At 66.6% G+C, this 83,735-nt stretch carries 80 protein-coding genes, 1 tRNA gene and 1 other RNA gene; 37 read left to right on the top strand and 45 right to left on the bottom strand.

The genetic code is table 11. From position 1 onward, the window contains the following. Positions 1 to 174: 174 nt before the first annotated feature. From AC5Y4T_RS20580 to AC5Y4T_RS20570, 3 genes are read right to left on the bottom strand one after another with little or no spacing between them, the layout of a single operon-like run. A complete protein-coding gene (locus AC5Y4T_RS20580) occupies positions 175 to 1,323 on the bottom strand; it encodes a DUF4185 domain-containing protein (RefSeq protein ID WP_499917147.1) in 1,149 nt (382 codons plus the stop codon). 7 nt (positions 1,324 to 1,330) lie between these two features. Continuing rightward, positions 1,331 to 2,374 carry an aspartate-semialdehyde dehydrogenase gene (locus AC5Y4T_RS20575; RefSeq protein ID WP_499917148.1) on the bottom strand — a complete coding sequence of 348 codons (1,044 nt, stop codon included), beginning with the start codon at positions 2,372 to 2,374 and terminating at the stop codon, positions 1,331 to 1,333. Next, a complete protein-coding gene (locus AC5Y4T_RS20570; protein ID WP_499917149.1) occupies positions 2,375 to 3,640 on the bottom strand; it encodes an aspartate kinase in 1,266 nt (421 codons plus the stop codon). Between the two features lie 294 nt (positions 3,641 to 3,934). On the opposite strand from AC5Y4T_RS20570, the gene leuA reads away from it, so the two are divergent. Then, positions 3,935 to 5,734 carry a 2-isopropylmalate synthase gene (gene leuA / locus AC5Y4T_RS20565; protein WP_499917150.1) on the top strand — a complete coding sequence of 600 codons (1,800 nt, stop codon included), beginning with the start codon at positions 3,935 to 3,937 and terminating at the stop codon, positions 5,732 to 5,734. On the opposite strand, the gene AC5Y4T_RS20560 is transcribed toward leuA, so the two are convergent. Beyond that, positions 5,735 to 6,727 carry a DEDDh family exonuclease gene (locus AC5Y4T_RS20560; RefSeq protein ID WP_499917151.1) on the bottom strand — a complete coding sequence of 331 codons (993 nt, stop codon included), beginning with the start codon at positions 6,725 to 6,727 and terminating at the stop codon, positions 5,735 to 5,737. A 176-nt stretch (positions 6,728 to 6,903) separates the two neighbouring features. Between AC5Y4T_RS20560 and AC5Y4T_RS20555 the strand changes: the two genes are divergently transcribed. Genes AC5Y4T_RS20555 through AC5Y4T_RS20545 form a run of 3 tightly spaced genes read left to right on the top strand, consistent with a single transcriptional unit; the run spans position 6,904 to position 10,213 of the window. Beyond that, entirely contained in the window at positions 6,904 to 8,133 is a 1,230-nt protein-coding gene (locus AC5Y4T_RS20555) for a Mur ligase family protein (RefSeq protein ID WP_499955110.1), read from the top strand. 4 nt (positions 8,134 to 8,137) lie between these two features. Next, a complete protein-coding gene (locus tag AC5Y4T_RS20550; protein ID WP_499917645.1) occupies positions 8,138 to 8,833 on the top strand; it encodes a type 1 glutamine amidotransferase in 696 nt (231 codons plus the stop codon). A 60-nt stretch (positions 8,834 to 8,893) separates the two neighbouring features. Next, positions 8,894 to 10,213, top strand: coding sequence for an MFS transporter (locus AC5Y4T_RS20545; RefSeq protein WP_499955114.1), 1,320 nt, complete (start codon positions 8,894 to 8,896; stop codon positions 10,211 to 10,213). 15 nt (positions 10,214 to 10,228) lie between these two features. Here AC5Y4T_RS20545 and recR read toward each other — a convergent pair whose 3' ends face one another. Together recR and AC5Y4T_RS20535 are read right to left on the bottom strand one after the other, a co-directional pair. Then, positions 10,229 to 10,840 carry a recombination mediator RecR gene (gene recR / locus AC5Y4T_RS20540; protein WP_499917154.1) on the bottom strand — a complete coding sequence of 204 codons (612 nt, stop codon included), beginning with the start codon at positions 10,838 to 10,840 and terminating at the stop codon, positions 10,229 to 10,231. Between the two features lie 14 nt (positions 10,841 to 10,854). Further along, complete coding sequence (locus tag AC5Y4T_RS20535; RefSeq protein ID WP_082971177.1) at positions 10,855 to 11,199, bottom strand: YbaB/EbfC family nucleoid-associated protein; 345 nt, start codon at positions 11,197 to 11,199, stop codon at positions 10,855 to 10,857. A gap of 98 nt (positions 11,200 to 11,297) precedes the next feature. On the opposite strand from AC5Y4T_RS20535, the gene AC5Y4T_RS20530 reads away from it, so the two are divergent. Beyond that, positions 11,298 to 12,059, top strand: coding sequence for an Rv3717 family N-acetylmuramoyl-L-alanine amidase (locus AC5Y4T_RS20530; protein WP_499917155.1), 762 nt, complete (start codon positions 11,298 to 11,300; stop codon positions 12,057 to 12,059). A gap of 15 nt (positions 12,060 to 12,074) precedes the next feature. On the opposite strand, the gene AC5Y4T_RS20525 is transcribed toward AC5Y4T_RS20530, so the two are convergent. Continuing rightward, on the bottom strand, positions 12,075 to 12,512 hold the full coding sequence (locus tag AC5Y4T_RS20525) for an SRPBCC family protein (RefSeq protein ID WP_499917156.1): 438 nt from the start codon (positions 12,510 to 12,512) through the stop codon (positions 12,075 to 12,077). Between the two features lie 80 nt (positions 12,513 to 12,592). On the opposite strand from AC5Y4T_RS20525, the gene AC5Y4T_RS20520 reads away from it, so the two are divergent. Together AC5Y4T_RS20520 and AC5Y4T_RS20515 are read left to right on the top strand one after the other, a co-directional pair. Beyond that, positions 12,593 to 13,984, top strand: coding sequence for an FAD-binding oxidoreductase (locus AC5Y4T_RS20520; RefSeq protein WP_499955108.1), 1,392 nt, complete (start codon positions 12,593 to 12,595; stop codon positions 13,982 to 13,984). Then, the gene (locus AC5Y4T_RS20515; RefSeq protein ID WP_499955106.1) at positions 13,981 to 15,291 is read left to right on the top strand and encodes a class I SAM-dependent methyltransferase; all 1,311 of its coding nucleotides are present in this window, start codon (positions 13,981 to 13,983) and stop codon (positions 15,289 to 15,291) included. Before AC5Y4T_RS20520 ends, AC5Y4T_RS20515 begins: the two co-directional genes overlap by 4 nt. A gap of 4 nt (positions 15,292 to 15,295) precedes the next feature. Here AC5Y4T_RS20515 and AC5Y4T_RS20510 read toward each other — a convergent pair whose 3' ends face one another. The 3 genes from AC5Y4T_RS20510 to ffs all read right to left on the bottom strand — a co-directional run bounded on the left by AC5Y4T_RS20510 (position 15,296) and on the right by ffs (position 18,681). Further along, positions 15,296 to 17,131: a DNA polymerase III subunits gamma/tau gene (locus AC5Y4T_RS20510; RefSeq protein WP_499955104.1), complete on the bottom strand. Its 1,836-nt coding sequence runs from the start codon at positions 17,129 to 17,131 to the stop codon at positions 15,296 to 15,298. Positions 17,132 to 17,218: 87 nt separating this feature from the next. Continuing rightward, a complete protein-coding gene (locus AC5Y4T_RS20505; protein ID WP_499917646.1) occupies positions 17,219 to 18,511 on the bottom strand; it encodes an aspartate aminotransferase type Ic in 1,293 nt (430 codons plus the stop codon). A 73-nt stretch (positions 18,512 to 18,584) separates the two neighbouring features. Continuing rightward, positions 18,585 to 18,681: signal recognition particle sRNA small type (gene ffs / locus AC5Y4T_RS20500), an RNA gene on the bottom strand. A 76-nt stretch (positions 18,682 to 18,757) separates the two neighbouring features. On the opposite strand from ffs, the gene AC5Y4T_RS20495 reads away from it, so the two are divergent. Together AC5Y4T_RS20495 and lucA are read left to right on the top strand one after the other, a co-directional pair. Next, a tRNA-Ser gene (locus AC5Y4T_RS20495) sits at positions 18,758 to 18,846 on the top strand. Positions 18,847 to 18,935: 89 nt separating this feature from the next. Beyond that, positions 18,936 to 19,796: a lipid uptake coordinator LucA gene (lucA, locus tag AC5Y4T_RS20490; RefSeq protein ID WP_499917160.1), complete on the top strand. Its 861-nt coding sequence runs from the start codon at positions 18,936 to 18,938 to the stop codon at positions 19,794 to 19,796. On the opposite strand, the gene AC5Y4T_RS20485 is transcribed toward lucA, so the two are convergent. After that, positions 19,797 to 20,537 carry an enoyl-CoA hydratase/isomerase family protein gene (locus AC5Y4T_RS20485; protein WP_499917161.1) on the bottom strand — a complete coding sequence of 247 codons (741 nt, stop codon included), beginning with the start codon at positions 20,535 to 20,537 and terminating at the stop codon, positions 19,797 to 19,799. Between the two features lie 14 nt (positions 20,538 to 20,551). Beyond that, positions 20,552 to 20,932: a hypothetical protein gene (locus AC5Y4T_RS20480; protein ID WP_499917162.1), complete on the bottom strand. Its 381-nt coding sequence runs from the start codon at positions 20,930 to 20,932 to the stop codon at positions 20,552 to 20,554. A gap of 176 nt (positions 20,933 to 21,108) precedes the next feature. Between AC5Y4T_RS20480 and AC5Y4T_RS20475 the strand changes: the two genes are divergently transcribed. From AC5Y4T_RS20475 to AC5Y4T_RS20465, 3 genes are all read left to right on the top strand, one after another. Further along, positions 21,109 to 21,567: a lipoprotein LpqH gene (locus AC5Y4T_RS20475; RefSeq protein ID WP_499917647.1), complete on the top strand. Its 459-nt coding sequence runs from the start codon at positions 21,109 to 21,111 to the stop codon at positions 21,565 to 21,567. Between the two features lie 96 nt (positions 21,568 to 21,663). Continuing rightward, complete coding sequence (locus AC5Y4T_RS20470; RefSeq protein WP_499917163.1) at positions 21,664 to 23,382, top strand: hypothetical protein; 1,719 nt, start codon at positions 21,664 to 21,666, stop codon at positions 23,380 to 23,382. Then, positions 23,379 to 24,761, top strand: a complete 1,383-nt coding sequence (locus AC5Y4T_RS20465) for a CHAT domain-containing protein (RefSeq protein WP_499917164.1) — start codon at positions 23,379 to 23,381, stop codon at positions 24,759 to 24,761. The genes AC5Y4T_RS20470 and AC5Y4T_RS20465 overlap by 4 nt, the downstream gene beginning before the upstream one ends. A gap of 3 nt (positions 24,762 to 24,764) precedes the next feature. On the opposite strand, the gene AC5Y4T_RS20460 is transcribed toward AC5Y4T_RS20465, so the two are convergent. Next, the gene (locus AC5Y4T_RS20460; protein WP_499917165.1) at positions 24,765 to 25,097 is read right to left on the bottom strand and encodes a hypothetical protein; all 333 of its coding nucleotides are present in this window, start codon (positions 25,095 to 25,097) and stop codon (positions 24,765 to 24,767) included. A gap of 44 nt (positions 25,098 to 25,141) precedes the next feature. Here AC5Y4T_RS20460 and AC5Y4T_RS20455 point away from each other — a divergent pair, with 44 nt between their 5' ends. The 3 genes from AC5Y4T_RS20455 to AC5Y4T_RS20445 are packed head-to-tail and all read left to right on the top strand — an operon-like array spanning position 25,142 to position 28,703. After that, a complete protein-coding gene (locus AC5Y4T_RS20455) occupies positions 25,142 to 26,470 on the top strand; it encodes a hypothetical protein (protein WP_499917166.1) in 1,329 nt (442 codons plus the stop codon). Continuing rightward, entirely contained in the window at positions 26,467 to 27,606 is a 1,140-nt protein-coding gene (locus tag AC5Y4T_RS20450) for a hypothetical protein (RefSeq protein ID WP_499917167.1), read from the top strand. Before AC5Y4T_RS20455 ends, AC5Y4T_RS20450 begins: the two co-directional genes overlap by 4 nt. Positions 27,607 to 27,644: 38 nt before the next feature. Further along, positions 27,645 to 28,703, top strand: coding sequence for an NAD(P)H-dependent amine dehydrogenase family protein (locus AC5Y4T_RS20445; protein ID WP_499917168.1), 1,059 nt, complete (start codon positions 27,645 to 27,647; stop codon positions 28,701 to 28,703). A 6-nt stretch (positions 28,704 to 28,709) separates the two neighbouring features. On the opposite strand, the gene lipL is transcribed toward AC5Y4T_RS20445, so the two are convergent. Both lipL and AC5Y4T_RS20435 read right to left on the bottom strand, forming a co-directional pair. Next, the gene (lipL, locus tag AC5Y4T_RS20440; protein ID WP_499917169.1) at positions 28,710 to 30,011 is read right to left on the bottom strand and encodes an esterase/beta-lactamase LipL; all 1,302 of its coding nucleotides are present in this window, start codon (positions 30,009 to 30,011) and stop codon (positions 28,710 to 28,712) included. Between the two features lie 39 nt (positions 30,012 to 30,050). Further along, the gene (locus tag AC5Y4T_RS20435; protein WP_499917694.1) at positions 30,051 to 30,203 is read right to left on the bottom strand and encodes a hypothetical protein; all 153 of its coding nucleotides are present in this window, start codon (positions 30,201 to 30,203) and stop codon (positions 30,051 to 30,053) included. Positions 30,204 to 30,263: 60 nt separating this feature from the next. Here AC5Y4T_RS20435 and AC5Y4T_RS20430 point away from each other — a divergent pair, with 60 nt between their 5' ends. The 3 genes from AC5Y4T_RS20430 to AC5Y4T_RS20420 are packed head-to-tail and all read left to right on the top strand — an operon-like array spanning position 30,264 to position 32,139. Beyond that, positions 30,264 to 30,437 (top strand): CsbD family protein, encoded by a 174-nt coding sequence (locus AC5Y4T_RS20430; RefSeq protein ID WP_046182002.1) that lies wholly within the window; start codon positions 30,264 to 30,266, stop codon positions 30,435 to 30,437. A 23-nt stretch (positions 30,438 to 30,460) separates the two neighbouring features. Beyond that, the gene (locus AC5Y4T_RS20425) at positions 30,461 to 31,126 is read left to right on the top strand and encodes a cutinase family protein (RefSeq protein WP_499917170.1); all 666 of its coding nucleotides are present in this window, start codon (positions 30,461 to 30,463) and stop codon (positions 31,124 to 31,126) included. Between the two features lie 26 nt (positions 31,127 to 31,152). Then, complete coding sequence (locus AC5Y4T_RS20420; RefSeq protein WP_499917171.1) at positions 31,153 to 32,139, top strand: NAD-dependent epimerase/dehydratase family protein; 987 nt, start codon at positions 31,153 to 31,155, stop codon at positions 32,137 to 32,139. Positions 32,140 to 32,150: 11 nt separating this feature from the next. On the opposite strand, the gene AC5Y4T_RS20415 is transcribed toward AC5Y4T_RS20420, so the two are convergent. Then, entirely contained in the window at positions 32,151 to 32,540 is a 390-nt protein-coding gene (locus AC5Y4T_RS20415) for a PPOX class F420-dependent oxidoreductase (protein WP_499955102.1), read from the bottom strand. 433 nt (positions 32,541 to 32,973) lie between these two features. Between AC5Y4T_RS20415 and AC5Y4T_RS20410 the strand changes: the two genes are divergently transcribed. After that, entirely contained in the window at positions 32,974 to 33,537 is a 564-nt protein-coding gene (locus AC5Y4T_RS20410) for a TetR/AcrR family transcriptional regulator (protein WP_499917648.1), read from the top strand. Between the two features lie 99 nt (positions 33,538 to 33,636). Here AC5Y4T_RS20410 and AC5Y4T_RS20405 read toward each other — a convergent pair whose 3' ends face one another. Then, the gene (locus tag AC5Y4T_RS20405) at positions 33,637 to 34,836 is read right to left on the bottom strand and encodes a cytochrome P450 (protein ID WP_499917173.1); all 1,200 of its coding nucleotides are present in this window, start codon (positions 34,834 to 34,836) and stop codon (positions 33,637 to 33,639) included. 280 nt (positions 34,837 to 35,116) lie between these two features. Here AC5Y4T_RS20405 and AC5Y4T_RS20400 point away from each other — a divergent pair, with 280 nt between their 5' ends. Next, positions 35,117 to 35,734, top strand: coding sequence for a cysteine hydrolase family protein (locus AC5Y4T_RS20400; RefSeq protein WP_499917174.1), 618 nt, complete (start codon positions 35,117 to 35,119; stop codon positions 35,732 to 35,734). 103 nt (positions 35,735 to 35,837) lie between these two features. Then, a complete protein-coding gene (locus tag AC5Y4T_RS20395) occupies positions 35,838 to 36,668 on the top strand; it encodes a rhomboid-like protein (RefSeq protein WP_499955100.1) in 831 nt (276 codons plus the stop codon). Here the strand turns inward: AC5Y4T_RS20395 and AC5Y4T_RS20390 are convergent. Further along, positions 36,609 to 38,561, bottom strand: coding sequence for a glycoside hydrolase family 172 protein (locus AC5Y4T_RS20390; RefSeq protein ID WP_499955112.1), 1,953 nt, complete (start codon positions 38,559 to 38,561; stop codon positions 36,609 to 36,611). The two genes, AC5Y4T_RS20395 and AC5Y4T_RS20390, sit on opposite strands and share 60 nt — an antisense overlap. 94 nt (positions 38,562 to 38,655) lie before the next feature. Further along, a complete protein-coding gene (ligD, locus tag AC5Y4T_RS20385) occupies positions 38,656 to 39,687 on the bottom strand; it encodes a non-homologous end-joining DNA ligase (RefSeq protein ID WP_499955098.1) in 1,032 nt (343 codons plus the stop codon). A gap of 26 nt (positions 39,688 to 39,713) precedes the next feature. Between ligD and AC5Y4T_RS20380 the strand changes: the two genes are divergently transcribed. After that, entirely contained in the window at positions 39,714 to 40,784 is a 1,071-nt protein-coding gene (locus AC5Y4T_RS20380; RefSeq protein WP_499955096.1) for an ATP-dependent DNA ligase, read from the top strand. A 79-nt stretch (positions 40,785 to 40,863) separates the two neighbouring features. Here the strand turns inward: AC5Y4T_RS20380 and AC5Y4T_RS20375 are convergent, their stop codons facing one another. Both AC5Y4T_RS20375 and AC5Y4T_RS20370 read right to left on the bottom strand, forming a co-directional pair. Beyond that, positions 40,864 to 42,123 (bottom strand): HNH endonuclease signature motif containing protein, encoded by a 1,260-nt coding sequence (locus AC5Y4T_RS20375; protein ID WP_499955094.1) that lies wholly within the window; start codon positions 42,121 to 42,123, stop codon positions 40,864 to 40,866. Between the two features lie 54 nt (positions 42,124 to 42,177). After that, positions 42,178 to 42,465, bottom strand: coding sequence for a CDGP domain-containing protein (locus AC5Y4T_RS20370; protein ID WP_499917179.1), 288 nt, complete (start codon positions 42,463 to 42,465; stop codon positions 42,178 to 42,180). A gap of 95 nt (positions 42,466 to 42,560) precedes the next feature. Between AC5Y4T_RS20370 and AC5Y4T_RS20365 the strand changes: the two genes are divergently transcribed. Then, entirely contained in the window at positions 42,561 to 42,929 is a 369-nt protein-coding gene (locus tag AC5Y4T_RS20365; protein WP_499917650.1) for a hypothetical protein, read from the top strand. Here the strand turns inward: AC5Y4T_RS20365 and AC5Y4T_RS20360 are convergent. The 6 genes from AC5Y4T_RS20360 to AC5Y4T_RS20335 all read right to left on the bottom strand — a co-directional run bounded on the left by AC5Y4T_RS20360 (position 42,926) and on the right by AC5Y4T_RS20335 (position 48,326). Next, on the bottom strand, positions 42,926 to 44,185 hold the full coding sequence (locus AC5Y4T_RS20360; protein ID WP_499917180.1) for a cytochrome P450: 1,260 nt from the start codon (positions 44,183 to 44,185) through the stop codon (positions 42,926 to 42,928). The genes AC5Y4T_RS20365 and AC5Y4T_RS20360 overlap by 4 nt on opposite strands. A 35-nt stretch (positions 44,186 to 44,220) precedes the next feature. Then, positions 44,221 to 45,126 (bottom strand): haloalkane dehalogenase, encoded by a 906-nt coding sequence (locus tag AC5Y4T_RS20355; RefSeq protein WP_499917181.1) that lies wholly within the window; start codon positions 45,124 to 45,126, stop codon positions 44,221 to 44,223. Between the two features lies 1 nt (position 45,127). Continuing rightward, positions 45,128 to 45,613 carry an NUDIX hydrolase gene (locus AC5Y4T_RS20350; RefSeq protein ID WP_499917182.1) on the bottom strand — a complete coding sequence of 162 codons (486 nt, stop codon included), beginning with the start codon at positions 45,611 to 45,613 and terminating at the stop codon, positions 45,128 to 45,130. Between the two features lie 6 nt (positions 45,614 to 45,619). Further along, positions 45,620 to 46,975, bottom strand: a complete 1,356-nt coding sequence (locus AC5Y4T_RS20345; protein WP_499917183.1) for a WS/DGAT/MGAT family O-acyltransferase — start codon at positions 46,973 to 46,975, stop codon at positions 45,620 to 45,622. A gap of 62 nt (positions 46,976 to 47,037) precedes the next feature. Beyond that, on the bottom strand, positions 47,038 to 47,421 hold the full coding sequence (locus AC5Y4T_RS20340) for a DUF1330 domain-containing protein (protein ID WP_499917184.1): 384 nt from the start codon (positions 47,419 to 47,421) through the stop codon (positions 47,038 to 47,040). Positions 47,422 to 47,468: 47 nt separating this feature from the next. Further along, a complete protein-coding gene (locus AC5Y4T_RS20335) occupies positions 47,469 to 48,326 on the bottom strand; it encodes an SDR family oxidoreductase (protein ID WP_499917185.1) in 858 nt (285 codons plus the stop codon). 104 nt (positions 48,327 to 48,430) lie between these two features. Here AC5Y4T_RS20335 and AC5Y4T_RS20330 point away from each other — a divergent pair, with 104 nt between their 5' ends. The 3 genes from AC5Y4T_RS20330 to AC5Y4T_RS20320 are packed head-to-tail and all read left to right on the top strand — an operon-like array spanning position 48,431 to position 50,903. Next, positions 48,431 to 49,528 (top strand): NAD(P)H-dependent amine dehydrogenase family protein, encoded by a 1,098-nt coding sequence (locus AC5Y4T_RS20330; RefSeq protein ID WP_499917186.1) that lies wholly within the window; start codon positions 48,431 to 48,433, stop codon positions 49,526 to 49,528. Further along, on the top strand, positions 49,525 to 50,298 hold the full coding sequence (locus AC5Y4T_RS20325) for an SDR family NAD(P)-dependent oxidoreductase (RefSeq protein ID WP_499917187.1): 774 nt from the start codon (positions 49,525 to 49,527) through the stop codon (positions 50,296 to 50,298). Before AC5Y4T_RS20330 ends, AC5Y4T_RS20325 begins: the two co-directional genes overlap by 4 nt. Then, complete coding sequence (locus AC5Y4T_RS20320; protein ID WP_499917188.1) at positions 50,295 to 50,903, top strand: TetR/AcrR family transcriptional regulator; 609 nt, start codon at positions 50,295 to 50,297, stop codon at positions 50,901 to 50,903. Before AC5Y4T_RS20325 ends, AC5Y4T_RS20320 begins: the two co-directional genes overlap by 4 nt. A gap of 6 nt (positions 50,904 to 50,909) precedes the next feature. Here the strand turns inward: AC5Y4T_RS20320 and AC5Y4T_RS20315 are convergent, their stop codons facing one another. The 3 genes from AC5Y4T_RS20315 to AC5Y4T_RS20305 form a co-directional block, all read right to left on the bottom strand. Then, positions 50,910 to 51,899, bottom strand: coding sequence for a D-2-hydroxyacid dehydrogenase family protein (locus AC5Y4T_RS20315; RefSeq protein WP_499917189.1), 990 nt, complete (start codon positions 51,897 to 51,899; stop codon positions 50,910 to 50,912). A 129-nt stretch (positions 51,900 to 52,028) separates the two neighbouring features. After that, complete coding sequence (locus AC5Y4T_RS20310) at positions 52,029 to 52,970, bottom strand: NADP-dependent oxidoreductase (RefSeq protein WP_499917190.1); 942 nt, start codon at positions 52,968 to 52,970, stop codon at positions 52,029 to 52,031. A gap of 28 nt (positions 52,971 to 52,998) precedes the next feature. Next, positions 52,999 to 53,916 carry an alpha/beta hydrolase fold domain-containing protein gene (locus tag AC5Y4T_RS20305; protein ID WP_499917191.1) on the bottom strand — a complete coding sequence of 306 codons (918 nt, stop codon included), beginning with the start codon at positions 53,914 to 53,916 and terminating at the stop codon, positions 52,999 to 53,001. 264 nt (positions 53,917 to 54,180) lie between these two features. On the opposite strand from AC5Y4T_RS20305, the gene AC5Y4T_RS20300 reads away from it, so the two are divergent. Next, positions 54,181 to 54,762, top strand: a complete 582-nt coding sequence (locus tag AC5Y4T_RS20300) for a TetR/AcrR family transcriptional regulator (RefSeq protein WP_499917192.1) — start codon at positions 54,181 to 54,183, stop codon at positions 54,760 to 54,762. An 82-nt stretch (positions 54,763 to 54,844) separates the two neighbouring features. Here the strand turns inward: AC5Y4T_RS20300 and AC5Y4T_RS20295 are convergent, their stop codons facing one another. After that, positions 54,845 to 56,269 (bottom strand): short-chain fatty acyl-CoA regulator family protein, encoded by a 1,425-nt coding sequence (locus AC5Y4T_RS20295; RefSeq protein ID WP_499917193.1) that lies wholly within the window; start codon positions 56,267 to 56,269, stop codon positions 54,845 to 54,847. A gap of 110 nt (positions 56,270 to 56,379) precedes the next feature. On the opposite strand from AC5Y4T_RS20295, the gene prpD reads away from it, so the two are divergent. Genes prpD through AC5Y4T_RS20275 form a run of 4 tightly spaced genes read left to right on the top strand, consistent with a single transcriptional unit; the run spans position 56,380 to position 63,306 of the window. Continuing rightward, entirely contained in the window at positions 56,380 to 57,879 is a 1,500-nt protein-coding gene (gene prpD / locus AC5Y4T_RS20290; protein WP_499917194.1) for a 2-methylcitrate dehydratase PrpD, read from the top strand. Further along, entirely contained in the window at positions 57,879 to 58,793 is a 915-nt protein-coding gene (gene prpB / locus AC5Y4T_RS20285; protein ID WP_499917195.1) for a methylisocitrate lyase, read from the top strand. The genes prpD and prpB overlap by 1 nt, the downstream gene beginning before the upstream one ends. After that, on the top strand, positions 58,790 to 59,917 hold the full coding sequence (locus AC5Y4T_RS20280) for a bifunctional 2-methylcitrate synthase/citrate synthase (protein WP_499955091.1): 1,128 nt from the start codon (positions 58,790 to 58,792) through the stop codon (positions 59,915 to 59,917). The genes prpB and AC5Y4T_RS20280 overlap by 4 nt, the downstream gene beginning before the upstream one ends. Positions 59,918 to 59,922: 5 nt before the next feature. Continuing rightward, the gene (locus AC5Y4T_RS20275) at positions 59,923 to 63,306 is read left to right on the top strand and encodes a pyruvate carboxylase (protein WP_499917197.1); all 3,384 of its coding nucleotides are present in this window, start codon (positions 59,923 to 59,925) and stop codon (positions 63,304 to 63,306) included. Here AC5Y4T_RS20275 and AC5Y4T_RS20270 read toward each other — a convergent pair. The 3 genes from AC5Y4T_RS20270 to AC5Y4T_RS20260 are packed head-to-tail and all read right to left on the bottom strand — an operon-like array spanning position 63,303 to position 66,775. Then, positions 63,303 to 64,214, bottom strand: coding sequence for an HpcH/HpaI aldolase/citrate lyase family protein (locus AC5Y4T_RS20270; RefSeq protein WP_499955089.1), 912 nt, complete (start codon positions 64,212 to 64,214; stop codon positions 63,303 to 63,305). The two genes, AC5Y4T_RS20275 and AC5Y4T_RS20270, sit on opposite strands and share 4 nt — an antisense overlap. 19 nt (positions 64,215 to 64,233) lie before the next feature. Beyond that, the gene (locus AC5Y4T_RS20265; RefSeq protein ID WP_499917651.1) at positions 64,234 to 65,418 is read right to left on the bottom strand and encodes a CaiB/BaiF CoA transferase family protein; all 1,185 of its coding nucleotides are present in this window, start codon (positions 65,416 to 65,418) and stop codon (positions 64,234 to 64,236) included. Beyond that, positions 65,411 to 66,775: an LLM class flavin-dependent oxidoreductase gene (locus AC5Y4T_RS20260; protein WP_499917199.1), complete on the bottom strand. Its 1,365-nt coding sequence runs from the start codon at positions 66,773 to 66,775 to the stop codon at positions 65,411 to 65,413. Before AC5Y4T_RS20260 ends, AC5Y4T_RS20265 begins: the two co-directional genes overlap by 8 nt. 60 nt (positions 66,776 to 66,835) lie before the next feature. On the opposite strand from AC5Y4T_RS20260, the gene AC5Y4T_RS20255 reads away from it, so the two are divergent. Then, on the top strand, positions 66,836 to 67,480 hold the full coding sequence (locus AC5Y4T_RS20255) for a GntR family transcriptional regulator (RefSeq protein WP_499917200.1): 645 nt from the start codon (positions 66,836 to 66,838) through the stop codon (positions 67,478 to 67,480). A 129-nt stretch (positions 67,481 to 67,609) separates the two neighbouring features. On the opposite strand, the gene AC5Y4T_RS20250 is transcribed toward AC5Y4T_RS20255, so the two are convergent. The 5 genes from AC5Y4T_RS20250 to AC5Y4T_RS20230 form a co-directional block, all read right to left on the bottom strand. After that, positions 67,610 to 68,557, bottom strand: coding sequence for an LLM class flavin-dependent oxidoreductase (locus AC5Y4T_RS20250; RefSeq protein WP_499917201.1), 948 nt, complete (start codon positions 68,555 to 68,557; stop codon positions 67,610 to 67,612). A gap of 14 nt (positions 68,558 to 68,571) precedes the next feature. Next, the gene (locus tag AC5Y4T_RS20245) at positions 68,572 to 69,051 is read right to left on the bottom strand and encodes a VOC family protein (RefSeq protein WP_499917202.1); all 480 of its coding nucleotides are present in this window, start codon (positions 69,049 to 69,051) and stop codon (positions 68,572 to 68,574) included. Next, positions 69,048 to 70,286 (bottom strand): MBL fold metallo-hydrolase, encoded by a 1,239-nt coding sequence (locus AC5Y4T_RS20240; RefSeq protein ID WP_499917203.1) that lies wholly within the window; start codon positions 70,284 to 70,286, stop codon positions 69,048 to 69,050. The genes AC5Y4T_RS20245 and AC5Y4T_RS20240 overlap by 4 nt, the downstream gene beginning before the upstream one ends. A 13-nt stretch (positions 70,287 to 70,299) precedes the next feature. Continuing rightward, positions 70,300 to 71,571, bottom strand: coding sequence for a sulfotransferase family protein (locus AC5Y4T_RS20235; protein WP_499917204.1), 1,272 nt, complete (start codon positions 71,569 to 71,571; stop codon positions 70,300 to 70,302). A gap of 86 nt (positions 71,572 to 71,657) precedes the next feature. Beyond that, entirely contained in the window at positions 71,658 to 72,044 is a 387-nt protein-coding gene (locus tag AC5Y4T_RS20230) for a DUF2237 family protein (protein WP_499917205.1), read from the bottom strand. A gap of 130 nt (positions 72,045 to 72,174) precedes the next feature. On the opposite strand from AC5Y4T_RS20230, the gene AC5Y4T_RS20225 reads away from it, so the two are divergent. From AC5Y4T_RS20225 to AC5Y4T_RS20210, 4 genes are all read left to right on the top strand, one after another. After that, the gene (locus AC5Y4T_RS20225; protein ID WP_499917206.1) at positions 72,175 to 72,636 is read left to right on the top strand and encodes a TM2 domain-containing protein; all 462 of its coding nucleotides are present in this window, start codon (positions 72,175 to 72,177) and stop codon (positions 72,634 to 72,636) included. 253 nt (positions 72,637 to 72,889) lie between these two features. After that, on the top strand, positions 72,890 to 74,023 hold the full coding sequence (locus AC5Y4T_RS20220) for a cellulase family glycosylhydrolase (RefSeq protein WP_499917207.1): 1,134 nt from the start codon (positions 72,890 to 72,892) through the stop codon (positions 74,021 to 74,023). A gap of 133 nt (positions 74,024 to 74,156) precedes the next feature. Further along, on the top strand, positions 74,157 to 75,821 hold the full coding sequence (locus AC5Y4T_RS20215; protein ID WP_499955087.1) for a putative alpha/beta hydrolase: 1,665 nt from the start codon (positions 74,157 to 74,159) through the stop codon (positions 75,819 to 75,821). A gap of 115 nt (positions 75,822 to 75,936) precedes the next feature. After that, positions 75,937 to 76,350, top strand: coding sequence for a hypothetical protein (locus AC5Y4T_RS20210; protein ID WP_499917652.1), 414 nt, complete (start codon positions 75,937 to 75,939; stop codon positions 76,348 to 76,350). A gap of 40 nt (positions 76,351 to 76,390) precedes the next feature. Here AC5Y4T_RS20210 and AC5Y4T_RS20205 read toward each other — a convergent pair whose 3' ends face one another. From AC5Y4T_RS20205 to AC5Y4T_RS20180, 6 genes are all read right to left on the bottom strand, one after another. Beyond that, complete coding sequence (locus AC5Y4T_RS20205) at positions 76,391 to 76,867, bottom strand: CAP domain-containing protein (protein WP_499955085.1); 477 nt, start codon at positions 76,865 to 76,867, stop codon at positions 76,391 to 76,393. Between the two features lie 141 nt (positions 76,868 to 77,008). Then, complete coding sequence (locus tag AC5Y4T_RS20200; protein ID WP_499917210.1) at positions 77,009 to 78,013, bottom strand: glycoside hydrolase family 6 protein; 1,005 nt, start codon at positions 78,011 to 78,013, stop codon at positions 77,009 to 77,011. A 92-nt stretch (positions 78,014 to 78,105) separates the two neighbouring features. Further along, the gene (locus tag AC5Y4T_RS20195) at positions 78,106 to 78,819 is read right to left on the bottom strand and encodes a cutinase family protein (protein WP_499917211.1); all 714 of its coding nucleotides are present in this window, start codon (positions 78,817 to 78,819) and stop codon (positions 78,106 to 78,108) included. A gap of 310 nt (positions 78,820 to 79,129) precedes the next feature. Then, entirely contained in the window at positions 79,130 to 79,507 is a 378-nt protein-coding gene (locus AC5Y4T_RS20190) for a PH domain-containing protein (RefSeq protein WP_499955083.1), read from the bottom strand. A 125-nt stretch (positions 79,508 to 79,632) separates the two neighbouring features. After that, positions 79,633 to 80,406 (bottom strand): hypothetical protein, encoded by a 774-nt coding sequence (locus AC5Y4T_RS20185; RefSeq protein WP_499955081.1) that lies wholly within the window; start codon positions 80,404 to 80,406, stop codon positions 79,633 to 79,635. Further along, positions 80,403 to 81,302 carry a DNA-processing protein DprA gene (locus AC5Y4T_RS20180; protein WP_499955079.1) on the bottom strand — a complete coding sequence of 300 codons (900 nt, stop codon included), beginning with the start codon at positions 81,300 to 81,302 and terminating at the stop codon, positions 80,403 to 80,405. The genes AC5Y4T_RS20185 and AC5Y4T_RS20180 overlap by 4 nt, the downstream gene beginning before the upstream one ends. A gap of 339 nt (positions 81,303 to 81,641) precedes the next feature. Between AC5Y4T_RS20180 and AC5Y4T_RS20175 the strand changes: the two genes are divergently transcribed. Then, the gene (locus AC5Y4T_RS20175) at positions 81,642 to 83,390 is read left to right on the top strand and encodes a hypothetical protein (protein WP_499955077.1); all 1,749 of its coding nucleotides are present in this window, start codon (positions 81,642 to 81,644) and stop codon (positions 83,388 to 83,390) included. Positions 83,391 to 83,735 lie beyond the last annotated feature (345 nt).

The raw sequence follows: 83,735 nt of genomic DNA, 5'->3' as shown, positions 1-83,735 counted from the left end.
GCACAGTGGGGGTTTCAGATGTTTCACTCATGAGACAAATGATGAAGCCGTTAACAGTAGTGGCCGCTATGCGTTACTTAGGTAACAGCTGTGAACTAAAAGTCCCGCTCAGCGCATGAAACGGCCCGCGTGACCCGGCGCAGCGCGGCCGAAACAGGCCAATTGGAAAGGCTGCTATTCGGGCTGCAGCGGGTTGACCGCGAACTGGATCACCCGGTACGGCGCGGCAACGCGCGCCCGAGTGTCCCACTGGCTCACGAAGATTCGCAGCTCGTCAAGTGTCGAACCGGGCGAGATATAACCGCCATACGGTTGCGCGAGCCGGTTGTCGTAGGGCGGCGGCAGGCTTTCCGCCGGCTCGGGCCACTCGTCGTGTTGCACCACCGTGGTGACCGGCGCGTCGCCCAGCGACGTCGGATCGTTGGCCACCCGGACCTCCATGTTGCCGGTGACGGCATTGAAATAGGACAGCACGGCCTTACCGTCGATCTGCCGAATGCACAACTCGCCCACCGCGTCCGGCCACAGCGGCGTCGGCGGTTTGCCCCAGCCCCCGCCCGGCCCCACCGCCCAGCCCTGCCACCGCGACCGGTCGGTGAACGTCTGCGGCGTGGCCCGATACAGCAGCACCGGATACCTGCGGGTGAAACTGTCGGCGACGATGTACACCCACCCGCTGGGTGAGTCCGCCGTGGGAATCGGGTCGTAGTAGCCGCTGATCTGCGTCTGCGAGCCGCCCTGGTACGACGCGGGTCGCTTGGATCCCGGGATCGTCTGCCAGCCCGCGCGCGCCGGTTCGGCGGTCACCAGCCGTGAGGTCTGCGGCTCGAGGTTCTTGGTCGTCGTCACCATCAGGTAGTTGCGCCGGTTGATCTGCACCACACCTGCCGGTAGCTGCGAGGCTCCCGGCGGGGTGGGCTCGGCGAGCAACGGTTTGTTGATGCCGGTCACCCCGGTGTAGCGCACCCCGGCGGGGTCGTCGACGGAAGCGGTGTCGACGCGCAGCGCCACGGGTGCGTACCAACCGCCGAATCCGACCCCCTGCCCGGCGAAGCTGTCGCCGCAGACCTGGAGCAATTCGGCGGGAAACTCGACGAACTCGCACAGGTCTGTCGCGCCAATGCCGTAATCCACGGTCGGCGTGCCGGTTCCGGCACTGGGACCGATGCGCAACACCTGACCGGGCGCCAGCGGCTGCAGCACGGGCTCGGGGGCCGGCGCCGCCGGGTCGGCGTGCGCGACGCTAAACCATTGCGGCAGAACCAAACACACCGCGGCGAACAATGAGCACCGCGCGGCCAAGCGAGTATGGGTGGTGCTCACCCGCTTGTCACCGCTGGGCGGCCAGCAGCTCGGCGATCTGGATGGTGTTCAGCGCCGCCCCCTTGCGCAGGTTGTCACCGGAGATGAACAGTGCCAGGCCGCGGCCGTCGGGCACCCCGGGGTCGCGCCGGATCCGGCCGACCAGGGATTCGTCGACGCCGGCGGCCGCCAGCGCGGTCGGCACGTCGACCACCTTGACGCCGGGCGCGCCGTCCAGAAGCTCGCGGGCCCGCTGGGGCGACAGCGGCCGCGCGAATTCGGCGTTGATCGACAGCGAGTGGCCGGTGAACACCGGTACCCGCACGCACGTGCCGCTGACGGCCAGGTCGGGAATGCCGAGGATCTTGCGGCTCTCGTGGCGCAGCTTCTGGTCCTCGTCGGTCTCACCCGAGTCGTCATCCACCAGCGATCCGGCCAGCGGCACCACGTTGAAGGCGATCGGCGCCACATAGGTCGTGGGCGGCGGGAACTGCGCCGCACCGCCGTCGTGCACCAGTTGCTCGGCGCCGTCGATGACCGCGCGCGCCTGCGTCGCCAGCTCCTCGACCCCGGCGATCCCGCTGCCGGACACGGCCTGATAGCTGGACACCACCAGGCGTTGCAGCCCGGCTTCCTCGTGCAGCACCTTGAGCACCGGCATCGCGGCCATCGTGGTGCAGTTCGGGTTGGCGATGATGCCCTTGGTCAGCGAGCGGGCGTCCCGGACGTCCCGGTCGAAGTTCACCTCGGAGACGACCAGCGGCACTTCCGGGTCCTTGCGCCAGGCCGAGGAATTGTCGATCACGGTCACGCCGGCCGCGGCGAATCGCGGCGCCTGCACCAGCGACATCGTCTTGCCGGCGGAGAACAACGCGATGTCCAGGCCGGTAGGGTCCGCCGTCGCGGCGTCCTCGACCTCGATCTCCTGGCCGCGGAATTCCAGCTTGCGGCCCTGCGAGCGCGACGACGCGAAGAACCGCACCGACGTCGCGGGGAAATCCCGCTCGTCGAGCAACCGGCGCATCACCTGGCCGACCTGGCCGGTAGCGCCCACAACTCCAATGGCAACCATTTATCTACCCGTCCCCGCGTACACCGTCGCCGACTCCTCGCCGCCGAGCCCGAACGCCTCGTGCAACGCCACAACGGCCTTGTCTAGTTCGGTGTCGCGGCACAGCACCGAGATGCGAATCTCGGACGTGGAGATCAGCTCGATGTTGACGCCCACCTCGGCCAGGGACTCACAGAAGGTGGCGGTGACCCCGGGGTGGCTGCGCATGCCCGCCCCGATCAGCGACACCTTGCCGACGTGGTCGTCGTAAAGCAGTTGGCTGAACCCGATCTCGTCCTGGAGCGCGTCCAGCCTGGCCACCGCGGTGGGTCCGCTGTCGCGCGAGCAGGTGAAGGTGATGTCGGTCTTGCCGTCCTCGACCTTGGAGACGTTCTGCAACACCATGTCGATGTTCACGTCGGCATCGGCGAGCGCCCGGAAGACCCGAGCGGCGTATCCGGGGATGTCGGGAATGCCGACAACGGTCACCTTGGCCTCGCTGCGGTCGTGCGCGACTCCGGTCAGGATGGGGTCTTCCATGGCTATGTCCTTGATCGATCCGACGACGATGGTGCCTGGGTTTTCCGAATAGGAGGACCGGACGTGCACCGGCATGTTGTAGCGGCGTGCGTATTCCACGCAGCGCAGCATCAAAACTTTGGCGCCGCACGCCGCCATCTCGAGCATTTCCTCGAAAGTGACCGTGTCCAGCTTGCGAGCGTTGTGCACGATCCTCGGGTCAGCGCTGAAGATGCCGTCGACGTCGGTGTAGATCTCGCAGACGTCGGCGTGCAGCGCCGCGGCCAGCGCCACCGCCGTGGTGTCCGAGCCGCCGCGGCCCAGCGTGGTCACGTCCCGGGTGTCCTGGCTGACACCCTGAAATCCGGCGACCAGCACGATGCGCCCTTCGTCCAGCGCGGTCCGCAGCCGTCCCGGGGTGACGTCGATGATCTTGGCGTTGCCGTGCGTGCCGGTGGTGATCACCCCGGCCTGCGAACCGGTGAACGAGCGCGCCTGCGCACCCAGCGATTCGATCGCCATCGCGACCAATGCATTGGAGATTCGCTCACCGGCGGTCAGCAGCATGTCGAGTTCGCGCGGTGGCGGCGCCGGGCACACCTGGTGGGCCAGATCCATCAAGTCGTCGGTGGTGTCGCCCATCGCTGAGACGACGACTACTACGTCGTTGCCCTGCTTCTTGGTAGCGACGATGCGCTCGGCCACCCGCCGGATCCGGTCGGCGTTCGCCACTGAGGATCCGCCGTACTTCTGCACGACGAGCGCCACGTTATTCCTGCCTCTCCGGCCTCGGCATTTGACGATTTCGGGTATAAGTCCACAACAGAATACGTGCCACCGCATGGTGATTTACGTCGCGATACCGCTGCACCCCGTCATGCGCATTCGCCGCGGTCTCGGCGCAATTTTTGCCAATGCGCCAAAAGCGGTAAAGTCTGGGACGTGCAGCGGGTGCTCCTCCTCGGACGCCGCGACGGGGTCTGATCCAGACCGGCTTCCCGTCGCGGGTGTTCGCGATGCGCCGGTCTGAAGTTCCCTTCTGAATCCCCCGGAGCAACTACCGTGACTTCCAATCCCGACGCATTCAGCTCGACGCGAACCATCGTTCAGCCCGCGGGCCCCTCGGCGCCCGGACAACCCGCGTGGAACCCGCAGCGGGGCTCGTCGATGCCGGTCAATCGGTACCGCCCCTTCGCCGATGAGGTCGAGCCCATCCGGCTGCCCGACCGCACGTGGCCCGACCGCGTCATCGCTCATGCGCCGCTGTGGTGTGCGGTGGATCTGCGCGACGGCAACCAGGCGCTGATCGATCCCATGAGCCCGGCGCGCAAGCGCCGCATGTTCGACTTGCTGGTTCGCATGGGCTACAAGGAAATCGAAGTGGGATTCCCGTCGGCCAGCCAGACCGACTTCGACTTCGTCCGCGAGATCATCACCGACGGCGCCATCCCCGACGACGTCACCATCCAGGTGCTGACCCAGTGCCGGCCGGAACTGATCGAGCGCACCTTCGAGGCGTGCGACGGTGCGCCGCAGGCCATCGTGCACTTCTACAACTCGACCTCGATCCTGCAGCGCCGCGTCGTTTTTCGCGCCGACCGGGCCGCCGTACAGGCCATCGCGACCGAGGGTGCGCGCAAGTGCGTCGAAGAAGCCGCCAAGCACCCGGGCACGCGGTGGCGGTTCGAGTATTCGCCGGAGTCCTACACCGGCACCGAGCTTCAGTACGCCAAAGAGGTGTGCGACGCCGTCGGCGAAATCATCGCGCCGACGCCGGACAACCCGATCATCTTCAACCTGCCCGCGACGGTGGAGATGGCCACACCCAACGTCTACGCCGACTCGATCGAGTGGATGAGCCGCAACCTGGCCAACCGGGAATCGGTCATCCTGAGCCTGCATCCGCACAACGACCGCGGAACCGCCGTTGCCGCAGCCGAATTGGGCTACCAGGCTGGTGCCGACCGCATCGAGGGCTGCCTGTTCGGCAACGGCGAGCGCACCGGCAACGTCTGCCTGGTGACGCTGGGGCTCAACCTGTTCTCCCGCGGCGTGGACCCGCAGATCGACTTCTCCAACATCGACGAGATCCGCCGCACGGTCGAGTACTGCAACCAGCTGCCGGTGCACGAGCGTCACCCCTACGGCGGGGACCTGGTCTACACCGCGTTCTCCGGCAGCCACCAGGACGCCATCAACAAGGGCCTGGACCAGATGAAGATCGACGCGGACGCCGCGGACTCCGACGTCGACGACATGCTGTGGCAGGTGCCGTACCTGCCGATCGACCCCAAAGACGTCGGGCGCACCTACGAGGCGGTGATCCGGGTCAACTCGCAGTCCGGCAAGGGCGGCGTGGCCTACATCATGAAGGCCGATCACGGCCTGGCGCTGCCGCGGCGGCTGCAGATCGAGTTCTCCCAGGTGGTCCAGAAGATCAGTGAAGGGGAAGGCGGCGAGGTCAGCCCCAAGGAGATGTGGGACGCCTTCTCCGAGGAGTATCTGGCGCCGGTGGTGCCGCTGGAGCGGATGAAACAACGCGTCGACGCTTCCGAGGACGACAGCGGCGTCACCCGCCTCACCGCGACCGTCAAGATCAACGGCGCGGAGACCGAGATCAGCGGGGAGGGCAACGGCCCACTTGCCGCATTTGTCCACGCGCTGGGCGGTGTCGGTTTCGACGTGGCCGTCTTGGATTACTCCGAGCACGCGATGAGCGCCGGTGACGACGCGCAGGCGGCCGCCTACGTGGAGGCGTCGGTCGACGGTCGCACGGTCTGGGGGGTCGGCATCGCGCCGTCGATCACCTCCGCGTCGCTGCGCGCGGTCGTCTCGGCGGTCAACCGCGCCGCTCGCGGCTGATCAGAACAGCGCCAGCTGCTGGTCCAGGGTGCTGGCGTCGGTGAATTCGTCCATGCTGGTGCCCCCGATGACGGCGCCCACGCAGTCCATGAACTGCGCGTCGCCGATCACCGGCACCCCCAGCTGCCGGGCGAGGTAGCCCTTGCCCTGCTCGGGCGCGGGATCGTTGCAGACCACCAGCGAGGTCTCCCGGTCGACGGCCTCGGTGTAGGCCAGCCCGGCGTGCAGGATGCGTTCCACGAGTTCCTCGTGGGTGCGGCCGACCTCGGCCGCCAGCGCCACCCGCATGCCCTGCACGAGCGGTCGGCCGCCCACGTAGGGGCCCGGGTTGAGATACGGGCAGGGCATCCGGGACGCCAGCACCTTGAGCGGTCGCAGCTCGTCATGGGTGACGCGGCCGTTGGGCCAGCGGCGCCGGGTCACCGGATGTATCGGCAACCAGATGTCGCCCGCGCGGGCCAGCTTGAGCGCCGAGGCCAGCACGTGGGTCAGCACCATCGCGTCGTCGAAGGCGTCGTGGGGGCGCTCCTGGGTGACGCCCCAGTGCGCCGCGAGCGTCTCCAACCGTAGGTTGTCGATGCCGAGGTCGAGCCGTCGGGCCAGCTCGACGGTGCACATGACACTGTCGACGGGCAGCTCGGTGTCGGCCAGCTCGGCTTCGGCGGCAAGAAACGCATAGTCGAAAGCCACGTTGTGGGCTACCAGCGTGCGGCCGCGCAGCAGCTTGGCCACATCACCGACGATGTCGGCGAACTGCGGCTGGTCTTCCAGCATTGCGGCGGTCAGGCCGTGCACGTGGGTGGGGCCAGGGTCCACGCCGGGGTTGAGCAGGCTGACCACCGACTGTTCCACGTTGCCGTCGGGGTCCAGGCCGAGCGCCGCAACGCTGATGATCCGTGCCTGACCCGGCCGAAAGCCCGAGGTCTCGACGTCGACGACGGCCCAGCCCGCGTCCGGCTCGCTGGCCGGCCGACCCCAGGAAGCCCCGCTCATGCACTGAGGATGGCACGGCCGACCGACATCGCCCGTTCGCTGCGGGTCGTGTCGGGCTGAATTCGATGCGGGCGCCCGGAATTCGATGCGGGCGACCCGCCGCGCCCGGCGCCAACGCCGCGCTTGCGATCGCCCGGAATTCGATGCGGGCGACCCGCCGCCCTTAAACTTCCCGGGTGATTACCACCCGCGCCCGTCTGGCGCTCGCCGCAGGAGCGAGCGCGCGCTGGGCGTCGCGGGTGACCGGACGCGGGGCCGGGGCGATGATCGGCGGGCTCATCGCGATGACGCTGGACCGCTCGGTTCTCCGGCAACTCGCCGCCGGACGGCGCACCGTGATCGTCACCGGCACCAACGGCAAGTCCACCACCACGAGGATGACGTCGGCCGCGCTGGCGACGCTGGGTGCGGTTGCCACCAACGCCGAGGGCGCCAACATGGACGCCGGCCTGGTCGCGGCGCTGGCGGCCAACCGCAATGCACCCCTGGCGGCCCTCGAAGTCGACGAAATGCACGTCCCGCACGTCTCCGATGCCGTCGAACCCAGCGTTGTCGTGCTGCTCAACCTCTCGCGCGACCAGCTGGACCGGGTCGGCGAGATCAACGTCATCGAGCGGACCCTGCGCGTGGGCCTGGCCCGGCACCCCGGGGCGGTCGTCGTGGCCAACTGCGACGACGTGCTGATGACGTCCGCGGCCTACGACAGCCCGAACGTGGTGTGGGTGGCCGCGGGCGGTTCGTGGTCGAACGACTCGGTCAGCTGCCCGCGCAGCGGCGAGGTCATCGTCCGCGAGCGGGGTCACTGGTATTCCACGGGTGCGGACTTCAAACGGCCCAGCCCGCAATGGTGGTTCGACGACGACACCCTCTACGGGCCCGACGGCCTGGCCGTGCCGATGCGGTTGGCGCTGCCCGGCGCGGTCAACCGGGGCAACGCCGCCCAGGCCGTCGCGGCCGCGGTCGCGTTGGGCGCCGATCCCATGTCGGCGGTGGCGGCGGTCTCGACGGTCGACGAGGTTGCCGGGCGCTATCGAACCGTCCGCGTCGGCGCGCACGAGGTGCGCATCCTGCTGGCCAAGAATCCGGCCGGCTGGCAGGAGGCGCTGTCGATGGTGGACAAGCATGCGGCCGGGGTGGTCATCTCGGTCAACGGCCAGGTGCCCGACGGGGAAGACCTGTCGTGGCTCTGGGACGTGCGATTCGAGCACTTCGAGGAGACGGAAGTCGTGGCCGCCGGCGAGCGCGGCACCGACCTGGCGGTGCGCCTCGGGTATGCGGGCGTGGAGCACACACTGGTGCACGACACCGTCGCCGCGATCGCATCCTGCCCGCCGGGAAGGGTGGAAGTCGTCGCCAACTACACCGCCTTCCTCCAGCTGCAGCGAGCGTTGGCGCGCCATGGCTGACTCGGTGGTGCGGATCGGGTTGGTGCTGCCCGACGTGATGGGCACCTACGGCGACGGCGGCAACGCCCTGGTGCTGCGGCAGCGGCTCCGCCTACGCGGCATCGCCGCCGAGATCGTCGAGATCACGCTGGCCGACCCGGTGCCCGAATCGCTGGACCTCTACACGCTGGGCGGGGCCGAGGACTACGCGCAGCGCCTGGCCACCCGGCATTTGATCAAGTACCCCGGCCTGCAGCGCGCCGCGGAACGGGGCGCCCCGGTGCTGGCCATCTGCGCGGCCGTTCAGGTGCTCGGGCACTGGTATGAAACGTCGGCCGGGGAGCGCGTCGACGGCGTGGGGATGCTGGACGCGACGACGTCACCGCAACCGGCACGCACCATCGGCGAGCTGGCGACCAAACCGCTGCCGGCGGGGTTGACCGAGCGTCTCACCGGTTTCGAGAACCACCGCGGCGGCACCGTGCTGGGACCGGCGGCGTCGCCGCTGGGCGCGGTGGTCAAGGGCGCGGGCAACGTTGCCGGCAACGGCTTCGACGGCGCGGTGCAGGGCAGCGTGATCGCGACCTACATGCACGGGCCGTGCCTGGCTCGCAACCCGCAACTGGCCGACCTGCTGCTGAGCACGGTGGTGGGCGAGCTGGCGCCACTGCCGATGCCGGAGGTGGACCTGCTGCGCCGTGAACGGTTGGCCGCCCGCTAGGGCCTGGTCGGGGTGAAACGCATGCTTGCTGGCACTGATTCCCGCGATACCGATGCGGCGATGCGGCGGGACACCCTCGCGACGGCCATCGGCAATTTCATGGAGTGGTACGACTTCGGCGTCTACGGCTATATCGCGACCACCATTGCGCAGGTCTTCTATCCGGGCAACAGCGTCAGCGCTGTCCATCTCATCGCCACGTTCAGCACGCTGGCGGCGGCGTACGTGGTGCGCCCGCTCGGCGGGTTCGTCCTCGGCCCCCTCGGTGACCGCGTCGGGCGCAAGCGGGTTTTGGTGATCACGATCCTGCTGATGGCCGTAGGGACCACCATGACCGGCCTACTGCCCGGCTACGGCACCATCGGCATCTGGGCGCCGATCCTGCTGCTGGTCGCCCGGGTCTTTCAAGGCTTGTCCACCGGTGGCGAGTTTGTCGGCGCCATGACCTACCTCGTCGAGCGGGCCCCAGACCGCAAACGCGGCAGGATGGTTGGGTTCCTTCCGCTGGGCAACCTGGTCGGGTTCGTGCTCGCCGGGTTGCTGGTGACCGCGTTGCAGGCCTGGCTGCCCAGCCACGACATGCTGGCGTGGGGCTGGCGGATTCCGCTGTTGCTGGGAGCGCCCTTCGGCGTCCTCGCCCTTTACTTGCGGCTGCGGATCGAGGAGTCACCGGCCTACACGCAGGCGCGCAGCAACACGGATGCGCCGGTTGACCGCGGCTGGCGGCAATTTCGGCGCACAGTGGTCGAGCAGTGGAAGCCGATGGTGGTTTGCGCGGCAGTCGTGGTGGCCTCGCAGGTGCCGGACTTCATGCTCACCGGATACCTGCCGACATACCTGAAAGTGGTTGTGCGCGTGGGTAATACGGCCGCACTGGTGATCATCGTGGCGACCTTGGCGATCCTGATGGCCGCGGTGGTTTTCGTCGCCATGTTGTCCGACCGTATCGGCGTCAAGCCAATCATGTGGACGGGCTGCGGATTGCTCGTTCTGGCGTCGGTCCCGGCGTTCTTGCTGATGCGTTTCAGCGGTGTCGTTCCGTTGATCTTCATCGGCGTGCTGCTGGTCGGACTGATGGAACTGTGTTTCGACAGCACCACCCCCCAGGCCCTGCCGGCGCTGTTCCCGACCAGGGTGCGCAGCGGAGCGCTGGCCATCTCGTACAACATCGCGCTATCGACGGTCGGCGGAACCACTCCGGTGATCGCTCAGGCGCTGATATCCGCCACCGGCAGCACCATGGTGCCGGCCTACATGCTGATCTTCGCCGGCTTGGTGGGGACGGTCGCCCTGAGATTCATGCCGGAAGTCGCGGGCAGGCCGCTGCCGGGGTCCGGGCCCGCAGCCGAACGCGAGGCAGGCGAGCTGGCCGGCGCGTAAGAGCCTGCCGGCGCCTCAGACCATGGCCCGGCGGCCGGCGAGCGCGCGACCGAGCGTCAGCTCGTCGGCGAACTCCAGGTCGCCGCCCATCGGCAGTCCCGACGCGATTCGCGTGACCGTCAGCCCAGGGATGTCGCGCAGCATCCGCACCAGGTAGGTGGCCGTCGCCTCGCCTTCGGTGTTCGGGTCGGTCGCGATGATCACCTCGGTGATGTCGACGTCGTCGACCCGCTCCCCGATCCGGCTCAGCAGCTCGCGGATCCGCAGCTGTTCGGGCCCTACGCCGGACAACGGATCGAGCGCACCGCCCAGCACGTGGTAGCGGCCGCGGAATTCGCGGGTGCGTTCGACGGCCTGGATGTCTTTGGGCTCCTCGACGACGCACACCTGCGAGCCGTCCCGGCGGGGATCGGCGCAGATCCGGCAGCGCTCGTTGTCGGAGACGTTGCCGCACACCGCACAGAACCGCACACCGTCGCGGACCTTGGCCAGCACCGCGGTCAGCCGGTCGATGTCCGGCGGCTCAACCGATAGCAGGTGGAAGGCGATGCGCTGGGCGCTTTTGGGGCCGATGCCCGGCAGCTTGCCGAGCTCGTCGATCAAATCCTGGACGGGTCCTTCGAACATGTCGGTCGCGGAGTCTAAAGCCCCTGCGCGGGCGCGGGCGGTTGCCCCGGCGGCGGGCCGAAGCCGCCGGCCAGCGACCCCAGCCGTTCCTGGGCCATCCGGGTGACCTGCTTGGACGCATCACCCATGGCGCCGACGATCAGGTCCTGCAAGGTCTCAACGTCCGACGGGTCCACGACGGACGGATCGATCTTCACCGCGACCACCTCGCCGCTGCCCTTGACGACGACCTCGACCAAGCCCCCACCGGCCTGACCGCGGACCTCAGCGTTCGCCAGTTGTTGCTGCGCCTCCATGAGCTTCTGCTGCATCTGCTGCGCCTGGGCCAGCAGCGCCGACATATCGCCTCCGGGTTGCATGACAATCCCCTCGCATCTTGGTCTCGAGTTGGTTTCGCTCGTGAGTCTCCGGCGATTCGAAACACCCAGCGTAGACCGCGCGGCGCTAGCTTTGCGCCGTGGACCTACGAGTGAGCAGGCGTGTCGGCCTCAGGACGATCATCTGCATGATCGTTGCTGCGTCGGCCATCGTCATCCCGAACGCAATGGCAGCGCCATCCAGCATCGCCGGCATGGTGGTCTTCATCGATCCGGGCCACAACGGCTCCAATGACGGCTCCATCAACCGCCAGGTGCCCACCGGCCGCGGCGGCACCAAAGACTGCCAGACCAGCGGGACGGCCACCAACTCCGGCTACATGGAGCACACCTTCACCTGGGACACCGCGCTGCGGGTGCGCGCCGAGCTGAACGCCCTGGGGGTGCGGACCGCGCTGTCCCGCGCCAACGACAACGGCCTGGGACCCTGCGTCGACGAGCGCGCCAACGCGGCCAACGCCCTGCGCCCCAACGCGGTCCTGTCCATCCACGCCGACGGCGGCCCGCCGTCGGGCCGAGGCTTTCACGTCAACTATTCGGCCCCGCCGCTCAACCAGGTGCAGGCGGGCCCGTCGGTGCAGTACGCGCGGATCATGCGCGACCAGATGCAGGCCTCGGGGATCCCGCCGGCGAACTACATAGGCCAGAACGGCCTCTACGGCCGCTCGGATTTGACCGGCCTGAACCTGGCGCAGTACCCGTCGATCCTGGTCGAGTGCGGCAACATGAAGAACCCCGCGGACTCGGCGCTGATGGAGTCCGCCGAAGGCCGGCAGAAGTACGCCGACGCACTGGTCCGCGGCGTCGCGGGCTTCCTCGCCTCGCAGGGCCAGGCGCGCTAGACCCGCGACGCTAGCTCAGCTCTCCAGTTCCTTTTTCAGGTTGGCCAGCACCTCGCCCTGAATCCTCTTGAGCCCCAACGGCGCAAAGGTCTTTTCGAAGAAACCCTTCACACCGCCCGCGCCGTCCCAAGTGGTCTTCACGGTGACGCTGGAGCCGGGTCCGGCGGGAGCGACCGTCCAGTTGATCACCATCGACGAGTTCGCGTCCTTCTCGATGACCGTGTGCCCGGCCACGTCGACGTTGGCCTGCACGTCGCGCACCCGCGATTTGGTGGCCTGCAGCTTCCACTTGGCGACCGTGCCGGCCCCCTGCCCACCCTGCAGCACCTGGTAGTCGCTGTACTGCGGGGACAAAATTTTCGGACGGACGGTCTGATAGTCCGCGACGGCGGCAAGGGTTGCCGCGGGCTCCGCGTTGATCAAGATGGTGCTTTCCGCGCTCACCGGTGCCAAAGCGACCCCTCCTCACGATGATTTCCCCGACGCGGCCCTTCCGACGGGTGCACGGGTTGTTGTCGAAGACTAGGGTATATGTGGTGCCTGTCCTTGGATCTGCACTCTCGGCCCACAAGTCCGGCGTTGACCGGATGCTGGCAAGTTATCGATCCATTCCCCCAACTTCGGCCGTCCGATTGGCAAAGCCGACGTCAAATCTGTTCCGCGCCCGCACCAAACGTGATGCGCCCGGTCTGGACACGTCCGGACTGACCGGCGTTCTGGACGTGGATCCCGAATCCCGCACCGCCGATGTGGCCGGCATGTGCACCTACGCGGACCTGGTGACGGCGACGCTGCCGTATGGCCTCTCGCCGCTGGTAGTCCCGCAGCTGAAGACCATCACGCTGGGCGGCGCGGTCAGCGGCCTGGGCATCGAGTCGTCGTCCTTCCGCAACGGGCTGCCCCATGAATCGGTGTTGGAGATGGACATCCTCACCGGCGCTGGCGATTTGCTCACCACCTCGCGCACCCAGCACCCCGAGCTGTTCCGCGCCTTCCCGAATTCCTATGGGACGCTTGGTTATTCAACCCGGCTCCGGATCGAGCTGGAGCCCGTCGCGCCGTTCGTGGCGCTGCGGCACATCCGCTTCCGCTCGCTGCCCGATCTGGTTGCGGCCATGGAACGCATCATCGACACCGGCGGGCAGGGCGGGACGCCCGTCGACTACCTGGACGGCGTCGTCTTCAGCGCCGACGAAAGCTACCTGTGCGTGGGCCGGCGGACCACCACTCCCGGCCCGGTCAGCGACTACACCGGCCGCGACATCTACTACCAGTCGATCCGGCACGACGCCCCGGGGGTGGAAGCCACCAAGGATGACCGGCTGACCATGAACGATTACTTCTGGCGCTGGGACACCGATTGGTTCTGGTGCTCACGCGCGTTCGGCGTGCAGAACCCGCGGCTGCGGCGCTGGTGGCCGCGCCGCTACCGGCGCAGCAGCTTCTACTCCAAGCTCATCGCGATGGATCGGCGGTTCGGCATCGCCGACCGGATCGAGACGCGCAACGGCCGCCCACCCCGCGAACGGGTGGTGCAAGACATCGAGGTGCCGGTCGAACGGACCTGCGACTTCCTGGAGTGGTTCCTGGACAGCGTGCCCATCACGCCAATCTGGTTGTGCCCCTTGCGTCTACGCGACCACCAGGGCTGGCCGCTGTACCCGATGCGGCCGGATCACACCTATGTCAACGTCGGCTTCTGGTCATCGGTGCCGGCCGGCTCATGCGAGGGCGCCACCAATCGGATGATCGAAGCCAAGGTGAGCGAACTCGGTGGCCACAAGTCGCTGTATTCCGAGTCCTACTACTCCCGCGAGGATTTCGACGAGTTGTACGGCGGCGAGGCCTACAACACCGTCAAGAAAACCTATGACCCCGATTCTCGTTTACTCGACCTCTACGCGAAGGCGGTGCAACGGCGATGACGACGACGAAAGAACCCCACCGCTCACCGACCGGCAAATTGAGCATGGCCGAGATCCTGGAGGTCTTCGCCGCGACCGGACGACATCCGCTGAGGTTCACCGCCTACGACGGCAGCACGGCGGGAAGCGAAGACGCCGAACTGGGCCTGGATCTTCGGACGCCTCGCGGGGCCACTTACCTGGCCACCGCGCCCGGCGAACTCGGCCTGGCTCGCGCCTACGTGTCGGGCGACCTGCAGGCCTACGGCGTGCATCCGGGTGACCCGTACCAACTGCTCAAGACGCTGACCGATCGGGTCGAATTCAAACGGCCGCCGGCGCGGGTGCTGGCCAACGTCGTGCGTTCGCTGGGCTTCGAGCGGTTGTTGCCGGTGCCACCGCCACCCCAGGAAACCCGGCCGCGGTGGCGCCGGGTCACCGAAGGGCTGATGCACAGCAAGACCCGCGACGCCGAGGCCATCCACCACCATTACGACGTCTCCAATGCCTTCTACGAACTGGTGTTGGGCCCGTCGATGACCTATACCTGCGCGGTGTATCCCGACGCCGAGGCGACGTTGGAGGATGCGCAGCAAAACAAGTACCGGCTGATTTTCGAGAAGTTGCGGCTGCAGCCCGGCGACCGGCTGCTCGACGTCGGCTGCGGGTGGGGCGGCATGGTGCGGTACGCCGCGCGGCACGGTGTCCGGGCGATCGGCGCCACCCTGTCAGCCGAGCAGGCGAAGTGGGCGCAGCGGGCCATCGCCGACGAGGGGCTGGCGGAGCTGGCCGAGGTGCGACACTGCGACTACCGCGACGTCGGCGAGACGCAGTTCGACGCCGTCTCCTCGATCGGTTTGACCGAGCACATCGGCGTCAAGAACTACCCGGCCTACTTCGGATTCCTGAAGTCGAAGCTGCGCACCGGCGGGCTGCTGCTCAACCACTGCATCACCCGCCACGACAACACCTCCACCTCGTTCGCCGGCGGATTCACCGACCGCTACGTTTTCCCGGACGGCGAGCTGACCGGCTCGGGCCGCATCACCTGTGCGGTCCAGGATGTGGGCTTCGAGGTGCTGCACGCGGAGAACTTCCGCCATCACTACGCGATGACGCTGCGCGACTGGTGCCGCAACCTGGTCGAGCACTGGGACGTGGCGGTCGGCGAGGTCGGCTTGCCGACCGCCAAGGTATGGGGCCTGTACATGGCGGCTTCACGGGTGGCGTTCGAGCAGAACAACCTTCAGCTCCATCACGTGCTGGCAGCCAACACCGACACACGCGGGGATGACGACCTGCCACTGCGGCCCTGGTGGACGGCCTGACGCGCTAGCCGTTGTCGATGCGGCGGGCGCCCAGCTCGTTCTGCAGCAGTTCGAGCGCGACCTCTTCGGGGTCGCGGCGGGGCGCAGACGACTCGCCGCGGACCGCCTCGGCGAGCATGTGTTCCTCTTCGTCGCGGCGCGCGGAATCGACGTCGGGTGCGGGCTCGGCGACGTTGGGAACCGCGCGCCCGGCTTCCTCGCCGGCGAGGGTGGGTGACGCGGCCGACGCCGGGGCGCCGGCCTCACACCGCACTCGCCAATCGACACCGAGCGCGTCTTTGAGCGCCTCGGCGATGACGTCGGCGTTGCGCTGTTCGCAGAGCCTCTTGGCCAGCGGCGCCGACTCGTGGCTCAGGACCAACGTGTTGCCCTCGATGGCCCGGACGGTCGCCCCGGCCAACATCACCTCGGTGGTACGGCTGCGCTGACGCACCTTTTCGCGCACCGTGGGCCACATGCTGCGCACCGCCGCGGTGTTGAGTTCGCCTGGCGCCGAAGCTGATTCGGCCGCCGACGCGGCGACGGATGCGGGCGGAGGCGACTCGGGTTCGGGCTTGGGCTTCGGTTCCGGTTGCGGTTCGGGCTTGCGAGCGGGCGCCGCGGAGGGCCGGGTGAACCGGGCGGGTTGTGCTTCGGCCTGGGCGCTGCGTGGCGTCGCAGTGGAAACTTCCGAGCCGGGGATCGACATGTCCAGCCGGGTCTCGATTCGCTCGACGCGTTGCAGCAGCGCCGATTCGGTGTCGCTGGCCGAGGGCAGCAGCAGCCGCGCGCACACGACCTCGAGCAGCAGGCGCGGCGCCGTGGCTCCCCGCATCTCGCCCAGCCCCGCCTGCACCACCTCGGCGTAGCGGGTCAGGGTCGCCGGCCCGATCCGGGTCGCTTGCTCACGCATCCGCTCCAGCACGTCCTCCGGCGCGTCCACCACGCCACGGCTGGCCGCATCCGGGACGGCCTGCAGCAGGATGAGGTCGCGAAACCGCTCGAGCAGATCGGTGGCGAACCGCCGCGGGTCGTGGCCGGCGTCGATCACCGACTCCACCGCGCCGAACAGCGCCGCGGCATCGGCGGCGGCAAGCGAGTCCACCGCGTCGTCGATCAGCGCCATGTCGGTGGCGCCCAGCAGGCCCAGCGCCCGTTGATAGGTCACGTGCGCGCCCTCGGCGCCGGCGACCAGCTGATCCAGCACCGACAGGGTGTCGCGAGGCGAGCCGCCGCCGGCGCGGATCACCAACGGGTAGACGGCGTCGTCGACGGCGACGCCCTCCTGCTCGCAGATCCGCGCGATCAACGCCCGCATGGTCTTCGGCGGCAACAGCCGGAACGGGTAGTGATGGGTGCGCGATCGAATCGTCGGCAGCACCTTCTCCGGCTCGGTGGTGGCGAAAATGAAGATGAGGTGCTCGGGGGGCTCCTCCACGATCTTGAGCAGCGCGTTGAACCCGGCCGTGGTGACCATGTGCGCCTCGTCGACGATGAACACCCGGTAGCGCGACTGCGCGGGCGCGTAGAAAGCGCGGTCCCGCAGCTCGCGGGTGTCGTCCACGCCGCCGTGGCTGGCGGCGTCGAGTTCCACCACGTCGATGCTGCCGGGCGCGTTCGGCGCTAGCGCCTGGCACGAGTCACAGACCCCGCACGGGTTGGCGGTCGGGCCCTGTACGCAGTTCAGCGAGCGGGCCAGGATGCGCGCCGACGACGTCTTCCCGCACCCGCGCGGGCCCGAGAACAAATACGCGTGGTTGATCCGACCGGCTTCCAGGGCGATCGACAGTGGTTCGGTGACGTGCTCCTGCCCCACCACTTCGGCGAACGTTGCCGGTCGGTACTTGCGGTAGAGGGCCACGGTCAGCAGGCTACCGGCGTCGGGTGACTAGGGCCCGCGGGGCGTCGAGCGTGAACGTGGGGCGCGATTTCGGCGATTTTCTCGACGTCAGTTCACGCTCGACGCGGACGACGCCAGCAGCGACTCCGACGCCGCCAGCAGCGCGCAGCTGGCCAGGCCGTCGACGGCGTCACGCAGGTCCGGCAGCGACGGGAAGGTCGGCGCGATCCGGATGTTGGTGTCCTTCGGGTCTTTCCGGTACGGGAACGACGCACCCGCCTCGGTGACCGCGATGCCGGCGTCCTTGGCCAGCGCGACGGTCCGCTTCGCCGTGCCGGGCAGCACGTCGAGGCTGATGAAGTAGCCGCCCTTGGGGTCGGTCCACGACGCGATCTTGGAGTCGCTGAGCCGCTGATCCAGGATCTCGGCCGCCAACGCGAACTTCGGCGCCAGGATCTGCTGGTGCCGCAGCATGTGCAGCCGCACCCCGTCGGCGTCGCGGAAGAAGCGCAGGTGTCGCAGCTGGTTGACCTTGTCGGGCCCGATCGACTTCTTTCCCGCGTATTGCAGGTACCAGGCGATGTTGCCCAGCGATCCGCCCAAAAAGCTCACGCCGGCGCCGGCGAAGGTGATCTTCGAGGTGGACGCGAACACGTAGGGCCGATGGGGGTTCCCGGCCGCGGCGGCCAGCCCGAGCACGTCGACCTGCCGGACGAAGTCATGCGTCAGGGTGTGCACCGCATATGCGTTGTCCCAGAACAACCGGAAGTCGGCCGCCGCGGTCCGCATCTGGACGAGCCGCAGGACGGTGTCCCAGGAGTAGGTGACCCCGGTGGGGTTGCCGAACACCGGCACCGTCCACATGCCCTTGATGGCCGCATCGGCAGCGACCAACTCTTCGATCAGGTCGACATCCGGCCCGTCGGACAGCATCGGCACGGGGATCATCTCGATGCCCATCGTCTCGGTGATGGCGAAGTGCCGGTCGTAGCCCGGCGACGGGCATAGGAACTTGATGCTCGGTTCGTCCTTCCAGGGGCGCTGCGAGTCCACCCCGCCGTACAACATCGAGAAGGCGACGAGGTCGTGCATCAGCTCCAGGCTCGAGTTGTTGCCCGCGATCAGGTTCTGCACCGGGATACCGAGCAGTTCCCCAAAGATGGCCCGCAGCTCGGGCAGGCCGTGCAGGCCGCCGTAGTTGCGAGTGTCGGTGCCCTCGCTGTCGCGGAAGTCGTCCCCGGGCAGGCTCAGCAGCTGGTTGGACAGATCGAGCTGGGCGGGTGCCGGCTTGCCGCGGGTCAGGTCCAGGGAGAGCTTCTTGGCCTGCAGGTCCGCGTAGTCCTGCTGGTGACGAGTGTTCGCAGCCGCGAGCTCGGCCGGGGTGAGGGACTCCAGCGACACCATGAACCCTTTCGCTGTCGAAGCGGGAAACCAGTCGCGGCGGAGCCGGGCGAAGCGGGTCGCCACTCATCGGACATAGGGGACCCCGCGCACCCGACAGAGCCCATTGACCCTTGCTGCCTTCCGGCCCTGGGGGAGTTCACAGGATAGACGCCGCGCGGGGTCCAGCGACGAGTGTAATACCCGCCTCGGAGTCGACGTTGAGCAACTGGCGGGGGTCATCTGGCCCTCGGTTACCATGGCCACGGAGGATTCGCCTAGTGGCCTATGGCGCTCGCCTGGAACGCGGGTTGGGTTAACAGCCCTCGCGGGTTCAAATCCCGCATCCTCCGCCATTGGTCCGCCAAGCGGACACGTACGAATTGATATGGATTCGGGTCGGCCGGCTTTAGGCTGGCGTGGACTCACCAGCACGAGGAGGGGTATGGGGCGCAAGGTCGCCATCCCGTGGCACGCGTCATTTTCGATCGCTGCCGGCGTCCTCTACTTCTTTTTCGTGTTGCCGCGTTGGCCCGAGCTGATGGGCGACACCGCACACTCGCTGGGGACTTCGCTGCGCATCGTGACGGGTGCGCTGATTGCGCTCGCGGCGCTGCCCGTGGTGTTCACGCTGCTGCGCACCCGCAAGCCCGAGTTGGGGACGCCGCAGCTGGCCCTGTCCATCAGGATCTGGTCGATCGTGGCCCACGTGCTGGCCGGGGTGCTGATCATCGGGACGGCGATCAGCGAGATCTGGCTGAGCCTGGACGCCGCGGGGCGGTGGTTGTTCGGGATCTACGGGGCGGCCGCCGCGATCGCATTGCTCGGCATTTTCGCCTTCTACCTCTCCTTCGTCGCCGAGCTACCCCCGCCGCCGCCCAAACCGATCAAGGCGAAGAAGCCCAAGGAGCGCCGCGTGCGGCGCAAGAAGGGCGCCGAAGCCGAAGCCGAAGCCGAAGCCGAAGCCGAAGCCGAAGAAACAGAAGAAGCCGACGAAGCCGACGAAGGCGCGCCGGACGAGGCGGAGGCCGCCGCTGCCGAAGCCGAAGAAACAGAAGAAGCCGAGGCGGCCGAGCCTGCGGCGGCCCCTACCGAAGTCACCGCGGAAACCGACGCTGAGGCGGCACCGGAGCCGGCGGCCGAGGCGACGCCCGTCAAAGACACCACCGAGCCGTCCGACGCGGCCGCCGACGAGTCGAAGGCCAAGCTGCGCAACCGGCGCCCGACCGGCAAGGGGTCACACCGGATGCGCCGCAGGCGCACTCGGGCCGGTGTGGCCGTAGACGAAAACACCGACGAGGAATAGTCAGCGCCGCCGTAGCTGCTCCACGTAGGCGGCGATACGGCGCAGCGTCTCGTCCGTCCCCCACATCCGGCGCACCTCGTCGTCGACGTCGCGGGCCTCGCGGATCCGCGCCATCGCCGGGGCGTGCAACTGATTCTTCGTCTGCCGGTAGGCGTCGGCGGGGATGCTGCCCAGGTCCGATGCCTCCGCCACGGCCGCCTCGACGAGCTCGTCGGCGACGATGCGGTGGGCCAATCCGCGGGCCACGGCCTCCGCGCCCCGATAGTTGCGGCCCCCGAGCAGCACCTCGTCGGCATGGATTCCGCAGGCGTAGCGCATGACCTCCAAGGCTGCGACCGGGAACGGCACCCCGACGCGCACCTCGGCCGCGCCGATCTGCGCCTCCGGGCCGATCAGGCGGCGGTCGCAGGCGCACGCGAGCACGCAGCCGCCCGCGATGGCGGCGCCGTTGATCGCGGCGACGGTCGGCCCCGGATAGCTGAACATCGCATCGAACGCCGCGGACAGCGCGGGGACCAGCCGATCGGTGTAGCCGGTGCCGCCCTGCACCACCCGATTGAGGTCGACGCCGGCGCTGAAGGCGCGGCCGGCGCCGGTGACCACCAGCGCGCCGGCGTCCGAACGCGCCAGCTCGCGCACCGCCAAAGTCAGCTCTTCGAGCAGCTCGACATCCTGCGCATTGACCGGACCGGACGACAGCGTCAGCACCTGCACGGTCCCGACGGTGCTGATGTCGATCATGATCATTCCTCCGATCAGCGGCTGACGGTCGCAAGGACCACGGGAATCGGCGTGTTCTCGTCGGTGTGATAGCTCGCGCAGACCCGGTGGTAGCCGTCGGCGATCTGCAACGCAACCCCGGCCATGAAGTCTCCGCGCACCAACAGGATGGGTGACAGCGGTAGGCCCTTTTCGATCTTGGTCAGGTCCGCGGCGACGTGGGGATTGTCCACCGGAAGCAGGCTCAGCTGCGCCGCCCGCAGAATGTCTTTTGCCTTCCGGTGCGCCACGGTCCCGGATTTCAGCTTTTTGATCACCTTCTTCACGGTTTGCTTGTCCGCAAGCATGGTGAGGTAGTCCGCCGCCGCCGGAAAGTCATGAGCCTCAGGCTTTTCCAGCCATTTCACGCTGAGCATCGCGTTACTCCCTTCGCCGGCTCCGACATCGACGCAGCCTACCGGTTCGGCCCCGCGAAATTTGGGATCGGTAGCAACCGAAGCGTTCTGTACTTGCGTCAGGACGACGCCATTGGGGCGGCGCACGAAGGAAGGAACCACAAGTGAAACGTCATCTCGCAGCTGCGATTGCGACCCTGGGCTGCGCCGCGGCTTCAGTGGCCTTGGTGGGGTGCTCGGGCGGCGGCCACAGCGCATCGCCCGCGTCGAGCACGACGGCCAGCGTCGCCACAGGCACCAATGCGCAAGTCAAGGTGGGCGGTACCGACCTGGCCGGCGTGAACCCCGCGTCGGTGACCTGTGTGCGGACCGGCGGCAAGATCAACATCGGCAGCGGCTCCACGGGCGGGGCCCAGCAGGCGCTGGCCGTCGTGATGACCGACGAGGCCACCCCGAAGGTCCAGTCGCTGGCCCTCGTTGTCGACGGCAACGCCCTGGCGGTCAGCGACAACATGGGCGCGAAGGTGGGTTCGGCCAACGTCGCGGTCGATGGCAAGACCTACACCATCACCGGTCAGGCCCAGGGTGCCGACATGAAGAATCCGATGGCGGGAATGATCACCAAGGACTTCAACATCAAGGTGTCCTGCGGCTGATCGGTTGCGGCCTCGAGCGGCGGACGTGCCTCACTCACGCGTCCGCCGCTCGCGGTTTGGCCAACCAGACGCCGCCCCCGGACTTATGATGCAGCCGTGTCGATCTCGGACGAATTGGCGAAGGCGCGTCGTATGGCGCTCGCCGCCGATGAGGCCGGTGCGCGGGATCTGCTGCTCTCGCTGATTCCGAGGATCGAGCGGGAGGATCGAGACGACTTCATGGTGGAAGCCCTTGCGCAGCTTGGGGAGATCTATCTCGCGCGCGGAGCCTACGACGGGGTCCGCGAATCCGTCCGCCGCATCCGGGACTGCGTGGCGATCTACGCCGGCATCGTCGCCGGCGATGAACGGGTGCGGCTGTCCGGCGCCGAGATCACACTGATGATCCGCCGCTACTCGCGGCGCGCCCAGTTCCTGCAGACCGGTCTGGCCGCGGCGCTGGGCGACCACGATGGCGCGGCGGCGGAGCTGGGGCGCTTGGGCGACAACGACTCCGGTTCGGAGCCCGGTGAACTCACCGACGAACACCGGTACCTGTGCACCCTGGCGCATGTCCTGTGCGCCACCGCGCTGTGCGACGACGACCTGCATGTCCGGTCGGTCCCATTGTGGCAGAACGTTCTTGACGGCCTCGAGCACACTGGCGGCGGCGCTGAGCGGTCCGACTATCTGTGGGTCGCCGCCGCGACCGGGTACGGCAGGTTCTGCGTGGAAACCGGTCGGTTGTCAGAAGCGGAGCCGTGGCTGCGCCGCGCCGAAGCGCGCGCGCGAACCAACGGCTGGGAATTGGCCACGGCCAGAGCGCAATTGGAGCGCGCCGCGGCGCGCTGGGGGGCGAACGACCACGCCGGCACCGAGGAGCTGGTGGGACAGGCCTATCCCGTCATCGCCCGTCATGACCGGGCCCACGACGTCGCCCGGTGCTGGCTGTACATGGGACTCACTCGGCTGGCAGCCGGCGCACTGGAGGCCGCCGACGAATGCTGGGAACACGCCGAGCGGCACTGGCGGGAGTTGGGAAAACCACTGCCCCTGCACCGCATCCTGTTGCAGCGCAGCTGGATCGCCATCTTCTGGAGCCACTTCTCGGACGCGGTCGAGCTGATCGCGCAGGCGCGGGAGCTGCTGGACTCCTCGCCGCGCAGCAGCTGGCTGCAATACGCCCAGCTCGACAATCATCTCGGCACGGTCTGGCGCGCGGATGCGTTGGCGGATCTCGGCTTCGACAGCTCGGGCGATCCCGATGAGACGCTGCAGGAAACGGAGGCGCGCCAGGCCGAGGGCCTCGGCGTCCTGCGCGGCGAGGTCGGCACACCGGAGTACTGGCGCGGGATGGCCAAGCTCGAGCAGGCCGCCGAGCTCAAGGTGCCGGCCGCGCTGGCCGTCGACTCGGTGCGGTATTCGATCGCCGACGCCGACGCGAGGGCCCGCTGGGCCACCGGCATTTCGGCGCCCATCCTGGCCGGCGCCTTCGCCGTGGCCTGGGAGTGGGAGAACACCACGCTGATCAGTGAGCTCGTCGAATACCACAGTGCGCGTGGAACTTTCGAGGGTCTGCAACGTCCGCGACTCGGCGAATGGGCCTCGACGGCCCTCGCGTCGGTGCCCGTCGACGCCGACGCCGAGCCCGCCGCCCTGTCCGCCGCCGGCCCATCCGTCGCGGCGGGCGCCTCGTTGACCAGGCTAGGAGCGTTGCCGCCCTTGCGGATGCAACCCGGGGAGGCGCCGATCCTGAGCCACTACCGCGCCCTGGCATTGCAGCGCTACGGGCGCGAGGTCACCGCGGCCGAGCCCGCTTGGTGCACGTGGCCGTGAGTGAGCCCGACCGGCCGACATTGACGCTGCGCTACGCCGACCTCGGGATCGCGACGTACGCCAGCCTCCAGATCGTCGGTCAGCCGTCGAGAACCGTCACGTGGGTGCTGGAAGAGCCGCTGCTGCTGGCCGCGCTGCAAGAACTCAGCGCCGCCCTGCCCGAGCCGCACGGTGACGAAACCCGGCGTGACGCCATCGAGCGCGCGCTGACCACCGGACCATTCGCCAAGCCGGACACCGAACTCACCGTCGCCTACATCCTCGGCGTGCTGCTGATCGGTGCGCCCGGGTGGCAGCTGTTGGCCGAATGCATGACCTCGCCCCGGGCGGTGCTGTTCGTCTCGCCCAGCGCGCGGCTGGCGCGAGTGCCCTGGGGACTGCTGGCGATTCCGAAATCGGGCCCCAGCAAAGAGGAACTGGTGCGTGCGCGCCAGGACGCGATCACCGCGAGCGGCCGCGCCGCGGCCCAAATCCCTTGGCGGCTGGACAACATCGACGAGTTGACCGACGGCCATCGGCTGATGGAGTTGGTCGACGTGCTGATGGCGGTGCCGCCCAACATCGTGCACTCGCCGCGCACGCCCGCCGGCTGGGACGCCCGGCGCGGCGGGCCACCGCTGCTGGTTCTCGACCCACGGGTGCCGGGGCAGCGACCGGACTCCGCGCTCGGCTCGGTGCTGGGCAGGCCATCGCCGCACACGCCGCTGGCGCGGCACTTCGCCGAACTCCTCGAACGGCGTCCCGTCCTGCCGCATGCCGACACCGTGGTCGACCTGTTCCGTCGCCAAGATGCCGATCGCGCCTGGCTGGCCGGCCTGCTCGCTCAAACCCCTTGCCGGCTGCTCTATGTCGGGCACGCGAGTTCGGCGACCGAACAACACGACGGGGGAACTCGGGCGGACCGGGCGGCCCTTCACCTGGCCGACACGGCGGCTATCCCCGGGGATGCCAACACAATCGGCGATCACCGCCCGCTGACCGCCTCGGATCTGATGGCCCTTCGATTGCCGATGCCGCCGCGCGTGGCGCTGCTGGCGTGCGGCTCGGGGGGTGACTATCAATTCGATGAGGCGACCGGGGTGGTGGCGGCGATGATCCTCAACGGCGCGCAGTTGGTGACCGCCACCTTGTGGTCGCTGCCGACGACGGCCGCGTATCGGCAATTTGAGTCGCGCGATGCGCTGGGCGCGCAGCAGGCCGACCCGATGGCGGATCTGGTGGCCGCGGTGGACGCTTCGCACGATGTCGCGCCGGAGGCGGGATGCGAGGTGAACCGTTGGCAGCGGGAACAGCTGCGGCGCTGGCGCGGCGGTGATGTCAGCGCCAGCCCGCTGTATTGGGCCGCCCTGGTCACGTTCGCGGTTGACGGCGCCCGCTGACGCTCACAGCGACGCCACCCAGGCCGCGTGGACGGCCAGCACATCGTCGGGCAGCGAAAGCTCCTCGCGTGCCGTCGGATCGAAGGCCACCAGCACGAGCAGGCCCGGCCGCAGCATGGATAGGTCGCGACCACCCTCGCGTCGCGCCAGCTTGCCGATGAACGTCTCACCCGAGACGGCCACCACCTCGATGAACGCCTGACGTTTGACCTTGCGCACGGTGCCGACCCCGACGGTACGGTTTCCCGCATCCCCGCGACGGCGGGACCCGAACCATTCACCCGACAGCTTGTTCATGCGACCAGGGTGCTGCCGAATACCGGCTACCGAACCCAACTTTGTGGCTGCCGCAAACTTTGCGATGGCCCTATTCTGTGCTGATGAGCGCCGAACCGCAGGTAGCGACCGCCGTGGGGGGTGAGGCGGTGGGCCAGCCGCGGCGGTTGGTTATCGAGGCGGCCTGGCGCGCCATCGGTCCGGGTGTGGAGGCTTTCAGCGCCGACGACGGGGGTCCGCTGAGCCGGACCGTCAAACGCATCATCGACCCATTGGTGCTGCGACTGCGCGGCAATCCGGCGTATTCGGCCCCGGTCGTGACGCGCGAGACGGCACGCGCCATGCACGACCTCATCGTCGGCAGTGGTTCCGAATTACGCTCGGCCGCAGCCTGGTTCGAGGCGCTCAAACTGGAGCGCCGCCGGCAGCGGATACGCAGCGGGAACGCCCAGGAATTGTACTTTCCGGTCTGCTTCGAGCTCGCCGTCACGAAAGGCGCACCGACGCCGCATGATTACGCGACGGCGGCGGCGGTGCTCGGTGACATCCACCGGGATCGCGATCGCACCGCGATCGAGGTGCTGCACCGATACGTGGCGGACGCCGAGGTCGTTGCCAGGCTGGCCAAGCAGTTGGAACGCAGTTGGCGCGACGTGCGGGCGGGCGAGGCCGTCGTCGACTCGTTGCGGGGCGAGCTCGACACGGTGTTGGGCGCGGCCGGCAGCCATGGCGCCGCGGCGGCACGTCAGCGCGTCTGGTCGGCGATGATCGCCGGCACCACCCCGTATAACATGGGTGCGCTGGCCCGCACCGACACGACGCGGCTGCCATGGTCGATCGTCGAGCTGGGCTTGAGTTCGATTGCGCCGCAGCGTCCTCCGGCGATCTCCCGGGGTACGGATGGGGACCGCCCGCTGGACCGCAGCATCGTGGACCGCGTGCGCGCGACCCTGCGCCGCGCCCTGGATCGCGACGCGCTGCCCGAAATCCCGTTGCTGTGCGAGGAAGAAGTCGACCGGGCCTGCGCGCCGTGGGGGCTGCTGGCCGAAGACAAACAAGCCACTTTGGTGGCCGGCATCGAGGTCGCGGTGCAGCTGGCTCCGCTGGACCCATCCGCTTCTTGCCGCTATGACTTGGCGACCCAGATTCAGGCACGACTTCGCAAGGAAGCCTACGTGTTACACGCCCGGCGCTATCTGGCCGACAACGGACCGATTCATCCGCGCCAACAACAGGTGGTCGACGACCTGGGCGCCTACGCGCAGCCGTACCTGAGCCGGCTGTGGGCCCGGCTGCATGGTCGCGACGTCTGGCAGGAACCCTGTGCCGACGTCGACGACGTGCGCGCACTGCTCGACGGGGTGGCGCGCTCGGTGAGCCTCGACCACCGGCAACGAATCAAATCGATGCTGGAATTGCAGGTGGCCGGATGAGACTTGTTGCTGATGCCGGGCTTTGGAGCACCTGGCCCGTCGATGCGCCCGTCGCGACGCCACTGGTCGCGCTGCTCGAAGTCAGCGGCGCGGTGCTGTCCTGGTCGGTGGACGATCCCGACGATGCGGCTCCGCACATCACGTTCACCGATGTGTCGCGCGCGGACTGGTTGTGGCGGATCTTCGGCGAGGCCGGCCATGTCGCGCTGGTGTCGGCCATGAACCACACGACCGGGCGCCCCCACAGCATCGAGCTCACCGGCGTCGAGCTGGTGCCGGGCTCGATCGCCCCGCTGCGCAGGCTGGCCATCGGGCATTGGCTGCGCCGGTGGTGGCCGGCCAGCAGGCAGGACGGCATCGCCGGCCTGGACCGCGCGCTGCTCGATACCGAGGTCGCGCTGTTGACCGCCGGGGCGCAGAGCTTCTTTCCCGACGACACCCTGGACTCCGATGTGGCGCAGCTGCTGGCGCCGCACGCCGCCGCGCTGATAGGCCATGTCCGCAGCGATGATTCACGGATCGTCGACCTGGTACGTGCCGGTGCCGGGCTCGCCGACGAATTCGGCGCGGACGGCGATCGGTGGTCCGAATTGATTGCGGCAGTTGATGATACGGACGTGATCATTGCCCCGCCGAGCGATCGTCGCGACGATTACGCGCTGGCCGCCGGTGCCGGCGCGGGTCCGCGCGGCGCGGGCGTGATAGCACGGGGCGTCGCGTCCATCGCCTGGAGCGGGGTTCCCCCCGCGATCTTCGACGCCGCCGAGAGCACCGTCGACTGGAGCATCGAGTCCGGCGGCACGGGGGTGGTCGCCGTCGTGCAGGCGGCCGTCATCGGGCCGGACCCGGCAACCGGCCTACCGGTGCGGCTGCGCTCGGCGCCCATCGACGGCACCGGCACCCTGGACGCGACCGGGCGCGCCACCCTTGCGCTGAAAGACGCCCAGCGGCGCGCCCTGACGGAGTCGGCGGCATGGGACCACGATTGGTCGACGACATCGGTGGTCGTCGGCGCCGAAACAGCCGAAGCCGCCGAAATGCGGGAGCGGGCGCGCCGGTGGGCGCGGGCGCGCCAGGACCTGCCGCCGCGAGACGCGTTCCTGGCCGAGATTCTGGCGTCGGAATCTGCCTATTAGGTCTACTAAGAACCCCGCTCATTCCCTATGCTGAGCGAGTGCCAAACACCTATCGCGTCGTTCAGTGGAACACCGGAAACGTCGGCAAGAGCTCACTGAAATCGATCGTCACCAACCCCACGCTGGAATTGGTCGGCTGCTACGCCTGGTCACCGGAGAAGGCCGGCCGCGACGCCGGCGAACTCGTCGGCATCGAGCCGCTCGGCATCAAGGCGACCAACGACATCGACGAGCTGCTGGCGCTCAAGCCGGACTGTGTGGTCTACAACCCGATGTGGATCAACGTCGACGAGCTTGTCCGCATCCTGTCCGCCGGCGTCAACGTGGTGACCACCGCCTCGTTCATCACCGGACACAACCTCGGCGACGGCCGTGACCGTATCTTGGAGGCCTGCGACAAGGGCGGTTCCACCATCTTCGGCTCGGGTGTCAGCCCGGGCTTCGCCGAACTGTTGGCCATCGTGTCGGCCATGGTGTGCAACCGGATCGACAAGGTCACCGTCAACGAGGCCGCCGACACCACCTTCTATGACTCGCCGGAGACCGAGAAGCCCGTCGGCTTCGGCCAGCCGATCGACCATCCCGACCTGCCGGCGATGGCCGCGAAGGGCACGGCCATTTTCGGCGAGGCCGTCCGGCTGGTGGGCGACGCGCTCGGAATCGAGCTGGACGAGGTGCGCTGTGTCGCCGAGTTCGCCCAGACCACCGAGGACCTGGTCATGGCTTCCTGGACCATCCCCGCGGGACACGTCGCGGGGACCTACATCAGCTGGCAGGGCATCGTCAACGGCAAGGTCCTGATCGACCTCAACGTCCGGTGGAGGAAGGGGCAGACCCTGGAACCCGACTGGAAGATCGAGCAGGACGGCTGGGTCATCCAGGTCGACGGCCAGCCCACGGTCACCACCAAGGTCGGCTTCCTGCCGCCGCCGTACTTCGAGGCCACCACGCTCGAGGAATTCATGGACCTCGGACACATCATGACGGCGGTGCCCGCCATCAACGGGATCGCCGCCGTCGTCGCCGCGGCGCCGGGAATCGCCACCTACGCCGATCTTCCGCTGACACTGCCGCGCGGCAACGCCTACGTCGGATAGCCCGGTTCAGCCCTCGCCCGCCGCCATGGCCTCGCCGACATTCGCCCGTCGCCGAGCGGGTTTGGCGTAGCGGGCGCCCAGGGACGGCACCGCGAGCGGGCCTTGGTCACGGACCGCCTCGATGGCGTTGCGCAGCGGACGGGCAAGGCCCGCAAAGGATCCCATGTCGAACAGCAGCGGCGTCAACAGCCGGTTGTGGACGAACCCGAAGGCGCTGCCCGTCTCTGGGTCGGCCCAGCCGAGTGTTCCGCCCAGGCCGACGTGACCGAAACCGCGGAGCAAACCGGGAACCGGCGACTCGTGGTAGCCCAGGTGAAAAGGCATGGGCACCACCATGTTCGCGTCGGGCCACTTGCGGCGCGCCTGCCCGGCCAGCCCGCGGGTCAGGTCCTCGGAGAGGAACTTCTTTCCGTCGATGCGGCCGTCGTTGGCCAGGACAGCGAACATCTTGGCGAGGCCCCGACCGGTGACCACGCCGTTGGCGGCGGGGATCTCGCCGTCCAGGAACGGGGTGTCGCCTTTGATCAGGGAGATGACGCCGGGGAAGTACATCGCGCCCAGCGCGCCGGAGAACGGCAGGCCGGCCACCCGCGGCGCGATGAAGCTGAATACCGGTGCGCGCAGCCTGCCCTGCGGTATCAGGATCTGGGCCGCCGTGGTCGGTGAGCCTTGCGGTGGGCGCCCCAGGTGCAACCCGTCGGTGTTGAGCGGACGCGCCACCTCCTGGCGGATCAGCTCGCGCATGCCCTTGCCGGTCACCGCCCTGGCCAGACCGGACAGCAACCACCCGTAGGTGAGCGCGTGGTAGGCCTGCACACCGCGCAGGTGATCGACCGGCGCCGCCGCCAGCCGCTCCTCCATGAGGAGGTGGTCCATCAGTTCCGTCTTGCTGACCCCGCGCAGGTGTGACAGCCCGGACCGGTGCCGCAGGACGTCGCGGACCGTGATCTCGGCCTTCCCGTTGGCGGCGAAGTCGGGCCAGTAGTCGGCGACGGGCGCGTCATAGGAGAGCAGGCCGCGGTCGGCGAGCCGGTGAATCACCGTGGAGGCGACCCCTTTGGTCGCCGAGAACACCATGGCGCCGGTGTCCGCCGTCCAGCGCTGGGTGCCGGCCCGGTCCGACCAGCCGGTCCAGACGTCCACGACGGGAATTCCGTCGACGTAGACGCTCAGCGCTCCCCCGCCGAACCGGCGACCGGGAAACAGCTGGGAGAACAGTCTGATGGCGCTCGCGAAACGAGGGTCGGCAGCACCGGACACACCGCGTGGCAAACCAGCGTCGGTGACCAGCAGAGTCGACGGCGTCACCGCGTCGCGACGCCTCGAGCGTTCACGAGCTTGAAGCTATCAGTCGTCCGGTGGCTCGGGTTTCGAACCGCGGCCTTCTTCGGTGGGTGAGTCCCCCAGATACCGCCTCAGCCGCAGCAGCTGATTGACCACCATGCCGATGCCGAGCAGCATCAACACCACCACTACTGCCACCACGATCGCGGTGCTCACCCGTCCATGATGACAGGGCGGGGGTTTCGATATCTCCTGTTGAGGGGTAGCCAGCACGCCATGAGCAACGAAGACAAGCTGAAGAACAAGATCGAGGACCTCGGGGGCCGCGCGAAGGAAGCCATCGGCAAGGCGACCGGCGACCACGACACCAGGGACGAGGGCAGGGCGGACCAGGCGAAGTCCAGCCTGAAGGACGCCGGCGAAAAGGTGAAGGACGCCTTCAAGAAGTAGTGAACATCCGCAAGCTATCGGCCATGTCGGCCGCGGCGCTGGCGGGTGCGTTCGTGGCGAGCGCGCCCGCCGCGTCCGCGGCGGCCGAGCCGTGTCCCGACGTCGAAGTCGTCTTCGCCCGGGGATCCGGGGAAGCGCCCGGTGTCGGCGGGATCGGTCGGCCGTTCATCGACGCGTTGCGCTCGCAGGTCGGCGGCAGATCACTGACCGTGTATCCAGTCAATTACCCTGCCAGCACTGACTTTTCCAGCCCTGACTTCCCGCTCACTGTGATCGACGGCATCCGGGACGCCAGTTCGCACCTCGAATCGATGGCGGCGAATTGCCCTAATACCAAAGAGGTGCTCGGCGGCTACTCGCAGGGCGCGGCGGTGGCGGGCTACACCACCTCGGCCGCCGTGCCCGCGGGCGTGCCCGCCTCCACCGTGCCCGCACCGATGCCGCCGGACGTCGCGAAGCACGTCGCCGCCGTGACATTATTCGGCACCCCATCGGGCCAGTTCCTGCAGAAGTACAACGCGCCGCCGCTGACCATCGGGCCGCTGTATCAGCCGAAGACGCTCGAACTGTGCGCGCAGGGCGATCCGATCTGCGGGAACGCCGACACCACCAACTTCGCCGCGCACACATCGTATCCGGTCAACGGCATGACGAACCAAGCCGCCAACTTCGCCTCCAGCCACCTCTAGATTTTGCGGTCTTGCACAATGAGCCCATGCGGGTTCTGATCACGGGTGGTACCGGTTTCGTCGGCGGGTGGACGGCCAAGGCAATCTCCGATGCGGGGCACTCCGTGCGATTCCTGGTCCGCAACCCCGACAAGCTGCACACCACCGTCGCCAAGCTGGGCGTCGACGTATCGGACTTCGCCGTCGCCGACATCATCGATCGCGTCGCGGTGCGCGCGGCCTTGCAGGGGTGCGACGCCGTCGTGCACAGCGCCGCGCTGGTCGCGACCGACCCGCGCCAGACACCCGAGATGCTCGCCACGAACATGCAGGGCGCTCAGAACGTGCTGGGCCAGTCCGTCGAGCTCGGCCTGGATCCCATCGTCCACGTGTCCAGTTTCACCGCGCTGTTCCATCCGGACCTGGAGACGCTGACCGCGGACCTGCCGGTGGTGGGCGGGGCGGACGGATACGGGACGTCGAAGGCGCAGGTCGAGATCTATGCGCGGGGGTTACAGGATGCGGGCGCGCCGGTCAACATCACCTATCCCGGCATGGTGCTCGGCCCGCCGGTCGGCGACCAATTCGGTGAGGCCGGCGAGGGGGTGCGGGCGGCCGTGCAGATGCACGCGATCCCCGGCCGCAGCGCCGCGTGGCTGATCGTCGACGTCCGCGATCTGGCCGCGCTCCACACGGCGTTGCTCGAGCCCGGGCGCGGGCCACGCCGCTACACCGCCGGCGGTCATCGGGTGCCCGCGGCCGACCTCGCGAACCTGCTCGGGGAGGTTGCCGGGACGCCGATGGTCGCCGTCCCGATCCCGGACAGCGCGCTTCGCGTCGCGGGCGCGGTGCTGGATCGGGCGAACCGTTTCCTGCCCTTCGAAACGCCGTTCACCTGGGCCGGCATGCAGTACTACACGCAGATGCCGGCGTCCGACGATTCCCCGAGCGAACGGGACCTCGGCATCACCTTTCGCGATCCCAAGGAGACGGTGGCGGACACCTTCGCGGCGATGCGCGCCGAAGGCGGCTAGCACTGTGCGTCTCAGCCGGCCGGCTTGATTTCCAGGCCGACGTGCACCTTGTCGATGCCGCCGCGGACGATCGAGTGCGCGTAGAACCACGGCGCGTGGTACCAGTACCGCTTGAGGACGGCGTTGTAGACGCGTCGCGTCTCCGACTTCGGTAGCACCCTGGCTGTCGCTTCGACCTCGTCGCTCTTCGGCTTGCCCAGCGCGCCGCTCTTGGCGATCGTCACCCTGGGAGTGTTGTTGATTCGCTTGGTTTTCCACGAACCGTCGTCGGTGATCACCAAGAGCGTGTCGTCGCCGTCGGGCACGCCCCAGATCGGTGTCGGTTTCGGACGGCCATCCTTGGTGAACGTCGTCAAGAGCAAGTACTTGGACTGAATAACGTCCTTGAAGCTGGGGGTCACGCGTCTTCCCTATCTATGAATGGAATGCCCCAAGCCTATCCCCGATAGTTAAGAAACTTAAACTTGACTAGTGGCGGCGCAGGTCATCCCATCGCGGCCGAAATGGATTGGCTCACCGGGCAACTGTCGATCCTTCGCGACCGTGGTCGGCTCGCCTGAAGCTTGACCACCGCGATGTCGGGTGCAAGCATGTCAGCTACCCCGTTTGGGCGATCGCCCAAACCAGCGGGCTGACGGTTTCTCGGAAATGAGACGGCTCCATGGCAAAGCGAACCAGGTACAGCGAATACCACGATCGGTACGCGAATTACCGGCGAGAGCTCGACCAAGACGGCATCCTGGTAATGGTCTGCCAGGAGCGCCGGCCGCGCGGTAGGACCACAACGTGACGGCAGCCGAACGACCCAAGGCGCGCGACTCGACGACGCGCGACATGCTGGTGGCCGCGACGAGTCAGATCATGCTCGAGGAGGGCTACGCCGCGGCCACGTCGCGCCGCGTGGCAGCCAAGGCCGGCGTCAAACCGGCGTTGGTGCACTACTACTTCCCCACGATGGACGACCTGTATCTGGCCGTCTTCCGCCGCGGCGCGGCCGTGTACCTGGAGCGCCAGCAGGAGGCGCTGGCGTCCGACCGGCCGTTGCACGCCTTCTGGGATACCCTCATCGAGCCCAAGGACACCCGGCTGCTGCTGGAATTCATGGGACTTGCCAACCACCGCAAGGAGATTCGCGCCGAGATCGCCACGTGGTCGGACCGGTGGCGCGAGCAGCAGATCACCGCGCTGAACTTCATCATCCGCGAACACGACATCGACACCGACGAGTTCCCGCCCGCGGCCATCGCGGTCTTCATCGCCTCGATCGGCCGCACCCTGATCCTGGAAGAAGGGCTGGGATCCTCCGGGGGCCACCAAGCCGCCATCGCCCTGGTCAACCGGCTCCTGGACAAGTACGAGATGCCCGAGCCGAAGGGCCGCCGCGGCCGCAAGGGCTGAGCCGGCTAGCGTCGTCACCGAACGTGCACTGGGGGCGGGATTTCGGCCATTCTTCCGCCCTGAGATCACGTTCGGCGAGTTTCACGCACCCGTCCTCACTCAGGGCAAGACGACCCGCAGCCGCTCCCAGCCGCGCACGGTCGACGTCGACGCCAATTGTGCGGTGTCGTAATCGATGTCCCATTCGGGCCACCGGTTGAGGATCTCGTCGAGCGCGACGCGGCCCTCGAGGCGAGCCAGGTTGGCGCCCAGGCAGTAGTGCACACCTTTTCCGAACGTGATGTGTGAGATGTTGTCGCGGCGGATGTTGTAGGTGTCCGGATCGGTGTAGCGGCGGTGATCGCGATTGGCGGCGCCGAACAACAGCAGCATGGCGCTGCCCGCCGGGACCGTCGTGCCGTAGCACTCGAAATCCTTTGCCATCCAACGCGCGACGTGCGGACCGGTGGGCTCGAATCGCAGCGTCTCGTCGATGGTACGGGTCAACAGTGACCGGTCCTCGTAGACTTCGCGGCGCTGGTCGGGGTGCTCGGCGAGCACCTTGGCCAGCCAGCCGATCAGGCGGCCGGTGGTCTCGTTGCCCGCGCCGGCGACCACCTGCGTGTAGTGCAACACCTCTTTGCGAGTCAGCTTGCGGTGCACCCCGTTCTCGTCATCGAATTCGACATTGAGCAGAGTCGTCATCAGGTCATCAGAGGGGTTTTTGGAGCGCCAGTCGACATAGTCGGCATAGATCCGGCCGTCGGCGATGGAGTCGGCGTCGGCGACCTTCAACGGTGCGCCCGGCTTGGTGCGCAGGTTGGCATCGTTGGCGTCGCGCACCGAGATCTGTTCGGATTCCGGAATTCCCAGCAGCATGCCGATCACGCGCATCGGCATCATGGACGCCAGCTCGGCGATGATGTCGAAACCGCTGGATCCGACCAGCGGATCCAGGCAACATACGCAGTATTGCCGAATCTGGTCCTCGAGGGCGGCCATCCGGCGGGGGGTGAACACTCGCGACATCAGTCCGCGCAACCTGGAGTGTTCCGGCGGGTCCTGAAACATCATGACGCCGCCGGGCATGTCGAATTTCGACTGGACCAGCTCGAGGATGTCGCTTCGCCGGTTGGAGAACGTCTCCCAGTCGGCCAGTCCATGTTCGACGTCGGAATACCTTGACAGGGCCCAGAAGTCGTAGCGCTCGTTGTAGTAGATCGGCGCCTCTTCACGAAGCCGCGCATAGATCGGGTAGGGGTTGGCATTGATGTCGACGTCGTAGGGGTCGTAGTAGACGGTGTCGTTGGTGACGGTCATCGATGCTTTCCTTACTTCAGGCAGCTGCCGGCGGGCAGATCGCCGTGAGATCGTCCAGCGCAGCGGCGGGGACCGGCGATCCATTGAATGCACGACAGACGCCGACCATGGTGATCCTCGCCGTCCATCCGGCCCATGACATCCTCCACCCATCGACTTTGGGCGATCGCCCAAACGCGTGGCGCAGGCCATGTCTAGCAGCATCGCGACGAGTCCGTCAAGACCGCGGTGCGCCGACGATCTGCAGTTCATCATTCGGGCCGCGGGAGATGATGGTCCGATGGCGAATGACAAAGCGGCGACCGGCCTTCTGCTGATCGATCCCTACAACGATTTCATTTCCCCGGGCGGGAAAGTGTGGGATCGGTTGCGGGGCGTCATCGAGGGCAATGATTGCGTTACCCATATGCAGCAGGTGCTCGAGGCCGCCCGCGGGGCGAACCTGCGGGTCTTTTATGCGCTGCATCGTCGTTACCGGCCGGGCGACTACGAGACGTGGAAATACGTTGCGCCCGTGCAACGAGCGGCGTGGTCGCGCAAGACCTTCGAATACGGCAGTTGGGGCGGCGAGATCCGTCCCGGGTTCGAGCCGCAACCGGGCGACGTCGTCGCGCATGAGCATTGGTGTTCGAGCGGTTTCGCCAACACCGATCTGGACCTGCAACTCAAGCGTCACGGTATCGAGCGGGTCATCGTCATGGGTTTGATCGCGCACACCTGCGTCGAGGCGACGGTTCGATTCGCCGCCGAACTCGGTTATGACGTCACCGTGGTCCGGGATGCCACCGCCGACTACTCCGACACCGAAATGCGCGCCGCCCTCGAGGTGAACATGCCCAACTACGCCTCGGCCATCGTGACCGCCGACGAGGCCGTCGCTGCGATCACCTCCCTTTAAGGGCACGTCACAAGGCCGTCCACTCCGTGAAGATTTGCGGCACGGGTGTGAAGGCTTCGTTAAGAACGAGGCACGACGGCCGCGCGACCCGCACGGTAGACCTATGACAGCCGCCGCCACCCGCGACGGCGCCCTGCGTTGGACTGAGGCGCCGCTGCGTGCCGTGCCCGGCGCGGCATCGGTGCGGGTGACGGCCACCTATGCGGTCACCCTGCTCGGCGTCTATCTCATCCTGGCGGCGCTCGGTCCACACGCTCACGAGGTGGCCGTAAGCCGAATGAGCACCAACGTGCACAATCTCGGGCGCGGACAGCTGGGCACCTTGATCGGGAGCGCATTCGTCAACGACGGCGGTGATCTGTTCTTCTGGTTGCCCGGGCTCGCCTGCCTATTGGCGTTGGGCGAACTGATGTGGTGCGGCCGGGGACTACTCCTGACCTTCGCCGTCGGCCACATCGGCGCCACGCTGATCGTCGCGGTCGGGCTGGTCGCCGCTATCGAAACGGGAATGCTGCCGGCCTCGGTCGCACGTGCCAGTGACGTGGGGATCAGTTATGGCGCGATGTGCGTGCTCGGCGCGTTCACGGCGGCGGTTCCCGCGCGCTGGGGCGGTGTCTGGGCGGGCTGGTGGCTGGGTGCCGCGGTGGTGGCGGCCGCGGGCGCGGACTTCACCGCCGTCGGCCACGTGGTGGCGTTGCTGCTCGGCATGGGGTTGTCGTTCCGGATGCGCCCGCTCACCTCATGGACACCCCTGCACCAGACCCTGCTGGTGGTGGGCGTGACGTTCGGCTATCTCGTGCTCGCCGGGCCGTCGCTGCTGGCGCCGGTCGGCGGGCTGGCGGGCGCGCTCATCGGACTGGCCGGCAATCGCTCGCTAGTCAGAGGGCCCCGTCAGTGTGTCGACGCGGTAGCGGTCGGCGGTCCAGGGCGGTGAGCCCGCGGTCGGCGTCAAACTGACCGTCACCTGCGACTTGCCCGCGGTGACCGACCGCGGCACCAGGTAGGTGTCGTCCAGCCACCGGTGAAAGGTGTTGCTGCGCGGCTGCAGCCAGTTCCCGGTTGGCACGCCGTCGACCGCAACGTCGGCCGATTGGAAGCCGGCCGCTTGATCCGATGTGCGGCGCAGCAATAAGCCGTGGTTGTCCGGATCGATCTGGACGTGAAACGTGATCGCGCCCTGGGCGCTACGCACCGAGCCGACGACGGGCAGGGTGTCCTGAGTGCCCTCGTATTCGCTGACCAGCAGCTGATCGGTTGCGTCAGAATCGTTGTAGCCGTGCAGGACTCGGCTGATAGGGTCGGCGGGGCTGACGTCGTCTCCCCCGGTGACCTCGGCGTCCGGCTGTGTGTAGAGGAACGCGGTTGAGCTGTAGTCGGGTTGGACCATGTTCCTCTTGCCGTGCTCGATGCCGAACCGGATCCCGGAGTGATAGCCGATCGCGTCGGCCAGCATGATCCGGTACACGGAGACGCAGTAGTCGGCGCACCCGCCCGTGGCCGTGCGTTGATCGGGTTGGCCGTTGAGCGGGTCGCTGAAGTGCGTGCCGTTCTTGAAGTACCAGCCACCCTCGTAGAGGTCCTCGGTGCCGGTTCCGTACCACTGCGGGGACGCGGATCCGTCGGTGTAGACCCGTTCGGCGCCTTCGAGAAAGTACGGTGCATCGTCACTGAATGCCGTTTTGGTTCGGTAGCCGTGAATGGTGTGACTGACGCCGACGAATTTTCCGTGCCCCTGTTCTTCGGCGAAAACCCAGTCCTGGCCGGGCGTCGTCGGTCCGGCATGTGAGCGCGCGGTGAAGTAGCCGGCGCGGCCGCCGGCCAGCGCGGGCGCCCACTGCGCGTCGGGGGTGGTGGCGACGTCGCTGGCTATCCCCGTCACCGGTTCGGCCCCCGCGTTGACGAGCGTGACGCGGGCCGACTCCGCGAATGGCATTGGCCACCAATCGGATAACACCAACGATCCATCGGGTGCCGGGATGGTCGCGAACATCAGAGACCGCACGGGGTTCGCGCCCAGTCCGGCGCCGAAGAACTCCCCGAGCGGCGAATCCACCGTGGTCCTGCCGTCGAACTCGATTTGCAGCCGCAATCCGGTCAACCGCTGGGCCGCCGGTTCGGGCAGCTGGAGCCTCAGCGCCGAGATGCTGGCCGATCCGGTCGATTCGGCGATGGTCTGCCCGGCGCCGGCGGGGAGATCGATGACCCGATTGCTGTGCGCGACGCCGGCGGCCGCAGGCTTGGGGTCGGTTGCGCCGGCGGACCGGAGCGTGTCCAGCACGTCGGACGCGGGTTCGGCTGGCGAGAACGTGTTCATCCCGTCGGCGTCGGGAAACTGGCGGTAATCGACGTGGTAGTACTCCAAATGTGATGCGACGCTGACCCGCATCGACCGCCGATAAGGCATCGGCACCTTGATGTAATCGCCTCCCGGCGATTGAGCGGCGTTGGCCACCAGCGGCCACACGAACGGGGCACCGAGGTTTCCGTCGACCAGCGATTGCAACGGAGTATCTACTACGGTCTGCCCGTCCAGCTCGATGCGGATGTTTCCAAGGGCACGAACGTTGCCGCCGTCGCGGGTCAGCCAGATCGAATCGATCTCTCCCGCACCGTGATCCTCCGCGATGACGCAGCCGGCACCGCCCGTCGCCAGGCACCCGCCACTGCCGTTGCGATTGCCCGTGGAGATATCGAAATCACCGCCGCTGCGATCAAAGCTCGACACCTGCAGGGTCTGCGATCCGGGGTTCAAGTAGGGCAACCGGTCCAACCGGCGGTAGGTGTCCCAGCCGACCATTCTTGCGCCGGATCGGTTCGTGTCGGGCATGGCCGGCTCCGCATCGGCCACACCCGGACCGGAAATCGGCAGCAGCAGCAACGCGAATAGCGCGGCACACGCCCGCACCGCCACCGACATCCGGCTAGTCCTTCTCGGCTTTGAGATCTCGATCCCGGCTGGGCTGAACGCGTTTGGGCTCGCCCGGCATCTTGGGGTAGTTCGGCGGATAAGGCATGTCGCCAAGGCCGCGCTCCTGGTCGGCCTCGGCCATTTCCAGCAAGGGCGAAATCGATTGAGCCATATGGTCCATGGCGGCCCACGGATCATCGCGCCGCGTGATCAGATCGGGCACGGTTGCCATGGTGTAGTCGTCCGGTTCGGCGTCGGCCAGCTCCTCCCACGTCAGCGGCATCGATACCGTCGCGATCGGGGTGCGCCGCACCGAGTACGCCGATGCCATGGTGCGGTCCCGGGCGTTCTGGTTGAAGTCGATGAAGATGCGCTCGCCGCGTTTTTCTTTCCACCAGGACGTGGTGACCGCGTCGGGCGCACGGCGCTCCACTTCGCGGGCCAGGGCGATGCCGGCGCGGCGCACCTCGATAAAATCCCAGTCGCTGGCGATCCGCAGAAAGACGTGGATGCCGCGACCGCCCGAGGTCTTCGGGTATCCCACCAGACCGAGTTCGTCGAGCAACGGCCGCAGCACGTCGACCGCGACGGTGCGCGCCTGCTCGAAGGCGACACCGGGCTGCGGGTCCAGGTCGATGCGCAGCTCGTCGGGGTGGTCGGTGTCCGGGCAGCGCACCTGCCACGGATGCAAGGTGACCGTGCCCATCTGTGCCGCCCACACGACCGCCGCCGGATGGGTCACCCTCAGCGCGTCAGCCGTCCGCCCCGACGGAAACGTCACCCGACACGTCTGCAGGTAATCGGGGTGGTGCTGGGGGATGCGCTTCTGGTAGATCTCCTCGCCGTCGACGCCGTCCGGGAAGCGCTGCAGATGGGTGGGCCGGTCGCGCAGCGCGTCGAGCATCGGACCGCCCGCGACGGCACGGTAGTAGTCCACCAGGTGTCGCTTGGTGCCCTTTGATCCCAGTTTGGGGAAATACACCTTGTCCGGATTGGTCAGGCGCACCGCGATGCCGTCGACGTCGAGCTCTTCTGCAGCAGCCATGCCTCCGATTCCAGCACAATCAGGCTATGGACCTCCCTGTCATGCCGCCGGTGTCGCCGATGCTGGCCAAGTCGGTGCGCTCGATTCCCCCTGACGCGTCCTATGAGCCCAAGTGGGACGGGTTCAGGTCGATCTGTTTCCGCGACCGCGATCAGGTCGAGCTGGGCAGCCGCAACGAGCGGCCGATGACGCGCTATTTCCCGGAGCTGGTCGCCGCGGTCCGGGCCGAGCTGCCGGAGCGCTGCGTGATCGACGGTGAGATCGTCATCGCCACCGGGGCCGGGCTGGATTTCGAGGCGCTGCAACAACGCATCCATCCGGCCGACTCGCGGGTGCAGATGCTCGCCAAGGCCACGCCGGCGTCCTTCATCGCGTTCGATTTGCTCGCCCTCGGCGACAATGACTACACGCGACGCCCCTTCGGCGAACGGCGCGCCGCCCTGGTCGACGCGTTGGCGGCCCCGGGGCCATCGATCCATGTCACACCGGCGACGACCGATCTGGGCACCGCGCAGCGCTGGTTCGACGAATTCGAGGGCGCCGGCCTCGACGGCGTGGTCGCCAAGCCGCTGGACATCACGTACCAACCGGACAAGCGGATCATGTTCAAGATCAAGCACGAGCGGACCGCCGACTGTGTGGTCGCCGGCTACCGGGTGCACAAGTCCGGCGCCGGAGCCATCGGTTCGTTGTTGCTCGGTCTCTATCAGGATGATGGCCAGCTCGCGTCGGTCGGGGTGATCGGCGCGTTCCCCATGGCCGAGCGGCGCCGGCTGTTCGACGAATTGCAGCCGCTCGTCACCGATTTCGAGAATCACCCGTGGAATTGGGCCGCGCACCAAGCCGGCGAGCGGACCCCTCGCAAGAACGAATTCTCGCGCTGGAACGCGGGCAAGGACCTGTCGTTCGTGCCGCTGCGGCCTGAGCGGGTAGTCGAGGTCCGCTATGACCACATGGAAGGCCAGCGGTTTCGTCATACCGCGCAGTTCAATCGGTGGCGTCCGGACCGCGAACCCCGCTCGTGCACCTACGAACAGCTCGAACAGCCGGTGACCTTCAGCCTCGGCGAAATCGTGCCGGGACTCGGTTCGGGCTAGATCGGCGGTCGATGCCGGCCGGACGGCGTCTCGTACGAGTTCCTTGACACCCCAACGTTTTTGGGCTGCGATCCAAAACCTAGTTGCTTGTCGGTGGTGGTTGGGGTTGGAACGGTGTGTACCACCACCAGTCGGCGCGTTCGCCGAGGGGCCCACGGCAGGGTGCGACCGCGGGTGGAGGTTGGGTTGGTGGGCGCGCGAGCGATCCCGGGTGCAGGGGTCGCCCGGAGTTGTCGGTGACGCTGAGGTTGTCGGCGGGTCCGGTGATGGTGATGACGCCGCGGTGGTGCAGCCGGTGGTGGTACGGGCATAGCAACACCAGGTTGGCCAGTTCGGTGGGGCCGCCGTCTTCCCAGTGCCGGAGGTGATGGGCGTGCAGACCACGGGTGGCCCCGCAGCCGGGCACCGCGCACATCCGGTCGCGATGCTCCAGCGCGCGGCGCAGCCGCCGGCTGATCACCCGCGTCGCACGGCCGGCGCCGATGACTTCGCCGTCGCGGTGAAACCAGGCTTCACAAGTGGCATCACAGGTCAGGTAGCGGCGTTCGGCGTCGGACAGGAGCGGACCCAGATGCAACGCCACCGCGGGCTTTTCCACGTCGACATGCACCACCACCGTGGTGTGCTGGCCGTGCGGGCGGCGGGCCGCCTCAGCATCCCAGCCGGCCTCGACCAGGCGCAGGAACGCCTCGAGCGTGCCCGGCAACGGCGGCCGCTGATCGGCCGAAACATGTGCGTCGTTGCCCTGGCCGTGGTCGTGTTTCCATTGGGTGATCAGCGCATCACGATGCGACGCCAGCGCCGCATCGAATTTCGCGGCATCCAAGTGGTCAAGTCTGATCCGATAGCAGGCGCCCGCCTCATCGGAGGTCTTGCGGATCGAGCGCTCGGGCTCGGGCCGCGGTTCTGGTGCCGGTCGTGGTTCCAGCTTGACCGCGGTACGCAGCTGGTTGACCGTGGCGACACTGGCCAGCTGCGCATAATGCTCATCAGACCCCACCCCTCCCCGGGCGGCGATCACCCCGACCTGATCCAGCGACAACCGGCCCTCCCGCAACCCGGCCGCACAGCGGGGCAATTCCTCGAGCCGGCCAGCGATGGCCGCGATCGTGTGGGCGTTTGCCGATGAGCAGCCCAGCTTCCAGGCCACTAACGCCGGTACCGACCGGGCACCGGTGATCCCGCACAGCCCGTCGCGATCGATCTCGGCCACGATCTCCACCATGCGCCCGTCAATCGCGTTGCGCTGACCGGCCAACTCCGCCATCTCCTCGAAGAGCACCTCGAGACGATCCTTGGGTCGCATTTCGACGCTGGCTGCAGTCGCGGTCGGGGACATGACACCAGCATTGCAGTGAGGTCCGACAACACTCGGCCACCAAGCCGGGCAAGCTCAATCGATGTGCGCCGGCGGATCGGCGAAGCCGAGATCCGCCGGATGCTGGTCGGGGCCCATCAGATCGCAGTGATTCTCGGGCACCAGGTAGGAACTGGCGCCATGGGGAACGAACTGGGTGACTGTCACACAGCGTTGCCAGGTGCCGTCCGGCTGGACGGGTCCGTCGCACTTGCTCAGAACCGGTCCCCCGTACACACAGCCGGCGCTTGCCGGCGGCGCTGCGACGACCAGCCCCGCGGCCATCACCAGGCCGGCTAATCCTGAAACGATGTGGCGCTTCATGCTTGCCTCCCGCCGACGACGCTACCGCTTGCGCAAGCGCGAACTACCCGGTTTGGCCGCGTTTGATCGGCATCCGAGGCGGGCACGCGGCAACCATGTCAGTCACAGCCTTTCAAGACCTGCCGTTGGCCGATCGCGACCGCAAATGGGACGGGGACGCGGCCGAAAAGCGGGTGCGTAAATGGGCCGACGCGCTGGACGGTCCGAACCAGAAATACCGCGACGCGCACGTCTGGTACGACGGCGACAAAAAGGACAACTTCACTGCCTACAAGCTGCTGATCGCCGACGTCATCGACGGCGGTCTGAAGGCAGTGCCACGCGGCGTGATGGCGGCGGGCGCGATCATCGATGGGGCACGCGGCGGTATCGACGTGCCCAAGTCCGATGTCGATCGGATCAAGAGCCACCTGGCGAAGTACTACACAAAGATGGGTGAAAGTCCGCCGTGGGAACGGGATTAGACCCTGACCATGAGCTGGGATAGCCCGCGCAGCGTGACGTTGGGCTTGTACTCGGGCTCACCGTCCAATCGGGCGTTCGGAAAACGCGCGGTCACCGCCGACAGGGCCACCCCGGCTTCCAGCCTGGCCAGTGGCGCACCCAGGCAGTAATGCGCGCCGCGTCCGAATCCTAAGTGCCGCAAGGCCTTACGATCCGGATCGAACACGTCGGGCCGGTCATATTCGGCGGGATCGCGCTGGGCGGCGGCGGTCAGCAGCATCATGATGTCGCCCCCGGGCACCTCGATGCCCCCAATGGTCATGTCGGCGCCTGCGGTTCGGGCGATCATCTGCACCGGCGGGTCGTAGCGCAACGTCTCTTCGATAACCGCGGGCACACGGTTGGCGTCGGCGCCCAGCGCGGTCCACTGCGACGGCTGGCGCAGCATCGCCAGCACCGCGTTGCCGATCAGGTTCACCGTCGTCTCGTGACCGGCGACCAGCAACAGGACGCAGGTGGAAACGATCTCCTCGGCGGTCAGTTGGTCGCCCGACTCTTCCACGGCGATCAGGCCGGACATCAGGTCGTCGCCGGGCCGCGAGCGTCGCCGGTCGATCAGTCCGTGCAGATAGGCCCGCAGCCACGTTCCGGCGGCCATCCGCTCTTTCAGGTTGTCTGACGGCGTGCCGGTGAAGGCGACGAACGGGTCCAGCGATTGCGCCAGCAGCGCGGACACCCGGCTGAATTCCGGTTCGTCCTCCAGGGGTACGCCGAGCAGTCGGCAAATGACCGCCACCGGCAATGGGTATGCGAGGTCTTCGACGACTTCGAACCGACCCTTGTCGGCGATGCGGTCGAGCAACCCGTCTATCAGCGCGGTGATGTCGGGCTGCAGCGCGTTCACCACTTTGGGCGCGAACGCTTTGCTGACCAGTTTGCGCAACCGGGTGTGGTCCGGCGGGTCCAGAAATAGGAACCCCGGCGGGCTCGGCACCGGCACCTCGGCACCGGCCTCGATGAGCTGTCGGGTCTGCGCCTCGATCTGGGCGCGGGCCGCCGTCGACTTGTTCCGGTCGTTGCTCGACGACGGATGCCTCAAGGCGTCGTCGCAGTCACGGTACGTCGAGAACACCGCGAGGTTGCCCTCCGGTAACGCGAACGACCCGCGTTCACGAAACTGCGCGAACAGCGGGTAGGGGTCCGCACGGACCGCCGGGTCCAACAGCCGTACCAACAATTCGTCGGGTTTCGTGGACTCGGCGGGCGCGGTCGTCATTCTGACATTGTGCCCGCCGGCCGGCAGCGCCCTATTCAGCGGCGCAGGAACTCCACGATGTGGCCGGCCAGCTGCGCTCCGGCGTCCTCCTGTAGGAAATGCCCGGCGCCCTCGATCACTGGGTGTTCGATCCCCTGAGCGCCGCGCATCTGCCGCTGGAAGATGGCGGCCATCGGCCCGGTGATCGGGTCGCTGTCGCTGAAGGCGACCAGCATGGGCGTCGCGCTCACCGAAAGCTTCGTCCAGGCGGTCTTGTTGGCCGCCGCGGCGGGGTCGTCCGGTGAGGTGGGCACCAGACCGGGCATGGCGCGCGGCCCGACGCAGTAGTCGTCGGTGGGAAACGGTGCGTCATAGCCGGCGCGCGCCTCTTCGCTCATCTTTTGGCGACAACCGCCCTGGACGAACGCGCCGACGTTCAGCGCCGGCGCCGAGGTTATGGCGTCGCGGAATTTCCACCAGACGTCGGCCATGGGCTGTTCGCCATTCGGCAGCCCGGTGTTGGCGACGACCAACCGAGCGAATCGTTCGGGATGCTCTGCGGCAAGCCGCAATCCGATGAGCCCGCCCCAGTCCTGACCTACCAGGGTGACGTTCTGCAGGTCGAGCACATCGAACGCCACCGCCCGCATCCACTCGACGTGTCGGGCGTAGCTGTGGTCTTCGCGGCGGGTTGGCTTGTCCGAGCGGCCGAAACCGACCAGGTCGGGGCAGATGACTCGATGGCCGGCCGCAACCAGTATCGGAATCATCTTGCGGTACAGATATGACCACGACGGTTCGCCGTGCAGCATGAGGATCGGGTCGGCGGTTTCCGGGCCGTCCTGGACCCAGGCCACCCGCAGCGTGCCGCCTTCGTCGTCGGATACTTCGCAATACCTTGGGGTGTAAGGGAAATCGGGGACATGGTCGAACCGGTCGTCGGGTGTTCGCAGCGTTTGCATGTCATGTCCCTTCGGATAGTCCGGCCAGGCCCGGGTCCGCCATCAGGCGATCGAGAAAGCCGTGCTGACTTTTCAGCAGTTTGACGCGTGCGGTTGCCACCGCGAACCAGCCCACGCGATCGACTTCGGGAAACTCCCGCAGCGTGCCCGATCCTTTCGGCCACTCCATTTCGAACGTGTTGCTGCGCGCGTCGGCGATGTCGAGGTCGCTGTGTACGGCGAAGGCGGTCACGACCTTGCCGCCGGATTGCTTCAGCTGACCGAGGTCGATGCGGGGCCCGGCCGGCACGGGAAGCCCCAGCTCCTCGGAGAACTCGCGCTGCGCGGCCGCCCAGGGATCCTCCCCGTCGGTGTACTCGCCTTTCGGGATCGACCACGCGCCGTCATCTTTGCGGGCCCAGAACGGACCGCCCGGATGCGCGACCAAGACTTCGACGACGCTGCCGCAGGTCCGGTACAACATCACACCCGCGCTCAGCTTTGCCATCGAGACCTATTCTCCCACAGCGCGTTCCAGATCCTTGAGCGAGGACTCCAGGTGCGCGAGCAGCCGTTGCAGGTGCGGCACGCTGCGCCGGCACCCGACCAGGCCGAAGTCCAGATTGCCGGCGTTGCTGGCCAGGGTGATGTTGAGCGCTTGGCCGTCCAGCGCGATGGACAGCGGGTAGTTGCCGTCGAGCCGGGCGCCGCCGTAGTAGATCGGCTGCGTCGGGCCCGGCACATTCGAGATGATGATGTTGAACGGCGGTGACGTCGAAGACACCCAGCCCGGGACTGCCGCCAGCGCCAATGCCGAGGTATTGACGGCCGACAGCGCCAGCGCCTGAAACCGCGGCAACTGGGAGAACACCTTCTTGTTGCTGCGCATCGAGTCGCTGATGGTCAGCAGACGCTGCGCGGGATCGTCGGCGTCGGTCGCGAGGTTGCACAGGATTGCTCCGACCAGATTGCCGCCGGCGTCGGCCTCTTCCTCGGTGCGCAGGCTCACCGGGACCATCGCGATCAGCGGCGTGTCCGGCAGCGCGTCCTGCTCGAGCAGGTAGTAGCGCAGGGCGCCCGAGCACATCGCCAAGACCACGTCGTTCACCGTGACCCCCGCGGCCTTCTTCACGTTCTTGATGCGGTCCAGTGACCAGGACTGCGCGGCGCACCGGCGGGCGCCGCCGATCTTGACGTTCAACATCGTCTTCGGCGCCCCGAAAGGCAACGTCAGCTGTTGCTCGAACAGCGCCGCACGCGCCAGCCCGATCGTCGAGGGGGCCAGTGCCGCAAGGGATCCCGCCGTGCGGGCCAATGAGCTCAATGGGGACGCGGGATTGGATTTACGCTTGGGTTTGCGCAGAGTCCATGGGGCGCGAATCTCGGTGTCCTCGGGGTCGGTGGTCAATGCGCGCTGCATCAGTTTCTGCGCGGAGACGCCGTCGATCAATGCGTGGTGCACCTTGGTGTAGATAGCGAACCGGCCGTCTTTCAGGCCTTCGACGATGTGCGTCTCCCACAGCGGGCGGTGCCGATCGAGCAGGCTGCTATGCCACCGCGAGGTGAGCTCGAGCAGTTCACGAACCCGTTTGGGCGACGGCAGCGCCGAACGCCGCACGTGGTAGTCGATGTCGACGGCGTCGTCGTACGACCAGCCCAGGTTCGCGATTCCACCGACAAAGCTCGCGGGATGCTTGCGAAAGGTGGGCTGGAAATCCCGCTGATCGGCCAGGCTCTTGTAGAGCTCTCGAACGAAGCCGCGGCCGGCGCCCGGCGGCGGCTCGAACAACTGCAAGCCTCCGACGTGCATGGGATGTTCGCGAGATTCTCCCAGAAGAAAGATCGCGTCGGTGGGCATTATCAGTTCCATCCACCTATTACACCCATTTAGGCCTGATCCGGAAAGCCTTTCGTGATCGGACCGGCGTCAGTTCATTGGGTGACCACCGACCATGTCGAGGTCGCGATCAAGTCTCCGCGCTCCAGCGCCGCGGCGCGGTGCTCGTGCACCTTGGCGTACTCCTGGGTGGTCACCATATCGATGAAGGCCTGCGGGGTTGGATACTCGACGATGAGAATCGCGTCCCACCAAGGCTGTTGGCCGTCCCCGATCACCACCGACGGCGCTCCCCCGGCGTAGCGCAGCGTCGCGCCGACGCGTTCCAGGTGCGGCACCACTTCCTGGCCGTACTGTAGGTAACTCTCCAGGCCACCCTGGGGCTTGAACTTCAACAGGTTGACCATCACCACCGGCGCATCAGCCGGTCGCGCCGCGAGGGCGGCGAACTGCTCGGGCGTCGGTTCCAAGCCGATCATGTGAATCTCCTTGCGCTGGTTCCCATTTAGAAGGATGCGTGCCGCAGTTACAGCAGATCTGTGATGGTCTTCAAGCCCGCCTCGTAGAGCACGCCGGGCAGCATCCCGCCGTCGCATTCGATGGTGGTGCCGTTGACGAAGTCGGCCTGTCCACCGGCCAGAAAAACGCAGACCCGCCCGACTTCGGCGGGCTCACCGGCGCGGCGCAACGGGACGGCGGCGAAATATTTGGCGCCATCGGGGTCGTCCTTGGGTAACACGAATGATCGGAAATTCTCCGTCATCGTGGGGCCCAGCGCGATGCAGTTGACCCGCACCGTGGGCCCCCACTCTTCGGCCAGCGAGCGGGTGAGGTGGTTCAGACCGCTTTTGGCCGCCCCGTAGGAGACCAGGGTTGGGGATCCGGCCGGATGTCCGGCGCCGCTGGAGATGTTGATGATGCAGCCGACGCCGTCCTGAGTTTGCATCTGCCGATAGGCGCGGATGGCGAACCACAGCGGGCTGATGAGGTTCATCTGCACGGCGAAGGCGTGAAACAGAGCCGTGCGCGCGTATTCGTCCTCGTCGGCGGGCGCGCCCTGAATGCGTTGCACCAGTTCGGGAATGCTCTCGGCGTGCGGCGCCGGAACGGTACCGCCGGCATTGTTCACCAGAATGTCGACCCGACCGTGGGTGGCCACGACGTCGGCGACGAACGCATCGATCGAGCGATGGTCGCCCTGATCGCACACCTTCTGGGAAGCGCGGTCCGCCCAGTCCGGTTCTATGCCCGGGATGGTGTCGAGCGGTGAGCGCGAGCAGCCGATCACGGTCGCACCGGCGCGCAACAGTTCATGGGCGATGCCCACGCCCACGCCGCGGCTGGTGCCGGTGACGATCGCGATCTTGCCGTCGAGGACGCTCATCAACAAACCCTCTCACAAACCGTTCGTTGTTGACAGTCACTGTCACCAAGTCATAGCCTGCCAATTCATTCGTCAGCGCGCACCGTCCGTCCGGGAGGTCAATGATGGGTAGCCCAGCCAAACTCCGTGTCATCCAGTGGGCCACCGGCGGCGTGGGCAAAGCGGCGATCGAGTGCGTCATCAATCACCCACAGCTCGAGCTGGTGGGGTGCTGGGTGCACAGCGCTGAGAAAAACAGTGTCGACGTCGGCCGGATCGTCGGGACGCAGGAGCTCGGCGTCACCGCCACCAACAGCATCGACGAAATACTGGCGCTGGACGCCGACTGCGTCATGTACAGCCCATTGATACCCAATGACGACGAAGTGATCGCCATCCTCCGTTCCGGCAAGAACGTGGTCACCCCCGTCGGCTGGGTCTACCCCGATCCGGACAACAAGCGTCACCGGGCCGTCGCCGACGCGGCGACGGAAAGCGGTGTGACGCTGCATGGTTCGGGCATTCACCCCGGCGGCATCACCGAACGCTTCCCGCTCATGGTTTCCTCACTGTCGTCGGCGATCACCCACGTGCGTGCCGAGGAGTTCTCCGACATCCGCACCTACAACGCGCCGGACGTGGTGCGCCACATCATGGGATTCGGCGGCACCCCCGAGGAAGCGACGCAAGGGCCGATGGCCGGGCTGCTCGAAGCGGGCTTCAAACAGTCGGTCCGAATGATCGCCGATCACATGGGCTTTCGCATCGATCCCAACATCAGGACCATCCAGGACGTCGCCGTGGCGACCGCCGACATCGACTACGACGCCTTCCCGATCACGACCGGCACGGTGGCCGCGCGCCGGTTCCGCTGGCAGGCGCTGGTTGACGGCGAGCCGGTCATCACCGCCGCGGTCAACTGGCTGATGGGTGAGGAGAACCTGGACCCGGCCTGGCACTTCGGCGACCGGGGCGAGCGCTTCGAGGTGGAGATCACCGGCGACCCCGACGTGAGCCTCACCTTCAAGGGTCTGCAGCCGGAGACGATCGCGGAAGGCTTGGTGAAGAACCCCGGCGTCGTCGTCACCGCCAACCACTGCATCAACGCCATCCCCGACGTCTGCGCCGCCGAACCGGGCATCAAGACCTACCTCGACTTGCCTTTGTTCGCCGGTCGTCCGGCGCCGAACCTCGCGTCGCTACCGCTGGGGCCGGCCGGATGAGCTACAGCCACCCCGATTCGATGCGGGGGCACGTCGCCATCGTCACCGGTGCCGCCCAGGGCGTCGGAAAGGGCGTCGCCACCGCGCTGCTCGAACGCGGCGCACAGGTGCTACTGGTGGACATCCAGGAAGAGGCCCTCAACAGCACCACCACCGAACTCAAGACGATAGGACGGGTGGAACAGCTCGTCGCCGATCTTCGCGACCCGGACAGCGCGCAGCGTATCGCGGCCGCGGCGGTCGACGCATTCGGCACGGTGCACGGCTTGGTCAACAACGCGATCGCCACCAACGAGCCCAAGGCATTCGTCGACATCACCACCGAAGACCTGGCGCTCGGCTACGACGTGGGCCCGCGCGCGACGTTCCTGCTGATGCAGGCCGTGCACCCGTTGATGGTCGAGGCCGGCGGCGGGTCGATCGTGAACCTCGGTTCGGGGACGGGCACCGGCGGCGAGCCGAAGTGGGGCGGCTACGCCGCCGCCAAGGAGGGCATCCGCGGGCTGTCCAAGGTGGCCGCGCTGGAATGGGGGCGCGACAACATCCGCGTCAATGTCATCTGCCCCTTCGCCGAATCAGACGGTGTCAAGTTCTGGAAGTCGTTCGCGCCCAGGGAATACGACAAGGCCGTGGGGCGGGTTCCATTGAAGCGCATCGGGGACGTCCGCACCGACGTGGGTGCGCTGGTGGCGTTCCTACTCGGCGATGACGCCACCTTCATCACCGGGCAGACCATTCACGTCGACGGCGGGATCGGCTGCTTCCGATGACCTTTCCGACCAGGCCAGTGTCGCTCCGCGACCGGCAGCGCGCGCAGATCCGGGCCGAGATCCGGCGTGCGGCGTTTCGCCTGTTCGTCGAGCGCGGCTACGACTCGGTGACCACCGAGGAAATCGCCACGGCCGCAGGCGTTTCCCCGCGCACGTTTTTCCGGCACGTGCCCGCGAAGGAAGAGCTTCTGCTCGCACCGGTGCGCTATGGTGGCGCCGCGATCGTCAATCTCCTCGAGGGCCGGCCCGCCGCCGAGTCACCCGATGTCGCGCTGATCAACGCCATCATCACGCGCACCCGCTCATTCGAGCAGGCCGACACCGAGGAGTGGCGCGAAGCCCTGCTGGTGGTTCCCGACCTACTCGACAAGGTCACGGTGCACCGGCCGGCCGACAAGGAGCGGGCCACCAAGCTCATCGCCGAACGGATGGGCGTCGATCCCTCGGCCGATATCCGTCCCGGGCTGCTGGTCCAACTCGCCTTCGCGGCTGCCGATTTCGCCTTCCAGCAGTGGGTGCGGCAGTCCGGGAAACCGTGGCCACTGGACCGCTACGTCACCGATGCGCTGGACGCGGTCAAAAGTCCACACTGGAAGCGGAAGTAAATCCGCTCAACGGCGCCGCGCCACTTCGGGATTGGCGATCCGGATGGGCGCCCCGTCCAGCCAGGCCACCACCGATTCCACCGAGTCCGAGTAGAAGGCGCCCAGCATTTCCCGCGTGACGTACCCCAGGTGGGGAGACAGCGTCACGTTCGGAAGCAGCCGCAGCCGATGGTCTTTCGGCAGCGGCTCGGTGTCGTAGACGTCCAGCCCGGCCCCGGCAATGCGCCCGGCTTCCAGCGCGGTCAGCAAAGACGCCTCGTCGACGATCGGGCCCCTGGAGGTGTTGATCAGGTAGGCATGCGGCTTCATCAGCGCCAGCTCGGCCGCGCCGACCAGTCCCCGGGTGCGTTCCGAGAGCACCAGATGAATGGAGACCACGTCAGAGGATTCGAACAGAGCGGCCTTCTCTACGCGGCGGGCGCCCACGCTGGTGGCGGCGTCCTCGGTGAGATTCTGGCTCCACGCAATGACATCCATGCCGAAGACCCTGCCGTATTCGGCCATGCGTCTGCCGACCCTACCCAGACCGAGCAGCCCGAGGGTCTTGCCGGACAGGGTCATACCCGCGCTGCTCTGCCAGCCGCCGGCCCGCATGTTGCGATGCTCGTCGGCGAGATTGCGCACCGTCGCGATCATCAGCCCCCAGGCGAGTTCCGGCGTGGCGTCGCGCATGGACCTGAATCGGGGATGGGCGAAATCCGAGTGCGCCACCAATATCCCGTGTTCGGTCGCTGCGGCCATGTCCAGGTTCGGCAGGCTCCTGCCGACGATCGTGATCAGCTTCAGGTCCGGCAGCCGCTCGATCAGGGTGCGGGGAAAGGCCATCCGCTCACGCAGGGTGCACACCACGTCGAACGGCCGCAGCGCATCAGCCGCCTCGTCCTCGGCCAGGTGGTGGTCGAAAACGGTTACCTCGGAGCGCTTTTGCACGGGTGACCAGTCGGCAACCTGTAAGGCCACGCCCGCGTAGTCATCGAGAATCGCTACCCTGGGCATGCCGTCTCCGATCCGGTGAAGGGTTCGCCGCAACATTACGTCCCCGCCGTGCCTACCGCATACTCATCTGGTGGGGAGGCGGCTCGCTTCAGTCCTGTTCGGGCCGTTTGGTGTCGCCGGCCGGCTGGCTTAGTCAGGCACAATAATGAGCTTGCCCCGCTTGGCGAATCTGGTTTGTTCGAGTTGCGTAAGGGCTGAGATTGCTTGCGATAGTGGCACCGTTTGGGCGATGGGTAGCCGCAGCACCCCTTCGCCGGCGGCTCGCGCGACGGCCTCGATATCGGTTGTGACTGCCTTGGCGATCACGACGTGGAATGGGCCCGGCAGGGCGCTCCTGACCATGTTCGCTGGACTCGGCTTGACGCTGATGATACGACCGTTGGGCGTCAACATCTTTCGGGAGTCTCTGACCGGTAACGTGCCGGCGGTGTCCAGGACGACATCGAATCGGCGGGTGAGGGGGATGGGATCGAAGTCGAAGTCGACGATCGGATCGATACCGAGTTCGCGTGCCTCGTCCGCCGAGCCGGCCCGGCAGCTTCCCGCCACGGCCGCCCCGTGTGCCAACGCGAGTTGCACCGCCGAGCGACCCACTCCCCCAAGGCATCCGTGCACGAACACCGACTCGCCACGCTGCAGCTTCCCTTGGTTGAACAGGGCTTGGTAGGCGGTCAAACCGACAGTGGGAACGGCGGCCGCCGCCTCGAACGTCAAGGCAGCGGGCTTCCTGACGACACCCTTCTCTTCGGCGACGACCACGTCAGCGAACGCGCCTGACCACTTGATCGGCGGCCCCCCGAGCACTTCGTCGCCCACCCGCACCCGAGTCACGTCGTCGCCGACTGCCTCGACGATGCCGGCGAAGTCGTAGCCCATCCCACGTGGGAAGGTTCGGCCGGTCACCATCTTCATCGCGCCGTTTCGGATTACGAAGTCCATCGGGTTAGCAGCGGCCGCGCGCACCCGGACGAGAACATCGTCGGCGCCGAGTTTCCTGGGCTCGAAGCCTTCGAGCCGCATGACGTCCGGTCCACCGTAGCGGTGGTACTGAATTCGCTTCGTCGTGTGCATGTGAGTTCTCCGATCAGTGGTGTCGTGGTCAACGGGATAGGGGCACTGCCAGAACAGATTCGAGGAATGCCAGCGTTCTGTGATGCAGCGGAGCCGCGTTGAAGTGAGCAGACCCGTGGTCGCCGCCGACGATCTCCACCAGGTCCGCCCGGACCCCCACAGCTGTGAGTGCGCGATGCAGACGCCGACTCTGCTCGATGCCGACGCGACGATCCCTGTCCCCGTGGGCGATCAGGAAGGGTGGCGCGCCGGGATGTGCCAGGCGGCACAGGTTTCCCCGCTCAACCACCTGCGGCCGGCTTGATGGCACGAATCCGAAGAAGCGCGCCAGTGTGCTGTCGGGACCGTGCATTCGTTCGATGGCGTCGGGGTGTGCGTCTTCATCGTGTTTGAGGAAATCGGTGGGTCCGTAGTGCTCCACGACAGCAGTCAGACCACAGGACACCTCCGAGTAGGGTTCGGTGCTGCTCACCAGGTCGCTGTTGTCTCCGGCGAGCGCAACGGCGCTGATGAGATACGCGCCTGCGCTGGAACCGAAGCCCACGATGCGCTCAGAATCCAAGCTGTAGCGATCGGCGTTGATCCGCACCCAGCGCACGGCCGCAGCGACATCTTGGATGGCCGCAGGAAAGACGGCCTCGCCACTGAGCCGGTACTGGACCGAAACCACCGCCAGCCCAGCCTCGAGCAGAAACCGCCATGGGCCCATTTGCTTGCTGCCGGTGAAAAAGCCTCCCGGATGTGCGTACACGACCACGGGAACCGGTGTGGCCGCGGGATGGTGCGGGATGTGCAGATCCATGGTGAGTTGCCGAAATCCGATGCGAGTGGCGTACGGGCGATCCAGATGACTCGCTACCCCGGGGAAGACTTCGACCGGCGCCAGAGTGTCGAATTCGGGCCGGAGCACCGCCGAGAGCATTTCGTCAGGGATATCGACTGGCATGCCAGGAATGTGCAAGGGCTGACTCCTCTCGAAATACGCTGCAGTAGAGGCTATTTCCGCCTCAGGGCCCATCCGGCGCGGTCTCGACGAGGACGCCCCGGTCGCGAGTGCGTACTGGCCGTAGGCTGCGTGAAGATCCTTCATTCCGATTCCTGTCTGCGCAGAGGGTGGTATCCCGCCGATTTCACGGCACCAGGTGTCATCACACTACACCAATGCGGCACTTGGTGTCATCACTACATCTTCGCGCTTTAGAATGCGGGCATGAGTCGGTGGGAACCCAACGCGCCCGAGCGATTGGGAGCCGCGGCGGTGGAATTGTTCGCCGAGCGCGGATATGAGGACGTCACGGTCGTCGAGATCGCTGAGCGCGCGGGATTGACCAAACGGACGTTCTTTCGTCACTTCGCCGACAAACGCGAGATTCTATTCCGCGGCCAGGATGCCTACCGCGGCATGTTCGCCGACGCCATCGCCGGTGCGCCCGCCGCGGCCGGCCCCATGGAAGCGATCGGGGCCGCACTGACCGCGTTCGCCGCCGGCTTCACAGACGACCGCCGCGAATTCGTGGCCAAACGTCAAGCCGTCATCGACGCCAATCCCGAACTCAAAGAGCGAGACCTGCTCAAAGCCGCCGCCCTGACAACGGCGATAGCAGACGCGCTGGTCGCGCGCGGGGTAAAACCGCCTGTCGCGAACCTGGCCGCCAACTTCGGCGCACTCGCCCTCGGCGATGCCTTCCAGAGCTGGCTGCAACCCGGAAATCGGAAATCCATGACCGCGCTTGTCCAGCGAGCCCTCCGAGACCTCGACACCGCAATCCAAGCGCTGCGCAAAGGGCCTTGACAGTACTAGCGCGGCGAATTCAACCGAGTTTCACCGTTCCGGCTACAGCTAGGCGGCGGCGGGCGTCCCGATCTGGCCGCCCTCAGGCCGTAATCTCCGGCGGATAGGGAAGATCCGTGCTGCTGTGCGGGTCGACATGCACCGGGCGACCGAGATAGGGGAAAGCTCGCTGCGGACACGCGGGCCGGTCGCATATCTTGCAGCCCGCGCCGATCGGCACGATCGATTCGGCGTTGGTCGGATCGATTCCGACGGAGTAGATGAGGTTCTCGGCATGGGCGACGTCGCAGCCCAGTCCGATGGCGAAGGTCTTGTCCGGACCGAGATAACGGCTCGGCTCGCTCGTCGTCGTCCTGGCGATCCAGAAATACGTCCGCTCATCGGGCATCTGTGCGACTTGCGTCAGGAACTGCCCAGGCCGGGAAAACGCGTGATGCACCACCCACAGAGGGCAGTTTCCGCCGACGCGGGAAAAGTGAAATGCCGTGGCGGATTGGCGTTTTGAGATGTTCCCCGCGCTGTCGGTACGAACGAAGATGAACGGCACACCGCGGGCGCTGGGGCGTTGCAGGGTGGACAGCCGGTGGCAGACGGTTTCGAATCCCACCTCGAATCGTCTTGCCAGCTGGTCGATGTCGTAGCGGACACTTTCGGCGGCATCGAGGAATCTCTGATAGGGCAACAGCAGCGCGCCGGCGAAATAGTTGGCCAGACCGATGCGGGCCACGCCGCGCGCATCGTCACTGAGCTGATCGTCGCCGGCGATGATCCCGGTAATCAATCTCTCCTGGGTGAGCAGAGCGATCTGGGTGGCGAGCTGAAAGGCCCGCTGGCCGGGATGAAGCCACCTGGCCAAATACACGGTCTTCGAATCGGGCGCAAACAGGCGCTTGGAGTTGGGATCCAACGTTTGACCGTCGTCGATCACCACCGTGACGCCCAGCCTGGCGGCGAGCAGCTCCGCGAGCTGGCCGTCGAGACCGCCGATGCGCAAACCGTTTTCGTTGAACATGTCTTCCGCGGCGGTGTCCAGTTCGCCGATGTAGTTCTTGCGGTCGTAGAAGAAGTCGCGGACCTCTTCGAAAGGCATTGGCTGCTGGGCCATTCCCGACATGTCGACATTGGCGCGACTGTGCAGCGCTTCGAGGTCGGCGGTGGTGTCGTGCAGCCGCCGGTGCAGATTGACCAGCGTCTGGCCGACCGCGGGCATGCGGGCGACGAGCTCCTCGACTTGCGCGGGCGTGGCAGACGCATCGGCAAGGACTTCACGCAGGTCCGACACCAAGCGAGCGTCCGACTCCGGCGCGAAGTAATGCGCGGGTAAGTCGAACCGATCGGTGAGGGTGAGCAGGACCGGGACGGTGATCGGACGCTGATCGTTTTCCAGTTGATTGACGTAGCTGGTCGACAACCCCACGACGCGCGCCAGCGCCACCTGGGTCAACCCCTGCTCCTCGCGCAAACGCCGTAACCGTGCGCCGGCGAACGTCTTCGCCACCCGCCACACAGTACGCCCCGCCTTTACGCAAGATTCGCAAAACGTCGCGGTCAAGGACACATGATTACGCTTTTACAGGGCATTTACCCCGGTAGCCGCGTCTGCGTATGGTGCGAGTTATGCGGATTCACGACGTTCGAACCCGGCGCAGCGCCGACGACTTCCCCCGCGAGGAGCACCTGGCCTGGAAGTTGGCCGAGGTCGCGGCCGACCCGGTCGCCGTGCCCGCGGATACCGAGGCGATGGTGATCAACCGGATCATCGACAACGCCGCGGTATCAGCCGCGTCGATCACCCGTCGCCCAGTGGCCGCCGCCCGCGCCCAGGCGCGGGCGCACCCGTCCAAGGGCGCCAAAGTCTTCGGGATCGAGGGCGACTACTCACCGGAGTGGGCGGCCTGGGCCAACGGAGTCGCCGTGCGCGAACTGGACTTCCACGACACCTTCCTGGCCGCCGAGTACTCCCACCCGGGCGACAACATCCCCCCGCTGGTCGCGGTGGCCCAGCACCTCGGGATCAGCGGAGCCGACCTGATCCGCGGCATCGCCACCGGCTACGAGGTCCAGATCGATCTGGCCAAGGGAATCTGCTTGCACGAGCACAAGATCGATCACGTCGCTCATTTGGGCCCGTCGGTGGCCGCGGGCCTGGGCGCCATGCTGCGTCTCGACAAGGAGACCGTCTACCAGGCCATCGGTCAGGCACTGCACTTGACCACGTCCACCCGGCAGTCACGCAAGGGCCTGATCTCCAGTTGGAAGGCCTACGCGCCGGCCTGGGCCGGCAAGGTCGCCATCGAAGCCGTCGACCGCGCCATGCGCGGCGAGGCTGCGCCCGCCCCCATCTGGGAGGGCGAGGACGGGGTGATCGCATGGCTGCTCTCGGGGCCCGACCACACCTATCGGGTCCCGCTCCCCGAACCCGGTGAGCCGAAGCGCGCGATCCTGGACAGCTACACCAAGGAGCACTCCGCCGAATACCAGAGTCAGGCGCTGATCGACCTCGCCCGCCGGATGCGCGAGAGTATCGGCGATCTGGAGCAGGTCGCGACGATCGTGCTGCACACCAGCCATCACACCCACTACGTGATCGGCACCGGAGCGGGTGACCCGCAGAAGTTCGACCCGGATGCCTCCCGCGAGACGCTGGACCATTCGGTGATGTACATCTTCGCGGTCGCGCTGCAGGACGGAACCTGGCATCACGAAAGGTCTTACGCGCCGCAGCGAGCCCACCGGCCCGACACCATCGAGCTGTGGCGCACGGTCTCGACGATCGAGGATCCCGAATGGACGCGGCGCTACCACTCCACCGATCCCGCGGAGAAGGCGTTCGGCGCGCGCGCCGAAGTCACCCTGAAAAACGGTGAGGTCATCGTCGACGAGATCGCCGTCCCCGACGCACACCCGCTGGGGGCCCGGCCGTTCGGCCGCAAGCAGTACATCGGAAAGTTCAAAGAACTGGCCGAGGGCATCGTCAGCGACACCGAGCAGCAGCGGTTCCTCTCAGCGGCCGAGGCCCTGCCGGACCTGCAGGCGAGCGCGTTGGCCGCGCTCAACATCACGGTCGATCCGGTGGTGCTGGACAACGCGCCCAAAATCTCTCGGGGAATCTTCTGATGAGCGGGCCGATCTGTGGCGCCCTCCCGGCGGCGACGAAACGGGCGCGCTTCCGTGCCGCGTTGAAAGCCGGCCGCCTGCAACGGTTCCCAGGAGCCTTCTCACCGCTGGTGGCCAAGCAGATTGCCGAGCTCGGGTTCGACGGGGTGTACGTGTCGGGGGCGGCGCTGTCGGCCGACCTCGGTCTGCCCGACATCGGCTTGACCACCCTGACCGAAGTCAGCGCCCGCGGCGCACAGATCGCCTCCGTCACCGACCTGCCCACCCTGATCGATGCCGACACCGGCTTCGGTGAGCCGATGAACGCGGCGCGCACCGTGACCGTGCTGGAGGACGCCGGGCTGGCCGGTTGCCATTTGGAGGATCAGGAAAACCCGAAGCGGTGCGGGCATCTCGACGGCAAGGCCGTGGTGCCGACAGACGAGATGATCAAACGCCTGACGGCCGCCGTCGCCGCGCGGCGGGACCCGAATTTCATCATCTGCGCTCGCACCGACGCCGTTGGGATCGAAGGAATCCCCGCGGCGATCGACCGAGCCAAGGCCTATGCCGATGCGGGCGCCGACCTGATCTTCACCGAAGCGCTGCGCACCCCAGCGGAATTCGCCCAGTTCCGCGCCGCGGTGGACACGCCATTGCTGGCCAACATGACCGAGTTCGGCAAGTCGGAGCTCCTGAGCGCCCGGCAGCTGTCCGACCTCGGCTACAACGTGGTGATCTACCCCGTGACCACGCTGCGGTTGGCGATGCACGCCGTCGAGGCCGGCCTTCGTGAGATCGCCGACGCGGGAACGCAATCCGGACTCGTAGCCCGCATGCAACACCGCAGCCGCCTTTACGAGCTGCTGCGCTACGCCGATTACAACCGATTCGATTCCGATATCTACAACTTCGCGCAAGGAGCCGTGCGATGAGCGCCGTCGAAGACAGCCAACCCCGCATCTACAAGGGCCTGGCCGGTGTCGTCGTCGACACCACCGCCATCTCCAAGGTCGTCCCGGAGACCAACTCCCTGACCTATCGTGGCTACGCGGTGCAGGACCTGGCGGCGAAGTGCAGCTTTGAGCAGGTCGCCTACTTGCTATGGCACGGCGAGCTTCCCGACGACCAACAGCTCGCGCTGTTCTCCCAGCGAGAACGCGCGTCGCGCCGGCTGAACCGATCCCAGCTGTCGCTGTTGGCCAAGTTGCCCGAGACCTGCCACCCGATGGACGTGGTGCGCACCTTCATCAGTTCGATGGGTGCCGAGGACCCGGACGAGGACGACAGCAGCCCGACGGCCAACTATGCCAAGGCGATGCGGATGTTCGCGGCACTGCCCACCATCGTCGCCGCCGACATGCGCCGCCGGCGCGGCCTGGACCCCATCGCCCCGCACAGCCACATGAACTACGCGCAGAACTTCCTGCACATGTGCTTCGGTGATGTGCCCGAGCAGGTGGTGGTGGACGCCTTCGAGCAGTCGATGATCCTCTACGCCGAGCACAGCTTCAACGCGTCGACCTTCGCCGCCCGGGTGGTGACGTCCACTCAGTCCGATATCTACAGTGCGGTCACCGCGGCTATCGGCGCGCTCAAGGGCCCGCTGCACGGGGGCGCCAACGAGGCCGTCATGCGCGACATGCTCGACATCGGCACCGCCGACAAGGCCGCAGAATGGCTGCAGGGCAAGCTGGATCGCAAAGACAAGATCATGGGCTTCGGTCACCGGGTGTACAAAAACGGTGACTCGCGGGTGCCCACCATGAAGGAGGCCCTCAACCGGGTCGCCGCGGCGCGCGGCGGGCAGAAGTGGCTCGACATCTACGAAATTCTGGAGGCGGGCATGGCCGAGGTCAACGGCATCAAGCCCAACCTGGACTTCCCGACCGGGCCGGCCTACTACCTGATGGGCTTCGACATCGGCATCTTCACGCCGATCTTCGTGATGAGCCGCATTACCGGCTGGACGGCGCACATCATGGAGCAGACCGCGTCCAACGCGTTGATCCGTCCGCTGAGCGAGTATGTCGGACCTGCGCAACGCGCTCTATCGTAAAGACCGTGTTTGCGAAGGTACTTGTCGCCAATCGCGGGGAGATCGCGATCCGCGCGTTCCGCGCTGCCTACGAGCTGGAGATCGGCACGGTCGCCGTCTACCCCTACGAGGACCGCAATTCCGTGCACCGGCTGAAGGCCGACGAGTCCTACCAGATCGGTGACGAGGGCCACCCGGTCCGCGCTTACCTGTCGGTCGACGACATCGTCGCAACGGCACAGGCGTGCGGGGCGGATGCGATTTACCCCGGCTACGGCTTCTTGTCGGAGAATCCCGACTTGGCGGCGGCGTGCGCGGCGGCGGGAATCACCTTCGTCGGTCCGAGCGCGGAGGTGCTCGAGCTGACGGGCAACAAGTCGCGGGCGATCGCGGCGGCGCGGGAGGCAGGCCTTCCGGTGCTGGCTTCCTCGGCACCCTCGACGTCGGTGGATGAGTTACTGGCGGCCGCCGAGACGATGACGTTTCCGTTGTTCGTCAAGGCGGTCGCCGGCGGCGGCGGACGCGGGATGCGCCGGGTGATCGACGCCTCGTCGCTGCCGGAGGCGATCGAGGCGGCCAGCCGAGAAGCCGAGTCCGCGTTCGGGGATGCCTCGGTGTTTCTGGAGCAGGCGGTGATCAATCCGCGCCACATCGAGGTGCAGATCCTGGCCGACACCCAGGGCAACGTCATGCACCTCTACGAGCGGGACTGCAGCGTGCAGCGCCGGCACCAGAAGGTCGTCGAGATAGCGCCGGCACCCAACCTCGACCCTGAACTGCGCCAACAGATCTGCGCGGACGCGGTGGCTTTCGCACGCAACATCGGCTATACGTGTGCCGGCACCGTGGAATTCCTGCTCGATGAACGCGGCAATCACGTGTTCATCGAGATGAATCCCCGCATCCAGGTGGAGCACACGGTCACCGAGGAGATCACCGATGTCGACCTGGTGTCGGCGCAGCTGCGGATCGCCGGCGGGCAGAGCCTGGAAGACATTGGTTTGAGCCAGGATTCGGTCGTTCCACACGGCGCGGCGCTGCAGTGCCGGATCACCACCGAGGATCCGGCGAACGGTTTCCGCCCGGACACCGGCCGGATCACCGCCTACCGCACCCCGGGCGGCGCGGGCATCCGGTTGGACGGCGGCACGACGCTCGGCGCCGACATCAGCGCCCACTTCGACTCGATGCTGATCAAGCTCACGTGCCGGGGCCGCGACTTCGCGACCGCGGTGCGCCGGGCGCGACGGGCGGTCGCGGAGTTCCGGATCCGGGGCGTCTCGACGAATATCCCGTTCCTGCAAGCGGTCCTGGATGACCCGGACTTTCAGGCCGGCCGAATCACGACGTCGTTCATCGAGGAGCGCCCGCAGCTGCTGACCGCCCGCAGCTCCGCCGACCGCGGCACCAAGATTCTCAACTACCTGGCCGACGTGACCGTCAACAAGCCACACGGTGAGCGTCCATCCGCGGTGTACCCACACGACAAGCTGCCCGACATCGACCTTTCGGTCGAGCCCCCGGCCGGCTCCAAGCAGCGGTTGGCCGAGCTCGGGCCGGAGCGCTTTGCGGCCTGGTTACGCGAGTCGCGCGGCGTGGGCGTCACCGATACCACCTTCCGCGACGCGCACCAATCCCTGCTCGCCACCCGGGTCCGCACCAGCGGCCTGATCAAGGTCGCGCCCTACATCGCCCGGACCACACCGCAACTGCTGTCGATCGAATGCTGGGGAGGCGCGACTTACGATGTGGCGCTGCGGTTCCTGAAGGAAGACCCGTGGGACCGGCTGGCAACGCTACGCGAGGCGTTGCCCAACATCTGCCTGCAGATGCTGCTGCGCGGGCGCAACACCGTTGGTTACACGCCGTATCCGGAGACGGTCACGACGGCGTTCGTCGAAGAAGCGACGGCGACGGGCATCGACATCTTCCGGATCTTCGATGCGCTGAACAACGTCGACTCGATGCGACCCGCCATCGACGCAGTGCGGGAAACCGGTGCGGCGGTGGCCGAGGTCGCGATGTCCTACACCGGGGATCTCAGCGATCCGGCCGAAAAGCTGTACACGCTCGACTATTACCTGAAACTGGCCGAACAGATCGTCGACGCGGGTGCGCACGTGCTGGCGATCAAGGACATGGCCGGCCTGCTGCGCGCGCCGGCGGCGACGACGCTGGTCTCGGCGCTCAAGTCCCGATTCGACCTGCCGGTGCACGTGCATACCCACGACACCCCGGGTGGGCAGCTGGCGACCTATGTGGCGGCCTGGCAGGCGGGGGCCGACGCCGTCGACGGCGCCGCGGCCCCGCTCGCGGGCACCACCAGCCAGCCCGCGCTGTCGTCGATTGTGGCCGCCGCGGCCAACACCGCCTACGACACCGGGCTGTCGCTGCCGGCGGTGTGCGACCTGGAGCCGTATTGGGAGGCACTTCGAAAGGTGTACGCGCCCTTTGAATCCGGGCTCCCCGCCCCGACGGGACGCGTCTATCACCACGAGATTCCGGGCGGCCAGCTGTCGAACCTGCGCCAGCAGGCCATTGCGCTGGGGCTCGGTGACCGGTTCGAGGACATCGAAAACGCCTACGCCGGAGCCGATGCCATCCTCGGACACCTGGTCAAGGTCACCCCCTCGAGCAAGGTCGTCGGCGACCTGGCGCTGGCGCTGGTGGGCGCGGGCGTGAGCGCGCAAGATTTCGCCGACGATCCCGCACGGTACGACATCCCGGATTCCGTGATCGGTTTCCTGCGCGGAGAACTCGGTGACCCACCGGGCGGGTGGCCCGAGCCGTTGCGCACCAAGGCTTTAGCGGGGCGCGGTCCGGCCAGGCCCGAGCAGGCGCTGTCGGCTGACGACGAGAAGGCGTTGGCGACCCCGGGCGTCGCGCGGCAGGCGGCGCTGAACCGGCTCCTGTTCCCCGGGCCCACCAAGGAACTCGAGGACCATCGCGAACAGTACGGGGACACCTCTGGCCTGAGCGCCAACCAGTTCTTCTACGGATTGCGACACGGGGATGAACACCGGGTCGAGCTGGAGCGCGGTGTCGAGCTGCTGATCGGCCTGGAGGCCGTCTCGGATGCCGACGAACGCGGCATGCGCACCGTGATGTGCATCCTCAACGGTCAGCTACGGCCCGTCGTGGTGCGTGATCGCAGCATCGCCTCGGACGTACCGGCCGCCGAGAAGGCCGATCGTGCCAACCCGGATCACGTCGCAGCGCCCTTTGCCGGCGTCGTGACCGTGACGGCCGACGTCGGCGAGGAAGTCGAAGCCGGCCAAACGATCGCGACCATCGAGGCGATGAAGATGGAGGCCGCCGTCACCACCCCGAAGGCCGGGAAGGTCGCACGCATCGCGGTCTCGCAGACCGCACAGGTGGAGGGTGGCGACCTGTTGATGGTAATCGACTAACTAGGGCCGTTGATCAGGGCCGCTCGCGCCAGCGTCTGCTCCGCCTGCTTCACGTGCGCGGCGTCCACGAGGACGCCGTTTACGCCGACCGCGCCGCGGCCCTTGGCCTCGGCTTCGCGGTAGGCAGCGACATTGCCTTGCGCCCTGGCGATTTCGTCGGCCGTCGGCGCATAGACCTCGTTGGCGACGGGAACCTGGTCGGGGTGGATGGCCCACTTGCCGGTGTAGCCCAGCAACGACGCGCGTCGCGCGTCGCGCGCGTAGCCCGCAAGGTCACGGTAGTCGGGATACGGCGCGTCGATCGCGTCGATGCCGGCGATGCGCGCGGCCACGATCACCTTGTTGCGCGCGTAAGCCCAGAATTCGCCGGGGTATTCACCGAGCGGCGCGAAGTTGGTGTCCACCCGGGCGCCCTGGGACAACGAGAAATCGCCCACACCGAAGATCAGGGCGTCCAGGCGTGGGCTGGCCGCCGCGATCTCTTCGGCGTTGGCCAGGCCCTCCACCTCCTCGATGAGAACTTCGAGCCGAATGCGGTGATCCAGGCCGAGTTTCGCTTCCAGCTGGGTGAGCAGCACGTCCACCCACCACACGTCGCGGGCCCGGCGGGCCTTCGGGATGATGATCGTGTCGAGGTTCTGGCCGGCCTTGGTCACCACGTCGACGACGTCGTCGTGACACCACTGGGTGTCCAGGCCGTTGATCCGGATGGCGCGGGCGGTGCGGCCCCAGTCGATGTCGTTGAGCGCGGCGATCGACTTGGCGCGCGACTTTTCCTTGAACGCCACCGGAACCGCGTCCTCGAGGTCGAGGAACACCAGGTCGGCGCCGCACCGGGCGCCCTTGTCGAACATGTTGTCGTTGCTCGCGGGCACCGCGAGTTCGGAGCGACGGAGCAGATCGGTCACTGGTGGAGTTTCCTTCTTCTCACAGCACGCCGCGGGCGCGCAGGTCGTCGATGTCGTTGGGAGTCAGGCCGAGTAGCTCGCCGTAGACTTCGGCGTTGTGCTCGCCGAGGCGGGGGCCGAGATGGCCGACCGTGCCGGACGCCGACGAGAAACGCGGGACCGGCGCCTGCACCGTCATCGCCCCGAGCTCTGCGTCGTCGACGGAGATGAACACTTCGCGATGCGCCAGCTGCTCGTCGGCGATCAGGTCGTTGACGCCGTAGACCGGGGCCGCGGCCACCTCGTGGGCGTCAAAGACCTCCATCGCCTCCGAAAGTGTCTTCACCGCAACCCAATCGGCCACCACGGCGTCGACCTCGCGCGCCCGCGCGAGGCGCCGCTGCGGGTCGCAGAAGTCGGGGTCGCTCACCAGATCGTCTCGCCCTATCGCCCGGAACACGCGCAGCGCCAGGGCCGGTGAGCTTCCCGACATGGCCAGCCACTTGTCGTCGACGGTGCGATAGGTGTTGCGGGGCGCCGAAATATCCCACCGATTACCGGAGCGCTCGGGCACCAGGCCCAACTGGTCGTACCCCAGCAGCGTTTGTTCCAGCAGCCGGGCGAGCGGGTCGATGAGGTTGACGTCGATCAGCTGTCCCGGTCCGCCGTGCACGTCGCGGTGATACAGCGCCATCATCACCGCGTAAGCGGCATTCAGTGAGGCGACGCCGTCGGCCAACATGAAGGGCGGCAGCGTGGGTGGGCCGCCGGCCTGGCCGGTGATGTGCGCGAATCCGCTCATCGCCTCCCCCAGCGTGCCGAACCCCGGGCGCTCGCTCTTGGGTCCGGTCAACCCGTAACCCGTGATGTGCAGCATCACGATCCTGTCGTTGACCGCCCGCAGGTTCTCGTAGTCCAGGCCCCACTTACGCAGCGTCTGCGGACGGGTGTTGAAGATGACGACGTCCGCGTGCTCCACCAGGCGGCGCACCAGCGCCTGGCCTTCGGCGCAGCGCAGGTCCAGCGTGATCGCCCGCTTGTTGCGCGACAACGACTTCCACATCAACCCGACCCCGTCGCGCTGATTGCCCCACCCGCGGATCGGGTCGCCTTGCCTCGGTTGCTCAACCTTGATCACGTCGGCGCCGAACTCGCCCAGATAAGTGGCCACCAACGGCGCGGCGGCCAGGGTGGCCACGTCGAGAACCCGCAGCCCGTCAAGCATTGGCACCGGCGGCAACCCTCGTGTTCGACGGGCGTTGCAGCCCGAGGTGTTCCCGCAAGGTCGACGATTCGTACTCGGTGCGGAACAGGCCCCGGCGTTGCAGCTCCGGAACCACCAACCGCACCACGTCTTCGAATGCACCGGGCAGATGCGTTGCCGCTAAAACGAATCCGTCGCAGGCACCGGTTTCGAACCAGTGCGCCATCTGGTCGGCGACCTGCTGGCCGGTGCCGACGAAACGCGGTCCCTGCAGCAGGGTCGCGCGATGATTGGCAAGGTCGCGCAACGTGACCGTATCCCCACCGATGTGGGTACGCAGGTTCTGCACCAGCCCGCGGATGCCGGAGACCGAGGCGAGCAGTTCGTCGGTGACAGGATCGTCGAGATCGTGCCGCGCGAAGTCGTAATTCATCAACTCCGACAAGAGGGTCAGCGATGCCATGGGATGGACCAGATCATCGAGGAGCATGGCCTCACGCTCCTTGGCGTGGACTTCCGACTCGCCGACGACGGCGTAGGCCATGGGGCAGATGCGGACTGTGGCGGGATCGCGGCCTGAGTCGGCAATGCGGTCCTTCTGATCCGCGTAGTGGCCGCGCGCGACGTCGATGCCCGGATCGCCGGTGAAGATCAATTCCGCCCACCGCGAGGCGAATTCGCGGCCCCGGCCCGACGATCCGGCCTGAATGATGACCGGTCGGCCCTGCGGTGTGCGCGGCACCGTCAACGGGCCGCGCGCGGAGAAGAACTCGCCGATGTGCCCGAGCTCGTGCACCTTCGCGGGATTCGCGTAGCACCCGGACGCCCGGTCGTGCAGGATGGCGTCGTCTTCCCAGGTGTCCCACAAGCCGGTGACGACGTCCATGAATTCGTCGGCGCGATCGTAACGTTCGTCGTGGCCGAGGTGGGCGTCGACGCCGAAGTTCTGCGCTTCGCTGTCGTTGACCGAGGTGACCACGTTCCAGGCGGCCCGGCCGCCCGAAAGGTGATCCAGCGAGGCGAATGTCCTTGCGACGTGGAACGGCTGGTAATAGGTCGTCGAGTAGGTGGCGCCCAGCCCGATCTTCGAGGTGGCTTGCGCGAGCACCCCGAGGATCACGCTGAGGTCGAGCTTGACCGGCCGGGCGCCGTAGCGCACCGCTTCGTCCACCGATCCGCCGTAGACCCCCGGCATCGCCAGGCGATCGTCGAAGAACATCAGGTCGAAGCAGCCCTCTTCGAGCTGCCGGCCGATTTTGGCGTAGTAGGAGGCGTCGAGGTATCCGTGCTCGGTTGCGGGGTGCCGCCACGAGCCCGCGTAGACGGAAGTGCTGCCGGCCTGCATGAAGGCGACGAGGGCCATTTTGTCGGTGCGCATTCTTGAAACGTAACATCTGATATTTCAGATATCAAACGTTGCGTTTGGTATTCTGCGCAGGTGGCAGGCATCGACATTTCCGGAACTGTCCGCGAACGCGCCGCGCGCGAGCTGCGCGACCGGATTCTCACCGGCACCCTGGCCGCTGGATCACGGGTCGACCTCGACGCCATCACCGAGGAATTCGCGACCAGCCGCACGCCGGTGCGAGAGGCGCTGCTGGAGCTGTCCTTCGAGGGGCTCGTTCAAGTCGCGCCGCGCAGCGGTGTGACGGTGCTCGGCATCAGCCCGGACGACGTGCTGGACAGCTTCACCATTCTCGGGGTGTTGACCGGGCAGGCCGCGGCGTGGGCTGCCGGGCGCATCGAGCCGCAGGAGCTCGCTACGCTCCGCGAACTCGCGGCCGACGTCGTCGCGCGGTCCGGCGACGACAGCATCGGCGAGGCCAATTGGCATTTCCACCAGATGATTCACCGTGCCGCGCATTCGCCGCGGCTGTTGACCCAGATCAAGCAGGCCGTCCGGGTGGTGCCGAGCAATTTCCTCACCTTGTTCCCCGAGCACGAGAAGCACTCACTCGACGAACACCAAGAGTTGCTGGACGCGCTCGGGGACAAAGACGCCGAGCGGGCCCGCATCATCGCGGAACGACACGTGCTCGACGCCGGCCGTTCGCTGGCCGATTGGCTGGAGCAGCGCCGCTAGTCCTTACGACACGCAACCACGAGACTTAAACCAGGGCTACGCCTTTCGGCGTGTCGTATGCATGGTTTAAGTGTCGGGGACCGCAGGCCCCCGCCGGCAACGGCGACGAGCGGCTCGAGCAGGACGCGTTCAAATCAGTGCGGGCAAGACTCGGTCCGTCAGCAACTGCACCGACTTCCACGCTTCGTCGACCGGCATGCCGCCGACCAAGGGGTGCATGACGACCGGGCCGTAATTCTGCGCGGCGCGCACCTCCGCGATCAGCTGATCGGGGGTGAGGAAACGGTATCGTCCCGATGCCCGGACCTGGTCCAGGGTCTGGACACCGGGCAAGTGCATGAGCGAACGCTGATCGGTCGACCATCGACCGTAAGTGACTGCCTCCCAGAGGATATGCTCGCCCAGCTCCGCCCAAGCCCGATCCGGATCCTCGTGCAGGTAGATCATTCCGCGGTTGACCGGTCCCGGCATGAGGATGAATGGCGACATGCCGGCCTCGGCGCACAGCTCGCGGTAGTAATCGGCGATGTCGGGCAGATGGTCCGCCAGACTGAGCGGCAGCCGGAACCGTGCCGCACGGCGCGCAGTGGCGCGGGCGCCGCCACCGACGTACAGCGGCGGATGCGGGCGTGACCAGGTGCCGGTGCCGGCCCAAATGGCCAACATCCGTTCGACCAGGGCGTCCATCAGCTTGCCGCGCTGGCTGAAATCCACGCCAAGCTCGTCGTATTCAATCGCGCGATATCCGAGTCCCACGGTCGTGTGCAGGCGGCCGCGGCTCATGTTGTCGACCAGCGCGATATCCTCGGCGAGCCGCACCGGGTTCCACAGCGGGCCCAGCGCGCAATCGACGCTGGCGATCAGCCTCGAGGTCCGGGCCAAGAACATCGCCGCGGCCATGATCGGATTGCAACTCCACCCGTGGCCTGTCGCATGATGCTCGTCGACGCTGATGGAGGTGATGCCGCGGGACTCCCCCCATTGCGCGAGCTCGAGCGCCGCGGACAAGAGTTCGCCCTGTGTGCGTGGATCACCTTGCGGGGAGGCGAAGTTGAAGCGCAGCACCGTCAAAGGCATTTTGGCCCGCCTCGCTACACTTTCGGCCCGGCCGCCGCCTGCAGGAAGGCCGGAAAGTCCGGGAACAGTGCGCGGTCGACGATCTCGATGCGGGTGCCCGCCGCATCGAGGTAGTAGGCGAAGAGCGCTAGATCCGGCGGAGCGGTGTCGGCAGTCGCCTCGAAACTGAAGCCGTTGTCCTCCAACATCTTTGCGCTCTCGGCCAAGTTGTCGGTCCAGTAGCCGAGGTGATGGATCGAGTTGCCGGGTGCCGCCGTCCACGCCGTCCCGGGCACCTCCTGGATCAGTTCGACGTGCGGAGCCTGCAGCGAATAGGCGAAAGTCGACGTCACCTCTTGAGTCCCGGCCGTCGTGCGAAACGGCAAGGTGTAGCTCACCGGGGCGATCCAGCGATAGCCGGCCAGCGCGGTCAGCCGTGACATCGCCGCGCTGAGGTCCGGCACGATGATGCCGGTGTGGTAGAAGTCCTCGGGCCGTAGCGCGAATGCCGTCATGCGTTCCTCGCTATCTGGTTGCGGAGCCAGGCAGTTTCCCAGAAGTTCGTGCTACCGGCCAGCAGTTTTTCATGAGCCTGCCGCAGCACGTCACGGACCCCCGGATGGTCCGCGGGGACGAGCTGTGCAAGGTGGATGGCCTGCAACGCCCGATCGGCGGCCAGGTGCGCCCGGGCTCGATCCACCAGCGCTTCAGCGCCGGCGAGCTCGACGACGTCGGCGGCGACGGAATCGAATCCGACGGGGTACAGCTCGGTGGTCGATTCGTGGTGGAACCAGCCCGAGTAGTTCTCCCAGACGGCCCGCACATCCCACGCGACTTTGCCGTAGCCCTGGCCCACTTCGCATTCCGCGGGCAGGGCGATCTCGCGCATCAAGGTGCGGACGTCTTTGCCGGCGTTCATCCCCGCGACAGTCTCATCGTGGATGTACTGGAGCGCGTCGCGCAGCCGCTGCAACTCGGCGTCGATACGCTCGGCACCCCTGACCGGCTCGAAGTGACCGGTCACCAGGACCTCGGCCCGCAGCTCGCGGACCCTCTCCACCGATGCGATGGCCGTCAACGCGTCGCGGTAGCGGTCGCCGCGCATGGTGACGAGATTGGGAATGTGACCGATCAGCGGTCCGAAGGTGTTCCCACACAGACAGATTCGTTCCTCGGGAAGCCAGACCACCAGCGAGTCGGTGGTTTCGCCGCCGGACACGGAAATCAGCTCCATCCGCCGGCCCCCGACCTCCAAGCAGAGGGTGTCCTCGAAGTCGATGTCGACGACGGGCGCGCTCTGACCGGCCAGCCGTGTGGTGCCCAGGCGCCGCTGGATGGCCTGGACGCCGCTGGCCAGGGTGTCTTTGAAGGCGAAGGCGCTGCGGTTGGCCCGGTAGGCGATCAGCCGATCGTTGTCGTCTCGCCAGGACTTCCAATTCGCCTGCGCCACAACGGTTGTCTCGGGATCCCGTACGCTGTCCAGGCCACCGACATGATCCACATGGCCCTGCGTGAAGATGATGTAGCGCACCGGTGACGAGTCCACGGCATCGAAATTGGCCCGGTGCACCGGCCCCTCGAAGCCCATGCCGGTGTTGACGATCACCCGCCCCTCGGTGGTCGTGAGCAGATACGAGTTGGACAAGCCCGGCGAGCACCACAATCCCGGTGCAATCTCTTCGGCCTTCTCGGCCGAAGCCGGTCGCATCGCGTCGGCGCCCGGCCTACTCCGATAGACAGGTTCTGACACGCTGGTGGCTCCTTTATTCGGGACGGACGTCGAACTTGTCGAAGTAGAAGCCGAAGCGGCCGCGGAGTTCGTCGGCGGAGGTGCCAAAGTGCCGCTCGAGTTCGTAACGGATGCGGCCGTGTTTGGCGCGCGGATTGCCGTCCAGGTACCGCTGAAAGCGCTGTCGCACCTTGGGCGGTAAGTCGACGCCCGCGCGCTGGTAAAGCCGCTCGAGCACCGGCATTTCGTTGCCGTTCAACTGATGGAAGTCGATGTCAATGCTGCTCTCGGGTGCCACCAGGTCGCGGTCACGCACGCATGCGCTGAGCAGTCGGTGCACGCGGTCGCTCCAATAGTCCAACAGCCACTGCGGATCAATGCTGCTACGGCGCAACCGATCCGAGTACGCCATCATGGTGATGGTCGATTGGATCACCGAAACGGGGTCGCGGTGAGTGAAAGCCACTGTCGCATCGGGGAAAGTCGCCAGCAGCGGACCGAGCTGCTCGCAGTGCTGTGGACTCTTGAGCACCCATGTTCGCGGGCCGCGCAGAAAGGTCAGCGCCTGCAGCACCTTCTTCATGTAGGCATAGTGGCGGGTTTGATCGAGACCCAGATAGTAATCGCGCCAGTCGGGCACTCGCGCATGCCATTCCAGTACGTATGCGGCCAGATCGAGATCAAGAAGCTCCACCTCCTCTTCGATCGCCTCGGGGAACCGATCATGCATCGCGGCCACCACCGGCGCACTCGCCATCAACGCATCGTGTTCTGACTTGGCACGCGTATAGCGGGGATCGACGCCGAAGATGTCGGGGCCCCGCCCGCGGGCGGGAATGGGATCCTGGCTCTCCCAATACGGCAGGGCCCGCCGCCGTGGGTCGGCGGCGATGAGGTTCACCAGATGCGTGGTGCCCGAACGCGGCATTCCGACGACAATGAAGGGCCTTTCGATCGGGATGGATTCGATCTCGGGATAGCGCTGGACGAGCTCGGTGAGTGACAACCGGTTGCGCAGCAGGCGCACGATACGTTGGCGCAGCGATCCGCGGGTGAGCCGGCGCAGTCCTTCGTCGGCCTCGATCGCCGCGACGTGCACCCGCAGGCGGTCGGCGAAGCCGTCGGTGTCGTCGAGGTCGGCGGCTGCAGTTGTCAGGCCCGCCTGCGCGATGGCCTCGGCGAGCATCCGGTCGATGTCGAGGTCGACGGGCCGAGCTTCGGTGAACTCGAGGATCTGGCGCTGGACCTCGGTCAGCCGGGGCGCGGTCAAGTCGGCGAAGTCGATGTCGTCCACCGCAGAACCCACCGGGACCCCTCTTCGACGCGTCGGGTGATCTGACTCAGACGCTAGACGCGGTGAAGATGCATCGTGCATCCACCTCGGCGGTCGCGCTATAGGTTGGCCAGATCGTCGGGAACGTCGATCTTGTGCTCTTGCAGCGCCTCGAGCGGCACCACCTCGAGGGTGCTCTCGTGCGTCGCCGCCAGCACCACCGGCGCGGCACAACCGTCGTGGTGAGCCCGTAGCCAGTTCAGCGCGGTCACGCACCAGCGGTCACCCGGCAGCAGGCCGGGGAACCGATACTCGGGAACCGGGGTCAACAGGTCGTTGCCGATGGAACGCTGATGCTCCAGAAACTCGGCGGTCATCACCGCGCAGATGGTGTGCCGCCCGAGGTCCTGAGGGCCGGTCGAGCAACAGCCGTCGCGGTAGAAGCCGGTCAGCGGGTCTGCGCCGCACGGTTCCAGCGGACCGCCTAACACGTTTCTATCGGGCACCCGTTCAGTATTGCGCGCCTGGGCGTGAAGTTTGAAGCAATTCCACCGACTGCATTGACTGGTTTCCGATGCCGGATGGCGCCGCCCGCCGGTTTGGACGCCCGGCCACCGGGCGTGTTAACTCGAATCGATGTCGACACCGCCGAACCAACCCCCGAATGCGCCCGGTGAGCCACCCTGGGGATGGCAGCCGCCGGGTTACGGGCCGCAGCCGAATCCGCACCACCCACCGCCGCCGGGATATCGGCCCCCGCAGGCGTATCCGGGATACGCCGGCTACCCGGGTTATGTCGACCCGCAGGCGCCCTATGGTCGCGATCAAACTACCGGGCTACCGCTGTCGGATAAGTCCGCCACAACCGCCGGCTTGCTACAGCTGTTCTTCGGCTTGTTCGGGGTCGGCCGCTTCTACATCGACTCGACTCAGATCGCGGTGGCGCAGTTGTGCCTCGGCCTGTTCGGAGTTCTCTTCAGCCTGTTCTGTTTTGTCGGTCTGCCAGTTCTGCTCGGCGGCATCGTTTGGGCCATCGTCGACGCGATCTTGATCTTCACCGGCAACGTCAAAGACAACCACGGTCGCAAGCTGCGTTAGGCGTCCGACGCTTTGCCGTCCTTATCGATTGCCGGACAACGCATTTGGTATAGGTCGGGGCAGCATTTTATCGTCATCGGCAGTCATGACGGTGTGGCTCGCCGATTGCCGATGGTCACGGATTGGTCACGATGACGCGCGGGTCCATCGCTCGACGACGCCGGTGACGGCACGGTAACGATCGTCATCTGAAGTCATCGCGACGCGCTGAGCAAATCCCAGGGAAATCGCCCCGAAAACTTATCGTCACATCGTGCAACGACGTACGGCCCTGAAACTCCCTCTGTTGCTGGCCGCGGGCGCCGCAGTCGCCCGGATGCCGCGGGCCACGGCGGAGGAAGCGGGCCGGTGGTCACCCGAGCGCGCCAACCGCTGGTATCAAGCGCAGGGCTGGCTCGTTGGGGCTAACTACATCCCGGCGAACGCCATCAACCAGTTCGAGATGTTCCAGCCCGACACCTTCGACCTACGGCGCATCGATACCGAGCTCGGCTGGGCGCAGTTCTACGGGCACAACACCGCGCGGGTGTTCCTTCATGATCAGCTCTGGGCGGCCGATCAGCGCGGCTTTCAAACGCGCCTTGGGCAATTCGTCGACATCGCGGCGCGCCACCGCATCAAACCGCTGTTCGTTTTCTTCGACTCCTGTTGGGATCCGCAACCGCGCGCGGGACGCCAGCGCGCGCCGAGGCCCGGCGTGCACAACTCAGGCTGGGCGCAGAGCCCGGGCGCCGAACGCCTCGGCGATCCACGGTACGTCCAGGTCATGCACGACTACGTCACGGCGGTGATGACCCAATTCCGCAACGATGACCGGGTTTTGGGCTGGGACCTGTGGAACGAACCCGACAACCCCGCCCGCCAGTACCGCAGCGTCGAACGAAGCGATAAGGAGCAACTGGTCGCCAACCTGCTCCCCCAGGTCTTTCGTTGGGCCCGCGCTGTAGAGCCCAGCCAACCGCTGACAAGTGGTGTGTGGCGCGGGGATTGGGGACAACCGCAGGGTCGCAGCGCGATCAGCGACATTCAGCTCGCCAACGCCGACGTGATCACCTTTCACTCCTACGCGGGCCCCGCCGGGTTCGAGAACCGGATCAACGAGCTCACCCCGCTGGGCCGGCCGATCCTGTGCACGGAATACATGGCGCGACCCCAGGGCAGCACCGTCCAATCGATACTGCCGGTTGCCAAGCGCCACAACGTCGGTGCCATCAACTGGGGTCTGGTGGCCGGCAAGACCCAGACCTACTTCCCGTGGGACTCGTGGGATCACCCCTACACCTCGGTGCCCAAGGTGTGGTTCCACGACCTGATCCGGCCCGAGGGGCGGCCGTTCCAAGACATCGAAGCGCTGACGGTGCGAAAGCTGGCCGGTAGCCAGACCTGAAAAGGTCGCGTCCTCCGTGACCCCAGTCAAGCCAACCGACACCACGCCGCCATACACCTTCCGGTAGTAGGGTTGTACCAGCTCAGAAGGGGGCGGCGATGCTCGTCGGTGTTTGTCTGCTGCTGGCGGCACAATGACGTGGGAAAACCTGAGCGAAGCAGAGCTGATCGCGTCGGCCGGCGGCGATCCGTGGGCGATCAACCAGAGCTTGCAGGCCGGCAGCCCGTTCCAGATTTCACAGCTGGCTGAGGCCTTTCATGGCGCGGGTCGGCACACCGCCGAGGCCGACCACGCCTTCGAGGAAGCCCGGAAACGCTTCGCCGCGTCCTGGAACCATCAGGACGGTGGACACCCGATCAACGACTCAGAGGAAGTGCAGCGGGTCACCAAATCCCTTGGCGCGCAATCAGAGCAATTGCCGAAGATCGGCGCCGAGTTGGAAGGTATCGCCGCCGCGCTGGCCGACGCGCAAAAGCAAGGCGCTCAGGAGATCGCCGCCCTGGAGAGTTCGCTGCGGGGGCTCGACAGGCTCATCGGCGCGATAAAACACGACTTGACCCTCGACCTCTCCCCGTCGGAACGCGCCAAACTGGAGAGGCTGAAGGAGGCTGCGCACGCCCAGGCCGTGGACGACGTCCGCGATGCCGTCAAGCAGATGAATTCAATTCGCAATGCCTACTCGGACACGTTGCGGAAATCGATGGAGGCTCTGCACACCGACGGTTACAACCCCCCGACAACCGTCGACACCTGGATGGAAAGTCCGTTGAAGCCGGGTGAGGCACGAAACCTGGGACCGATCGCCGGAACCGGCGGTATCCCAGGCGTCCCAGGGATCGGGGCGGCCGACCTGGGCGAAGTGGTCGAGGTGCCCGGGGAGAACGGACAGCCCGCAAAGTTGTACGCAATCTTCGGGGATTCGTTCACCGGCGATAAGGCCTACGACGGCAAGCACTACCCGTCGGTGGCCGTGCCGGTCACCTTCGACGACGAGGGCCGCCCGCATTTCGGTGCGCCGCTGACTGGCCAAGACGGCCAAAACGTCTTGTTCCCACCGCCACCGGAGGCAAAAGGGACAGACACGCTGCCCGCCGGAAGTATCCGCATGAGTGACGGCACCACGTACATGATGGTCGCCGGGACCAACAACCTGAACCCCACCGGCGGAACATGGCTGGTCAAGGTGACCAACGATCCCGGCCAAGGATGGAAACCGATCCCAGGATCGTGGCGTCCGTGGACACCGAACCCGCCCAATCCGAACGACCCCGTCCACCCGGGCACCAGCGCGGCGAGCCAGCCTACGCAGATCAGCGGTTTTCAAGCCAAAGACGGCACGGTGTACATCGCGGCCGACTCGTTCGACCGATCCCGAGGCGTGACCATGTACCGCGTCGATCCGAATCACGTCACCGAGCGCCAATACTGGCAGCCCTGGAACGGAAGCGGGTGGGGCCAGCCCGGCGAAGTCGCCACCGCACCGATCAGCCGCACCCCCTTCGGGGAACTCAGTTTCAGGGAGGTCGGCGGCCAGGCGGTGCTCTCGGGTTTCGACCAGGGCAGTGGAAACGTCGAAGTCCGAGTGGCGAATGACCCCACAAAGGTGTTGACCGTTGGACCGACAGTTGTTGCGCAGCAGAGTAATCCGCAAGGAACAAACTTCGTACCCCAGAATTACGGTGGATTCATACTTCCCGGATCAACGCTGGATAAGCTGAATCTTTTTGTCAGTCAATGGAACACAACGACCAACACTCCCTACAACACCCAGGAGTTTCAGGTTAATGCGAACCACTAACCCGCCCGCCGATAGGATCACGATGATCAGCAAGACTCTCGCCGTCGCTGCCGGGATAGTCAGCGCCGTGATGACCAGCTGCAATGCGCACGCCGACACGCCTGCTTTTCCGGACATGAGCGGGTACGCACCGGTTAACGTCGCGGATTACACGATAGGGCTGCCCAACACGGGGCGCTCACCGCTCAACACGGTGTATTTCCTTACCCCGGACGGCATCACATGCGATTTTTTCTCCGGAGAGGCGCAGTGCACCGGCAATAACTTTCCCGCTATCCCGCCGGCCACCGGGACCGGCGCGGTGAACGCGATCGGGACCACCTCTGGGTTGGCACAATCCGGTGACCCGATCGCCGCCAATAATCAGGTCTACGGGCACCCTTTGAAGACCCTGCCCCCCTTGCATTCCATCACCGTGGACGGCGTGATCTGCGGGGTCGACAACGCGGGCACCACTGCGTGCAAAGACCCCCAGGGCCGTGGCTTTGTGCTCTCACCGCACGGGTCCGGCTGGCTGCCTCACGTGTAATCGCCGTCAAAGGTAGTGAAAAAGCTTGGCGCAGAGCAGCTTACGAGGCCGCGAAGTCACCGACGGCGGTCATTTTGTTGCCGTCCCAGGCGGTGGCGAAGCCGCCCGCGTTATACCCGCAATTCAGGATGATCGCTCGGTGTGGGGGACTTTGCATCCACATGTCGAGGGCCTTGTTGGGATTCGCGGCGGAACCCGTGCCCCAGAAGACGATCTCGCCCGAGTACCTGCTCCGATAGCCCGCATCCGTGATCCGCGCTTGCGGCGACGAGCCGTCCGAGCCGATGTGTCCGTTCACCCCGCTGCGCAGCATGTCGTCGGCGTGCCGCTGGGCCGCTTCGGCCAGACGCGGGTCATCATTGATGGCCGCGCATCCCTGACGAAGCTGGTTGATGCCGCCGTACAACACGGCTCCCGAATCGTCTGCGCGCGCTAGGAAGCCGGACACTGCCCCCGGGGCCGCAATGAAGGCAGTACAGATCGCGATGACGGCGATGATCCCGACTTTCTTGGCCATGACGCCTCGTGCCGTGCGCTCGTTGTGCTGCTTTTGGTACCCAAATGTTATCCATCGTCAACCGGGAACGAGCGCGAATCGCAAATTCGTCCACGCCGGCGACGTGGCGCTGGCCGACGCGGGGTCAGGCTCGAGCCGCTCCTAGTGGCCGACGTTGTGAACCAGATCGATGGCGTACTGGTTCACGAAGTTGCCGGCCGGTGGATCACCTTTGCCGCACGTTCCGTCGGATTCACCCGGACGTTTGATCCACAAGTAGGCGTCGGCGTGCGCTCCCGCGGTAGCCGCGGTAGGCGGAGTGCCGAGTGCTCGGCCGCTGGGGTTGCACCAGTTCAGGTCGGAGTCCGGTGCCGGTCCGGCTCCATTGCGCGACGTGTCGATCACGTAGTGCGAACCATTCGTGAGGCCCGAAATGGCCTCGCCGTAACCGATTTCGTCCTCGGTGGTGAAGAAGTTCGCGGTGTTGATGCTGAAGCCCCGCGCGTGACCGACACCCACCTGGTTGAGCCTGGCGGCCATGTCGTCGGCCGTATGCCAGCGCAGGTGACCCGCGTCGACATAGACGGCCGCGTTCGGGTCGCGGGTCAGCGTGTCGACGGCGTAGCGAATCAAATCGAAGCGCTCCTGGCGCTGATCACCCGATAGGCAATCGGCCATCGCGAGCGCATCGGGTTCGACGATGATCGCCACCCGCGAAGTGCCCACGCCCGATGCGATGCCGTCGATCCACGAGCGGTAGCCGTCGGCCGAGCCCATGCCGCCGGCGGCGAAGCTGCCGCAGTCGCGGTGCGGGATGCCATAAATCGCCAGAATCGGGATGGCGCCGGCCGCATTCGCGTCGCCGACATACTTCCCGACCGTTGCCGCCGACCCGCCCGGGACGATCCAGTACGCCTGCGGTGTGTTGGCGATGGTGGTCAACTCCGGGCTCGGCGGATCGGCACTCTGCGCGGCGCGCATGGCGGCCGACGTCGGGTTGACATAGAACGGCGCTCCGGCCAATGGGTCGCCGTCGGCAACCAGGCGCACCGTCGGGGCGGGACGAACCTGTACCGGGTCTCCGAGTAGACCCATGCCGGCGACCGCCGCAACCGTGAGCAAAGGCGCGATCCACCGCGCGACTGCGCCAGCAGCTGAGAACTTCACCTCAGGGAAGTTAGTGGTTGGCAAGCATCGAGCGCCAATCGTCGACGGCCCGATTCGTGCGTTCAATCACAAAGATCGCCGCAACCATCCGCTTACATGGATCCGCCTTCAGGACCTCCGCCAAGACGACCGGCCGCAAAGGCGGCACCCTGGTCGATCACCGCCATGTTGGTGGAGTACGTGTCGTGCGCGGCGAAATTCATGCCCTCAGAGCAGATCGGGTCCTGGGCAGCGCACACCTGGATGGTCTTGGCCTGATAGAGCGGGCCGATAACGACCGGCGGCTCGCCGAAGAAGTTCATCGCCTTCTCGTTGGGCAAGGCGAAGAGCACGACAGAGGAGATGTGGTTGGCCACCTCCGGATCCAACGGTTTGGGCACGGCCGCCGGATCGATCCCGTTCGGTACGACGGGTGAGGTGACGAAGCCCATCACGGCCGCACCTTGGGAGTAGCCGCCGAGCACCATCTTCGTGTTGGGACAGTCGTGCGCCATCGTGACGACGTGTGCGCCGGCGTCTCTGACGCCGGCCTCCCCCGCGCTCGTCCAGTCATGGGTGGCGGGGTAATCGACCGGATAGACGTCGAACGACTTTGCGCCGATGCGCGAGTGCAGGGAGTCGACGAATGCCTGCCCGGTCGGACCGAGGCCGGGCGGATCGTCGGTGCCGCGGGCGAACACCACCTGAACCTCCGGACACGGATCCGCACCGGCGGGAGGGATGGCGGATACGAGGACACCACCGGCAACGCCCGACACGACGGCCACGGCGGAAGCCACAAGACGAGGGCTGTGACGTGCGATCATGCCGCTGTTTGCCCAAAAATGTGATTTTTAAACCGCGACTTCCCGGCCCACGCGCGCGGTGCGAAACATGCGCGCACGCGGCGGTCGGCCGGCGTCCAGCTAAACCACTGGGGCTTTCGTGCAGTCTTGGCGGTGGCGGAGGGATTTGAACCATCCTCGGCTAGCTGGTTAGAGGATTGAAAGCGGCTCTACCTGCCCAGGCTCATCACTGAGAATCACTCCAGTTACCTGTAACTGTGGGCAAATTGTGGGCAACTTGTGAGTACGCGGCGTGTCGTCGCCCGGCGTCTCGTCGCCGCCCACAGTTGGGCTACAGGACATGCGTTCCGATGAGTTGTCCGATATGTCGAATGTCGACCTGACCCTTAAAGTCCAGCCGCACCTTCCCGAGGCCCGAGAACCATAGTTCGAGTTCAGCGTCGAGGTCGAACCGCCCGGCAGTCTCGATACTCCAGGCTTGGATCTTGCTGTAGGGCAACGATGAATAGTCGCGCTTCTTCCCAGTCAGGCCTTGGACGTTTATCGCGATGAGTCGCTTGTTGGTGAAGACCACCGAGTCGCGCACGCCCTTGAAGCTCAGGTGGACTGCCTCACCTTCAACGAGGATGGGCGCCAGCTCAGCGGCAAGGGCTCTCGGGTCGCTCGGTCCGAGCCTCGCGAAGAGGCCTCCACTTTGGAAGTCAATCATTTCAGCAGCGTACGAGCCGAGCCATACCGAAGGACTTCGATTGAGCACCGCGCGCCTTCGGCATTCCTTAACTTCAGCGGATCAGGAGCGGGTAACACGGCAACCCGGTTAAGACACTGAGCGGATCATGTCGGGCAGTCACCGCCGGTCCACGGGCAGATCGTCGGATCGTAGGCGCGATCCTTGATCCGCTCGCGGATCACGCGCCTTGTCACATCGGTCTCCTCGTCCTGGGCCTCGGGCTTCAACCAGCGCGCAACAGTCAAGATGGACACGCGGCTCGCGCCCGCCGCCGACAGCGCCGCAGCCACCGACTGCGCGTGACCGCCGCCGACCCACGTGTCATCGACCACCAGGACGTGCGCGCCCTCGGGCGGTGTGCGGATCTCGAAGTTGGACGGCGTGACCTCACGGGGATCGAGAATCGACGGGTTGGCGGCGACCTCGATCTCAAACCTCTGGTTGAGGTTTCGCGCGAGGATGGCCCGAAACCGATGCTCGGTGCCGATGCGTCGCGTTGACGGCACCGTCGCCCACCGCGTCGCTGGCGCACCGGCCAGCCGCTCGATGCACTGGTGATGTCCACGGATGCCCAGCACCGCCAGCGAGGTGACTATCGGCACGTGCGAAGGGCCGGGGGTGTTGCTCTTGTATCCGTACATCACCCTGGCGGTCTGGTGGTTATCCATCCCGTAGGTCATCGACCCCACCAGCTTGGCGGTGTCACTGCGCATCGAATAGTTCTTCAGGCAGCGCGCACACATCGTGTACTGCTGCTCAATCGGTTGGGCACACATCGAGCAGGTGACCCCGTCGATGTGGAGGATGTTGCGCAGGTAGCCCCCCGCGGTGCTGACGAGGCTCCGACGTACCTGCTCAAGAGCGGCGGCGTGCGTCACTGGAAAGCGAGCTGCCTCAATGCCTCATCAGTTCGATACGGGGAAGTGCGGATGTCCTGGACGACACGAGCGATATCGCTCAATCCCGTCGCCACGTACACGCCAGGGCGACCCACGAGGGCTTTCGCCCACGCATTCGCGTTCACCACAAGGTCGGTAAGGATCACTGGACGCCCATGCTCCACTGCCATGCGCGCCTGAGCGCGCGCGCCGCTGTACTCCCCGGCCTCCACCACGATGGTGGCCAGCCCGTAGCCCGACATCAGCGCGTTGCGCATCAGGAAGTGTTGTTTACGGGGCGGAGCATCCGGCCAGAACTGTGACAGCACCAAACCGCGTTCCACGATGGCGGCCTGAAGCTGCTCGTTCTCTTTCGGATAGCTGCGCTCCAGGCCGCTGCCGATGAGCGCCACGGTGCGGCCCCCAGCTTCCAGCGCCGCGGTGTGCGCGGCAGCGTCGACACCCAGAGCCAAACCAGAGATGACCGTCAGTCCCGCTCCGACAAGGTGTCTGGCGATACCCGTTGCCATCTCCAGCCCACGCCGTGACGCTTTGCGCGAACCGACCACCGACACGCCTGCGTCGTTGGGAACCACTTCACCCTGAGCGAAGAGGAATGGCGGCGTCTCCACGATGTCGCGCAGCCGCTCCGGAAACTGCATGTCCAACACCGCCAGGAACGTCATGCGCGCACGCTCCCATGCCTCCAGGTCGGCGGCAGCGGCGTCCAACTCTGCCTCGGTTTCAGGCGACGGGATGAGCTGGGGAGGGTGGTAGAAGTCCCAGACGGCACGCGCGCTGTCGTGCTCCAACACTTCCTCGGTGAGCCTGCGCCAGTTGCGACCTTCGGGGCGGGCGCGGAGCAATGCGACGAGGGCCGCGTGCTCTTTGTTCATCGTTTGGCCCCTAGGCTGTCGTGCAATGTCAAGCGGTGTCGTTGGGTGCACTCATTGTCAACGCAATTGTGCCTTCAGGGTATGACATTGCCCAGCACGCCGTGCGTCCTGATCAGCGATTCGCGGCGGCGTGTTGCGCGCCCCTCCAGTGTGCCGGCCGCGATCCTGGATTGCAGCTCGTTACTGCAACGCCCTGCTCAGGCGCACGGATAGGCCTAACGAGCGTCGTTCTCCCTGCCGTCTGGTTCGATGGGCGCGGGCCCCCGGGACTCTGTCGTGACAGTCGCCCGCTCGGCCTGGCCGCCTGGCTCGTCCTCCGTCTCAAGAGGAGCTGAAATCATGAGCGCCGTACTCGATCCACGCGTCCGAGAGTTTGAACGACAGCTTGACGAGGCGTTGGCCGCGCGCCCCATGGTGCGCTTCGGCGGAGCCGACGCACTGCGACTGGCCGCCAACATGGTCGAGGTTGTCGCCGCAGAGCGCGGCGAGCTAGCGACACACCTCGCAGAGGGTCTCCAGATACTCGCTCCAGCGCTCATTGGCGCAGGGCCAGGTGACGAGATCGGCGCGGCGGATGTCCTAGCTGACCTTCAGTTCGCGACCCATTACTTCCATCTTCGAGACCTCCTCTATTACACCTACAACGCGCCAGGCAGCATCGCTTGGACCTTCGGCGAAGGCAGCGTCGAAATCCGCTATCTCGATGCATCGCTACCGCGTCAGTTCTTCATTTCAACGAACAATTGGTTTCTCGACTCAATGGCCGCGTTCACGAACGAGGAGCAGAGCGAACGAATCCATGGCCTCTTGCGCGGTTCGCCCGAGTTCGAGCTAACCCCAGAGGCAATCGAGGCACAGGACGTCATTCAAGCGGAGGTCGACCTCAAATTTGAACTCTATTTCAATCTGGTGTCCGACGTTTCCGTCGCCGCTGGCGCGTACACGTTCGCCGACTTCCTGAAAGTGTACGAAGCACTCCTCGTGAAGGCCCTCTACCACCGATATCACGCAACGATAAACGGCGCGCGCGGGATGGTGCGGATGCCCCTGGCGGAGTTGGCAAGTGATATCGAGGCCTCAGTCGAGGATGTTTCAGCCGAGGTCGCTGCCAAGGTGGTGGCGGATATTTCCTACGGCGAAGATGCACGCCGAGCCAGGCTAGATCCGGTGTATTTCTCGCTATATCATGTTCCGGATGGTGACGAAATCATCATGCTGCCACATCATTTCGCGATGTGGGAGGGCTTCGTCTGCTTCCTTCGGCTCGTGGCCCTCCGCGACCCTCAACTGTTTCTCAGAAGCTTCAGCCAACAAGTTGGCAGCGCACTTGTGCGCCGCCTTGCACAGTCTGTCGAGGACGCCGGCTTCCGCGTGCACACAAACGTGCCCCTTCGCGAATACGACACACAGCTTCCAGATATCGACCTGTTGATCATCTCGGAAGAGCGGACGCTGGGCTACGCGATTTTGGCGTGCGAGGTGAAGAGCCCGATACCGCCTCGGTGGGCGAAGGATCAACTCCGTGTCCTCGAAGCAGACAGCATCGCCAAGGCTTTTGAACAGCTGCAACGGATTAACTCTTTCTTTGACACAGACGATGGAGTGCGGTTCCTTAGGGAGCAGATCCCCGAGGAGGGTCTGCCGGATTTCAGCGAGTTCGCGCTGCTCGTGTGGACAATGGTTGCGACATCGGACAACGCAGGTGCCTTACTCGCTGACCGCGGAACGATCATTGACTTCCGGACCTTTGAGCGACTACTGAGCCGGTGCGGCGCAGACATGCTGTACGTGATCGACACGCTCAAGAGATTCCCGCAGTGGGCGGATGACAGCTTTGACCGGGTGATGGTCGACGCTCAGGTGGGCGTTCTAGCGGTCTCATATGAAGGGGTGCGGATAGCGAAGCTTATGGACTTCCCAATCAATACCTTCCGCAGTGCGGGAGCGCCGGAGGAGCTTGTACGCGGCATGCTGGACAACGACCATCTTCCGTTGGACGTGTTCCGCGAGCGGGGTGTCGACTTCGGGGACGGCGTCTTGCCACCAAAAGAGCGGTCAAGCGGCCCACCATACGGACCGCAGGGTTGAGCTTCAGAGGCGAGTGCGATGGCTGCGGCTTTGCACGCAGAGGGCGCACTCGCCGGCCTCGCGTGTATCGACGCTCGACAGGTAGCCGCGGCGGTGTCGTTCGACGCCTGCACTGCGGCGGATCCGGTCGAATCGCTGCACTGTCGTGCCGCCGCGGTACGAGTCGGCCGCGGCCCTATCTTCTGGACGCCGCCGGCGTCACCCGGTCGCTCGACACCGCCGCGACCGTGCTGGCCCTGATGTGACCGGGCCCGGACCACGCTTACCGCAACAGCAACGGGTTGCGCGGCGATGTGCCTGCGCTTGCGTGACAGCGACAGCGTTACAACGCGATTCCCCTCCGCC

Source organism: Mycobacterium sp. NGS11 (assembly GCF_059813315.1).
The sequence above is the reverse complement of the archived record's forward strand: the minus strand, read 5'-3'. Positions and strand labels throughout refer to the sequence as shown.

Bases quoted from the DNA above. Each gene is read 5' to 3' on its own strand.
- AC5Y4T_RS20420 (WP_499917171.1), top strand. From the start codon at position 31,153: ATGCGGGTTCTGATCACGGGTGGTACCGGTTTCGTCGGCGGGTGGACG.
- AC5Y4T_RS20335 (WP_499917185.1), bottom strand. From the start codon at position 48,326: ATGAGCGTCCTCGACGGCAAGATCGCGATCGTCACCGGCACCAGCCGC.
- AC5Y4T_RS20455 (WP_499917166.1), top strand. From the start codon at position 25,142: ATGAGCGCCGAACCGCAGGTAGCGACCGCCGTGGGGGGTGAGGCGGTG.
- AC5Y4T_RS20315 (WP_499917189.1), bottom strand. From the start codon at position 51,899: ATGCCCAGGGTAGCGATTCTCGATGACTACGCGGGCGTGGCCTTACAG.
- AC5Y4T_RS20250 (WP_499917201.1), bottom strand. From the start codon at position 68,557: ATGCCTTTGACGGTGCTGCGCTTCAACTTCGCCTCCCCGCAAGGTGAT.
- AC5Y4T_RS20330 (WP_499917186.1), top strand. From the start codon at position 48,431: ATGGGTAGCCCAGCCAAACTCCGTGTCATCCAGTGGGCCACCGGCGGC.
- recR (WP_499917154.1), bottom strand. From the start codon at position 10,840: ATGTTCGAAGGACCCGTCCAGGATTTGATCGACGAGCTCGGCAAGCTG.
- AC5Y4T_RS20430 (WP_046182002.1), top strand. From the start codon at position 30,264: ATGAGCAACGAAGACAAGCTGAAGAACAAGATCGAGGACCTCGGGGGC.
- AC5Y4T_RS20245 (WP_499917202.1), bottom strand. From the start codon at position 69,051: ATGACGGCATTCGCGCTACGGCCCGAGGACTTCTACCACACCGGCATC.
- AC5Y4T_RS20215 (WP_499955087.1), top strand. From the start codon at position 74,157: ATGACGTGGGAAAACCTGAGCGAAGCAGAGCTGATCGCGTCGGCCGGC.
- AC5Y4T_RS20390 (WP_499955112.1), bottom strand. From the start codon at position 38,561: ATGCCCGACACGAACCGATCCGGCGCAAGAATGGTCGGCTGGGACACC.
- AC5Y4T_RS20195 (WP_499917211.1), bottom strand. From the start codon at position 78,819: ATGATCGCACGTCACAGCCCTCGTCTTGTGGCTTCCGCCGTGGCCGTC.
- AC5Y4T_RS20375 (WP_499955094.1), bottom strand. From the start codon at position 42,123: ATGTCCCCGACCGCGACTGCAGCCAGCGTCGAAATGCGACCCAAGGAT.
- AC5Y4T_RS20225 (WP_499917206.1), top strand. From the start codon at position 72,175: ATGTCGACACCGCCGAACCAACCCCCGAATGCGCCCGGTGAGCCACCC.
- AC5Y4T_RS20405 (WP_499917173.1), bottom strand. From the start codon at position 34,836: ATGACCGTCACCAACGACACCGTCTACTACGACCCCTACGACGTCGAC.
- AC5Y4T_RS20180 (WP_499955079.1), bottom strand. From the start codon at position 81,302: ATGAACAAAGAGCACGCGGCCCTCGTCGCATTGCTCCGCGCCCGCCCC.
- AC5Y4T_RS20265 (WP_499917651.1), bottom strand. From the start codon at position 65,418: ATGCTTGACGGGCTGCGGGTTCTCGACGTGGCCACCCTGGCCGCCGCG.
- AC5Y4T_RS20350 (WP_499917182.1), bottom strand. From the start codon at position 45,613: ATGGCAAAGCTGAGCGCGGGTGTGATGTTGTACCGGACCTGCGGCAGC.
- AC5Y4T_RS20355 (WP_499917181.1), bottom strand. From the start codon at position 45,126: ATGCAAACGCTGCGAACACCCGACGACCGGTTCGACCATGTCCCCGAT.
- AC5Y4T_RS20410 (WP_499917648.1), top strand. From the start codon at position 32,974: ATGCTGGTGGCCGCGACGAGTCAGATCATGCTCGAGGAGGGCTACGCC.
- AC5Y4T_RS20260 (WP_499917199.1), bottom strand. From the start codon at position 66,775: ATGCGCACCGACAAAATGGCCCTCGTCGCCTTCATGCAGGCCGGCAGC.
- AC5Y4T_RS20175 (WP_499955077.1), top strand. From the start codon at position 81,642: ATGAGCGCCGTACTCGATCCACGCGTCCGAGAGTTTGAACGACAGCTT.
- AC5Y4T_RS20340 (WP_499917184.1), bottom strand. From the start codon at position 47,421: ATGATCGGCTTGGAACCGACGCCCGAGCAGTTCGCCGCCCTCGCGGCG.
- prpD (WP_499917194.1), top strand. From the start codon at position 56,380: ATGCGGATTCACGACGTTCGAACCCGGCGCAGCGCCGACGACTTCCCC.
- AC5Y4T_RS20395 (WP_499955100.1), top strand. From the start codon at position 35,838: ATGACAGCCGCCGCCACCCGCGACGGCGCCCTGCGTTGGACTGAGGCG.
- AC5Y4T_RS20360 (WP_499917180.1), bottom strand. From the start codon at position 44,185: ATGACGACCGCGCCCGCCGAGTCCACGAAACCCGACGAATTGTTGGTA.
- AC5Y4T_RS20535 (WP_082971177.1), bottom strand. From the start codon at position 11,199: ATGCAACCCGGAGGCGATATGTCGGCGCTGCTGGCCCAGGCGCAGCAG.
- AC5Y4T_RS20515 (WP_499955106.1), top strand. From the start codon at position 13,981: ATGACGACGACGAAAGAACCCCACCGCTCACCGACCGGCAAATTGAGC.
- AC5Y4T_RS20205 (WP_499955085.1), bottom strand. From the start codon at position 76,867: ATGGCCAAGAAAGTCGGGATCATCGCCGTCATCGCGATCTGTACTGCC.
- AC5Y4T_RS20450 (WP_499917167.1), top strand. From the start codon at position 26,467: ATGAGACTTGTTGCTGATGCCGGGCTTTGGAGCACCTGGCCCGTCGAT.
- AC5Y4T_RS20480 (WP_499917162.1), bottom strand. From the start codon at position 20,932: ATGCTCAGCGTGAAATGGCTGGAAAAGCCTGAGGCTCATGACTTTCCG.
- AC5Y4T_RS20425 (WP_499917170.1), top strand. From the start codon at position 30,461: ATGTCGGCCGCGGCGCTGGCGGGTGCGTTCGTGGCGAGCGCGCCCGCC.
- AC5Y4T_RS20210 (WP_499917652.1), top strand. From the start codon at position 75,937: ATGAGCGGGTACGCACCGGTTAACGTCGCGGATTACACGATAGGGCTG.
- AC5Y4T_RS20300 (WP_499917192.1), top strand. From the start codon at position 54,181: ATGAGTCGGTGGGAACCCAACGCGCCCGAGCGATTGGGAGCCGCGGCG.
- AC5Y4T_RS20365 (WP_499917650.1), top strand. From the start codon at position 42,561: ATGTCAGTCACAGCCTTTCAAGACCTGCCGTTGGCCGATCGCGACCGC.
- AC5Y4T_RS20325 (WP_499917187.1), top strand. From the start codon at position 49,525: ATGAGCTACAGCCACCCCGATTCGATGCGGGGGCACGTCGCCATCGTC.
- AC5Y4T_RS20380 (WP_499955096.1), top strand. From the start codon at position 39,714: ATGGACCTCCCTGTCATGCCGCCGGTGTCGCCGATGCTGGCCAAGTCG.
- AC5Y4T_RS20190 (WP_499955083.1), bottom strand. From the start codon at position 79,507: ATGATTGACTTCCAAAGTGGAGGCCTCTTCGCGAGGCTCGGACCGAGC.
- lucA (WP_499917160.1), top strand. From the start codon at position 18,936: ATGGGGCGCAAGGTCGCCATCCCGTGGCACGCGTCATTTTCGATCGCT.
- AC5Y4T_RS20485 (WP_499917161.1), bottom strand. From the start codon at position 20,537: ATGATCGACATCAGCACCGTCGGGACCGTGCAGGTGCTGACGCTGTCG.
- AC5Y4T_RS20280 (WP_499955091.1), top strand. From the start codon at position 58,790: ATGAGCGCCGTCGAAGACAGCCAACCCCGCATCTACAAGGGCCTGGCC.
- AC5Y4T_RS20320 (WP_499917188.1), top strand. From the start codon at position 50,295: ATGACCTTTCCGACCAGGCCAGTGTCGCTCCGCGACCGGCAGCGCGCG.
- ligD (WP_499955098.1), bottom strand. From the start codon at position 39,687: ATGGCTGCTGCAGAAGAGCTCGACGTCGACGGCATCGCGGTGCGCCTG.
- AC5Y4T_RS20560 (WP_499917151.1), bottom strand. From the start codon at position 6,727: ATGAGCGGGGCTTCCTGGGGTCGGCCGGCCAGCGAGCCGGACGCGGGC.
- AC5Y4T_RS20345 (WP_499917183.1), bottom strand. From the start codon at position 46,975: ATGGAACTGATAATGCCCACCGACGCGATCTTTCTTCTGGGAGAATCT.
- AC5Y4T_RS20400 (WP_499917174.1), top strand. From the start codon at position 35,117: ATGGCGAATGACAAAGCGGCGACCGGCCTTCTGCTGATCGATCCCTAC.
- AC5Y4T_RS20545 (WP_499955114.1), top strand. From the start codon at position 8,894: ATGCGGCGGGACACCCTCGCGACGGCCATCGGCAATTTCATGGAGTGG.
- AC5Y4T_RS20305 (WP_499917191.1), bottom strand. From the start codon at position 53,916: ATGCCAGTCGATATCCCTGACGAAATGCTCTCGGCGGTGCTCCGGCCC.
- prpB (WP_499917195.1), top strand. From the start codon at position 57,879: ATGAGCGGGCCGATCTGTGGCGCCCTCCCGGCGGCGACGAAACGGGCG.
- AC5Y4T_RS20370 (WP_499917179.1), bottom strand. From the start codon at position 42,465: ATGAAGCGCCACATCGTTTCAGGATTAGCCGGCCTGGTGATGGCCGCG.
- AC5Y4T_RS20310 (WP_499917190.1), bottom strand. From the start codon at position 52,970: ATGCACACGACGAAGCGAATTCAGTACCACCGCTACGGTGGACCGGAC.
- AC5Y4T_RS20575 (WP_499917148.1), bottom strand. From the start codon at position 2,374: ATGGTTGCCATTGGAGTTGTGGGCGCTACCGGCCAGGTCGGCCAGGTG.